This is a genomic window from Pseudanabaena sp. FACHB-2040 (genome assembly GCF_014696715.1).
In the GTDB taxonomy this organism is placed as follows: Bacteria; Cyanobacteriota; Cyanobacteriia; order Phormidesmidales; family Phormidesmidaceae; genus JACVSF01.
On sequence record NZ_JACJQO010000005.1, the window covers coordinates 801222 to 916564 of the forward strand.

98 protein-coding genes and 3 pseudogenes (2 of these 101 cut by a window edge) are annotated in these 115343 nt (G+C 53.8%); 49 read left to right on the forward strand and 52 right to left on the reverse strand.

All coding sequences use genetic code 11. The features are described from left to right. Positions 1 to 1517, forward strand: the 3' portion of a protein-coding gene (locus tag H6G13_RS07335) for a Tex family protein (RefSeq protein ID WP_190482488.1). 841 nt of this gene lie to the left of the window's left edge; the window shows 1517 of its 2358 coding nt (coding positions 842-2358); its start codon lies beyond the left edge, outside the window; the stop codon is at positions 1515 to 1517. A gap of 197 nt (positions 1518 to 1714) precedes the next feature. Here H6G13_RS07335 and H6G13_RS07340 read toward each other — a convergent pair whose 3' ends face one another. Beyond that, on the reverse strand, positions 1715 to 1951 hold the full coding sequence (locus tag H6G13_RS07340) for a hypothetical protein (protein WP_190482489.1): 237 nt from the start codon (positions 1949 to 1951) through the stop codon (positions 1715 to 1717). A gap of 1052 nt (positions 1952 to 3003) precedes the next feature. Here H6G13_RS07340 and H6G13_RS07345 point away from each other — a divergent pair. After that, complete coding sequence (locus tag H6G13_RS07345) at positions 3004 to 3576, forward strand: DUF4347 domain-containing protein (RefSeq protein ID WP_190482490.1); 573 nt, start codon at positions 3004 to 3006, stop codon at positions 3574 to 3576. Positions 3577 to 3633: 57 nt separating this feature from the next. After that, positions 3634 to 5484, forward strand: a complete 1851-nt coding sequence (locus H6G13_RS07350; RefSeq protein ID WP_190482491.1) for an ABC transporter ATP-binding protein — start codon at positions 3634 to 3636, stop codon at positions 5482 to 5484. A 148-nt stretch (positions 5485 to 5632) separates the two neighbouring features. Here the strand turns inward: H6G13_RS07350 and H6G13_RS07355 are convergent, their stop codons facing one another. The 3 genes from H6G13_RS07355 to H6G13_RS07365 all read right to left on the reverse strand — a co-directional run bounded on the left by H6G13_RS07355 (position 5633) and on the right by H6G13_RS07365 (position 9383). After that, a complete protein-coding gene (locus tag H6G13_RS07355; protein WP_190482492.1) occupies positions 5633 to 6265 on the reverse strand; it encodes a pentapeptide repeat-containing protein in 633 nt (210 codons plus the stop codon). A gap of 10 nt (positions 6266 to 6275) precedes the next feature. Next, positions 6276 to 7664 (reverse strand): DICT sensory domain-containing protein, encoded by a 1389-nt coding sequence (locus tag H6G13_RS07360; protein ID WP_190482493.1) that lies wholly within the window; start codon positions 7662 to 7664, stop codon positions 6276 to 6278. A gap of 126 nt (positions 7665 to 7790) precedes the next feature. Then, positions 7791 to 9383: a photosystem II high light acclimation radical SAM protein gene (locus tag H6G13_RS07365; protein WP_190482494.1), complete on the reverse strand. Its 1593-nt coding sequence runs from the start codon at positions 9381 to 9383 to the stop codon at positions 7791 to 7793. A gap of 451 nt (positions 9384 to 9834) precedes the next feature. On the opposite strand from H6G13_RS07365, the gene H6G13_RS07370 reads away from it, so the two are divergent. Continuing rightward, a complete protein-coding gene (locus H6G13_RS07370; RefSeq protein WP_190482495.1) occupies positions 9835 to 10206 on the forward strand; it encodes a DUF1830 domain-containing protein in 372 nt (123 codons plus the stop codon). 96 nt (positions 10207 to 10302) lie between these two features. Next, positions 10303 to 10740, forward strand: coding sequence for a DUF4079 domain-containing protein (locus H6G13_RS07375; RefSeq protein WP_190482496.1), 438 nt, complete (start codon positions 10303 to 10305; stop codon positions 10738 to 10740). A 13-nt stretch (positions 10741 to 10753) separates the two neighbouring features. Here the strand turns inward: H6G13_RS07375 and H6G13_RS07380 are convergent, their stop codons facing one another. Next, positions 10754 to 11842, reverse strand: coding sequence for a tetratricopeptide repeat protein (locus H6G13_RS07380; RefSeq protein WP_190482497.1), 1089 nt, complete (start codon positions 11840 to 11842; stop codon positions 10754 to 10756). 398 nt (positions 11843 to 12240) lie between these two features. Between H6G13_RS07380 and H6G13_RS07385 the strand changes: the two genes are divergently transcribed. Together H6G13_RS07385 and H6G13_RS07390 are read left to right on the forward strand one after the other, a co-directional pair. Continuing rightward, positions 12241 to 13866: a radical SAM protein gene (locus tag H6G13_RS07385; RefSeq protein ID WP_190482498.1), complete on the forward strand. Its 1626-nt coding sequence runs from the start codon at positions 12241 to 12243 to the stop codon at positions 13864 to 13866. A 12-nt stretch (positions 13867 to 13878) separates the two neighbouring features. Further along, the gene (locus H6G13_RS07390) at positions 13879 to 14067 is read left to right on the forward strand and encodes a CPXCG motif-containing cysteine-rich protein (RefSeq protein ID WP_190482499.1); all 189 of its coding nucleotides are present in this window, start codon (positions 13879 to 13881) and stop codon (positions 14065 to 14067) included. A gap of 47 nt (positions 14068 to 14114) precedes the next feature. Here H6G13_RS07390 and H6G13_RS07395 read toward each other — a convergent pair whose 3' ends face one another. After that, a complete protein-coding gene (locus tag H6G13_RS07395) occupies positions 14115 to 14351 on the reverse strand; it encodes a helix-turn-helix transcriptional regulator (protein WP_190482500.1) in 237 nt (78 codons plus the stop codon). A 116-nt stretch (positions 14352 to 14467) separates the two neighbouring features. On the opposite strand from H6G13_RS07395, the gene H6G13_RS07400 reads away from it, so the two are divergent. Beyond that, positions 14468 to 14713, forward strand: a complete 246-nt coding sequence (locus H6G13_RS07400) for a hypothetical protein (RefSeq protein WP_190482501.1) — start codon at positions 14468 to 14470, stop codon at positions 14711 to 14713. 132 nt (positions 14714 to 14845) lie between these two features. Here H6G13_RS07400 and H6G13_RS07405 read toward each other — a convergent pair whose 3' ends face one another. The 5 genes from H6G13_RS07405 to H6G13_RS07425 form a co-directional block, all read right to left on the reverse strand. Beyond that, on the reverse strand, positions 14846 to 15676 hold the full coding sequence (locus H6G13_RS07405; RefSeq protein ID WP_347277441.1) for an intradiol ring-cleavage dioxygenase: 831 nt from the start codon (positions 15674 to 15676) through the stop codon (positions 14846 to 14848). An 83-nt stretch (positions 15677 to 15759) separates the two neighbouring features. Then, a complete protein-coding gene (locus H6G13_RS07410) occupies positions 15760 to 16962 on the reverse strand; it encodes an EAL domain-containing protein (protein WP_242028178.1) in 1203 nt (400 codons plus the stop codon). A 247-nt stretch (positions 16963 to 17209) separates the two neighbouring features. Further along, complete coding sequence (locus tag H6G13_RS07415) at positions 17210 to 18700, reverse strand: DEAD/DEAH box helicase family protein (protein ID WP_190482503.1); 1491 nt, start codon at positions 18698 to 18700, stop codon at positions 17210 to 17212. Between the two features lie 191 nt (positions 18701 to 18891). Continuing rightward, entirely contained in the window at positions 18892 to 20628 is a 1737-nt protein-coding gene (locus tag H6G13_RS07420) for a GUN4 domain-containing protein (RefSeq protein WP_190482504.1), read from the reverse strand. 16 nt (positions 20629 to 20644) lie between these two features. Then, positions 20645 to 21001, reverse strand: a complete 357-nt coding sequence (locus H6G13_RS07425) for a hypothetical protein (protein ID WP_190482505.1) — start codon at positions 20999 to 21001, stop codon at positions 20645 to 20647. A 246-nt stretch (positions 21002 to 21247) separates the two neighbouring features. Between H6G13_RS07425 and H6G13_RS07430 the strand changes: the two genes are divergently transcribed. Then, on the forward strand, positions 21248 to 22132 hold the full coding sequence (locus H6G13_RS07430; protein ID WP_190482506.1) for an isoaspartyl peptidase/L-asparaginase family protein: 885 nt from the start codon (positions 21248 to 21250) through the stop codon (positions 22130 to 22132). A 34-nt stretch (positions 22133 to 22166) separates the two neighbouring features. On the opposite strand, the gene H6G13_RS07435 is transcribed toward H6G13_RS07430, so the two are convergent. Then, complete coding sequence (locus H6G13_RS07435; RefSeq protein ID WP_199305755.1) at positions 22167 to 25682, reverse strand: PAS domain S-box protein; 3516 nt, start codon at positions 25680 to 25682, stop codon at positions 22167 to 22169. A 272-nt stretch (positions 25683 to 25954) separates the two neighbouring features. Here H6G13_RS07435 and H6G13_RS07440 point away from each other — a divergent pair, with 272 nt between their 5' ends. Beyond that, a complete protein-coding gene (locus H6G13_RS07440; RefSeq protein ID WP_190482508.1) occupies positions 25955 to 26401 on the forward strand; it encodes a hypothetical protein in 447 nt (148 codons plus the stop codon). A gap of 156 nt (positions 26402 to 26557) precedes the next feature. Then, positions 26558 to 27142 carry a YdeI/OmpD-associated family protein gene (locus tag H6G13_RS07445; RefSeq protein ID WP_190482509.1) on the forward strand — a complete coding sequence of 195 codons (585 nt, stop codon included), beginning with the start codon at positions 26558 to 26560 and terminating at the stop codon, positions 27140 to 27142. A 3-nt stretch (positions 27143 to 27145) separates the two neighbouring features. Here the strand turns inward: H6G13_RS07445 and H6G13_RS07450 are convergent, their stop codons facing one another. After that, the gene (locus H6G13_RS07450; RefSeq protein ID WP_190482510.1) at positions 27146 to 27982 is read right to left on the reverse strand and encodes a tetratricopeptide repeat protein; all 837 of its coding nucleotides are present in this window, start codon (positions 27980 to 27982) and stop codon (positions 27146 to 27148) included. A 140-nt stretch (positions 27983 to 28122) separates the two neighbouring features. Between H6G13_RS07450 and H6G13_RS07455 the strand changes: the two genes are divergently transcribed. Together H6G13_RS07455 and H6G13_RS07460 are read left to right on the forward strand one after the other, a co-directional pair. Beyond that, a complete protein-coding gene (locus H6G13_RS07455) occupies positions 28123 to 29574 on the forward strand; it encodes an aspartate ammonia-lyase (RefSeq protein ID WP_242028180.1) in 1452 nt (483 codons plus the stop codon). Next, the gene (locus H6G13_RS07460; protein ID WP_190482511.1) at positions 29571 to 30404 is read left to right on the forward strand and encodes an SWIM zinc finger family protein; all 834 of its coding nucleotides are present in this window, start codon (positions 29571 to 29573) and stop codon (positions 30402 to 30404) included. Before H6G13_RS07455 ends, H6G13_RS07460 begins: the two co-directional genes overlap by 4 nt. 238 nt (positions 30405 to 30642) lie before the next feature. Here the strand turns inward: H6G13_RS07460 and H6G13_RS07465 are convergent, their stop codons facing one another. From H6G13_RS07465 to H6G13_RS07490, 6 genes are all read right to left on the reverse strand, one after another. Further along, positions 30643 to 31380 carry a Crp/Fnr family transcriptional regulator gene (locus tag H6G13_RS07465; protein ID WP_190482512.1) on the reverse strand — a complete coding sequence of 246 codons (738 nt, stop codon included), beginning with the start codon at positions 31378 to 31380 and terminating at the stop codon, positions 30643 to 30645. 580 nt (positions 31381 to 31960) lie between these two features. Next, complete coding sequence (locus tag H6G13_RS07470) at positions 31961 to 32338, reverse strand: response regulator (RefSeq protein WP_190482513.1); 378 nt, start codon at positions 32336 to 32338, stop codon at positions 31961 to 31963. A gap of 266 nt (positions 32339 to 32604) precedes the next feature. Beyond that, positions 32605 to 34107: a phytoene desaturase family protein gene (gene crtI / locus H6G13_RS07475; protein WP_190482514.1), complete on the reverse strand. Its 1503-nt coding sequence runs from the start codon at positions 34105 to 34107 to the stop codon at positions 32605 to 32607. 94 nt (positions 34108 to 34201) lie between these two features. Continuing rightward, positions 34202 to 34840, reverse strand: coding sequence for a TetR/AcrR family transcriptional regulator (locus tag H6G13_RS07480; RefSeq protein ID WP_190482515.1), 639 nt, complete (start codon positions 34838 to 34840; stop codon positions 34202 to 34204). Between the two features lie 228 nt (positions 34841 to 35068). Beyond that, the gene (locus tag H6G13_RS07485; protein WP_199305758.1) at positions 35069 to 36235 is read right to left on the reverse strand and encodes a low temperature requirement protein A; all 1167 of its coding nucleotides are present in this window, start codon (positions 36233 to 36235) and stop codon (positions 35069 to 35071) included. Positions 36236 to 36454: 219 nt separating this feature from the next. Next, a complete protein-coding gene (locus tag H6G13_RS07490) occupies positions 36455 to 37129 on the reverse strand; it encodes an NADPH-dependent F420 reductase (protein WP_190482516.1) in 675 nt (224 codons plus the stop codon). A 564-nt stretch (positions 37130 to 37693) separates the two neighbouring features. On the opposite strand from H6G13_RS07490, the gene H6G13_RS07495 reads away from it, so the two are divergent. Beyond that, on the forward strand, positions 37694 to 37945 hold the full coding sequence (locus tag H6G13_RS07495) for a hypothetical protein (RefSeq protein ID WP_190482970.1): 252 nt from the start codon (positions 37694 to 37696) through the stop codon (positions 37943 to 37945). Between the two features lie 54 nt (positions 37946 to 37999). Here the strand turns inward: H6G13_RS07495 and H6G13_RS07500 are convergent, their stop codons facing one another. Then, positions 38000 to 38908: a MoxR family ATPase gene (locus H6G13_RS07500; RefSeq protein WP_190482927.1), complete on the reverse strand. Its 909-nt coding sequence runs from the start codon at positions 38906 to 38908 to the stop codon at positions 38000 to 38002. Between the two features lie 136 nt (positions 38909 to 39044). Beyond that, positions 39045 to 40145 (reverse strand): bifunctional riboflavin kinase/FAD synthetase, encoded by a 1101-nt coding sequence (locus H6G13_RS07505; RefSeq protein WP_190482517.1) that lies wholly within the window; start codon positions 40143 to 40145, stop codon positions 39045 to 39047. 449 nt (positions 40146 to 40594) lie between these two features. Here H6G13_RS07505 and H6G13_RS07510 point away from each other — a divergent pair, with 449 nt between their 5' ends. Further along, positions 40595 to 42805 (forward strand): EAL domain-containing protein, encoded by a 2211-nt coding sequence (locus H6G13_RS07510; RefSeq protein WP_190482518.1) that lies wholly within the window; start codon positions 40595 to 40597, stop codon positions 42803 to 42805. Between the two features lie 12 nt (positions 42806 to 42817). On the opposite strand, the gene H6G13_RS07515 is transcribed toward H6G13_RS07510, so the two are convergent. Both H6G13_RS07515 and H6G13_RS07520 read right to left on the reverse strand, forming a co-directional pair. Continuing rightward, positions 42818 to 45448: an EAL domain-containing protein gene (locus H6G13_RS07515; protein WP_199305759.1), complete on the reverse strand. Its 2631-nt coding sequence runs from the start codon at positions 45446 to 45448 to the stop codon at positions 42818 to 42820. A gap of 329 nt (positions 45449 to 45777) precedes the next feature. After that, entirely contained in the window at positions 45778 to 46782 is a 1005-nt protein-coding gene (locus H6G13_RS07520; protein ID WP_190482520.1) for a phosphoribulokinase, read from the reverse strand. Between the two features lie 734 nt (positions 46783 to 47516). On the opposite strand from H6G13_RS07520, the gene petH reads away from it, so the two are divergent. The 3 genes from petH (at position 47517) to prmC (ending at position 51262) form a co-directional block, all read left to right on the forward strand. Further along, a complete protein-coding gene (gene petH / locus H6G13_RS07525; RefSeq protein ID WP_190482521.1) occupies positions 47517 to 48740 on the forward strand; it encodes a ferredoxin--NADP reductase in 1224 nt (407 codons plus the stop codon). Between the two features lie 183 nt (positions 48741 to 48923). Next, a complete protein-coding gene (locus H6G13_RS07530) occupies positions 48924 to 50246 on the forward strand; it encodes a homoserine dehydrogenase (RefSeq protein ID WP_190482522.1) in 1323 nt (440 codons plus the stop codon). 86 nt (positions 50247 to 50332) lie between these two features. Next, positions 50333 to 51262, forward strand: a complete 930-nt coding sequence (prmC, locus tag H6G13_RS07535) for a peptide chain release factor N(5)-glutamine methyltransferase (RefSeq protein WP_190482523.1) — start codon at positions 50333 to 50335, stop codon at positions 51260 to 51262. Between the two features lie 160 nt (positions 51263 to 51422). On the opposite strand, the gene H6G13_RS07540 is transcribed toward prmC, so the two are convergent. Together H6G13_RS07540 and H6G13_RS07545 are read right to left on the reverse strand one after the other, a co-directional pair. After that, on the reverse strand, positions 51423 to 52088 hold the full coding sequence (locus tag H6G13_RS07540) for a HEAT repeat domain-containing protein (protein WP_190482524.1): 666 nt from the start codon (positions 52086 to 52088) through the stop codon (positions 51423 to 51425). Positions 52089 to 52222: 134 nt separating this feature from the next. Then, complete coding sequence (locus H6G13_RS07545; protein ID WP_190482525.1) at positions 52223 to 52855, reverse strand: methyltransferase domain-containing protein; 633 nt, start codon at positions 52853 to 52855, stop codon at positions 52223 to 52225. A gap of 43 nt (positions 52856 to 52898) precedes the next feature. Between H6G13_RS07545 and H6G13_RS07550 the strand changes: the two genes are divergently transcribed. Continuing rightward, positions 52899 to 53942: an LD-carboxypeptidase gene (locus H6G13_RS07550; RefSeq protein WP_190482526.1), complete on the forward strand. Its 1044-nt coding sequence runs from the start codon at positions 52899 to 52901 to the stop codon at positions 53940 to 53942. 3 nt (positions 53943 to 53945) lie between these two features. Here the strand turns inward: H6G13_RS07550 and H6G13_RS07555 are convergent, their stop codons facing one another. The 4 genes from H6G13_RS07555 to H6G13_RS07570 form a co-directional block, all read right to left on the reverse strand. Beyond that, positions 53946 to 55649, reverse strand: a complete 1704-nt coding sequence (locus H6G13_RS07555) for a transglutaminase family protein (protein ID WP_190482527.1) — start codon at positions 55647 to 55649, stop codon at positions 53946 to 53948. Positions 55650 to 55756: 107 nt separating this feature from the next. After that, positions 55757 to 56500, reverse strand: a complete 744-nt coding sequence (locus H6G13_RS07560) for an ATP-binding cassette domain-containing protein (protein ID WP_242028181.1) — start codon at positions 56498 to 56500, stop codon at positions 55757 to 55759. Between the two features lie 5 nt (positions 56501 to 56505). Next, positions 56506 to 57081: a hypothetical protein gene (locus H6G13_RS07565; RefSeq protein WP_190482528.1), complete on the reverse strand. Its 576-nt coding sequence runs from the start codon at positions 57079 to 57081 to the stop codon at positions 56506 to 56508. A 418-nt stretch (positions 57082 to 57499) separates the two neighbouring features. Next, entirely contained in the window at positions 57500 to 57790 is a 291-nt protein-coding gene (locus tag H6G13_RS07570; RefSeq protein WP_190482529.1) for a hypothetical protein, read from the reverse strand. A 675-nt stretch (positions 57791 to 58465) separates the two neighbouring features. On the opposite strand from H6G13_RS07570, the gene H6G13_RS07575 reads away from it, so the two are divergent. The 6 genes from H6G13_RS07575 to H6G13_RS07600 all read left to right on the forward strand — a co-directional run bounded on the left by H6G13_RS07575 (position 58466) and on the right by H6G13_RS07600 (position 63241). Next, positions 58466 to 59551 (forward strand): hypothetical protein, encoded by a 1086-nt coding sequence (locus H6G13_RS07575; RefSeq protein WP_190482530.1) that lies wholly within the window; start codon positions 58466 to 58468, stop codon positions 59549 to 59551. A 62-nt stretch (positions 59552 to 59613) separates the two neighbouring features. Next, positions 59614 to 59982 (forward strand): DUF1304 domain-containing protein, encoded by a 369-nt coding sequence (locus tag H6G13_RS07580; protein WP_190482531.1) that lies wholly within the window; start codon positions 59614 to 59616, stop codon positions 59980 to 59982. 312 nt (positions 59983 to 60294) lie between these two features. Continuing rightward, a complete protein-coding gene (locus H6G13_RS07585; RefSeq protein ID WP_190482532.1) occupies positions 60295 to 60780 on the forward strand; it encodes a GNAT family N-acetyltransferase in 486 nt (161 codons plus the stop codon). A 166-nt stretch (positions 60781 to 60946) separates the two neighbouring features. Continuing rightward, positions 60947 to 61663: a 2-phosphosulfolactate phosphatase gene (locus H6G13_RS07590; protein WP_190482533.1), complete on the forward strand. Its 717-nt coding sequence runs from the start codon at positions 60947 to 60949 to the stop codon at positions 61661 to 61663. 480 nt (positions 61664 to 62143) lie between these two features. Then, entirely contained in the window at positions 62144 to 62488 is a 345-nt protein-coding gene (locus H6G13_RS07595; RefSeq protein ID WP_190482534.1) for an antibiotic biosynthesis monooxygenase, read from the forward strand. 81 nt (positions 62489 to 62569) lie between these two features. Further along, the gene (locus H6G13_RS07600) at positions 62570 to 63241 is read left to right on the forward strand and encodes a hypothetical protein (protein ID WP_190482535.1); all 672 of its coding nucleotides are present in this window, start codon (positions 62570 to 62572) and stop codon (positions 63239 to 63241) included. 227 nt (positions 63242 to 63468) lie between these two features. Here the strand turns inward: H6G13_RS07600 and H6G13_RS07605 are convergent, their stop codons facing one another. From H6G13_RS07605 to H6G13_RS07615, 3 genes and pseudogenes are all read right to left on the reverse strand, one after another. Beyond that, positions 63469 to 64023 carry a phycobiliprotein lyase gene (locus H6G13_RS07605; protein WP_190482536.1) on the reverse strand — a complete coding sequence of 185 codons (555 nt, stop codon included), beginning with the start codon at positions 64021 to 64023 and terminating at the stop codon, positions 63469 to 63471. A gap of 350 nt (positions 64024 to 64373) precedes the next feature. Then, complete coding sequence (locus H6G13_RS07610; protein WP_190482929.1) at positions 64374 to 65117, reverse strand: peptidylprolyl isomerase; 744 nt, start codon at positions 65115 to 65117, stop codon at positions 64374 to 64376. Between the two features lie 130 nt (positions 65118 to 65247). Beyond that, positions 65248 to 65421 (reverse strand): annotated as a pseudogene (locus tag H6G13_RS07615) (Uma2 family endonuclease); the annotation flags it as partial. Positions 65422 to 65512: 91 nt separating this feature from the next. Between H6G13_RS07615 and H6G13_RS07620 the strand changes: the two are divergent. The 4 genes from H6G13_RS07620 (at position 65513) to H6G13_RS07635 (ending at position 72232) form a co-directional block, all read left to right on the forward strand. Next, a complete protein-coding gene (locus H6G13_RS07620; RefSeq protein ID WP_190482538.1) occupies positions 65513 to 66454 on the forward strand; it encodes an isopenicillin N synthase family oxygenase in 942 nt (313 codons plus the stop codon). A 94-nt stretch (positions 66455 to 66548) separates the two neighbouring features. Further along, on the forward strand, positions 66549 to 67475 hold the full coding sequence (locus H6G13_RS07625; protein WP_190482539.1) for an FTR1 family protein: 927 nt from the start codon (positions 66549 to 66551) through the stop codon (positions 67473 to 67475). A 330-nt stretch (positions 67476 to 67805) separates the two neighbouring features. Next, positions 67806 to 68408 carry a Crp/Fnr family transcriptional regulator gene (locus H6G13_RS07630; RefSeq protein ID WP_190482540.1) on the forward strand — a complete coding sequence of 201 codons (603 nt, stop codon included), beginning with the start codon at positions 67806 to 67808 and terminating at the stop codon, positions 68406 to 68408. A 476-nt stretch (positions 68409 to 68884) separates the two neighbouring features. Continuing rightward, entirely contained in the window at positions 68885 to 72232 is a 3348-nt protein-coding gene (locus H6G13_RS07635) for a DUF4347 domain-containing protein (protein ID WP_190482541.1), read from the forward strand. 113 nt (positions 72233 to 72345) lie between these two features. Here the strand turns inward: H6G13_RS07635 and H6G13_RS07640 are convergent, their stop codons facing one another. Together H6G13_RS07640 and sufR are read right to left on the reverse strand one after the other, a co-directional pair. Further along, positions 72346 to 72624, reverse strand: coding sequence for a hypothetical protein (locus H6G13_RS07640; protein WP_190482542.1), 279 nt, complete (start codon positions 72622 to 72624; stop codon positions 72346 to 72348). 12 nt (positions 72625 to 72636) lie between these two features. Beyond that, the gene (gene sufR / locus H6G13_RS07645; RefSeq protein ID WP_190482543.1) at positions 72637 to 73293 is read right to left on the reverse strand and encodes an iron-sulfur cluster biosynthesis transcriptional regulator SufR; all 657 of its coding nucleotides are present in this window, start codon (positions 73291 to 73293) and stop codon (positions 72637 to 72639) included. Between the two features lie 201 nt (positions 73294 to 73494). On the opposite strand from sufR, the gene H6G13_RS07650 reads away from it, so the two are divergent. The 7 genes from H6G13_RS07650 (at position 73495) to H6G13_RS07680 (ending at position 82787) form a co-directional block, all read left to right on the forward strand. Further along, positions 73495 to 73854, forward strand: a complete 360-nt coding sequence (locus tag H6G13_RS07650; RefSeq protein WP_190482544.1) for a ferredoxin-thioredoxin reductase catalytic domain-containing protein — start codon at positions 73495 to 73497, stop codon at positions 73852 to 73854. 58 nt (positions 73855 to 73912) lie between these two features. Further along, a complete protein-coding gene (sufB, locus tag H6G13_RS07655) occupies positions 73913 to 75352 on the forward strand; it encodes a Fe-S cluster assembly protein SufB (RefSeq protein WP_190482545.1) in 1440 nt (479 codons plus the stop codon). Positions 75353 to 75434: 82 nt separating this feature from the next. Next, positions 75435 to 76220: a Fe-S cluster assembly ATPase SufC gene (sufC, locus tag H6G13_RS07660; RefSeq protein ID WP_190482930.1), complete on the forward strand. Its 786-nt coding sequence runs from the start codon at positions 75435 to 75437 to the stop codon at positions 76218 to 76220. Continuing rightward, the gene (gene sufD / locus H6G13_RS07665) at positions 76220 to 77566 is read left to right on the forward strand and encodes a Fe-S cluster assembly protein SufD (protein WP_190482546.1); all 1347 of its coding nucleotides are present in this window, start codon (positions 76220 to 76222) and stop codon (positions 77564 to 77566) included. Before sufC ends, sufD begins: the two co-directional genes overlap by 1 nt. A 127-nt stretch (positions 77567 to 77693) precedes the next feature. Continuing rightward, positions 77694 to 78965, forward strand: a complete 1272-nt coding sequence (locus tag H6G13_RS07670; protein ID WP_190482547.1) for a SufS family cysteine desulfurase — start codon at positions 77694 to 77696, stop codon at positions 78963 to 78965. Positions 78966 to 79100: 135 nt separating this feature from the next. Then, positions 79101 to 81638 carry an endonuclease MutS2 gene (locus H6G13_RS07675; protein WP_190482548.1) on the forward strand — a complete coding sequence of 846 codons (2538 nt, stop codon included), beginning with the start codon at positions 79101 to 79103 and terminating at the stop codon, positions 81636 to 81638. Between the two features lie 621 nt (positions 81639 to 82259). After that, a complete protein-coding gene (locus H6G13_RS07680) occupies positions 82260 to 82787 on the forward strand; it encodes an NYN domain-containing protein (RefSeq protein ID WP_190482549.1) in 528 nt (175 codons plus the stop codon). Positions 82788 to 83145: 358 nt separating this feature from the next. On the opposite strand, the gene H6G13_RS07685 is transcribed toward H6G13_RS07680, so the two are convergent. The 3 genes from H6G13_RS07685 to H6G13_RS07695 all read right to left on the reverse strand — a co-directional run bounded on the left by H6G13_RS07685 (position 83146) and on the right by H6G13_RS07695 (position 85370). Beyond that, positions 83146 to 83826: a zinc metallopeptidase gene (locus tag H6G13_RS07685; RefSeq protein ID WP_190482550.1), complete on the reverse strand. Its 681-nt coding sequence runs from the start codon at positions 83824 to 83826 to the stop codon at positions 83146 to 83148. Between the two features lie 76 nt (positions 83827 to 83902). Beyond that, positions 83903 to 84388: a transcriptional regulator gene (locus H6G13_RS07690; protein ID WP_190482551.1), complete on the reverse strand. Its 486-nt coding sequence runs from the start codon at positions 84386 to 84388 to the stop codon at positions 83903 to 83905. Positions 84389 to 84704: 316 nt separating this feature from the next. After that, the gene (locus tag H6G13_RS07695; RefSeq protein WP_190482552.1) at positions 84705 to 85370 is read right to left on the reverse strand and encodes a sigma-70 family RNA polymerase sigma factor; all 666 of its coding nucleotides are present in this window, start codon (positions 85368 to 85370) and stop codon (positions 84705 to 84707) included. Positions 85371 to 85667: 297 nt separating this feature from the next. Between H6G13_RS07695 and H6G13_RS07700 the strand changes: the two genes are divergently transcribed. Continuing rightward, the gene (locus H6G13_RS07700) at positions 85668 to 86150 is read left to right on the forward strand and encodes a hypothetical protein (protein WP_190482553.1); all 483 of its coding nucleotides are present in this window, start codon (positions 85668 to 85670) and stop codon (positions 86148 to 86150) included. 52 nt (positions 86151 to 86202) lie between these two features. On the opposite strand, the gene H6G13_RS07705 is transcribed toward H6G13_RS07700, so the two are convergent. Beyond that, complete coding sequence (locus H6G13_RS07705; protein ID WP_199305811.1) at positions 86203 to 88182, reverse strand: AarF/ABC1/UbiB kinase family protein; 1980 nt, start codon at positions 88180 to 88182, stop codon at positions 86203 to 86205. A 342-nt stretch (positions 88183 to 88524) separates the two neighbouring features. Here H6G13_RS07705 and recN point away from each other — a divergent pair, with 342 nt between their 5' ends. Both recN and H6G13_RS07715 read left to right on the forward strand, forming a co-directional pair. Next, positions 88525 to 90309, forward strand: coding sequence for a DNA repair protein RecN (gene recN / locus H6G13_RS07710; protein WP_190482554.1), 1785 nt, complete (start codon positions 88525 to 88527; stop codon positions 90307 to 90309). A gap of 96 nt (positions 90310 to 90405) precedes the next feature. Further along, positions 90406 to 91998, forward strand: coding sequence for a sodium:proton antiporter (locus H6G13_RS07715; RefSeq protein WP_190482932.1), 1593 nt, complete (start codon positions 90406 to 90408; stop codon positions 91996 to 91998). A 106-nt stretch (positions 91999 to 92104) separates the two neighbouring features. On the opposite strand, the gene H6G13_RS07720 is transcribed toward H6G13_RS07715, so the two are convergent. The 5 genes from H6G13_RS07720 to H6G13_RS07740 form a co-directional block, all read right to left on the reverse strand. Further along, positions 92105 to 93013 (reverse strand): hypothetical protein, encoded by a 909-nt coding sequence (locus H6G13_RS07720; protein ID WP_190482555.1) that lies wholly within the window; start codon positions 93011 to 93013, stop codon positions 92105 to 92107. A 113-nt stretch (positions 93014 to 93126) separates the two neighbouring features. Continuing rightward, positions 93127 to 95649 carry a sigma 54-interacting transcriptional regulator gene (locus H6G13_RS07725; protein ID WP_190482556.1) on the reverse strand — a complete coding sequence of 841 codons (2523 nt, stop codon included), beginning with the start codon at positions 95647 to 95649 and terminating at the stop codon, positions 93127 to 93129. A 103-nt stretch (positions 95650 to 95752) separates the two neighbouring features. Continuing rightward, entirely contained in the window at positions 95753 to 95914 is a 162-nt protein-coding gene (locus tag H6G13_RS07730; protein WP_190482557.1) for a hypothetical protein, read from the reverse strand. 4 nt (positions 95915 to 95918) lie between these two features. Continuing rightward, positions 95919 to 96416 carry a hypothetical protein gene (locus H6G13_RS07735; RefSeq protein ID WP_199305760.1) on the reverse strand — a complete coding sequence of 166 codons (498 nt, stop codon included), beginning with the start codon at positions 96414 to 96416 and terminating at the stop codon, positions 95919 to 95921. An 87-nt stretch (positions 96417 to 96503) separates the two neighbouring features. Next, complete coding sequence (locus H6G13_RS07740; RefSeq protein ID WP_190482558.1) at positions 96504 to 96911, reverse strand: DUF4168 domain-containing protein; 408 nt, start codon at positions 96909 to 96911, stop codon at positions 96504 to 96506. Here H6G13_RS07740 and H6G13_RS07745 point away from each other — a divergent pair. The 3 genes from H6G13_RS07745 (at position 96910) to hisS (ending at position 98944) form a co-directional block, all read left to right on the forward strand. Next, a complete protein-coding gene (locus tag H6G13_RS07745) occupies positions 96910 to 97101 on the forward strand; it encodes a hypothetical protein (protein WP_190482559.1) in 192 nt (63 codons plus the stop codon). The genes H6G13_RS07740 and H6G13_RS07745 overlap by 2 nt on opposite strands. A gap of 70 nt (positions 97102 to 97171) precedes the next feature. After that, positions 97172 to 97459, forward strand: coding sequence for a LuxR C-terminal-related transcriptional regulator (locus tag H6G13_RS07750; RefSeq protein ID WP_190482560.1), 288 nt, complete (start codon positions 97172 to 97174; stop codon positions 97457 to 97459). Between the two features lie 168 nt (positions 97460 to 97627). Beyond that, positions 97628 to 98944 (forward strand): histidine--tRNA ligase, encoded by a 1317-nt coding sequence (hisS, locus tag H6G13_RS07755; RefSeq protein ID WP_190482561.1) that lies wholly within the window; start codon positions 97628 to 97630, stop codon positions 98942 to 98944. A gap of 46 nt (positions 98945 to 98990) precedes the next feature. Here hisS and mgtE read toward each other — a convergent pair whose 3' ends face one another. Beyond that, positions 98991 to 100349, reverse strand: coding sequence for a magnesium transporter (gene mgtE / locus H6G13_RS07760; RefSeq protein WP_190482934.1), 1359 nt, complete (start codon positions 100347 to 100349; stop codon positions 98991 to 98993). A gap of 106 nt (positions 100350 to 100455) precedes the next feature. Between mgtE and cofH the strand changes: the two genes are divergently transcribed. Further along, the gene (gene cofH / locus H6G13_RS07765; protein WP_190482562.1) at positions 100456 to 101685 is read left to right on the forward strand and encodes a 7,8-didemethyl-8-hydroxy-5-deazariboflavin synthase subunit CofH; all 1230 of its coding nucleotides are present in this window, start codon (positions 100456 to 100458) and stop codon (positions 101683 to 101685) included. Here the strand turns inward: cofH and H6G13_RS07770 are convergent. Further along, on the reverse strand, positions 101598 to 102206 hold the full coding sequence (locus H6G13_RS07770) for a hypothetical protein (protein ID WP_190482563.1): 609 nt from the start codon (positions 102204 to 102206) through the stop codon (positions 101598 to 101600). The genes cofH and H6G13_RS07770 overlap by 88 nt on opposite strands. Positions 102207 to 102411: 205 nt before the next feature. Here H6G13_RS07770 and H6G13_RS07775 point away from each other — a divergent pair, with 205 nt between their 5' ends. Then, on the forward strand, positions 102412 to 102846 hold the full coding sequence (locus tag H6G13_RS07775) for a DMT family transporter (protein WP_190482564.1): 435 nt from the start codon (positions 102412 to 102414) through the stop codon (positions 102844 to 102846). Here H6G13_RS07775 and pyrF read toward each other — a convergent pair. The 3 genes from pyrF to efp form a co-directional block, all read right to left on the reverse strand. Continuing rightward, a complete protein-coding gene (gene pyrF, locus H6G13_RS07780) occupies positions 102836 to 103549 on the reverse strand; it encodes an orotidine-5'-phosphate decarboxylase (protein WP_190482565.1) in 714 nt (237 codons plus the stop codon). The two genes, H6G13_RS07775 and pyrF, sit on opposite strands and share 11 nt — an antisense overlap. A gap of 21 nt (positions 103550 to 103570) precedes the next feature. After that, positions 103571 to 104107, reverse strand: a complete 537-nt coding sequence (gene accB / locus H6G13_RS07785; protein WP_190482566.1) for an acetyl-CoA carboxylase biotin carboxyl carrier protein — start codon at positions 104105 to 104107, stop codon at positions 103571 to 103573. A gap of 75 nt (positions 104108 to 104182) precedes the next feature. Further along, positions 104183 to 104740: an elongation factor P gene (gene efp / locus H6G13_RS07790; protein ID WP_190482567.1), complete on the reverse strand. Its 558-nt coding sequence runs from the start codon at positions 104738 to 104740 to the stop codon at positions 104183 to 104185. 151 nt (positions 104741 to 104891) lie between these two features. On the opposite strand from efp, the gene H6G13_RS07795 reads away from it, so the two are divergent. From H6G13_RS07795 to H6G13_RS07805, 3 genes are all read left to right on the forward strand, one after another. Continuing rightward, positions 104892 to 106031: a peptidylprolyl isomerase gene (locus tag H6G13_RS07795; RefSeq protein WP_190482568.1), complete on the forward strand. Its 1140-nt coding sequence runs from the start codon at positions 104892 to 104894 to the stop codon at positions 106029 to 106031. 104 nt (positions 106032 to 106135) lie between these two features. Continuing rightward, entirely contained in the window at positions 106136 to 107245 is a 1110-nt protein-coding gene (thiL, locus tag H6G13_RS07800; RefSeq protein ID WP_190482569.1) for a thiamine-phosphate kinase, read from the forward strand. A gap of 159 nt (positions 107246 to 107404) precedes the next feature. Then, complete coding sequence (locus H6G13_RS07805) at positions 107405 to 108184, forward strand: SH3 domain-containing protein (protein ID WP_242028185.1); 780 nt, start codon at positions 107405 to 107407, stop codon at positions 108182 to 108184. A 121-nt stretch (positions 108185 to 108305) separates the two neighbouring features. Here the strand turns inward: H6G13_RS07805 and H6G13_RS07810 are convergent, their stop codons facing one another. Next, entirely contained in the window at positions 108306 to 110777 is a 2472-nt protein-coding gene (locus H6G13_RS07810; RefSeq protein WP_190482570.1) for an ATP-dependent Clp protease ATP-binding subunit, read from the reverse strand. Positions 110778 to 111164: 387 nt separating this feature from the next. Here H6G13_RS07810 and H6G13_RS07815 point away from each other — a divergent pair, with 387 nt between their 5' ends. Beyond that, entirely contained in the window at positions 111165 to 111404 is a 240-nt protein-coding gene (locus H6G13_RS07815) for a hypothetical protein (protein ID WP_190482571.1), read from the forward strand. 172 nt (positions 111405 to 111576) lie between these two features. On the opposite strand, the gene H6G13_RS07820 is transcribed toward H6G13_RS07815, so the two are convergent. After that, positions 111577 to 112089, reverse strand: a complete 513-nt coding sequence (locus H6G13_RS07820; RefSeq protein ID WP_190482572.1) for a hypothetical protein — start codon at positions 112087 to 112089, stop codon at positions 111577 to 111579. A gap of 187 nt (positions 112090 to 112276) precedes the next feature. Between H6G13_RS07820 and H6G13_RS07825 the strand changes: the two genes are divergently transcribed. Further along, positions 112277 to 113983: an ABC-ATPase domain-containing protein gene (locus H6G13_RS07825; RefSeq protein ID WP_190482573.1), complete on the forward strand. Its 1707-nt coding sequence runs from the start codon at positions 112277 to 112279 to the stop codon at positions 113981 to 113983. An 8-nt stretch (positions 113984 to 113991) separates the two neighbouring features. On the opposite strand, the pseudogene H6G13_RS07830 reads toward H6G13_RS07825, so the two are convergent. Continuing rightward, positions 113992 to 114684: pseudogene (locus H6G13_RS07830) on the reverse strand (amino acid ABC transporter permease); the annotation flags it as partial. A gap of 173 nt (positions 114685 to 114857) precedes the next feature. Beyond that, positions 114858 to 115343, reverse strand: a pseudogene (locus tag H6G13_RS07835) (basic amino acid ABC transporter substrate-binding protein) (its annotated part continues 339 nt past the right edge of the window); the annotation flags it as partial.

The following is a 115343-nucleotide window of genomic DNA, read 5'->3' on the forward strand; positions in this document are numbered from 1 at the left end:
TGAAAGGCTCCCTCACCAGTGAAGTGATTGCCGAGAAGAAAGCCTGGGCTGACGAAGAATCAATCCAAACTTTCGAGGCCAACCTGAAGAATCTGCTGCTGTCGGCCCCGGCGGGCATGAAGCCTACCCTCGGCGTAGACCCCGGCTTTCGCACGGGCTGCAAGGTGGCAGCACTAGATCATACGGGCAAGTTCTTAGAATATCAGGCCGTGTTTCCCCACCAGTCTGATCGGCAGCGACAGCAAGCAGCAGCCACGCTGAAGGCGATGATCCAGAAGCACCGAATTGAGCTGATTGCCATTGGCAACGGCACCGCTAGCCGCGAAACCGATGCTTTTGTCGCCGAAGTGATCAAAGATCTGGAGCAGCCCCCGATCAAAGTGATGGTGAACGAGTCGGGAGCCTCGATCTACTCGGCCAGCGAGGTTGCCCTAGAGGAATTCCCTGAACTGGATGTGACCGTGCGCGGAGCCATCAGCATTGCTCGCCGCCTGCAAGATCCGCTGGCAGAACTGGTCAAAATCGATCCTAAATCTATCGGTGTGGGCCAGTATCAGCACGACGTAGACCAAAAGCGGCTAAAGCAAAAGCTAGATGAAACGGTAGAAAGCTGCGTTAACTACGTGGGCGTAGACCTGAATATGGCCTCTAAGCAGCTCTTGACCTATGTGTCAGGAATTTCGCCTGCGATCGCAAACAACATCGTCGCCTACCGCAACGAAAATGGCGCGTTTCGCACCCGCAAAGAACTGATGAAGGTGAAAAAGCTTGGCCCCAAAGCCTTCGAGCAAGCAGCAGGATTCCTCCGTATCCGCGAGAGCGAGAATCCGCTGGACAACACCGCTGTTCACCCTGAGAGCTATGGGATTGTGGGTGCGATCGCAACCGACCTACAGCTGCCCCTAGTGCAGATCACCCAAGCCACCGACCGGCTCAAAACCCTCGACCTAAAGCGTTACATCACTGATACCGTAGGCGAACCCACCCTGCGCGACATCTTCCAGGAACTGGAGAAGCCCGGACGCGACCCCCGTGACCAGTTCACCTACGCCCAGTTTCAAGAGGGGGTGAACGAGATCAGCGACCTGAAGCCAGGAATGCAGCTAGAGGGTGTGGTCACCAACGTCGCTAACTTCGGAGCCTTCGTCGATATCGGAGTGCATCAGGACGGGCTAATCCACGTCTCTCAGCTAGCCGATCGCTTTGTCAGCGACCCCAAAGAGATTGTCCACGTCGGCCAGGTGGTAAAGGTACGAGTTATGGAGGTCGATGTCAAACTCAAGCGCATCAGTCTCTCCATGCGGGCCAATTCCGATGGTGGCAAGCAACCTCAAAGCGCTAAGCCCGCCGCTACAAAGGGCAAACCCCAACCCAACAGCGGTAAAACTCAACCCAACAGCGGTAAAACTCAACCGAGCAGCAATAAGCCCCAACCAAGCCCCAGCGAGCCGTCGGCCAATTCTAAACAAGCTACTCTGAAAGACCTTCAGGCCAAGTTCGGAAAGCCCAAACGCTAGCAAACCCTCACGCGATATCAAGATCTCGCCGGAGATTTGTAGGATGGGTAAAGCAAAGCGTGCCCGTCATTCTGCTTAAATGTTTAGGATTGTGATGGGCACGGGCTTTGCCCTTTGCCCATCCTACTTTGCCTTACTCTTTTTGCAGAATAGCCCCTTTCAGAATTGGCTGAAGGGGCCTAACTCACTGGGATAGATTAGCTTTCTAATTCTGCATTAGGAGCACTTCTCTTAATCAATACACTGATGTACTCTCCGGTTGCTCCTATGAGTTGTGGTTGAGTCCAAAAAGTCTTGTCAGCGTAATTCAAAGTGGCCAGTAGTTTTTGCGTTGCAACGATTGCTCCATAGTCCCCGATGAGAATGTGCTTCAGCGTTTCCTGGCTAGAGAGAACCGGGATGGAGCGCAGTAATTCAGTTTTTCTAGTGATCATGTTTCTACCTTTTAAAGGAAAACAGGGAGGTCACTAGTAGCCCCTTAAAGGTAGTCGAACAGGGGCACTAGGCTAAAATGAGCCTAGCGCTGCCTTTCTACCATCTCTAGATTGGGAGCGTTAGGGGGATTGAGAGACTGATCCTCTCTCTTTCTCCCGTCTAGGCTCTCCCTGCACTTAAAACGGTATCAGAACCGCTCAGGGAGTTCAACCGTATTTAAGGAAGTCCTGAAAAATAGGGTGAGTTATCCCTGCGGGCTATGAATAGCGCTGTAATGAGCGAGTGTTCATTTGCAGTGTGCTTTTTCCAGGCTTCCTAGTCGTTCGTCTGCGTTCTTAGCTCCAGAGGCATTTTGTAGAGTGCCTGTTGCTGCTAATAGAGCTTTTCCTATAAAATTTTGGCAAAAAGTAAAAACCTTCCGGGTGTCTCCTAATCCTCAGGTATATTAGAAGTTTTCTAGAGATTGAGTTTGTAGCTACTTCAAAAACAAGTAAGAACTTTGTGAATTTGTCGGGCATCGGTTATCAACACTTTTCCCTGAACTATAAACTGTGATTAAGCAAATCTTGGGAAACTGCATCAACCCCTGAGCATGGGTAGAGCTATTCATTAGAGGAACTAGTTATTCCCCCTGCCCAGTCCCGTATAGAAGTATTTCATATTAAGTGTGTTCAGTCAGGTTTCGTCACTCAAAACCTGTAGCTGCATTGGGCTTTGGTGAGCTTAAAAATTAAATGGTATTGCTGAGTAATGCCTTACTAGAATCAGCCTGCGTAGGATTCTAGGCATCCTCAGACTAATGCTTAGCTCTACCTAGCTGACAGGTTGAGCACATCTTTTTATTCTTTAGAAATTCGTTTTAGCTGTTTTAATACTAGTTCTAACTGTTGGAGCTGAATGCTGTGTCGAGCGCGAATTTCTGTGCTCTTACTAGCCAATTTAGTAGCTTGACAGTCAGGAGATTAGTATAAGCCGTGTGCTTCATTTTGCTGGGAAGTTCCTGTTATCTGCAACATCTTCAGACAACCTCTCTACTCCCCCTCGAAACACTATGTGTCCAACAATTAATCTCTTTCCTGGTTCCAGCGTGGTCACGCAAGAGGCAGTTTCCCATCAGGTTATGGATTTTGCCCGCCGCACCCTAGTTGTCTTTGACTCTCGCGTTCCCGACCTCACTACTCTGTTAAACGCGCTTGTTAAAAACACAACATCCTATATTCTGACCCCAGAAGAATACCCCCTGTTAACTATCACCTACCTACTCAGCAAAACTAGAACCAGGCGATTGGCCTTGGTCGCCCCTGGCGCTCCTGGCCTTATTCACCTCGGTGCAGAGTGCCTTGACCGGGCGCGCGTTAAAGCTCGAGCTGGTCTACTGCAAGAGTGGGGCGTTGAAGAGATCGACCTCTATAGCTGTAGGGTGGGCCAGGATGGTCGCTTTATTGAAGAACTGGCGCAGCAGACAGGAGCACGGGTTGCGGCTGCGACAGGTCTAGTCGGTTCTGCTGCTCAAGGTGGAAGCTGGAAGCTAGCCAATCAAAGTTCCTCTGCAGTTTTTGACCTCAAACGTCTGCAGGCCTACAAGTCAGTTCTCAGTGGCGAGGAGCTTAGTAAGGCTAGTTGAACCTAAAAGATGCATCCGTAGGAAACAGGCCCCTCTTCCAAGCGCTATCTTGGAAATATGACAAGATGGCGCTTTCGCAATCCCCTGCGATGGGGGTCCCGACGGTTGCGGGACTTAGGACAATCTCTCTCGATTTATCAATACGGTGGTCGCGCCATTCAGCTGGTGTGGACGACAGACTGGCGGCTGACGCTGTTTCTAGGTGGGCTGACGCTGGTAGCAGGTTTGTTGCCAGGTGCGATCGCATATGTCGGCAAACTGATTGTCGATAGTGTTGTGCTGGCCTCTCAGTCAGGTTTAGCTGAAGATCGCATAACCGCTCTCACCTACCTGGGTGTTGAAGCAGGGTTGGTAGCAGTCTTAGCTGCAGCTAACCAGGGGCTAAACCTGTGCCAGTCGCTGCTGCGGGTGCTGCTAGGGCAAAAGGTCAACGTGCTGATTCTAGAAAAGGCCCAGACGCTTACCCTAGAGCACTTCGAAGACTCCGAGTTTTACGACAAGATGACGCGGGCTCGGCGGGAAGCCTCAAACCGGCCCTTGAGCATGGTGACGCGCACCTTTGGCTTTGTTCAGAGCGTGCTTTCTCTGATTGCTTACGGCGGCCTGCTGCTGCAGTTTTCTGGGTGGGCAGTGCTGATTTTGGTGCTGGCGGCAGTGCCCGCCTTTGTGGCAGAAACTAAATTTGCCGGAGAAGCCTTCCGCCTGTTTAAGTGGCGATCTCCCGAAACCCGTCAGCAAACGTATTTAGAAACCCTGCTAGCCCGCGAAGATTTTGCTAAGGAAGTAAAGCTGTTTCAGCTAGGGCCTTTGCTGCTGCAGCGCTACCGAGACATTTTTCAGGGGCTCTATGCCGAAGATCGCAACCTGACGATTCGCCGCAGTGGGTGGAGCTACGGGCTGGGGCTGGTGAGTACGGCAGCCTTTTACGTGGCCTATTGCTGGATTGTGCTAGATGCGATCGCAGGTCGCATCTCCCTAGGCGACCTAACCATGTACCTAACCGTCTTTCGCCAAGGACAGAGCACCTTTACCAGTGCCCTCAGCTCAATTGGCGGCATGTACGAAGACGGGCTGTATCTCTCTAACCTGTACGAGTTTCTAGAGCAGCCCGTGAGCGAAGAGAATGGCTACGCCCGCTCTGGCCTGTTTCCTGAGGATGGGCTGCGGTTTGAAAACGTTTCCTTTTCCTACCCAGGTAATCCCGAACCGGCCCTGCACCAGGTCTCTTTTCACCTAAAGCCAGGGGAAAAGCTAGCGATCGTTGGCGAAAACGGCTCTGGTAAGACCACTCTAATCAAGCTGCTGACTCGTCTCTATATACCCACAGGCGGGCGGATTCTGCTGGATGGCCGAGACTTGAAGGATTGGGACATTGAGGTTCTGCAGCAGCGGATTGGCGTGATCTTTCAAGACTTTGTTCGCTACCAGTTCACGGTGGGCGAAAATATCGGCACCGGAGACGTCAGCCACTTTGAAGCCGAAGACCTCTGGCAAACCGCGGCTCACAAAGGCACCGCCACCCCGTTCATCGAATCTCTGCCTCAAGGGTTTCATACCCAGCTAGGCCGCTGGTTTAAGGGTGGTCAAGAGCTGTCGGGCGGTCAGTGGCAAAAAATTGCGCTCTCTCGCGCTTTCATGCGCACCCAGGCGGATGTGCTGGTGCTAGACGAACCCACCTCGGCAATGGATGCCGAAGCCGAAAGCCAGATCTTTGATCACTTTCAAACGGTTACGGAAAAGCAAATGGCGATTCTTATCTCCCACCGCTTTTCCACCGTTCGCCGAGCTGACAAGATTATTGTGCTAGCCAGGGGTGCTCTGATTGAGCAGGGCACCCACGAAGAATTGCTCAGTCAAGATGGCCGCTACGCCCGTCTGTTTTCTATGCAGGCTGCTGGATATCGCTAACCTCAGAGCATTAATCGCAGGGTGTGTCACCTTAAACGCACCGTACCGATTCCCTGAAGGGAGCTGCTCTTTGCCGAATCTGGTGCATCACAGCTGCAATGACATATCCTACCGATGCTGGACGTAGATCTCTGCGCCCTGAGCAGTCTTAGGGCGCTAATGCTGTCCCCACCAGACAAGCCCCCGTTAGGCTGGCCCCCTCTAAATGGGTACCCTCCAGCTCTGAGCAGAGCAGATTGGCTCCGGTCAGGGTCGCGCCAGACAGATTCGCCTCTCGCAGGTCGGCTTCCTCTAGATTGGCATTGTCTAGCCGCGCCCCCTGTAGATCGGCTCGTGACAAGTCAGCCCCCTGTAGGTTTGCCCCGCTCAAGTTGGTGCCGCGCAGGTCAACTCCCCGCAGGTCAACTCCCTGCAGATTCACGTTCATCAGGTTGGCCCCGCTGAGAAAGGCCCCAGCCAGACTCACCCCGCTGAGGCGAGCCCCCATCAGGTTAGCGCCGCGCAGGTTGGCCCCGCGCAGGTCGGCCCCAGAGAGGTCGCACTGCATCAGGTTAGCTCCCCAGAGGTTGGCCCGCAGGTCGGCTCCAGCCAAATTTGCCCCCATCAGGTTGGCTCCCTCTAGGTGAGCGCGGGACAGATTGGTGCGGGACAGGCCAGCTCCAATCAAGTTGGCTCCGGCTAGCTGCATGCCAGACAGGTTAGCACCCGTTAAGTCTTCGTCTTCCAGGTCAGCACCGGCTGCATGGCGCAGCTGCCCCGACCGAATTGCCTCAATATCCATAGCTCAGCGATTAAGAGGACAGCGTTTCTGAAGGTAGAACCACAGGTTCTTCGTCATCAATATTGAGCAGGCCCGCGCCCAGGCTCAGCTTGGTTGGAATGCTGGGCAGGCTAATCCCCTGCTGCAGCCCTTTCACCATCAGACTGAGAATGTCTACCAGCTTTGGATCCCATCGCTGGGACTGCTCAGCCTGACACGTGCTTAGGGCAGATCCCAGCAGTTCACTGAGGTCGGCGTCTTGGGGGGCTTGCGATCGCAGCTCCGCCAGCCGTTGCTGGAAGGTGCTCACCAGCCCCAACATACGTGACTCCAGCGGAATCTCATCACCGGCCAGTCCGGCAGGCAGGCCCTGGCCGTCCCAGCTCTCATCTTGGTGGGTAATAATGGCAGCGACTGCCCGCAATCGGGGCATGATTCGCAGGGCCTGAGTACCGGGAACTAGAGGACAGCTGGGGGCATCGTCTGGCGACCCCATGCTCTCAGCAGTGGAGGGGGCAATGCGGTAAAGCAGCCCCGCCAGCCGCAGCCGCCGCAGCTGCCAGGCAGGCAGATCGAGCAGCTGACCCATCATTTCCAGCAAAGAAGAGACTTCGCTAGCAGCTAGGGGATTGATCGGATCGCTCAGATCAACTAGCTGCGCCATTCGCAGAAACGCCTGCAGCTCGTTGGAAGTGAGATTATGGTTGAGGTCTTCAACCAGGTCAAAGGCATTGCTAGAGAGCGTGTCTTGACGGCAGTCTTGCAAATAGCTCACCACTCGGGTGACAGCCTGACCTAGCCCCTCACCAACTGTTGCAATATCTAGATCGGGGTTTTCCTGGCAGATCTGCTCGAAGTGCTGGCTGAGGCCCTGCTGCAGGTCAGCGTCGTACTTACCGACATGTGCGATCGCAAGCTCCACCGCCTCCTGCACCAGGGTTGGCTCAAAGGTCCAAAACCCGTAGAACTTGCGCTCTAGATCATGCTCGGGAGGGCCAGAGGGGCCATATTCCTCGGGTCGCAGCTCCTGACACAGCACCATTGCCGTGTAGCGAGACGACAGGATCATCAGGTGCCACTCTTCGGCGACCGGATCTTCTGGAGTCAGCTCGATGATAGCAACATTGTCTCTCTGGCTGGTGGGGTGGTTGAGAAAACCAGAATCGGAACCGGCCAGAATGGCAATCTGACGGGCATGATCTGCGATCGCACCATAGCGATCGGCCTCCTGCAGGTACCACTTGCCCCGCTGAAAAGCCGTCACCACCAAGGGCGCACAGTCAGCGGCCAGAATAAAGTCTTCTAGTGCGTGGCACAGCGCCACCAGCGTATTTTTGTAATACACCCCAAAGTTGAGAGGTGTTTGGCCCTCAGTTGAATGGCCAGATACCAACTGCTTTAAAATCGAACCCTCAAGCATAGCTCACCCATTGCTTTAACCCAGCCCTGAAACAGACAAGAGCGGTCGCTAACATCCCTAGCGTTAGCAAACTCCCTTCATCAATGCCGCTTCTTTGGCTCGCGTCGCCCATAGACCTATCCGGGATCATACCGCAGCCAAGGGTCTGCGATCAGCCTCGATGGGCGCACTCAATGCTTCTTCCAAGGGCGCGCGGCCTAGGCGTGCCTCTAGAATGTCCATCACTTCTCGGCCAAAGTCATTGGGGTTGCGTCGCCAAGCCTCTAAACAAACCTCGCCAAAGAACGAACCCAGCGGTTCCGGGTTCCACAGCAGCTTTTTAGAGACCCACGGCAAGTGGATAGCGAGCGGGTCGTAGCCTCGCTTGAGGATCTTCTTGTCAAAAGCGTACTCTTCCAAATGGGTGTGGGGCTGCAGGCCAATAAAGAAAATGGCTGGCTCAACCTGATCACGACCAAAAATCTCTTCCATTGCCCGGTGATAGGCCAGCGTCTGCCGAATTGTTTCAGGCCGCTCATCGATCACATTAAAGGAATAGTTGATCGACACCAAATCGTTGAAGCCCGCAGCCTTGAGATCGCGGCAGTTCTCCAGCACCGTACGCAGGTTGTAGCCCATCCGCATTTTGCGGACCAGTTCTTGCGAACCGCTGGTAATGCCAATCTCAAAGTAGTTCATGCCGGTCTGCACCATCAGCTCACAGAGCTCTGGCGTCAGGTTGTCGGCTCGAATATAGGCCGCCCAGTGAATGTCGGTCATGCCAGAGGCCACAATCTTTTGCAGCAGCTCAACCGCGTCGTTGATATAGCGACGGGCCGGAATAAACTGAGCATCAGTAAACCAGAAGTTGCGAATGCCCCGGTCGTAGAGCTGGCGCATTTCCTTGACCACTTCATCTGACGGGTTGATCCGCACCTGCTTGCCCTCAACCACGGTATAGACGCAGTAACAGCAGTTGTGAGGACAGCCGCGCTTGGTCTGCACCCCTACATAGAAGTCGTTTTCCTGTAGGTAATACTCAAATTCGGGCCACATGCTGGCAATGTAGTCGTAGTCGCAGGCGCTTTTTTCAACAGGAGCCGGGGCTTCGTGGATCATGCGATCGCGCGGCTGGGTTTCGCCCACTACGTAGCAGCGCTGATCAGCAAAGCTCTCGCCCTTGAGCAGTCGCTCCAGCAAGACTTCTCCTTCCCCAACTGAAATGATGGTGCCCTGCGGCAGCTTTTGCCCCAATTGCTCATAAAAAACGCTGACCGCACCGCCACCGACTACCAGCTTCACGTTGGGATTGAAGCGGCGGGCCTGCTTGAGACCCCGCTGGATCAGGCCGAGATTCTGCTGCAGTTCGTGCAGGTAGGTCGCCGCCATCCGCAGCCCACCTACGGCTCCCCGCAGCTTGGTCAAAGGGTTACGCGCATAGAAAAGCTCAAAGGCGTTTTGCAGTGGGTTACCGCCCCTGCCGCCTACCGGCGCATAGATCTGAATGTCCCGCCAGGAGAACACCAGCAGGGTAGGACGAAAGTCATTGATGCAGGCATCCAAAGCCCGATTAAAGTCCAGAGGAGGCACTGTCCCCAAATCAAAGATGCGCTGCTGCACCGAAGGAAAAAGCTTGTGAATATGGTCTGCCAAATAGACAACCCCAATCGGAAAGATGGGATTGCACGGAAGCCGTACGTAGAGGATCCGATCTTCTGAAATGGGTGAGGAGAGGGTCATCGGGTTGCTCTGTTTCACATATCTTTACGATAACACCCGAAATTGCTGCCAAACGGGAGGAGGCCCTGATTGAGTTGATCCCGCAGGGTATCTTCTCGCCAGCGGAAAGATATTCTCTACACTGAACCCACGCTCAACCACTAGCGCTACAGGCTAAAGCTCTTGTGGGTGAAGAATCAAGCGCCAAGTCAGAGGGCGTAGTGGATTGTGATACTATTTCCACAATTAATAAATTCTTTATTTTCTCGCTGTAAACTAAACTGTTCCTTCCTCCCAAAGACTGCAAGAGCCCACAACCGCATCCGTCTAACTACTGATTTATAAACATTGCGAAACCTGGCGATACGTTAAGGCTTCTGACGGGTTGGTAGTCGGCTTTACAGCACTTCGGGATCGCTGGATGTTACTGTGCTTTGAGTAGTGACATCCGCAGTTAAGCCGTATCATTCCTATGGCTCAAATTCTTGATCCCTTACCTTCCGATAGCTCAAAAAATATTTTGTGCTGCTATATCAATGCCACGAGCAAGATTCAAATTGCTCGGATTACAAATATTCCAGATTGGTACTTCGAACGGGTTGTTTTTCCGGGCCAGCGACTCATTTTTGAGACGACACCTCTGGCTATGCTTGAGATTCATACTGGCATGATCGCTAGCTCTATTTTGTCAGATACGATTCTTTGTGAGCGGCTCATGATCGACAACGATCCGCTGGGGGAGTCTCCTCTTGATCAAGAGCTGGCTGAAGCAATGTCGCTACATCACCGAACAGCCGAAGACTCCGCGGTTGCGCCGGTTGCAGTAGTAGCCACTGCCGACTGAGCTTTCAGGCTATTCCTTTCGCTAGATCGACTGTAATAGTCTTGGGGTGATACAAGAGGAATAGCCTTTCTAGCTGCTGTCGTTGGCTTTCTAGCGTTGGATTTACCGTCTTTTCTATGGTTATGGCGGATTGCCGCCTGGTCGATGGGTTTAACCCTGTCGGCCTATTTCGTCTTGGCAGGTCTGGGCGGATGGCTCAGGTATGCCCGCACTCATAAAACTGCTCGACCTGGATGGGTGCGGTGGGCGCATATCGCTACTGGGATCGCAATGGTCGTTCTGGTAGTGCTGCTGCTTAGCGTAGGAGTGATTGGCACGCTGGGGGAGTATGGCACCCTGGGCCACTCAGTCCATCTGCCGGCAGGGCTGACGGTCGTGGCGCTGGTCATAGCGTCTGCCTGGAGCGCCGCCCGCATTCATCCCACTCGTCCCTGGGCTCGCTCTCTACACCTCTGGCTCAATGGAGTTCTCTTTCTGGCGCTGTCGGCGGTTTCCTTGAGTGGCTGGTCAGTAGTGCAGAAGTATTTGCCCTAGGGGCGGTGAGCGCTTAAAGAGCAGGCTCTGAGAAGATCCGCTGGTACGGCTCTAGGCGCTTGAAGGCTCCGGCCATCAGGCAGACCTGGCGGAAGGTTTCAAAGACTTGGCGCTGAAGGCTAATGTCTTTCATTTGAATCAGCACCTGCAGGCGCTGCTCGAGGTGATCAAGGGCACGAATAGAGTCGCTCATAGCCCGGTAGCTGCTGGCGAGTGCGTCTAGGGTTTGCTCCTCGGTGCGGGCGTCGCCCAGGCGACGCACAATGGCCAGTCGCTGCTGCAGATAGCCAATGGTGCGGGGGTGGTCTCCGAGAGTTTGGCAGGCGCTGATTAGGTTGCGGAGCACCCACAGACGCAGGCGCAGGTCGCTAGCGGCGTTGGCCCGGCTGCAGGCTAGCTGCAGCAGCTGGTCGTAGTCATCAATAGCGCGGTAAAGATTGCCCATCGCCTGATGCGCATTGCCCAAATTTCGCAGCACCTGTTCTTGGGTGGCCATATCCTTCAAGCGTTGGGCCAGAGCCAAGCTGGCTTCGTAGAGACTGGCTGCCTGGGCATGATCACCCTGCATCCGGTGGATGATCGCCAGGTTGTTGAGCGATCGCATCTCTGCTGGGGCATCACCTACCTCGCGGGCCATCATCAGGCTTTGGGTCATGTGGTCAAGAGCTTTTTTGAGGTCGCCCAGGTGGCGGTAGCTGTTGCCCAGATAGCTCAGGGCCTGTTGGGCCAGGTGGCGATCGCCGATGCGGTAGGCGATATTGAGGCTCTGGCGCGCATAGTCTACTGACCAAAGGTAATCTGCCAGTTGGTAGTAGAGGCTGGCTAGAGTGAGCAGCACTTTGCCCTCGCCGCTGTGGTGGGACAAGCTATGGTACGCCTGAAAAGACTGCTGCAAAATGGCTAAGGCTGGGGTGTATTGCCCCTGGCGGTACTGGGCAATACCCTGCTTGAGCCACTGATGCGCTTCTGCCAGCAGACACTTGTGCTGCTCGGGGGTGAGCTTGCGGCTGGCCGCTACGGTTTCGACAGCCGGGACAAGAGTTGCTTGCTCTAGGGGAAGAGAGCTAGGAGCAGCGTATAAAGGGGGGAAGGAAGTATCCATAGTCGTGCGATCGCACAGCATAATTCGAACGTTGGCAGAACACTCAGCCCACGGCGCAAGACTCTGGAGAAGCAATGGGTTTGAGGGTAGGGGAAGGCAGGGGGTAGAAGGCAAGAGCAGAGGGAACTGCCAGCTTGACCGAGTAGTACTGCTAGACCTGATTTAGCTTCATGCTAGGTTAGTGGGCAGGGCCTTAAAACCGTACTTTCCACGAGATCTGGCGGCGCTTCACAAAAGGTCTGCGTAATTTCCAGCTCAGATTTAGCAAACTGACCGTGGAAAACCCTGCCAGCGGGGCTAAATAACCGAGCTTTTCCCCTATCCCTTAAAACAACTTTGTAAGATCAAGATTGCACCTCCGTGAATTACGGATCTACCTGAGCGCCCTCCCCCCTGCTGTGACTGATTCCCCCTTTGCTGCCGAACGGCTCCTCTTCGACCCGGCAACTCCACAAGCCGGAGCCGTACCGCTGATCTTTGCTTTTCCTAACGAGTACAGTGTCGGCATTACCAGCCTGGGCTATCAGGTCGTTTGGGCCACCTTTGCCCAGCGTGCCGATGTTGCGGTCAGCCGCCTGTTTACCGACCACCATGAAACCCTGCCAGCTCAGCCTGAGCTGGTGGGCTTTTCGGTTTCGTGGGAGTTAGATTACATCAACATCTTGGGTCTGCTAGAGTCTCTTCAGATTCCGATCCGGGCGGCAGATCGAGGAGCCGAGCACCCAATTGTTTTTGGCGGCGGGCCAGTGTTGACTGCCAACCCCGAACCCTTTGCCGACTTCTTTGATGTGATTTTGCTAGGCGATGGGGAGGTGCTGTTAGACAGCTTCATCGACAGCTATCAGGCCGTTCGCTCCGCCGATCGTGATCTCCGGCTGCGGCATCTAGCCCAAACTCCAGGGCTTTACGTGCCGTCGCTGTATCAGGTCACCTATGCCGGAGCGGAGGCGGGCGTTGCTGCCATTACCTCCATTCATCCCGACGTGCCAGCGGTGGTGCAGAAGCAGACTTATCGGGGTAACGTACTCTCAGCCTCCTCGGTGGTGACTGAACTGGCCGCCTGGGAAAACATTTACATGGTCGAGGTGGTGCGGAGCTGTCCAGAAATGTGCCGCTTCTGCCTAGCCAGCTACCTAACGCTGCCTTTTCGCACCGCCAGTTTAGAAGCGTCACTGCTGCCCGCGATTGAGCGCGGTCTCAAGGTGACAAATCGGCTGGGGCTACTGGGCGCATCAGTAACCCAGCACCCTGAGTTTGAAACGCTGCTCGACTACCTCAATCAGCCTCAGTACGACGATGTGCGGCTAAGCATTGCATCAGTCCGCACCAACACAGTGAATCAAAAGCTGGCCGAAACCTTGACCCGCCACGGCACTCATTCCGTCACCATTGCCGTTGAAAGTGGCTCTGAGCGGGTACGGCAGATAATCAACAAGAAGCTAGAGACTGACGAGATTGTGGCTGCTGCCGCCAACGCCAAAGCAGGCGGGCTAAGCAGCCTAAAGCTCTACGGCATGGCAGGCATTCCTGGCGAAGAAATGGCTGACTTAGAGCAGACAGCAACCCTAATGCTGCGCCTCAAAAAAGCCGTGCCTGGCCTCAAGCTCACCCTGGGCTGCAGCACCTTTGTGCCCAAAGCCCATACCCCCTTTCAGTGGATGGGCGTGAACCGGCAGGCCGAAAAGCGGCTACAGTTTTTGCAGAAGCAGCTCCGGCCCAAGGGCATCGACTTTCGCCCCGAAAGCTACAACTGGTCGGTAATCCAGACGCTAATTTCTAGGGGCGATCGCAGACTGGCCCCACTGCTGGAGCGGGTGCGACACTACGGCGATACCTTGGGCAGCTACCGTCGTGCCTTTAAAGACTTTAAGGGCCAGCTGCCGCCGCTGGAGTTCTACGTTCACGAAGATTGGTCCCTCGATCAGCCTCTGCCCTGGGATCACTTGGCTGGCCCCTTGCCTAAGGAAACGCTGAAGAAGCACCTGGCTCAAGCAATGGCCCAGGGCGAGGCCGTAGCCGTTTAAGGGGTTAAATCTATGCAGTCTACCGCTGAATTTTACTGCGCCTTTTGTGGCGAGCCCAACACGACCTTTGTAGATCTATCGGCTGGGTCTCACCAGTCTTATATCGAGGATTGTCAGGTCTGCTGTCGCCCCAATCAGCTCTTTGTCAACGTTGACGAAGACACGCTGGATATCGATATCGCTAGCGATTATCAGGGCTAAGCGCTGTTCTCAGATGGCAACACTTGAACCGTCAAGCCGGCTCAGGGTTAGTCTTTTGGGGCAGGGCGGCCTAGATAAAGCGACAAGAAATCTGTGGCGGCGACTGGGTTGAGTGTCTCTAGGGCATCAACGATGTCAGGAATGGACTCAGCTAGGGGGTCTCTGGTTTCGTTAAACCATTGATTGACGGTTGCACGGTTGATGCCTATCGTGACCGCCAACCGATTTTGGCTAATTCCATAGGTTTCAAGTACCTGCCTGAGTGCTTTACCCGCTCTTCCCATGCCCCTAATCCTGTCAGAGAGGCATGGCTAAGTAAATGTTGTCAGTTGCAAACAGAGAAGAGGGATGGTATGTTTTCAGTTGAAAACATTATGACGCATTCTAAAGCGCGAAGCTAATGCTTGATCAGCAGTCCTCTAGCCCAAGTGAACCGTCGATTGAAGACATGATTATCAGCCTGGCTAACAGCGGCAAGCAGAGAAACCGAATGATTTTGATCGGTGCGCCGAAATGGGTTGAGAAAATTATTTACCTACTCCACGCTGCCCGAATCACAGAGGTTAGGGACTGGTCGCAGCAAGTGCCCACTCATCACCCAAACGAAGTCATCAGCCTCATGCAGCGCCCAAAAGTAGAGAAGTAGGTGCCATACAGCTTTGAGGGGAAATTACGACTGTTGTATCCCGCGCAAGGCTTGAGGCTGATGGCAGGGGACAGCTTACTCGGTGAAAATCTCCCTAGTTCCCCTCTTTCTACGCCAAGGCTTTTTTAACGCCTACTCAAGCCCAATCGAAAACCTGCCGACGTAACCTTCCGCTGCTTGCGTAAGCTGAAGCATGAGCTGATTACCGCCGTTTTGAAAAATGCCATCTTGGTTATTTGGTGTGCGCTGCCTTTCCGCACTGTAGGGAGATTGCCGATAAATTTGATCGGTGACGGCATCGTCAAAGTAAAGCTGGGATGTAAATTCACGAGCAGATTGAGAGGCAGAATTAGTGCGAATCTTAAAGTGAATATGAACGGCTCTACCGGGGTACCAACCGGGATAGATGGTCACAAACTGGGCAGTTCCATCGGCATCTGTGACTTGATAGCCGCGCAAAAACTTCTTGCCAACCGTATTGAATCTGCGTTCATTCACATCTGAATAAATGCCTTCTGCATCGCAATGCCAGATATCAACAACTGCATCACTTAAGGGTGTGCAGGTATCCCTGCTGACTTGAGAAACCTGAAAGACTAACTGCAGCGGCACCCCTGCCTTCACAGACCCATCTGAGGGATCGGAGCGAATATCGGAGCGGTTTAGCTTTTCATCCACAAAGTATGGACCTTCTGTTTGTTCAGGCTTGACCACACAGTTAGGGAGCGTTGCTGATCCAGCTGACGAATTTGCCGAATTTGTTGATTCAGATGAGACTGCCTGCCCACGGACGCATCCCATCAGCGAGACGGCAGCAGTTCCGCCAATGAAGCCCAGTACTTCTCGTCGGTTAAGCCCTGAAACGATTGATAGTCTTTTGGCCGAACGTCTTCTCATTATTAAAGTCAATCCTTTACCGAGAGAGCTCAAGCATACATTCGTTGAAATAGGAACGCTAAACACACCAGTGGCTCAACCCCTACAGCGTAAAAACGATTACCGCTTTCCCGCAGGACCCCTCCAAAGCAGTCCTAGCATCCACAGGTTTAGAAAAGCTGAAGCCTTTCGAGGGCATTGGCAATGGGTAGAGGTCGCCCCAGTAGGTACCCTTGCACCTTGTTTACGCCGAGCTTTCGCAAGACATTCAACTCTGCTACGGTTTCTACTCCTTCAGCGATAATTTGGCTTCTAGTTTCCTCCGCGAAACGAATGAGTGCCGCTGCCAGCGCACGTCGTTTGCGATCGGTATCAATATTCCGAATGAGACCGATATCAAGCTTAATCAAGTCTGGATTAAGTTGAAGAATGTGACGGAAACTCGCGTAGCCAGCCCCAGCATCATCGATAGCCAAAAGTAAACCTTGATTGCGCAAAGGATCTAAAACGGCACTCACTTTCGAATAGTCGGGGATGGCGACATGCTCTGTCAATTCGAGCACGATGCGATTGAGCGGAGTATCTTTAAGCACTTGAGTAATTGCGCCGCTAGAAATGTTTTCTGGCGACACATTGAGTGAAATGTAAATCCCCTCGGGAATATGATCCAGCTTGGCCAGAACTTTTTCAATCACAGCCATTTCAAGTTGCTCTCCTAGCCCAACTTTGGCAGCTTCGTTAAACCATATATCAGGGCTGCGAATAGGCTCGGCAGAAAATCGGGTTAACGTCTCAAATCCGCTAACTTTGCCTTTTACGAGGTCAAAAATGGGTTGATAAACAATCGTAAAAGCTTTGGCTTCTAGCACCGACGTAATCCGCTCAGCTATCTCTTCTCGGGCTCGGTTAGCTGCTAGCTGTCGTTCAATGACCTGAGACATAAAGTCTCCAAATAGTCGCATAATGGCAATATCTCGCTCGCCCAGGGTGAAATCGGGCCTAGAGCTGAAGCAGCAGAAGGTGCCATAGACTCGTCCAGTGCTGAGGCGAATAACGACGCTTAAATGGGCTCCAACGGGCAAAGCCATTGTAACTGGTAGTTCTAAGGCTGCCGGAACAAGTGAGGCATCTTGAATGAGTTCTGGTAGACGTCCGTCAACAACACGTTGACAATAACTTTCTTCGAGAGGGCCTGAATCATTTACTGCAATCGGTGGGTTTTCCAACGATGAATCAACGTAGCAGAAGCGGCGCATATCTTCTGAAAATTCGGATATGAATGCAACTTCCATGGAGAGGTGCATTCGTATGATCCGCAGGGCGTCTAGCAGGATGTCATCAACGGACTTATCCTTTGTTTTGGAGTCTGACAAAAGGATATTTGATACCGGTGACGGATTCCCGGATGGAGTGAAGGCAGAAATCGCGTTTGGGTCCATTTGCCAGTACAGATCGCAGCGCTTAACACGATTGGCATTTCTGATGCAAAAGAGTTGACAGCTAGGGCTGTCGCTCACCATTTTTAAGTCGGCAAGCCGGCCATGATGGATCCAGGTTCCTTACTTGGAGAGTTACCTTTAGGATAACTTGATCGGCCTTCTTAAGCGCGCAGACAATTGTTTAATCTGTTTCCTCTGACCACTCACCTTGGGGTTCAGCGGCGCGGGGTAAAGGCATCTCCTCCACCTCATAAACTGGCTTGACCGGCACGAGTTCTAGCTGCCGCGTTGGAGCGGGCTGAGGTTGGGCTGTTTGACGACGGCGCAGGGAAATGTTTTCTTCCGTGGTTTCTTCGGCCACGACCTCGTAGAGCAGGGCCAGTTTGCCTTCCTGGCCTTTACGCAGGACGCGCCCTAGCCTCTGAATGTATTCTCGTGTAGAGCCGCTGCCGGAGAGCAGAATGGCGATGCGGGCCTCGGGCACGTCTACGCCTTCGTTTAGTACGTGGGAGACAACCAGGGTAGGATAGTCGCCGTTGCGGAACTTTTGCAGAATTTCGTGGCGTTCCTTGACTGGGGTCTGGTGGGTGATGGCGGGAATCAAGAAGTCTTGGGAAATGCGATAAACCGTGGCATTGTCGTTGGTGAAAACGAGGCAGCGCTCGGGGTAGTGCTGGCCCAGCAAATCGGCCAGTACTTGGAGTTTGCCTGCGGTGCCGAGGGCGATGGTTTTGGCTTCTCGGTGGGCTAGCATGGCGCGTCTGCCGGCCTGAGATTGAGCACTGGCCCGCACAAACCGCTGCCAGCCTTCGGTGGAGCCTAGCCAGATATTTGACTCTTGTAAAAAGCGGTTGCGCCGCTGGATCATCTGCTCATAGCGGCTACGTTCGGAGTCGGAGAGCTGTACCTTGATTTGAATGATCTGATAGGGGGCTAGGGCTGTGCCAGAGAGGTCGGCAGCGGTTTTGTAGTAGACCACTGGGCCGAGGAGAGCATCAAGGTCGCTGTGGCGGCCATCGGCACGGTCGGGGGTGGCGGTCAGACCCAGGCGGTAGGGGGCGATGGAGTATTCTGCGATCGCACGGTTAAAGTCACTCGGCAAATGGTGGCACTCATCGCAGATCAGCAGGGCGTAGCAGTTCCCTAAAGTTTCGGCGTGGATGGCGGCGCTGTCGTAGGTGGCGACTAAAATCGGCGTCCTGTCACGGCTTCCGCCGCCCAATAGCCCCACTGGCACATTGGGAAAAGTCGCCTCTAGATGGGCATACCACTGGTGCATCAGGTCCAGTGTGGGCACCGTAATTAGGGTGCTGCGAGGGGTAGCCTGCATGGCCATCTGGGCCAGGTAGGTCTTGCCTGCCGCTGTGGGCAGCACCACCACGCCCCGTCGCTCGGCCTGCTTCCAGGACTGCAGCGCCTCCCGCTGGTGAGGGTAAGGCTCCATTGTGAGCTGAGGGCTGAGGTCGAGCGGCTCAAAGGCTTTGACCTTGTCCTCAAAGGGGATATCGTGCGATCGCAACGTTTCCACCAGATCCCGATACTGGTTCGCCGGAATGCGAAACTTCTCAATCCGATCATCCCAGGTAGCAAAGTCAACCCAGACCTTGCCCCGTGGCGGCGGGTGCAGCACCAGAGTGCCCCGATCAAAAGTCAGCGTTGGCGTTCGCCCCATGCCCTTTGTAGATGCTGTGTGTAAATGCCGTGTAGTAACAGCAGCTTAGCCTGTCAGGAGTACTCTAGTACATTCATCCTGCGACTGCCAATTAGTATCGGTCAGCGGCTGACGCTCTACCAAAGACAGCATCTTACAGTCCTGGCAAAAATTTGCAGCTTAAAAGCATTGCCGCCTGGAACAGGCAAGGCTCACAGCTCACAGAGCGGTGCGCCCATTAAAATCCCTAAACCGCTGGGTGTCCATTCTCCATCATCACAGTCAACATCAATGCCGCACATCCGACGCACCACAAAAAACGGCAGATGGCCAACGGGCGCTGACGTGTTAAAGATAACCTCTGACTCTGCAATGCTCGCGTTTCGGATGCGCCAACCAACTTTGGCGGCAAAGCATCTAAACGCATTCTCGTCATAAATGCCGTTTGTGGGGCCGCCACAACCCTCTACATAGAGCTTTCTCTGCACACTAAAGCCAAACTTTCCGTTGCTAGCATTGAGCCACAACCGATCGATGCTTTGCAGGACATCACAGGGAAATCTGAGAACGCTCTCAATATCTAAAAAGCCTTGCGCCTCGCGGTCAGCAATCTTGAGCAGCAGGTTCAAGGTCTCTTGGTCGGCCTGTTTCCACTGTCCTGCTCTCAGAAGGGTTTCTAATCCGGTCAAGTCATCCCGATAAGGATTGTTTAAGCTGCTGTCTGACGAGCCAAATCTTTTTAGGGCAGGGCTTGCACCAACAGCAGTAGCCAATCCCAAACTACTGAAACCCAGCCATTTGAGCATCTGCTGCCGGCTGAGAATAGATTCACCACCAATGCCGCTAGATCTTGGGGGCGGCTCTGGGGCAGTAGCGGGCCGGGTGAATCGCTGAAACAGCAGACTAAGACGAGAAGCGACTGATTGCGTCAGGGTTGACGGCTCCTCAGCAAATGCTCTAGTTAATGAACGGTCGCCTGAGAGAGAAGCTGGGGCGGTGGGCCTAGAGATTGCAAATGGGCGTTTGGTCTGAAGCCGTTTAATCTCGGCATGGAGATCTAGCAACTCCTGATCAAGTCCTCTGGCCGCAGCAATGGCTCTGACGCAAACTTGCTTGGCCAAAAGCAAGTTTCTCTCCACAAAAGCTAGCCGATAGGCATCTTTTTTAAGGGTCGCAATGTCGGTGTCCCAGGCGTGCTGGGGCATGAGGATAAAGTGATGCTTTTCCGAGGGGTCGGCGCTGATGCGGGGCATTTGCTCAGGCACCTTACCGTACTGGCGGCAAAGCTCAGGAACTCGGTGTTTTAGATAGTTGCCGAGGCGCTCTACAGTGGCACAGCTTCGCTCTCCCGGCAGATGCAGGGCTTCTAGCAGGGCGTAGGTAAAGGCTCCGTGCCCTAAATCCTCGATCTCCCAAGATTTTTGGCTGGGGCTACAGGCGGAAATGGTAATTACGCCCTGCTGCACCTCGCGGCCAATGCCTGAGCCGTCGCGGCTGCCCTGGCTGCGGCAGGCATCAAGAATCATAATCACGTTGTCAGCGCCGCACCGGCTCAGCCGCTCTCGCACATAGTTAACCTGCAACGCGGCAAAGACTTCGGTGCCTCTAGAGTTGGCATCGATCGGCATGAGATAGTCGCGATCGCAAACCCGCTCCCCGTGCCCCGCAAAGAAGAACCAGCAGTTATCGCCTGTCGTCAAAAATGGCTGCTCAAAGCGATCCTGTAAAAATGCCAGCAGATTGCCATACGTTGGCAGCGTAGGTACTGTGTGGCCGCTTGGCAGGGGCAGTGGGGGCGAGTCGTCTGAGAAATAGCAGACTTCATCAAAACCCAACGCCTCAAACAGGGCTTTGACCTGTTCAGCATCTCGCTTGGCATATTTCAAGGGAGAAAAGTTGAGGGGGTTGTAGCTGTCAATGCCAATGACTAAGGCCCAGTTTCTTGCCATCTTGCTACACCGTGCCCTAGTTTGAGCTTGCTTTCTTGAAGTGCAGCGTAATGCCACCACTACCACCCGCTTTCGCCCCTGATCCTAACAGGCTCAACTGCCCCTCTCCATTGACTTCAACTGAGAGAGTAACTTCGTCTAGCTCCAGGCTGCCCAGCTCTTCAGCCCTCGCCTGCGCCTGTTTTAAGACGCGGCCCATAGCCTGCATAAAGTCAGCCATACTCTCCTCCAGTCGGGCTGCACTCACCGGCACCGATGAACGGGGGGCTGCTACCGGCGGCATGTTCGGAGTGTAAGGATTGGGTAGATTGCCTCCACTGCGCCCGCTCTCAGGGATGTCATCGGTCACAACCCAAATGTAGTCTTCTGCCATTGTGCTGCTGTTGAGGTGCTGAGTCTGATTGTAGACGCCTATGCGGTAGTTCTAGCAGGGCGGGTGAAGTTGGCAGCCTAGCAGCTTGGCCAGTCAGTAGAAACGGGTTGACACGGCTGTTTAATCCTGGTCTATCTCTCTAAATCCGGCCAAGTCGTTCCCTCGAAAGAGTACGCCCTGAGTGAAAACAAGGACGCTAGGGATCAAGACTTTAGTTAAGCCATTAAGCAATCACAGGAGAATGAAATGGGCGCTGCCATTATTGTGCATGGGGGAGCTAAAACCGTGAAACCGGAGAAAGCAGAGGCTAACCGCGCTGGTTGCCTGGCTGCTGTAGAAGCGGGTTGGACAGTGTTGCGCAGCGGCGGTAGTGCCAGAGATGCTGTGGTGGCCGCTATCTGCAGGCTCGAAACCGATCCGGTCTTCAATGCCAGTTTAGGGGCCACGCTGGATCAAGATGGGGAGGTCAGCCTAGATGCTGGCATGATGGAGGGCAATACGCTGCGGTGGGGAGCCGTAGCAGCAGTGCAGTCGGTGCGGCACCCTATCTTTGCCGCTAACAGGCTGTTAGACGAGAAACATCTGCTGCTGGTAGGACCCAAAGCAGATGCCTACGCTCGAGACAGCGGCTGCGAAATGTGCGAACCTCCTGAGCTGATTAGCGCCGAGCAGCAGCACGAATGGGAGAGCGGAGCCGAGGTGATAGATCGTCCGGCCACCGTGGGCTGTGTGGCCCTAGATAGCAATGGCATTTTGGTGGCAGGCACGTCTACGGGCGGACTGACCGGTCAGAAGCCGGGACGGGTTGGAGACTCGGCCATTGTCGGGTCAGGTCTATATGCCAATCGGTTTGGGGGCTGCTCTACCACGGGTGATGGCGAATCGATTATGACGGTGGTACTCGCTAAGACCGCCATCGATTTTCTAGGGCAAAACTACCACCCAAATGAAGCGGCAGAGCGTGCGATCGCATCGCTCCACGAACAGGTAGAGGGAGAAGCAGGCTGCATTTTGATTGACACCCAGGGACGCATGGGCTGGGCCTACAACTCAGATCACATGCCGGTTGCCTACATGAACCTGGATCTGGCCGAACCCATTGTTTGCATCGAGCGGCCTGCCCTGGTCTGAGGCAGTTTGCGATCGCACGACCGAGCCTAACTCTCTAACTCCTAACCACCAGTTCTGCAATCAGCTTAATCAGCGCCTGGGGCTCCAACGGTTTTGACATATGCCGTTGAAACCCAGCCTCTAGCGCTTGCTGCTGGTTGTAGTCTCCGGCATAGGCAGTGAGTGCGATCGCAGGTACCTCCCCACCCAGGTCAGCAGGTAAAGCTCTGACCTGGCGTAGCAGCATATAGCCATCAGTTTTGGGCATACCAATGTCGCTCAGCAGAATATCGGGTTGAGCTTGGGCCAAGGTTGCAAGGGCAGCTTCTGCGTTTGCAGCAGTGGTCACCTCTGCGCCAGACTGCTCCAGCAAAAAAGCGACAAACTCTCGCGTGTCAGTATCATCATCAACAACCAACACGCGAACGCCCTTTAAACTGAGCGAGACATCCGACAGTGACGGCGATTCAGCGGGGACGGGTTGCGCGGGCATCAGCGGCAGCCGCACAGTAAAGGTTGCGCCCAACCCCTCCCCTGGGCTGTCTGCCCGAACGCTACCCCCATGCAGCTCTACCAAATGACGCACAATCGCCAGCCCCAGCCCCAACCCGCCAAACTTACGAGTTGTTGCACTATCACCTTGCCGGAAATAGTCAAATACATGGGGTAAAAAGTTAGGAGAAATGCCTTTGCCCGTATCACTCACCGTGATTTGGGCAAACTTGCCGCTGGTGCCTTGGCCTAGCTCATTGGGTTCAAGATCTTCTACCCGCAGCCCCTCACCAGTGACTAAAGCCAGCTTCACCTCAACTCGACCGCCAACTGGGGTAAATTTAACCGCATTAGAAAGTAAGTTCCACACCACTTGCTGCAGCCGAGTAGAGTCGCCCAAAACCATGAGCGAGGGAGCGTTTGCCAAATCTAGACTCCTCTCTCCTATCTCCCCAGTCCTTATTTCAATAGCTTTGGCTTCTGCGGCAAGCCGCACAGTTTCCAGAGCAGCTTTAGTGATTGCCGTCAGATTGACCGGGCTAACCGTGAGGTTGAGCTTGCCCCGCAAAATGCGCGACACATCCAGTAAGTCTTCGATCAGTTCGGCCTGCAGCCTGGCATTTCGTTCAATCGTAACCAGGGCTTGCTTGGCTCGCTCTGTGTCTAGCTGGCTGGTCTGCAGCAGCCTAGACCAGCCCAGAATGGGGTTAAGAGGCGACCTGAGCTCGTGGGAGAGCACGGCTAAAAACTCGTCCTTAATGCGGTTGGCAGCTTCAGCTTCGGCTCGGGCCGACTGTTCCCGCTCTAGCAACCGTTCTCGCTCCTGTTCAGCCTGCAGGCGCTCAGTGACATCAGTGTTGGTGCCAAACCAGCGCACCACCTGGCCCTGCTCATTGTGAATGGGAATAGCCCGCGAAAGAAACCAGCGATACTCTCCGTCCCTGCCTCGCAGGGGAAAGGTATCTTCCCAGGTGCTGCCAGCCGCTACACAGCTGCGAAACTTAGCGGTTACCGCCTCTACAAAGTCAGGGTGATGCACCTGCTGCCAACCCCAACCTGCCATCTCTTCAAAAGTCGTGCCCGTATACTCAAACCAGCGTCGGTTGTACCAGAAGATTGCGCCTGTCTCATCAGCCATCCAGGCCAGTTGAGCAATGTTATCGGCTAGATCGCGGAAGCGCTCTTCGCTTTGACGCAAAATCTCTTCCACGTGTCTGCGCTCAGTGATGTCCATTGAGGTCACGCCCACGCCCAGCACCTGCCCATTTGAGAGGCAAACCGGAAAGTAGTTCACCAGGCTGTGCCGCACCACGTCAGCAGGATAGGTAACCCCGACAATCTCCTGATTTAGCAGAGGCTCTCTGGTCTGCATCACTCGCTGTAGAACGGGAGCCAACAACGGTGCCCAGTTTGGCAAAACCTCCCACAGCGTGCGCCCGAAATGATGGCTTAAAGGCAGCCCATTGGTGGTAGCCAGCGCTTCGTTGGCGTGGACATAGCGTAAGTTCTGATCAAAAAAAGCAATGCCGATTGGTGAGCAGGCAATGAAAGCACTGAGAGTAGTTTGGCTCTGGCGCAGGGCTTCCTCGGCCTGTTTGCGATCGGTAATATCGAGAAACAGGCCATCCCAGACATCCCCATATTCAGTTTGCTGCGCTCGGGAGCGACCCTGAATCCACTTTAGATTTCCCGATGGGGTAGTCAGCCGCCCCTCCCACTGCCAAGGCAGTGAATCTTCAACAGCGCTGACGATTGAACTCTCAAATGAAGGCAAGTCGTCAGGATGAATCAACTCTAGTAGGGAATTGGCATCCTGAAGAATCGTTGCGGGCTCCAGTTCAACCAATTCACGGGAACCCGAACTGATGTATGTAAAGGACTTCGATCTTCCAAGGCAGGGCGCATAGCGGTAGACCATCCCGGGCATGTTACTGACAAGCAACTGAAATCTAGCTTCGCTTTGGCGCAAGGCGGCTTCTACCTGCTTGCGCTCAGTAATTTCAGTCACTAAAACAGAAACGCCCGTCTCGGAAGGATAAATATGGTTCTCAAACCAGCGCTGCCAAGGCAGGTACAGGTAGTCGAGATGAACGATGCTTTGCTCAGCGACTGCTCGATGCACTGCGGTATAAAATTCGCTCCCTACGGTTTCCGGAAAAACCTCCCAGATAGAGCGGCCCAGCAGGTTTTCTCTAGAAATGCCGACCGTCTCTACAACCCGGTCGTTGACGTAGGTGTAGCGCCACTCCCGATCCAGCACTAAAAACTGATCATTGATACTTCCTAGAACAGTTTCTAGCTGGTTCTTGGCAGCTTGAACTTCAACGTGTAGCGATCGCTCTCGGCGGGCTGCTGCTTGCTGTACGGCTTCGCTGCGTTTACGTTCACTGAGGTCTAAGACAAAGCCTGTAAATGTTTCCGCTCCCGTCATAACAGCGCCGTGCAAAACTGGCACCCGAGAGCCCTCTTTACGAATGTACTCCTTCTCAAAAGGGGTGCAGGCTCCAGTAGTTTTAAGCTCTTGTAATGCCTTTTCACTCGCTTCAAGAAACTCTGGCGGCGTCATTTCGCGCCAACGCATTCGCCCCGAACAGAGATCCTCTTTGGTATAGCCAACCATCTGTAAAAAGACGTCGTTGGCTTCTAAAACAGAGCCGCTTAAATCGGCCGCCAGCATGCCAATAAAGTTAGATTCTGCTAAACAGCCAAAGCGGGCTTCACTCTGGCGCAGGGCTCGTAGGCTAGCTTCGGCTCTTTGCTGCGCGGCTCGCTGAGCAGCATTCAGCGAGTTGATCAAAATGGCTGCCATGACAAAAATGCCTAGCTGGATCAGAGTGCCCAAATCAGGAATACTAAGTGAGTAGGCAGGCTCGATCAAAAAGAAGTTAATGGTCAGTGTAGACAGCGCAATTGCAGCTAATCCTGGCCCTAGGCCGCCGTACCAAGCACTGACCATAATGGCGGCGAAAAAGGGCGGGCTTGGGGCGGGTTCGAGGTAGGGGCTAAGCAGGAGGTTGGTCCCCAATGCCAGGGCAACGGATAGGGCAGCAACGATGTAGCGCAGTAGACGAGCAGTCAAAACCGAACCCCTCCCCCAGTCATCCCTGAGAAACTTTGAACTTGATTCACTCATCAAACACCCAACTCCTACTTTGGCCCCAACTCTGGCCCCAACTCTGGGAAGTATTGATCTAATAACTTTGATCTAATCGCTGCTGACTCTGCCCCTAGGGGTAACCGCAATTGAACTTTACTACCTTATGACAGAGGAGACTCACGCCTTGGGAGTGATTCAACCGCTGAGCCCGATGCAGTAGAAATAGGATGCTAACCGCATGGAGATTGTATACTGTGCAACTAAACTCTTTTACGAAACAGATTTCCACTGCAGGCCGCTGGATGGCTAAAGCACTGATGGGCTTTTTGGCCGTTGCCCTGCTCTGGCAAGGTGCATTCCTGGCTAACCTCTCGGCAGTCGCAGCACCTACCAACACCCTGATTGCAGCCGACTTAGGAACCGAAGCCCAGAGCAAAGTTGGCAAAGACACCGGACGCGCCAAGAATTTCATTCAAGATACCAAAGAGACGGTTGAGAAAGCGGCCCGCGACAATGCCAGCAAGGTCGATGACGCAACTGGCGACGACAGCAACTTCATCGAGCGCAGAGCCCGTCGCGATGCATCTCGCATTCACGAGCGTGCCGAGGAAGATGCTAACCGGACTGAAAAGGCCGTTGACAATACCCGTAACGCAGTTGAAGGCGCTATCGACAGCATCAAAGATGCTTTTAGCAATTAGTCAACCTAGCCGTAATCAAGGCTAGACAGCCTCAGATTCCGCAGCATATTCTCTAGGATTGCTTCGCTTCGCTCGCAATGACTCTCTGTTTTATTGCGAGGCTGCGAGGCAATCTTTATAGTGGCACTAGCGTTGTGCTTAAACTTACTGCCCCATATGCCTGAGGCTCCTGCCAACTCGACCCACCCGCTGACACGAGCCGAATGGCGAGCTTGGCTTGAGGGCAACCATACGCGCAAAGAAGGCGTTTGGCTGGTCAGCTATAAAAAAAATACGGGTAAACCTTGCTTTGAGTATGGCGATGCCGTAGAAGAAGCGCTTTGCTTTGGCTGGATTGATAGTAAACCCAATAAGCTTGATGATGAGCGCTCTTTGCTCTGGTTTGCTCCACGCAAGTCTGGCACGGGCTGGTCGAAACTGAACAAGGAGCGGGTTGAGAGGCTATTGGCGGCCGGACTCATGGCTCCTGCCGGACTAGCTAAGGTTGAAGCCGCCAAGAAAGATGGTTCTTGGACAGCTTTAGATGCGGTTGAGGCGTTAGAGATCCCTGACGATCTGGCCGCCGCCTTTGTTCTTTGCCCCGGCTCAGCAGATAATTTTGAGGCCTTTCCCCGCTCGGCCAAACGCGGCATTTTGGAGTGGATTTCTACTGCCAAAAGGCCGGAAACTCGGGCTAAGCGCATTGCAGAGACGGCTGAGCTAGCTGCTCAGAATCGCCGTGCTAACCAATGGCGCAAGTGACTTTTAGAGCGCCAGGACAGTTCGCACGGGCTGAGTATTGATCACGCTCTGAAAATTATGGTCGCTGCTGGCCATCCAACGGTACTCATCGGGGCTAAGTGCGATCGCTTTTTGCAGGTTTTCAGCGGCCTGCACCGCATCGCTCTGCAGAGCAAAGGCGGTAGCCCTGCCATACCAGGCGCTAGGGTTAGCGTCTTGAATCTTAAGGGAGCAATTAAAGGAGGTCAGAGCTTCTTCAAAACGCTCTAGCTTGTTGAGCACCATGCCTCGATAGGTCCAGGCGTAGTAGCAGTCTCGCTTGACAGCTAGAGCGGTATCGAGACTGCTCAGGGCTTCGCGGTAGCGGCGCAGATTAGCCAAGGCAACAGCTCGGCTGTACCAGGCACGGTAGCTGTTTGGCTCTAGATCAGTGAGCCGATTAAAGCTGTCTACAGCGTCTTCAAAGCGATTGAGGCGGAGTAGGGTATGGCTGCGGTTGTACCAGACTTTGGCGTTTTCGGGCTGCAGCGCTAGGGCCCGATTGAAGCTCTGGAGTGCAACCTCAAGTGACCCCATGCCGACCTGGGCAATGCCGCGTCCATACCAGGCTAGGGGGTTTTTAGGCTGCAGTGCAATGGCCCGTTGAAAACTTTCTAAAGCAGCTTCAAAGGCTTTTAGCTCGCAGAGGGCATATCCCCGATAAATCCAGGCATCGCAATGGCGTGGGTTGGTTTCTAAAGCCCGATTAAATTTGTCGACCGCAGCTTCAAATCGACCTGCGTCGAACAGAGCACCTGCCTGACCGTACCAGGTCATGGCATCGGGCGGCTGCTCATTGAGAGATTGGGCCACAGGAAGCATGGTGGTTAAGGTTTAAAAAAAGTGACTGAGAACTCCTGTTTGTCACCTGCTGATGGCAGGCTTCAATCTCGCGTATGCTTCCCGCTGATTGCTTAGATGCCAATATTATCCCTTACTCTAGAAGGGATGACTCACTTTGAATGCATTTTGTTTCGGTTATGGTGGCCAACTCAGCGGCGTATCGGATTGAGAAAGACTCGATGGGGGAGCGGCAGATCCCAGCGACTGCCTACTACGGCATTCAAACTCTGCGCGCCGTTGAAAACTTTCCCATCAGTGGCCTAACGCCGCTGCCGACTTACGTGGATGCCTGTGTGCTGATCAAAAAGGCGGCCGCGATCGCAAATGGCGAACTAGGCTGCATTGCTCCAGAAATCAGCCAGGCTATTGTCAAGGCCGCCGACGAGGTGCTGCTAGGCCAATTGCGTGACCAGTTTGTGGTCGATGTCTACCAGGCTGGGGCGGGCACGTCGCACCACATGAATGTTAACGAGGTGCTGGCTAACCGAGCGCTAGAGCTGCTGGGCGAGGAAAAGGGTAGCTACCAGCGGGTCAACCCCAACGATCACGTCAACTACGGCCAGTCCACCAACGACGTGATTCCCACAGCGATTCGGGTGGGGGGGCTGCTGGCGCTAGAGCGCAGCCTGTTTCCGGCGCTGTCGGATGCGATCGCAACCCTCGACAACAAAGCCGAGGAATTCCATGATGTAGTTCGCTCGGGCCGCACCCACCTGCAAGATGCCGTGCCTGTGCGTCTGGGCGAAAACTTTCGGGCCTGGGCCCAAATCCTCAGTGAGCACATGATCCGCATCGAGACGGCATCAGGCGATTTGACCCTGCTAGGCATTGGCGGCAGCGCTGCCGGGACTGGCCTCAATACCCATCCTGACTACCGCTTTCGGGTCGTGGCGCTACTGGCAGAGCTAATCGATCAGCCGCTGCGGCCCGCCCCTCACCTGATGGCGGCGATGCAGAGCATGGCCCCCTTTGTGGCGGTTTCTGGCGCTTTGCGCAACCTGGCCCAAGACTGCGTCAAGCTCTCCCACGACCTGCGCCTGCTCGACTCTGGCCCCAAGACGGGCTTCAAAGAAATTCAGCTGCCCCCCGTACAGCCCGGCTCATCGATCATGCCCGGCAAATACAACCCGGTAATGGCCGAGATGACCTCGATGGTCTGTTTTCAGGTGATGGGCTACGACAGTGCGATCGCACTGGCCGCCCAGGCCGGACAGCTAGAGCTGAACGTGATGATGCCGCTGATTGCCTACAACCTGATCCAGAGCATCGAGATTTTGGGCAATACTCTGGCTGCTCTCACCCATCGCTGTCTCAAAAGCATTGAGGCCAACCGCGACCGCTGCCGCGACTACGCCGAGGGCAGCCTCTCCCTGGTCACCGCTCTCAACACGCATATTGGGTACTTGAATGCGGCTGCGATCGCAAAAGAGTCTCTGGAAACCGGCAAGTCCCTGCGGCAGCTAGTGCTAGAGAAAAATCTGATGCCCCCCGATCAGCTAGCCGCCGTGCTAGATCTAGAGAAAATGAGCCAGATGCCCCCCGCCCTGCCCCCTATTCCACCTACGCTATGACCAGTTTTTCAGCGACGCCAACCCCTTCAGACTATAACCTGCAGGAAGAAGCCTGGTGGGTGCAGCAGTGGGTAGAGCTGCTCAACACCTACCGCTTCAAAAAGCGTCTGGAGCGGGGCCGCATCTATGCTCGCGAAGGCAACATCTTAAGTCTGGAATTTAAGGGCACCAAAGTAGTAGCTCTGGTGCAGGGCACCGCTCCCGAACCCTACAAGCTCTCGATCTGGATCGATGCTTTTTCCGACGAAGACTGGAGCTACGTGATCGATTCCCTGGCCGAAAAAGCAATTTACTCGGCCCAACTGCTGGCCGGAGAAATGCCCTCAGATATTGAAGCCGTCTTTACCGGCAGCGGCCTCAACCTGTTTCCCTTCACCCTCTCCGATGTCCACTCCAAGTGCAGCTGCCCCGACCCCAAAAACCCCTGCAAGCATATTGCGGCAGTGTATTACCAGCTGGGTGACTTTTTCCGCGAAGATCCCTTTGTGCTCTTTCAGCTGCGCGGCCGCACCCGAGGCCAAATTCTTGAGGCCCTGCGGCAGAAACGACTCAGCGCCACCGAAACATCTCCTAATGAAGCCGCCACAGACGAAAGCGCACCTGCTGCAGCGCCATCGCCTCCAACAACAGCCCTAAATGTTGACCACTACTGGACCTACGATGCCCCGCTCGATCCTTCCTTGGTAGTGATCACCCCGTCAGAAACCACGGTGCTAGACGTGCTCGACACGATTCCGCTTCCGGCAGAAGATGCCCAGTTTGTCACAGCTTATCTAAAGACGCTTTACCAAACCGTCGCTCAACAGGCCGTTATGACGGCCTTGAGTTAAGCAGTCTGAGATGCGTATTAGACTAAAAGACTAAAATTCTAGGGTAGGTTGAACCTTAGCAAAAGCCAAGAATCCCCTCCATGTTGGGTTGAACGAGGTGAAACCCAACCTACTCAATGCCTACCTATACCAATTCTCTAAACAGCCGCTACTTATCCACCCATCTACTCTCCTACCTCCTATCTGCAGCACTTTTTTCCGGGGTTGGTATATCCTCTCGGGCAGCCTTCTTGTCTATTTAGTTTTGTCCCATTTTATTCCTAAGGTTGCTGCCGAGCAGTTGCTCAAAATCTTTTCTGACAATTTGATAACACTCGCAGCAGCCTGCTTCCAGCCCTTCTCGATCAAGAATTGTCATGTTGCCGCGTCTGTAGCGAATTAGCCCTGCCTTTTGCAACATGCTAGCCACCACTGAAACCGTAGGCCGACGCACCCCCAGCATTTGAGAGGCAAATTCCTGAGTCATCACAAACTCGTCTTTTCGAGCCCGGTCGTGGTTCATCAAGATCCAGCGGCAAAAGCGCTCTTCTACCGAGTGAAAGCGGTTGCAAGCAGCTGATTGCGAAACCTGCATTAACCGGGCTTGAGTATAGCGCTTAAGCAGAGTTTGCAGCGACCCCTGCCGATTTGCCTCCTCCTTAAAATCCGCCGCCTTCATCTTCATGCCCTCCCCCTCAATTTGCGTAATCGCTAGATTGGTTGTGCTGTCGGCATCTAAAAAGACGGGAAGACCTACAATTCCTTCATAGCCTACAATTCCCACTTCGGCGGTCTCGCCATTTTCCATCAGGCTGAGTAGTGAGACGACGCTATTTAAAGGGAAATAAATATGCTCGATCGGCTGATCTGGCTCACAAACAGTCTGGTGAAATTCCATGTGAACTTTCTCCAGTTTGGGCAGCAGTCGCTCATACTCTTCTTCGGGTAGGGCTGCCAAGATCTGGTTTTCAATATCTGGGCCGAGCTGTTGGGGCATGAATAGCAGTATCCGTTTGCCTATCTGTGTAGAAATATAATCCAACACACTGCTTTAGCCGCTTCTGACTACCGCCCTAAGAATTTTCCGGGCTTGAGCGATCGCACAAATTTGCTAAGGGTGCTTATGGCAACCATTTTACAGAGCTACCTGCTCTAGCTTCTCTACACTGAGAACCAACTCGGCTTAAGTTCGCCTGTACAACAAATACAGATATAGGGTGAAAAGCTATAGCAATCTATCAATCAGAAATCAGTCAATCCTCTGTGGCAGGGACGTTCTGCTGATTCAATCGAGCTCTTGCTACTTTGGAGCGCGCCCTCACTTCTTTTGCCCGTTTAATAAGTGCTTGCGAGTCTTCTCTAAGTGAATGAGAGTAAGCCAGCAGATCGTCGCTTTCTGCTTTGAGTGGGGCTACGACCGATCTCCAGACATTCTCCTGCTGTAGTTCTTCTTCACGATTAGGCCCATCCATACGAACTGCTTAATCTATCCTCTATCTAGACGCTAACTATATAGGTGATTCTTCTTGTTAAACTTTGTTCAAAAAAATTCACTTAAATAAGATACGGCTACATACTTAAGTCGCTGGCGACACTACAAGGTGGCGCTGAAGTATGGCCTCTAGAACTTCGCTAGTGAAAGGCTTCATGAGGTAGTCATCGTACCCTGCTGCCAAAAATCGTTTACGGGTACCTATCGCCATTGCCGTCACTGCAACTACAGGAATCGCTGCCGTCTGTGGATTTTGTTTGAGACAACGAAGCACTTCATCCCCATCCATTTTGGGCATGCAGATATCTAGCAGAATGAGGTTGGGCTGGTGACGTTGGGCTAGCTGCAGAGCAGTGCTGCCATCCAAGGCACTCACACACTGGTAACCAAAACTTTCTAAAAAAGAAGCCATTAATAAGCAATGGTCCTCACAATCATCTATTGCCAGGATCAAAAACTCCATAGGTGCGCAACACGTTCAACGTTGAAGCAGAGCTGGAGAAGAAGTAGTAATGACATTCATTAACATTCTTTTTCTCTCTATTTCTACCTTAGGTTGTGGTCCAGCAAGTGTCTGTCTGCGGACTGACATAGTGAGACCAACTTTCAGCCGTTCTCAACCGTTTATTGCAGTGTCGTTGAGATAGCTTGCCCCTCATCTGCAGTCGTAATCTTTCATCGCAGCTTCAACAAATTCATTTTGATCGCTAAGGCCCTGCTTACTAGTATTCATGTTTTCTGGTGAACAGAAAAGTCTGCTTCAATAAATACTTTGGCGCTTCGGGCTGCTTCGAGAATGGTCAGCAGGCCACTGCCCGGATGCACGGCACCACCAATCCAGTACAGGCCGCCTACATTTTCTGATCGAATGGGAGGACGCAGGGGGCCTAGCTGGTCCCATCCGTGGGCCAGATTAAAGACGGCTCCTAAATGTACGCGGTAGTCGTCGCGCCAAGTGTGGGCGGTGTAGCAGCGTTCGGTGACAATGTGCGGCTCCACGTTTTCATAGCCCAGTAGGGGCAGTCGCTGCAGAATGAAGTCACGGTAGGTTTTTTGCTTAGCGGCCCAGTCTACGTCGTGCGCTGTATTGGGAATGGGAACCAGCACAAACAACGTGCTGTGTCCTGCCGGCGCATTTTCAGGATCGATGAGGCTGGGATTGCAGACGTAAAAGGGGGGGTTGTCTTCGTCTAGGGCAGAGTCGTCAACCCAGGGCCGTTCGCGTCGTCGCACGTGATCAGACAGGTAGATCTGGTGGTGGGGCAGATCTTCGTAGCGGCGGTTGATGCCCAGATAGAGCATGAAGGTAGAGCAGGAAAATTTCATCTGGCTCAGCTTGCGATCGCAATACCTCCCCCGCGCCGAAGCAGGCAGCAGATTCTGCATTGCATAACCAAAGTCAGCATTTACCACGACTGCGTCGGCAGAGATGCGGTTGCCGTTTTCTAACTCAACTCCTCGCACCTGACCCTGCTCGATCCAGACCTGCCGCACCGGACACTTGAGATGAATCTGCACCCCCAAATCTTGGGCAGCCCGACCCATCGCCCGAGCCAACGCCCGGAACCCACCAGTGGGATGCCAAACGCCTTCCGAGAATTCCAAAAACGGAATCAGGCTAAATACGCTGGCAGCAACAGTCGGGTGCATGCCCAAATACTTGGAGGAATAGCTCAGAGCATAGGCCAGCCGCTCATCTTTGAAGAACCGCCAAAAATGTTGATACAGCGTTTCCCACGGGCGAAACGGCAGCGCTGCCGCAATCTCAGCCGGGCGCAAGTAGCCCAAAATTGAGCGAACCGGCGAACCCAAATAGGACTGATAGCCCATTTGATTTTTCCGAATGTGCTCGGCATACCAGCGGTCAAAGGCGGCGGGTAGGTCTGGTCGCATCGCCGCTAGCTGCGACTTAAAGGCCTCTAGATCTGAAGTCAGATCAAGCTGGCTGTCGTCCCAAAACCGTATCCGCGTCATCGGCTCCAGCCGCTTAAAGGAAATGTAATCGGCGCGATTTAGCCCACACTCGGCAAACAGCTCGTCATACACCCTCGGCACCTGCAAAATAGTCGGCCCCGTATCAAAGGCATAAGGCCCATCTTCAAAGCCCTGCATGCGCCCCCCAACCCGATCCGCCGCCTCAAAAATCTGCACCTGATATCCCTGGCTCGCCAGCCGCATCGCTGTAGCCAATCCACCCGGCCCCGCCCCAACAATCGCAATCTGCTTAGACATCCTGCTTCCTCAAACATTCCTGCTAATAGCAATAGCCCCACTCCCAAACCCCGTAGGTGGCGTCAAGCGCAGCGCGACCCAACAACCCCAGCCTCTAAAGTGGGTCCGGAAAAAGCGGCCCCAGATAGCCCAGCAAAACCGCCTTAGTTTCAGCCACAATCTGCTGGTGTAGCTGCTCGTCTTGGGCCAGAGACAAAAGCTGCAGGGCTCCCGCAATCTCAACGCTGACAAAGGCAACCAGCCGCCGCCGCTCAGAGCCCATCTGAGGCTGCCGCAACGCTAGAAACGTCTCTAGCTGCACAACAATTTCCCGATCGACTCGCATGTTGACCGCCTGTAGCTCCGGTGAAACCCGCGACTGCAGCATGACAGTGCGGCAACCGGGCTGAGTCGTGTAGAGAGCATCAAAAGCATCCACCGTTTTGCTGATAATCTGGGCCAGCGGCTCCTGCACTGCTGCCGCATTGAAGTGGGCGGCGAACAGCTCTCGCATTCGCTCTGCAAAGCGCTCCGCCAGCGCCAGCAAAAGGGTGAACTTGTCTGGAAAAAAGCGGTAAAGCGAGCCGATAGAAGTCCGAGCCCGAGCCGCAATTAGCTCAGTTGAGGCAGCTTCGTAACCTACCTCTGCAAAGATTTGCGCGGCGGCATCCAAAATTTGATTAAACCGCTGCCGACTGCGGGCCTGTTGAGGCACGCGGCGAAGTGGCTCAGCATTCTGAGAGGGCGGAATCATGGGCAGATTGTCTTCAGACGCGAGAAATTCTCACGTTTGAGATAATACGAGAATTCCTCACGTTTTGCAAGGTAGGGGGAGGTGCGATCGCATCAGCAGAGCGACTATCTCAAGCCCGAGCCGAAGTGAGTATTGTCTACCAGGCTTCGACACTACTACTTGAAATAAGAGCTTGCAGCAGGATGCAGTAGATTTAGCCAAACGTAGAACTGAATCAAGACAATAGCTCTACTCCAAACGCAACCCATCTGCTTTTGCTAAACCAGCCAGAATTAAGGCAAGCAACCCCATCATGAGAAAGGGCGTTAGGAAATTGCCGAATCCTGCTAATGCTGCACAAATGATTGCTGTGAGTCCACGCATCACGACAACTCGGTTGGGAAGCGATCGCGGTGTTGCCCACTGAACCAACGTCAATCCCACCAAAAACAGGCTTGCCCCACCGCTGAGTACAACTCGCGTTGCAGGAGATAAACTGGTCGCGGCAGCGGCTTCAATGGTGGCTTGAATTCCCACCCCCATTGCCGCAATGCCCATAAATACCAATACGTGGCTGTAGCCATACACATAGGAACGCATCAAAGCGAGACGATCACCGTGCAGTGCTGTATTAATAACTGAATCATCGACTCGCTCAAAGTACATCCACCAAAGACTCACGGCTGCAATAAACCCAGCGCTCGCGGTTAGAATTTCTTGCCACTGCCATTGGAGGTCGGCAACACCGCTTGCTACTGCAATAATCGCTTCTCCTAAAACAATAATGACAAATAATCCAAACCGTTCATCCATGTGCGAAACCTGCCTGGGCACAGAACGAATCGTGGCGTAGGTAATGGGCCCAGTGGTAATTTCAATTAACAGCGCTACACCCCAAAGGAAAAATCGCGTCGGCGGTGGCAGGGCAATCGATACCAGCCAGAACACCAGCGCAATCGAAAAGCTGATGGTATATCGCTTGGTCAATTCCCGTGACTGAGGAACCAGCCGCCATGCCTGAAAATATAAGCCAACGATGACTAATCGCAGTACTGTGTAAACACTAGCAAACAGAGCAGATCCCCCAACCTGCAGCGCCTCTGGAAGCGTTAACGCCAGCACAATCATGCCAAACATAATGCCCAGCATAACGAGACGGTAAAATCCCTGCTCTACATTGAACTGATCGGCGTAATAGCTAAAATCAATCCACAGCCACCAGATAGGGATAAACAGCACTGCAAAGTTGGCAATGCCCCCCCAATCCAGATGATCATGAAGCAGATGTGCAAGCTGTGCGATCGCAACAACAAATACAAGGTCAAAGAAGAGTTCTAGCCAGGTCGCATGACGGTCTCTGTTTGTTTCACTGTCGCCAACGTAAAGTTGCAGCAATTGTCGTGGGATAGGCTTCATTTTTTTACCTGGATTTCCCTAAAATTTGCCCAAGGTAATTCAGGCCATCATCCGGCAGCATTACCCGCTGATCAGCTCTAAGTCTCTTGTTTGTCCCCGTGAATACTGCCACAATCAATATGAAGCAGATTAACGTTTTTAGTCAGAGGCTACTGACACCTGCAACACCATAAATAGCTTGAGTTAGTTCGCTGCACCGAAGTTGCTGTGTCGCTGGCTTTAATAACCAAGCGCTTGCTGCCTTCGCTCAAGTGCAGCATCCAAGGTAAGGGTATCAGTAGAGGAGAAAATGCCAGGAATCTCCATCAAACTTGAATTATGCAGTGGCCCAAGATCAAGCGGGCGACCCCCGCTATCTTCTACCAGTTGAGTCACTATTGCTTTTGCTGATTCATCGTCAGATGCGATCGCAACCGCTAGCCGTTGCTCCAAGGGACGTTCTGCCGATTGCTGCAAAGAGCTAGGCCGAAAACTGCTGTATGCCTTGACCATTCTGGCTCCTGGCATTAGTTTTTGAATGGTTTCGGCACCCGATATGTTCTCATCAACCATGCGAACAATGCCGCCCTTATCGTCCCATTGATAAGGGTTAGTTGTGTCGATTACAACTTTTTCAGCAAAAGAACCTGCTTGGTTAATCGCCTCTTGAGCTAACCAAAAATTAGTCGCAAACAACACAACATCTGCAAAATTTTTGGCTTCTGCGGGGGTTCCACTGGTTGCATTAGCGCCAACTTGAGCTGCGAGAGTTTGTAGGCGCTCTGGCTCGCGCGAAAAGCTAAACATGACTTGGTGACCAGCTTTTGCCCACAGCTGACCTAATACACTACCGACATTGCCTGAACCAATAATCCCAATATTCATAATAATTTCTAAAAGGGCTGAACAAGCCAAAAGCTATTAACCTTAAAACTCAAGCAGGCTTTCCTAATGGCTGTCTTGTGTATTCTTGCTTCTTTGTAATGCTTTGTTTTACCTATTACCTCCAGCCGTATCCAACCCGCTCAAAACGCAGCAGTCGAACGAAGGTTTAACACCAAATCTGATGAATAACACCTTTACTGACGGTACTGTCCGTCACGTTGAGGATCGGTGGTGATACAGCGAAATGGCTGTAGGCTTGGCGCATTGTTGACGTGCGGGGGAGTTACTGGCATCCCAACCGCCGCTCAAAAACAAAATTTCTCCGATACGGTTGACGTCTGCTCAGCACACACCGTATTCTCAGTCATTAAGCTGTCAAGTCCGACAGTTGAGACACAGAACTCATGGACTTAGCGCCGCCTGCAAGTGTTGACCGCACAAACAGGCGACTATTCCCCCGAAGCTGATATAGGCAGTTCGGAGGCTTGGAGGTTAGTTTACCTCCCCTGCCGCCCCGATTGCACACACCGACGGGGCTGCTAGGAAAGTGAGTTCTGGTTTCCTAAACACACCACATAGGAACCCAGAACCACCATGTTTCAATCCAATGATCCGGATGCTCAGGCATTCACAAATCCACCTGCCCAACCGCCCAAGAGTCAACGCCAGCCTCGGCGCGACAAGATCCGCGTGCTGCTCTATGGCAGCCTCGAAGGCATCGATCGCAACATCAAGCAGCTACACACCCTCAGCTATGCCGACGCTGACAACTGGAGCGACCCTATTCCCACAGGCCGCCCCAGCGAGTGGATGGTAATTACCACCAAACATCTGCTGATTGAGTAGCGCTTAGGCTTCCCAGAGGCCGCTCAGGGGCGCAAGGTCTGCGCCCCTGCTGCCCTAAGGAATCGGCACTGCATTAAGCACTTGATCAATCAGCGCCATCGCCTGATGATTGCCCGCCGGAATCAGCCGATGAGCCAAAACGTAAGGAGCTAAATGCTTGGCATCATCAGGAATAGCGTATTCACGGCCCTCGATAAAGGCCAGCGCCTGCACCGCCCGATAAAAAGCAGCTGTGCCCCTCGGGCTAACGCCAAGCGTGATGGCCTCATGATTGCGGGTAAAGCGAGCCAGGTCCAAAATGTAGTGCTGTAGCGACTCCTCTACTCGCACCTTGGCACACTGCTGGCGCAGCAGCTTCACCTCTTCCAGCGTGATGCAGGGCTGCAGAGACGACGGGGTAATGCCTGCCTCCATCTGCTGCAGCATTCGCAGTTCTTCATCTGCCGAGGGGTAGCCCAGGCTAAAAGACAGCGCAAAGCGGTCCATCTGCGCCTCGGGTAAAGGGAAGGTGCCCTGATACTCCACCGGGTTTTGGGTGGCAACCACAAAGAAGGGGTCGGGAACGGGGCGAGAAATGCCGTCAATCGTCACCTGATGCTCCTCCATCACCTCCAGCAGGGCCGATTGGGTGCGGGGCGTAGCTCGGTTTATCTCGTCGGCCAGCAGCACGTTGGTAAACACAGGCCCCGGCATAAACTGAAACTCACCCGTACTGGGGTTCCAGATATTAGTGCCAGTGACGTCGGTGGGCATTAGATCTGGAGTGGACTGGATGCGCTGAAAGGAGCCGTCTAGGCAGCGGGAAAGCGACTTAGCCAGCAGGGTCTTGCCTACGCCAGGGACATCCTCCAGCAGGGCATGGCCCCCTGAAAATAGGGCTACGAGAACCAGCCGAATGGCGTCTGACTTGCCAACAACGGTTTTATTGAGGTTCTGGTAGAGCGTATCAATGCGATCGCGCATAGCACTAGAAGATGCCTGGATTGAAGGTGCGGGCATGAAACTTTACTGCTGAGGTGCCTTTAGGCTTATCATGCCCTGCTTCAGGCTGATTTGCCCACTTTGCCCTAGGCTCAGCCTCTACCACCAAGGCTCTAGACTAAGACCCTGTGGGGGCTAAGGCGGCCTCACAGTCAGCCTTAATCTGGCGCTTGAGGCTATCAAGCGACTCAAAGCGCTGTTCGGGCCGCAGATAGCGATCTAGCGTCACCCTCAGGGTCTGACTGTAGAGATCGCCCGACCACTGCAGCAGGTGAACCTCAATGGTTTTCGTGGTGCCATCGACAGTAGGACGGCTGCCAATATTCATTACGCCCGCAATAAAGGGCCGAGGGTCGTCTTTAACGCCAAACACGCGCACGCTATAGACCCCGTTGCAGGGCAAAAACTTTTCGGCAGGCACCTTTAAGTTAGCGGTCGGAAAGCCCAGAGTACGGCCTAGTTGCTGCCCCTGCACTACCCGTCCGGTCAGGCCATAGGGCCGCCCTAACAGCTGCTCTGCAGTTGCCAGATCAGCATTTTCAAGAGCAGCACGAATGCGGGAGCTGCTGATGCGATGGCCGCCTTGACCATCGCAGTTGTCTTCTAGCAGCGGCACAACGGTCACACCGATGCCCTGGCGCTGACCTAGCCTCTGCAAATCTTCTACCGAACCCGAACGCTTGCAGCCAAAGCGAAAGTCAATGCCTACGCTAATGTGGCGGGCCTGCAGATGCCGCACCAAAATCAGATCGACAAACTGTTCTGGGCTAAGGCTGGCTAATTCCTGGTTAAAAGGTAGCAATACCAGCTGGTCTACCCCCATTTCCTTGAGCTGCAGTGCCTTTTCATCAATCGGCGTAAGCAGGGGGCGAGAAACACCCGAAAAATATTCTTGGGGATGGGGATAAAAGGTGAGAACGGTCGCAATCGGCGGTGCCCAACTGGGCTGAGGGGCATCGGCCGGGCCGTCGCTATTGATGATCGAAAACTTGCGATCGCTATAGCCCCTAAACAAAGCCAAAGAGGCCAGATCTAGCACCGAAGCGTCAATACCGTCATTGACAGAGCCCGCCACCTGGCTAACAGCGTCTTTTTTAGCCTGAGCCGCCTCCAGAACCGGACGAATTACCTCCCGGTGCCCTAGATGGACCCCATCGAAGTTGCCCAGCGCCACGTACGCTGGCCCCTTAGCAGTAGTTGGCGAAGAAGTTATCCACACGCTTTACATTTTGACACGTTTTCGAGCAGTTCCCTGGCCCTATCCCAAGGGTAACCTTTGCCAAGACTTCCCCAGCAGAATTACAGAGAGTGTGAAGCTTTATCGGCTGCGGTGAATGCAGTGAAAGCCATCTTCCTAGCTCACTGGCAAGACCAGAAAAATTGAGCCGTCTCTCCGCAAAAACCGTATATGAAGTTACAAAAATTGCCGCTTTAGCTATGCGTACGATCACAGGTCTCAGCTCTAGTAGGTTTTGCTCAATCCCTGGCCTACAACCTGCCGCAGACCAGACTTGTTTGAGTCTCGGACAAAGAGTGGGCCAATACCCATGAAGGATTGATAAGAGGAAAGAAACTTCCGAGAAATTACGGACGTATCCCTACTTGTAATTTTGTTAAGTCTGAACAGAGCGAACACAGGCACACCACCAGGGAAACAGTTTGACGGCCATGACATCTACAGTTGCAGCATCCGGAGCAGGGGTCACCCAAGAGCGGTCCATCCCTCCCAACTTACATTTACAGTCCACCCTCGACGCCCTGACTCTCCATCGAGTGGCTCTAGAGATCACAGAGCCAGGACAGTGCGTAATCGAGCTGTTTGATCACTACCCCCTACTGCCCGGCCTGATCTTAAAACGAGCTGGGCTTTTTTTTGGGGTGTTGTCTCGGCAGCGGTTTTATGAACTGATGGGGCGGCCCTTTAGTCTTGAGCTATTTGCCCGGCGCAGTTTGGCAACCATTTGTCATTGCGTAGATGTCAGAGCCTGGTCGCTGTCTGTTTCTACCCCAATTGTGGCGGCTGCCCGTCAAGCCCTGCGACGAGAAGCTGAGTCTTTCTACGAACCGATTGCGGTAGAGGTGCCAGATCAGGGCATCTGCCTGCTCGATATCCATGAGCTGTTTCAGGCCCAGGCCCTAATTCATGAGTTGGCCGTAGATGCTCTCAAGGAAAGCCAATATGCCCTGATGGCGGAAAAGGAGCTGGCCCAGATTACCCTGCAGTCAATCGGAGACGGGGTCATCACTACCGATGCTAGCGGCAAAATCCAGTCTCTCAACCGCATTGCCGAACAGCTCACGGGCTGGACTCAGCAGCAGGCTCGAGGCCTCAACCTGTATCAGGTATTTACCTGCTTTGACGAGGCCACGGGGCAGACCCAACCCCCTCTACTCAAGGGGTTGCCCCTAATAGACCAGCCCCAAGCGGTAGCCATGACCGGGCGCTTGATCGACCGAGAACAGCAGGAGCGCATCATCGACTATTCCACCTCACCGATCTGCGATGCTCAAGGCGGCATTCATGGGGTGGTGCTGGTGCTGCGAGATATCACCCACCAGCGGCGGCTGGCCCGGCAACTCCACTGGCAGGCTAGCCACGATGCGCTTACAGGTCTGACTAACCGCAACGAGTTTGAGCGACTGCTGCAGGAGATCACCCAACAGCCCCCGACCAAAGCTGTTCAGCACACCCTCTGCTATCTAGACCTAGACCGCTTCAAAATTGTCAACGATACCTGCGGTCATCTGGCAGGAGATGAGCTGCTGCGGCAGATTAGTGCGCTGCTGCAAAGCCAGGTGCGAGGCAGCGACGTGGTGGCTCGCCTAGGGGGCGATGAGTTTGGCATTTTGCTCTACGACTGCAGCCTCGACCAAGGAACTGCGATTTCAGAAGTCATCCGCCACGAGATCCAGCAGTTCCGCTTTCTGTGGGAGGGGCAGTCTTTTACCATCGGAGCCAGCATCGGCATTACGACCATAGATGGGGCTTTGCCACCAACGGAGGTGCTGCGCCAAGGCGATCTGGCCTGCTACTGGGCTAAGCACGAGGGCCGCAACCGGGTCTGCCAGTTTCAGGAGGTAGAAGGCGACCACAGCTCAGAATTTGGCATGGTTTGGGTCTCTCGGCTGACCCAGGCGCTTGATCAGGGCGGGTTTTGCCTCTATCAGCAAAAGGTGGTTGATCCCTGGGGTAAAGACCAGCCGCTCCACAGTGAACTGCTGCTGCGCCTGGTTGATCGCGACAACACTCTGCACCTGCCCAATGCCTTTTTGCCCACAGCAGAGCGCTATAGTCTTATGCCTGACATAGACCGCTGGGTAATTCGCCATGCTTTTAAAGCGTTTGGCCAGCGCCAGGCCATTTCCGTCGCCAACTTGTCAGAGGGGGCCGCAGACCAGCCTCTCTCTCGCTTTGCCATCAATCTCTCAGGGGCCAGCCTCAACGACAATCGGCTGGTGGAATTCATTCAAACAGAAATGGCGGCTCGGGCAGTTGCACCGCAGCAGGTTTGCTTTGAGATTACGGAGACAGTTGCGATCGCAAACCTAACTCGCGCCAGCGCCATCATCCACGCCCTCAAGCAGCTGGGCTGCCACTTTGCCCTCGACGACTTTGGCTGCGGCATGTCAGCCCTGACCTCACTAAAAACGCTGCCGGTCGATTTTCTCAAGATTGACGGCAGCTTCATTCGAGACATCACAACCGATGCCGTTGCCTTTGTCATGGTCAAATCGATCCACGAGGTCGCGCGGGTCATGGGGCTAAAGACCATCGCTGAGTGGGTCGATAACGAAGCCACCCTCAATACCCTACGCGGCATCGGCATTGACTATGTGCAGGGCTATTTTATCGATCAGCCTCAGTCCATAGAGGCTTGAAATTCAGCCAAGCTAAAAGCGGAGGTGAGTAGTTCGATTTTTGCAGCAGATTTTCTCCCCTTCAGGAGCGCAGTATTCTTGAATGAACCGCATCATGCCCTGGGCACTGAGGGGACGACTAAACAGATAGCCTTGGGCACAGTGGCACTGCAGCCCTAGCAGGACATGCAGCTGAGACTCACTTTCAACGCCCTCAGCAATCACCGTCAGGCCCAAGCCCCGGCCCAGCGCCACGATGGTCTGGGCGATGGCCGCATCGCCTGGATTGTCCATCAGGTCTTGGGTAAAAGCTTTGTCTAGCTTCAGGGTATCCAGCGGAAAATGCTTGATGGCCGTCAGAGAAGAATATCCCGTACCAAAGTCATCTAGAGCAATGCGGATACCCATCTGCCGCAGTTGCTTCAGCATGCGAATGGCTGAGTCCATGTCCTGCATGGCCGCACTCTCAGTAATCTCCAGCTCCAGGCAGGCCGGAGAAACGCTGTAAGTATTCAATGCTTCCCAAATCAACTGAGGCAGATCGGCCCGGTAAAACTGCTTGGGCGACAGGTTTACGCACACCCTCAAGTCAGGAAAACCAGCCTCTCCCCAGAGCTGCTGCTGCTGGCAGGCCGTCTGCAGGGCCCAGCGACCAATATCGTGGATCAATCCCGTCTCCTCGGCCAGCGGGATAAACTCACCAGGCGAAATAAAGCCTAGGGTCGGGTGCTGCCAGCGAATCAACGCTTCTAGCCCAATCAATCGCCCCGTCGCAATCTCCAGCTGAGGCTGGTAATAAAGCTCCAGCTGCTGGCTGATTAGGGCGCGCCTGAGATCGCCCTCTAGCGTCAGCGCTTCCAACGCCGCTGGGCCTTTTTCCCGCTGATAGAGCTGAAAGGTATGAAGCCCCTCCTGCTGTGCCTTTTTCACCGCCACACTGGCGCAGCGGAGCAGGGTATCGGCATCTTCGCCATCGTAGGGAGCTAGCGCCATGCCCAGACTAGAGGTGATGTAAATTTCCCGGTCATGGAGGTGAAACGGCTCTGCGACATGCCGCATGATCTCTTCGATTAGGGCCAGCACGTCCTCTGCTGAGTGCAGCCCCGGCAGCAGCAGGGTAAATTCGTCGCTGCCCCAGCGAGCCAAAAAGTCCTGGGGCCGTAGGTTAGCCTGAAGCCGCTCAGCTACCTGCTGCAGCAAGAGATCGCCCGCTTCTGACCCCAAGCTTTCATTGATGCGCTTAAAGCGGTTGATGTCCAAAATGGCGATGCCGATCATCTCGTTGGACTGGTCGGCTTCCATTAGCGCCAACGTCAGCCGCTCTGTAAACAGCAGGCGATTGGGTAGGCCGGTTAGGCTGTCGTGGGAGCTTTGGTAGCGCACCATCGCTTCTATCCGCCGCTGCAGAATCGACATCGACAGGTGCAGGCCAATGGCCTGCAGCAGCTTCAGCTCTTCAGCACTCCAGCGGTCGGGTTGATCTTGGCGCAGCTCTCGCCACACCTCAAAAGACAGCTTGGGAAACCGCAGCCGCTGGTTGGAGTCGCACTGACCAGCCCAGGCAATACTGACGTTATAGCCCCGGCGAAACAGCGTAATGTACCCCAGGTAATGCTCCTGAAAGGCCAGGGGAATTACGAGAAAAGAGCGAATAGGGGTCGGATCAAACAGGGCGACCAGCGGCTTCCACAGGTCTTGCTGAAGATCAAGCAGGGTTCCAGAAAAGGGCTGGCTGCTGGGGTAAACGGCTGATTGCCCTGAGCCTAGAGACGCTAATTCCTGCCGAGCAAAAGCGGGATGAATCTCTGGATTGGGCTCTACTACCAAGCCACGGATTTGCTGGTCTACCCATGCCTGCCATAGGGGCAGATCTTCTAGTGCTGGCTCTAGCGGCTGATCACCAATGGTATAGGTCTGGCTATGGGGGTTGACCCGATCTCCTAGCAAGTGCAGTCGGCCGCCGCTGGCATTGAGTTCTTTTACCAGGGTTTCGAGTACCTGCTGGCGTAGGCTGGGTAGCGCCAGTGGATAGTGCAAGATCTGGCCGACACGGCTAACAATGGCTTCGTGCTCAGCCTGCTGCTGCGCTTGGAGTAGGAGAGAGGACTGTGCGATCGCAATTTCTAGCTGGTCTGCCAACAGCTGCAGGATCTGCAGTTCCCGCTCACTAAAGCGACGAGGCGTCGAGTGGTGAACCGCCAGCAGCCCCCACAGCCCCTCCTGATGCAGAATAGGCATGACCAGAGAAGAGGCCACTCCCATCGCAGAGAGATACTCCAGGTGGCAAGGATCGACCTGTCTGTAGTCGGTTGGCTTTGCAGTTCCGGTATGAAGGGGTAGCTCCTCCCGGCTGCTAACCGTTTTGCGCTGAGCCGACACATCAACAATCACCCGCAGGCGAGACTTGAGAAACTGGGCCCGAGCTTCAGGCGGAATATCTGCTGCCGGAAAGCGAAGATTGAGCAGGCTTGGCAGAGTCTCCGCATTGACAGCTTCAGCAATAACTTCTCCGCTCCCATCCAGCTCAAAACGGTAGATTTTAACGCGATCAACTTTAAGAAGTTTGAAGATTTCTTTTACAGCAGACTCTAAGACCTCCTTAAGGTCTAGAGACTGACGAATACGACTGGTAATTTGATAAAGCAGATTTTCGTAATCAGACACTTGAATAACCCTGTGAAAGGCAGAGAAACAGAAGCCACACCTGATCTCTGGCATTCAGTGTTCCCAGCTACTAATGCTCCCTCACGATGTTTCTTTTGGGCGATCAGGCTGAGCTTGAGCCACGACAAAAAGGGAGAAACTGAACCAGCTTCTCCCTTTTCCAATATCTTTTTTGACCGTTTCTACAGGCCGACATCCAGCAAGGGCAGGCCAGTCAGCAAACTAGCAGGTGCGTCACGCGTTGCGATCGCACACCCTACTATTATGAGTCGGTGCGTTGCGCCAAGGTGACAACAAACCCTACTACCTTTTGCCTACGGCCTTGCCCCTTAAGCTTTAGCAGCCACTTCAGGCGTCTTCGCAATCAGCCGCTCATAGGTCGCCCGCATCTTCAGACCCACCAGCACCTGGAACAAACCACTGCCGTTGTTAGAGCCAGGATATTCCCGGTGCTTCAACAGCAGCTCGCTCATCTCACCATAGTACTTAGTGGAGGTGTTGCTCAGGTGGCTCTCAATGTAGATCATCTCTTCGAGCCGATCAAATTGGCCGTCTACCTCCAGAACAGACACCTCATTGCCGTAGTAGGCGTCGGGGCCGTAGTGCATACGGATACCGGGGTATGAGCAGGTCAGCTTACGACCGCAGGGAATCCAGTCAATGGTGGAACCCTCGTCAAACAGGTAGACTGGGCTAAAGCCTTCAATGCCTTCCCGCTGAATCAGGCGTACCCGCAGGACTTTCTTCTCCTGGTCATCAGGAATGAGCTGGGTGGGCAGAATTTGAATAACTACGTCGGCGTACTGCTTTTGCACGTCGATGAAGGCTTCAAAGTCAGGACGGCGGGCATTGATAGAGGCCAAAACATCTTCGTAGCGGTGACCCCGCTCAGCCATGTCCCGCTGAATCTTCCAGGCAATTTTGACTTCATCGCTGATATCGAGGTACACGCTGAAGTCAAGCAGCGCCCGCACGCGCTCATCGTAGAGTGGGTGTAGACCTTCAATCACGACGATGTGGTTGGGGTTTATCCGCTCCGGCGGATCGATTTCGCCAGTCTCGTGGTTGTAAATGGGCTTGTCAATAGACTGCCCTTCCTTCAAAGCTTTGATTTGTTCGTACATCAAATCAAAGTTGTTGGCCTTGGGGTTGAGTGCTGTAACGCCCTGCTCCTTACGCTGCTTGCGGTCAAGGCTGTGATAGTCATCTAGGCAGATGACCGTCATAAACTCTTCGCCAAACAGGTCTTCAAGACGACGCAAAAAAGTAGATTTGCCGCATCCAGAGTCTCCGGCAACACCGATCAAAACCACGCGGTCTGGCTTACTGGTCATAGCTTCCCTCTAAACAACAGACATAAAAACGACGGCAGCTTCCCAGATTCCTCCTCAGGCGTCAGGTGCCTGCCTTAGGAAATCCCCAATCAGGGGACAGAATCTTTCTGAACGAGCCCATCGGGCCAGATTTTCCCTGCAATGTTAGTGCCGGTTCGAGGCTCGCAGGCCGACTTTTGTCAGTCCAAACGAAAAACAAAACGGATAACATCACCAGTGCCGGAGAAGTCAAGCCCGACCCCTCAGTTCAGACCAACGCCCCAACCTCAAAGAGCTGAAGGCACGGAGGGCGGTAAGTATTTCATACTAATCGCTAGTAGCATCCTACCAGAAGCCGACACCCCCTACAACTGAGTGATCGCTCTCTCTATAAGAAAGCTAATGGCCCTTTCAAGCTAGGTTTGGCGGTATCTGGCGACCCTCAACACCCTGCAGGCAGTTACGCTATTCGCCTTTAAAGCAAAAAGCGTCAAAGATCACAATCTTCTTAGAGAAAATTCGTTAGCCTCTAACCAGTACATAGCTGTGCCTACATCTATGGTGGCTACTTTTAGGCTGCTCAAGACTCGTGAGCTGCGGCAACTAGGCTGCATTACAGTGATACGCTAGGGTAAACATTAGCTTGAACCGTCTTCGAGGGCTTCCTTCGGTTCTGCTCAGGCTGGTTTACCCAAGAAAAAGCTTATTCACTCCATCGTAGTTGTTAGTTGGGTTCGGAGAGTCACAAGTTAAACATGTACAATCCAAGCGTAAGTGGCGGTAACGCGAACTCTGTGGCGGGTAGCCGTCTCTTTGTATACGAGGTCAAGGGTCTGCGGCAATCCGTGGAAACAGACCGGGCGAATTACCCCATTCGGCAGAGCGGTAGCGTGTTTATTACGGTACCTTACAACCGTATGAACCAAGAAATGCAGCGAATTGCCAGACTAGGTGGCCAGATCGTAAGCATTCGCCCTGTCGAGAACGGAGCAGCCTTGAGTACCCCGACTGCGGCATCAGCTGTTGCACAAACCGCACCAGCAGAAGAGACCCCTAAGCCCATGACTCAAGCGAAGCCCAAGGCGGAGAAATCTATTCCCGTCAACCTCTATAAGCCTAAAGATCCTTTCGTCGGTAAAGTGATCTCTAACGAGCCTCTGGTTCAAAAAGACGGGATCGGCCTGGTTCAGCACATTAAGTTTGACTTGTCCGGTGGCAACCTCCACTACCTAGAAGGCCAGAGCATTGGCATTATTCCGGCCGGCACCGATCCCGCTGGTAAGCCTCATAAGCTGCGCCTGTACTCGATTGCTTCGACCCGTCACGGCGACGATATGGACGACAAAACAGTGTCGCTCTGTGTGCGTCAGCTAGAGTACGACCATCCCGAAACCGGTGAGAAGGTCTACGGAGTTTGCTCCACCTATCTGTGTGGCATTCAGCCGGGAAATGAAGTGAAGATCACAGGCCCGGTCGGCAAGGAAATGCTGCTGCCCGACGATCCTGAGGCCACTGTCATCATGCTGGCAACGGGAACGGGTATTGCCCCCTTCCGAGCTTTCCTCTGGCGCATGTTTAAAGCAGAAGAGAAGAAAGCTAACCCTGACTACGAGTTCAAGGGATTGGCCTGGCTGGTCTTTGGTATTCCCGTGTCTCCTAACATTCTCTACAAAGAGGAGCTAGAGGAGATGGCGGCTGAGTATCCCGATAACTTCCGCCTGACCTACGCAATCAGCCGGGAGCAGAAAAACGCCAAGGGTGGTCGGATGTACATTCAAGACCGCGTGGCTGAGTATGCCGCCGAACTGTGGGAGCTGATGCAAAAGCCCAACACCCACACCTATATGTGTGGTCTGAAAGGTATGGAAGACGGCATTGACGAGGCGCTGACGGCTGAGGCCGCTAAGCACGGCGTTGACTGGAATGATTTCCGTAAGCAAATGAAGCGGGACGAGCGCTGGCACGTTGAGACCTATTAAGGCTCCTTGAGGACAAGGCCAACCAGAACCAGATGAAACAGATAGAGACGCGATTAATCGCGTCTCTATCTGTTTTAGGGCACCTTGTGGGGCAGGTCGTGGGAACCGTTGGCCCAATTTGGGTTGATGGCGAGATCCGCCTACAATTGGGGGGTAGAGAGCGCAGAGATAGGAAGGGTAGCTTTGGCGGTTAGGATTGGCCTTCTAGGATTGGGAACGGTGGGGACAGGTACAGCCAAGATCTTGCTTGATCCGGCTGAGCGGCATCCGCTGGTCAAAGACATTGAAATTGTGCGGGTGGGGGTGCGTTCTCTAGATAAACCCCGCCAAGTCGAGATCCCGGTCGAGCAGTTGACGACTGACCTAGAGTCGATCGTGACTGATCCTGACGTAGATGCGGTCGTTGAGGTGATGGGCGGACTAGAGCCAGCTCGCTCTTTGATTCTTAAGGCCATTGACCACGGGAAGCATGTGGTTACGGCTAATAAGGCCGTGATCGCTCGCTATGGCAATGAGATCTTTACGGCGGCTAATGAGGCTGGGGTGTATGTTTTGCTGGAGGCTGCTGTAGGCGGCGGCATTCCGGTGATTCAGCCGTTGAAGCAGGCGCTGGGGGTAAACCGCATCCACGCTGTGATCGGCATTGTCAATGGGACAACAAACTACATTTTGACTCGGATGCAGCGGGAGGGGGGCGACTTTGAGCCCATTTTGGCTGATGCTCAGCGGTTGGGCTACGCCGAGGCAGACCCCAGTGCTGATGTAGATGGTCTAGATGCAGCCGACAAGATTGCCATTCTGGCGTCGCTGGCTTTTGGCGGTCGAATAAAGCTATCTGAGGTCTATGCAGAGGGGATTCGCAACGTTACGGCAGCCGATATTGCCTACGCGAATCGGTTGGGTTTCGTGATTAAGCTGCTTGCGATCGCACGCCGCGATACCAGCCTAATTTCTCAAGACCCCCTAGAGCAGCTACAGATCCGGGTGCATCCAACCCTGGTGCCCGAAAATCATCCTTTGGCCAGCGTCAACGAGGTTTACAACGCTATCTTGGTGGAGGGTGACCCGATTGGGCAAGTCATGTTCTTTGGACCGGGAGCGGGGTCAGGGCCAACGGCCAGCGCCGTGGTTTCTGACCTGATCAACTTGGCCGCTAACCTAAAGTCTCAAAGCAGTCCTAGGGGCGAGGCAAAAGTAGCAAATCCGCTGCTGGCCTGCTCGCACCAGCACTACTGCAAAGTTAGCCCGATGGCCGACATCGTTAGTCGCTTTTATGTGCGCCTGCTGGCCAGGGATGAACCTGGCGTAATCGGCAAGTTAGGCACCTGCTTTGGCAACCACGACGTCAGCCTGGAATCGGTCGTGCAGATTGGCATGCGAGACAACTGTTCGGAAATTGTGATTGTCAGCCATGAGGTGAAGGAAGCTAACTTCCAAACTGCACTGGATGAGCTGCGCGGCACGACGGCTATTGACAGCATCGCTAGTGTCCTGCGAGTGCTCTAGTGTGGGGGCTGTTTAAGCGGTATGGCTCGTTGGCTAACCCCCTGCTCCCCTTAATAAGCGGGGGAGAAAGACCCCTTATTTAAGACATGAATCTTGGTTCTGACAGTCTTGCTCCAAAACATACGGTTGCAGGCAAAGACCTGTGGCAATGGTGGCAGGCTGCCAGGCAGCAGGCTCAGAGTACAGCCATTGACTCGGCTGAGGTGGATTGGCTGCTGAGGGCAGTCAGCAATGTAGACAGCCTTGCGCTGAGACTAGGGACATTTAAGCAGCATCCTGTGACTCTAGTTGGGGTCTCTCTAGAGGGCCTGACTGAGTTATGGCAGCAGCGAGTTGAGCAGCGGGTGCCGGTGCAGTACCTAGTCGGCTGGACAAGCTGGCGCGACCTAACGCTAAAGGTATCTCCGGCGGTGCTGATTCCTCGGCCTGAGACAGAGCTGATTATTGATCTGGCGCTTGACGCAATTCACCTGAGCCCCCAAGCAGAGCAGCTGCAGCAGGGCATTTGGGTAGACATGGGAACGGGGAGTGGTGCGATCGCATTAGCCCTAGCCAAAGCTCTACCAAAGGCCCAAATTTATGCCGTTGATGTCAGTGCAGTTGCCCTAGCAACCGCCCGTGAAAACGCGCGCCTAAATGGGTTGGAGCCACGCATCACCTTCTGCGAAGGTGCCTGGTTTGCCCCCTTAGCTGAGCTCAAGGGCCAGGTGGCAGGGTTGGTTTCTAATCCCCCTTACATTCCAACCGCGACCGTCCAAGGGCTAGAGCCAGAGGTAGTGAACCATGAACCGACGCTGGCGCTAGATGGCGGGCCAGATGGCTTAGATGCCATGCGGGAGCTGATTAAGACAGCACCGGATTACCTATGCTCGGGCGGGTTTTGGCTAGCTGAGATGATGTCAGGACAGTCCCCTGCTGTCAGGGCGTTGCTGGAACAGCAGGGGACTTATAGAGCGATTCAGGTTCACTCAGATCTAGCTGGAATTGAGCGATTTAGCTCAGCGTTTCGCATTTAGAGATTTGGCGAGGGTTCTTCACACAGGCATAGAGAGGCAGCCGGTAACGTCTCTACAAGGTGGCCTTGCGCTGTCATGCGGCTCTACCGTTCCGCCCGCTGTTTCACTGGCATTCGCCACCCATTTACCCATTCACTCATCCACCCCAACGCGCAGCTTATTAAGCTGAAAGTCGCTGCAGAGAGACACAAGCGGCTTCAGAAACCTGGAAATGAGCGTCTTTTTCTAAATACCGCAACGCCGACTCACTCTTGGGCGAGGGCAGGTTACCAAGGGCTTCGGCTAGGCGCTGGCGTACTAGCCAATCGCTGGCCTGAGCAAACTCCAGAATGTTGTCTAGGGCTTCTAGATCTCCGATTTCGCCGATGGCTGCGATCGCAGCTTGCTGAATCACTACTTCATCGCTCTTGAGGGCCTGCACCAGCACATCATGGGCGCGAGGATCTTTGAGGTTACCCAGAGAAACTGCGGCACTGAAGCGCACCAGCCAGTCAGTATCTTCGTAGAAAACGTGGACTAGGGTTTCAAAGGCTCTGGGATCTTCTAGGTAGCCCAGTGCGCCTGCGGCATCAGCCCGGATGCCGTAATCAGGATCGGATATGAGCAGCTTAATAAGAATGTCGAAGGACTCGGCATCAGGCTTGAGCCCCATTGCAAAGACAGCCATAGAGCGAATCTGCAGGTTTTTATCGTGAATCGCCTGCCGGATTAAGGGGGCTGCCTGCTCTGCCGGGACATTTTTTAAGGAAGCTAGAGCCAGCATCCGGTCTCTTGAGTTTTCACTATGAAGCTGGACGGCAATGGATTCCAGATTGACTTGGCTCATAGGATTCCTGAGAAATAGTTACAAAGGTTTACAACCTGTCCTCATTATAGGGAGGTTTTGAGAGGGGCCAAATACGGCTTCCCCCCTACAGGTCACCGGGAAATCCCTCACTCCCAATCGCTATCTCTAAGACGCTAACCCCCTGCCTTGAGACGAAGCTGGCCGATGTGTTCTTCGCCCCGCCGAGCCTCCACAGAATTTGTGACAGGCTCAAGACTCATGACCGTAAACCGGGGTTCAAAGAGCTGCCGGATTTGCTCGGGAGTTGAGCCAAAGGGCGGCCCGCCAGGACGGCTGTGGGTGAAGAAGATGGCCAGCAGTTCTCCACCGGGCTTGAGCAGTTCTGTGACCAGATCGATGTAAGCCGTTCGCAGAGACGGATCAATGGCGCAAAAGCAGGTGTGCTCAATGACGTAATCGAACTGGCCGGCAAACTCTGGCACCAGATCAAAAATGTCTCGCTGGAGAAACTGGATAACTAGGTCTCGTTCAGCCGCCGCTTGGGAAGCTTCTGAGATCGCAGAGGGGGCAAAATCAACCGCTGTCACCTCAAAACCCTGCTCGGCAAACAGCATCGCCTCATAGCCTCGACCACTACCGAGGACAATGGCTTTGCCCGGTGGCGGTGCTTTTGCAGACTGAAACCAGCTGACAAAAGGCGGGGCGGGCTGGCCCAAATCCCAACGGGTGCGGCCCTCTTGGTAATGCTGCTCCCAAAAGTTGACGTTAAGCGGCGGCTGAGCGCCGGTTTGGGCGGGAGTCTCCATAGTATGCTCGGAAAGTTCGGGCTTGCTTTATTGTGCTGAGCTTATGCGTCGTCGTCAATTTTTGGGTTCGGGTGCGATCGCAGGAATTACCGTTGGCCTCACCCATTCGCCGCCCCAGGCCAGAGCCAACCCAACCTTGCTTAAACCTGCTCCCCTCAGACCGGGCGACACTCTCGGCATCATCAGTCCAGCGGGTGCAACCTTTCAGCAGGAGGAACTCGACATTGTTGTAGATGCGGTCAGAGGGTTAGGTCTAGTGCCTCGGGTTGCGCCCCATGCGATGAGTCGCTATGGCTACTTAGCAGGTACCGATGAGGAACGGGCCGCCGATCTCAATGCCTTTTTTGCTGACCCAACCATCACGGCCCTGATGCCCATTCGAGGCGACTGGGGCAGTGCCCGTATCCTACCCTACTTGAACTACGACCTGATCCGGCAAAACCCCAAGGTTCTAGTCGGCTTTAGCGATATCACGGCGCTGCTTCTGGGCATTCACGCTCAAACGGGGCTGGTGACGTTTCACGGTCCCCACGGGTTGACCGCCTGGCGGCCAGACCAGACTCAGCCCTTCCGCCAACTCCTGTTTGAGGGAGCAGCCCAGCGCTTTGAGAATCCTCGGTTGGGAGAAGACGCAGATCGGCTGATGCAGACTAGAGGCCGGATTCAAACCATTACCCCAGGCCAGGCAACGGGGAAGCTGTTGGGCGGCAATCTGTCGGTGGTTTCTGGGATTGTCGGCTCTCCCTACATGCCGGAGACAGCCGGGGCCATTCTCTTTTTAGAAGATCTGGGTGAATCGCTCTACCGAGTTGATCGAATGCTGACCCAGCTCAAGCTGGCAGGCGTTTTCGACGGCTTAGCAGGTTTTATTTTTGGCCAGTGTGCCCGCTGCGGCCCCGGTCAGGACTACGGCTCGCTCACTCTAGAGGAGATTTTGCAAGACCACGTTCAGCCGCTGAGCATTCCCGCCTGGTCAGGAGCCTGGATTGGCCATGTCGAGCCAATGTGGACTTTGCCGTTGGGCAGCCCAGTTAGAGTAGATGCTACAGCGGGGACGATTCAAATGATGGAACCGGCAGTGGGTTAAGAGTTATCCCAATGATGACTCCTTGCCAAATTCCCAGGGATTCAGCTCACTCAAGATTCTGAAGCGGACATGGTTGATCGCCAGGTTGCCCAATCTCACTTCCGGGTTGTCTTGGGGCATCGTCAGCTTTTCAAAAGACACGTCTTTGCCCATTTCCACGTGCCACCAGGGCAACCCCATGAAAAAGCGGGTGGGATAAGGGCCGCCATCATCAATATCATCAGGGTTTGACTCCATCGGCACCCAGCCGTAGCCGGGAATATAGAACTCGATCCAAACATGGTTGAAGTCGGGTTCCAGAAAAATATTGAGCTGATCGGCCTGGGGTGGGCATTTATAGCGGCCTACAGTGCGGCAGGCGATACCATTGAGCCTCAGCAAAGCCAGCAGCAGCCCTACATACTCACCGCAGGAGCCTTGACCCCGTTCTAGCACCACGTCGGGGGTGTCAATCGCCGGAGTGACTGCGTAGGTTAGCTGGTCGTAGACATAGTCACGGATGCTTAGGACTTTACGCAGCAGGTTAGTTTCACTGCGCACAGCTGATTCAGCCGCTGCCTGAATCAGCGGCTGATCCATTGACAGGTCATCGTCGTCAACCAGGTACTTTTCGTGGAAGGATGCGGGCAGGGGTGGGCATTGCTCGACGTGGCGGGGCGTCAGCAGGTATTTGATGCCATAAACCTCAATTAGAGCCTTCCAGCCAAACAGGTGACGTTCGTTGGGCTGGAGGGTGTCGAAGCTAAAACGGGCCACTCGCTGGCCGTTGATCGAGACTTCTTCAAAGGGAATGCCGACGGGTTCGACTGAGCGAACGGTTTGTCGATCGGTATTGGTCGGTAGGGCCATGTGCCACTTTAGGCCAGAGAGTTGAACCGCTTCTAGCGCATCGATTTCTTCGACGTAGGCCATCTCCAGCAGGTAGCCGTTAGACAGACAGAAGTTTTCTTGGGCGCGGCGGTGGAACTTGAGCGGGTGGATGAAGGTGCGATCGCGAAAAGTCAGCTCGAAGGTTACTTCGGCATTGGGATTGTCTCGCACGTAGGGTTCTTCGTTGGCGTAGGCTACCCAGACAGTGCCCTGCTCTGGCGTAGTTCCCGGCAAAACAGCGATACCCGTAGGCGTGGGGAAGGGCGTTAGCACCTTCATCAGCAGATCGCCAGTGGCCCGATCTAGGCAGTAAACACTCTGCTCGGTCTGGTCGCAGACCCACAGGTACTCGCCCCACACGGCTACATCCTCGGTGCCGATGCCCGGGGCAGAAAACTGGGTGATGCGCTTGCCAGAAGTGCCGTCGTGGATAAAGATTTGGCTGGCTTTGCGGCAGGTAATGTAGAGCGTGTTTTCCCAAACGGCAACGCCATCAAGGGTGTAGGGCAACGTCACCACCGGCTGGGGCGTAAGGTCATCTAGACGGCAGCGGAATACGCTGTTGTCTCGGGTAAACCAAAGGGTATCTTCCCAGACTGCTACGCCTGTAGCGCTCTCGAAGGTATCTACCTGCTGCGAGTTCAAGATGGTGGCATTGTCGGTTTTAGGATCGATTCTGAGCAGGTAGCCCCGGTAAGGATCGACGGCCAATAGCGAAGAACCCTCAATCGCCAGACCGTGCAGGGCCTTTGCTCCAATGGGCTGGATCAGGCGCTGGGGCAGGGTCTCAGTTGAATGGGAGGTCGAAGCGGGAGCAGGCGAGGAAGTTTCTAGCATGGAATCAGGTGGCAGCGATAGAAGGGAACATCAGCAGGTGGCATTAGGCCCAGCACCTTATCTTAGGCAGAGATGCTCTTCAACGCTGTATATCAATCAGCAGAGCGTTAGGCCCATTCTTCTTGTTCTAACTGTTCTGCGGTGACAATGGCCTGGCGCAGGTCGGCCCAGTTAACCTCGTGGGACTGCCAGTCGCCAACGAGATGGCCTTGTTGGAGGTGGAGAATGCGATCGCAAAACTGCTCCACCCACTCCAGCTGATGGTTTGCCATCAGCAGCACCCCCTGTTGCTGCCGAATTAACCCTATCAGCTCTCGCAGCATCCGCTCCCCCTGCCCCACATCCTGGGCTGAGGTAGGCTCATCTAGCAGCAGAGCCGTGGGTTGAATTAAAGCGGCCCTAGCAATGGCTACCCGCTGCCGCTGCCCCAAAGACAGCTCCAGCTCCCGCCGCTCTAGCCACTCAGCCGGCATCTGTAGCCGCTCCATCCAGATCTTTAGGCGAGACTCAATTTCGGCCAGAGGCAGACGACGCAGCTGGAGGGGATACTGCAAAGCCTCCTGCACCGTCATATCCAGCAGCCGAGACTCCTGGTTAACCAGCGTTACCTGCTGCCGCAGCTGGATTACCGGCAGTTGCTCAATCGGCTGGCCCTGAAACTCTAGCCGTCCGGTGCTGCGTTCCTGCAGACGGTTGAGCAGCCGCAGCAGAGAAGATTTTCCTGCCCCCGATGGGCCAACCAACCCTACAATTTCCCCCGGCTCCAGGTTAAAGGACAGGTCTGAAAGAATGCGGCTCTTGCCAATGCCAGCCTCAAAGCCGACCCCACGCAAACTAAAAATCGGTGCCAATCGCGCTACCCCAACTGCACAGCAGTCCAGATCGTCCAGCCATCAATCAGCAGCAAAAACAGGGTAAACAGCAGCAGAATGCCATACATCCAGGGCTGGGCCAAGGGCCTCACATCCTGAGTATCGATCCCGGTGCGGCTTTGAACTATTCCTACTAGCCGAGCAAAGCCTGCCACTCGCATAGGCAGCAAATAAGCCTGCTGGTCGCTGCCAACAAAGTAATAGACCAGACCTCCCTGGCCAGTAGTGCGAGGTTTGAGCGCCTGAATCTGATTCCAAGAGAGCCGCCACTGTGTTCGCAGCAACCACCGCATCCACTGAGGGTAGGTGACCTCGATGCCCTCCTGATCTAGGATGACTTGCTGGCTAAGGGCTCCGTGTAGGGCCACTGCACCCAAGGCAATGCCGAGAGTAAGTAGCCAGGGAGGCACAGGCGCTTGGGTTGCCGCCGCGAGGAAAGGCAGAGGCAAGGTTAGCGCCCCGTAGAGGCTCACTAGAGTGATGCGGATCAGGGGAGAGATGTGGAAGATATCCAGAGACGAGTTCGGGGCTGAATTGGCTGCGCTGGGGGCAGAGCTCATGAAGGGTTCGCCTAGAGAGACTACAGAGGGCTGCGAGTTCAATCTATTACAAGTTGGTGGCTGATGCCACTTTGCTTTGATCGGCCCCAAGTTTGCAGGTTTACAGCAAATGCTTACTCATGAGCTGCTTTTGCTTGAGCAGTTGTCGTAATTGAGTAAGCATTTGCTGCTTTTGCTGAAGCAGTTGCCGTAATTGCTTAAGGCGTTGCTGCTTTTGCTTAAACGTTTGCCGTTAACAAGTAAGCGTTTGCTGCTTTTGCTTAAACGTTTGCTACTTTTGCTTATGTGCAAGCTGCTTTTGCTTGAACAGTTGCAGCAATGGTTTAAGCAGCGAAAAGCTTGTCTGCACCTGTTCAAGCAATGGCCATCTCTAAACGGCTGCGTGGCCAATACCGCACCCTACACAATCTTGATGAAACTATGCCGGGGGTCTGGGGGCAGGATAGCGCTGGAGATAGCGGAGTACGTCGCCAGGGTCGGGCTGCACAAACAGGCCGTTTTCGGGAATTTCAATCACGTGGCTCCACTCGAACTGTTCTGCATAGCCAAGGTGGTGAAGGCTAGCAATGGCGCTGCGGGTATCGGCATCAGTCCCGATTAGGTACAGCCGCAGCCGTCTACGCCGAGGCTGCACCAGGGGAACTTGAGGCGCAGCAGGCCGGGTCGTCTCCGTGTAGGGAGACGACAGGAAGTATTGAATTTGAAGCATTCCAGGGATTCCTTTGAATTTAACGGGTAGGAATCCCCGAAAAAATGGCAGCCCTTGACATTACTGAATTAACAGAGCGACCTAAAATAGGCAAAGCCCTGAGACAGGATGGATCTGTCAACGGGTTAGGCGCTGGTTGATGTTGGTAGCATTTGCCAGTGCCGCAGACCAAGTTTTCGGGGGAAGACAAGCTGCTCTCTCACAGCTATGAAAAAAGATACTAGCCGATCTGATCCTCGATTTCAAGTAAAAACTGATACACCAGAAAGCGGGTTTCTTAAAGAAACCCGCTTTCTTAAGTTAATGCTGTCAGGCAGAAACAAATGAGGAGCGCAGACTGGCAAATCAGCGTCTGTGTTACTGCACGTAAAAATAGTCTGAAGGTTTCTTAATCCCCCTCTTGTCGCGGAATACTATGCAGAAAGCTCCCACCTAATTGCTCTTAGAAGAGTATTAGGCTGACAAAACTCCACCTGATCATCTCAGTTGACGTACTGAGTGGAAAATTTCTCTCTAAGTTGTTGTTCGACCGCTGATTTGGGTAGAGGCGCAGATAAAATTTCTTATAAGTGATTCTGACCTTTCTCCGACTTTTTCCTGACCCTCTTAGGCTGACAAAGGCAAGGTATGGCGGTTAGAGTAGGCGCAATAAAATGAATCCTCGAGATAGAAACTATGTCCTCTTCACCCGCCCCATACCAATTAGCAGACAGAGTAATTGTTTCCCAACTGAATACCTATCCCTCAGGGTTTGATCCCTCTGTGGCTCGAAAGTTAGCAGAACTAACTCAGCGAGCATATGATCAGTTCAGTTTATTTGAACAGAAAGACAAGTCTCAAATCTTTAACCTTAAGAAGCCGTACCTGCTAGATACTGAATTTGCCGAAAAGGATATTCCCTTTGGATATGTTGCTTCTGAAGTTGACAGTGACAATGTATATGTAATTTTTCGCGGTACCAGACGGTTTGTTGAGTGGTTTAAGGATGCGAATATTCAGCTTGTCTCCTTAAACAGGAGTACAGATAGAAACAGGCAGAGAGTCGAGATCAAGGGTGACATTGCCGAGGGAGTTGTTCAGGAGAATCAAAGTTCGATTGAGATTCCCGGAATTGACGATGATTTCGGATATGTAACAGCAGGCTTTAGAGGCATTTATGTAAGCCTACGACAGAAACTTATTGATGCACTTAGTAAAAAGCCATCAAATGCCAAAATTTTTGTGGCAGGACACAGTTTAGGCGGAGCGTTGGCAACATTGGCAATCCCAGACATCCTTAGAAACACTCACTTCAAACATCCTGAAAGTGTTGTATTGTACACCTTTGCTAGCCCTCGGTGTGGAGATAGAACTTTTGCACTGAATTTTGAAAAGTTGGGTGTTCGACACTGGCGGATTGCCAACACAGAAGATTTTGTCACCATGCTGCCCTTTCCAACGGGGAACGTTTTCAAGCCAGCACCAATCGAGGCATTACCAGAATCAGAACTTGGAACTGGTGGAGTAGCTGGAGTAGACAAGAACCCAAATCCAATTTTTGGATTCTTCAAAGCAATGCATGACAGAAATAAAAGAAGAATGCCCGATTATGTACATACTGGTACACCTCTTTACTTTACTATTCATGAAGCCGCTTTGGAGAAGCACCACAATCTAGATGAGGTGTATATGCTTGGAATCTCACAAGACCCGCTTACTACGGCTGTAAACGTGGTCAACAAAGCCGCTACGGATATCAAAGACAACGTTAGTGGTAGGTGATTGAGGTTTCGTACCACCTCAAGACTTTGTTTGCCAAATGAATTCATTTAGTAAGGGACACTATGAAAACTGCTTCTACCGTCGCTATTGTAATTGTTGGTATTATCCACATCGTCATTGCGATGGTAGAAATGTTTTTCTGGCAAACTCCGCTCATTTATCAAAGGCTTGGATTCACGGCTGACACCGCAGGGCAAGTCGCACCCATTGTTAAAAATGCAGGTTTATATAATGCATTTATTGCTGCTGGATTACTCTGGGGAGCGCTTAACCAAAACAGACCAGTACGGCTATTTTTTCTGATCTGCGTTGTTATCGCTGGTTTTTATGGTGCAGTTACACTTAAACCAACAACACTTCTACTGCAAACACTTCCAGCATCCATTGCTCTCGTTGCTATTTGGTTAACACATTCTCGTCCTAAGCTGTGAAGCTAACAAAAAACAAGTACAAACTTGCTCGAAAACCCGCACAACGAACAATCCTAAATTTTGTATGATGGGCAAAGCAAAGCGTGCCCACCACAGCATAGATACTTAAAAGATGGGCACGGACTGTCGTCCTTTGCCCATCCTACAAATACTGACGAAATTTCACACAATCACCCTGCTAACATATTAGGCGGAAAACTTTTCTCTAAGTAATTATTAGCCGCTTACCCTTCAGTAAGGATTACAGTTGCAAATCCATCTCAAGCATTTTTGTCTGATTCTAGTCAGCGCAAATTTATTTGTGAGATTAAGATGTCTACTATTACAATTCGTCCACTACTAACTAAAGACATTGCTCTTTGTGCCCAAATGATGTCACAGTCCGATCCTTGGCTTACTTTTGGGCGCGACTACAAAGCGTCGTACCAAACAATCAGTGACCCGATTAAGGAGGTCTATCTAGCCGTTACCGAGGAAACAATCGCAGGATTTATCATTATCAATATGACAGGAGCATTTATTGGTTATATCCAAAGTGTATGTGTAGATACAGCATGGCGTGGGCGAGGTATTGGAACCCAGTTAATCAATTATGCTGAGGAGCGAATCTTCCGGAGTACTCCCAATGTTTTTATCTGTGTTTCGTCTTTTAATAAGGGCGCGCGTAAGTTGTATGAGCGGCTAGGATACAGCATTGTTGGTGAGTTGCAGGATTACGTTATCCCAGGAGCCTCTGAAATATTACTTCGCAAAACGATTGCGCCTCTGGCGGTATTTTCTCCTTCAATTAGTAAATAGCAAGCTAATTAGCTCAGTGCAGCGCATTGTGAGGCAGCACTGACTAAGTTTCAAAGATAACCGCAACCGCTGACCGAAATGGTTATCTTGTTTCGTTTCTGGTTGGGACGGTACAGTTAAACTATTTCGTGAGGCGTTCAGCGTTGAGTAAGCATTAATCGAGATTATGAATTTCGATCAGGCTGATTTTGAGGTGCGGTGTGAATGGGGCAAGCAGGGAGTCTTGCAGTTAGCTCCTATCAGTGATGTAGTTGTTATTATCGATGTCCTCTCATTTTCAACTTGCATTGATATTGCCAACAGTCGTGGAGCGATCGTTTTTCCCTATCAGTGGAGGGATAAATCTGCCAGAGCTTTTGCTCAATGTGTTAATGCGGAAGTAGCAGAGAAGCGTGGTGATAGCCGTTATTCGTTATCTCCAGCTTCATTACTTATCATCGATTCAGGAACTCGCTTAGTGATGCCCTCGCCCAACGGATCCTCTCTAAGTTTGGCAACGACCGGAACTCCAACTTTAACCGGATGTTTGAGAAATTGTAGAGCCATTGCTTTAGCTGCGATGAATTACGGGCAGCGCATTGCCGTAATTCCAGCTGGGGAGAAGTGGGATGACGGCAGCCTTCGCCCTTCGTTTGAGGATTTTATTGGGGCAGGAGCGGTGATCAGCTATCTTGAAGGGAAATTGTCACCGGAAGCACAATTAGCAAGAGAAGCATACCAAAGTGTTCGTCAATCCCTAAAACATTTGATAAAGCAATGTGGTTCTGGTCAAGAATTGATAGAGCGAGGCTTTAAGCAAGATGTTGATTTAGCATCTGAAATGAACGTCAGTGATTGTGTTCCTACATTAGTTAATGGAGCTTACGCAAATCACGCAAGATAAAAAGTCGATGAAGCGAGCAGTTGGGAGATCTCGGTGAGGTTGCCAAAGTTATCTGCTGCCGCTTATCTTGGTCGTTAGGTCGACGCGCGAGGCATTTCGGCAATTGCGGTATGCTTAAGTGACAGGAAAGGAGTCCTCATGCGAGTACTAATCATTTTATTGGCGGTTGTTTGAGGCGATATGACTAACCCGCATACGCTGCCATCAGCCTCCGAAGGCATGGATGCAGCTGTGAGCAGCGCCATGAACTCCCAACAAACTGGCTACTGAACTTTCACAGACTTTAGGGCATAAACTGGAGCCATAACTCTATCTGGGTGCAATGGATGACGCTGACTTCAACGCTTTTATCACTCACATAAACTAGGGCAATACGTGTCGGATGTCGAAAAGCAAGTGAAATTCTTCAGCCCCATGCTGACCACCTGGTGATTCAGTAAACCGCTGGCTTACAGGCGCAAACCTTAATAGAGGCTAAACGTGGCAACTATCGAAAAATTTCAACCGCTGGTGACTCTCATCAATGTTCACGTCTGCAAGCCGGAAGACCAACAACAACTTGCTGATTTGTTAGTGGAAGGCGTGAACACTATTTATCGACACGTGCCGGGCTTCATCTCAGCGAGCATACACAAAAGCTTGGACGGCGTGCGAGTAACCAACTACGCGCAGTATCGCAGCCGCGAGGATATTGACGCAGTTTGGTCAAATCCGGATGTCGGCGCATTCGCGCAAAAGGTCGGCAAATTCGTGGAATCTTTTGATGCTCATTTATATGAAGTGATTGAAGTTGCAACGCCTGACCCTGAGCAGCAGATTTCGTAGCGCTGGGCAAAGCAAAGCGTGCCTATCACAGCATAGGCCTCTGGAGGCTGAGTAAGCTTATCCTCAAATAGCTTTGGAACTATGGCATTTGAATTTGATCATCTCTTTATCTGTACTGATATTGGTGCTTGCGAGGCTGACCGTTTAGTATCCTTTGGTTTAGTAGAAGGGACATCTAATACACATCCTGGACAAGGCACGACCAATCGCCGTTTCTTTTTCCACAACGCGATGTTGGAACTGTTGTGGGTTCACGATATAGAAGAGGCAACATCAGAGCTAATTCGCCCTACACGTCTTTGGGAGCGATGGGTAAATCGGAAAGATAACACATGTCCATTTGGAGTTGGTTTGCGTCCAGGGACAAGTGGTGGTGACACCGTTGCGTTTTCCAGTTGGGCATATCGTCCACCTTATCTGTCTGACACACTAAGTATCGCAGTAGGTACAAATAGTAATGTGCTAACAGAGCCGATGCTCTTTCAGATTCCATTTGGCAAACGTCCAGATCAATACCCTACTGAAAAGGCAGAGCCTCTAAATCATCCTGCTGGTTTTCGCGAAATAACTCGTATAGAGTTGGTCAGTCCGACCGCAGATAATCCATCACCAGAATTTCAGGCGGTGATTGACATCAACCAGGTCAAGGTACGAGTTGGAGTAGAGTATTGCGTGGAGCTTGGCTTTGATTGGGAGGTGCAGGGGCATCAAGTAGATTTTCGACCTGGGTTGCCCCTTATCCTGAGTTGGTAGCTCAAATCCGCTACCTGACAAGCGCCATTAGCGGACTCATTCCCTTAGAGAAGATGCTAACCAGATTGAAGCGACCTGAGGGGCTGACGAGAGTAGCGGTTGAATTGTAGTCGCTGACGAAATATGCATGCGTAGGGAAAGTTAAGCTTCAGCTTTTGGTAAGCTTTGCCGAGTTTAATCTGCCTAAAGCCCCTTGCATTGGTTCTGGTGCAGCGATGACCACTAGGCTAAGCCTCTTTTTGTTCGACGCCGAAGCCGACTAGCGCCAGAGTATCGAGGGGTTCGCCTTCGGCAGGCCTCTGATAGTTTAAAATGCGGCGGATTCGCATTTTAGGATTGACCAAGATGATTGAGTCTACCGATACAACCCGCGTGTAGCGAGTAGTCATCAGCAGTTCGCGGGTCTCATTATTGAACCGAAACTCGGAGATAATCGGGCGCGACTCTTCGTAGGCGCGATCGCGCAGGTAGTCGCCTTCCAGAAAATTGCCGTCCTGCTGCTTGGGCACAAACAGCATCCGCAGTTCTTGAGAGACTTCCTCACCTTTTTCAGAAACGGTGTGAAAGCCTAGCCGAAAGCCGGGCAGATCTTCTAGATGGCTGACCTCGCCGTATTCATTGTCGGTCAACACCTTCTGCTTCAGATCAGGGGTGATGGCATCGACGCGGAACTCGGTGTGTGATCGCTCCACCTCCTGGTGGGTCAAGTAGTGGTAGGTTCGCTCTGTGACCCAGTTGCCCACACAGCATTCAAAGAAATACTTAAATACCGAAAGATCCATTGCATCAGACCCCTACAACTCTGAGCTATTTTCTGAGCGTGTTTACAGAGTAGCAGCCAACAATCCGCAGTGGGGCAGTGACCTCACTAGCTGTAGGGGAGCGCGGATTTGACCTAAGCTCGAGCCTGAAGTGCGTGGCAGTTGCTTCTCAGCCCAGTAGCTGCCCGTGACTGCCGACTTTGACAATGCAGCCTTTGTCAATCACCACAATGCGGCCAACATGCGAATAGTAGAGCTGAAACAGCTTATAGAGGGGCGCGTCGCTGCCGTAAGACTGCTACAACAAGGCAGGACTGCAGCGACGCGGCTCAGACTTACGAAGCATAGACAGATTTCTCAAAAATTCTCAATCAGAGGCTGTCTTTCGTCTGGCTGAGAATCCCCATATTCTTTTCGATCTCTTCCTTTAGCCAAACGCTAAACAGCTCATCTAGCAGCCTTTGCAGCGTGGCATCGTCCATTTTGGCCGGTAAAAACTTTTCCAGCCGCACCACCACAAACCACTCCCCAACCCGCGTCGGGGGCCACAGCTGGCCGGGCTGACTGATCGACAAAATGCGGGCCAGCGACGGATGAGGCACTGATAGCTCTACGGGGCCAATTAGCCCGCCCGTCTGGGCTTCCTGTCCTTCAGAATATTCTCGCGCTAAATCGGCAAAGGGCTGACCGTCATCGTTGATGCGAAAGTACAGCTCTTGAGCCAGCCCCGGCTCCTGGGTGCGAATTAGAGAGTAAAGCACCCGGTCTAGGCTGCTCTTGCGCTGGAGAAAGTAAGACTCTAGCTTGGCTCCCCAAGTCTCTAGCTTAAATTTGGTTAGCTTTTCCTCCCGCAGCATCAGCTGGGCAAACGCCTCTGGAGAGAGCTGCCGCTGGGCTGCAAACGACTGCCGCTGTTCGTCAGACTGAATATTAAAGGTCTGGTCAAAGCGAGCCTGGGCGCGGGCCTGCTCCTCCTCGGTCAGCTCAATCGCTGCGATCGCATGATCAATCACCAGCTCCCGAATCAGCTGAGGCATCAGGCCGTACTGGCGCAGTAGGGGGATGATGTCCTCGGCGCTGTAATTGCGATCGCCCACAGTTAAGCTGTCGGTCATGGGAATTGGCAGGAGAGAAGTTTTCATAGATGCTGCAAGCATATTCCATTAAACCTAAACACAAGCATGGTTCCCACAACCGGGCAAAAATTAAGAGTATTTAACCGAAATTCACCCTCTTTTGCTGGGTTTACTCTAGTAACCAATCAAACAAATTTTTAACTGTGAGCCCTAGATCACCGGCAAACGACGGCACCGGCAAAAGTACCTCTGCCTCGTCAAAGACCTCGGTTTCCTGTTTGGGATGATAAATGAATACCGTTTGCTCGGCTGGGTCGATCAGCCAGCCCATCTGAGTTCCATTGGAGGGCCGCCTCTGACGAGCCAAGTAACACATCTCCGATTCTACCAAGGCCCATTTGCTCGTATTTAACAGACACCCTTAAACTGAGGAAATGACTAGCTCAATTTCTCAACCACTCATTCCTACCCTTGACCTGCAAACTTTTCTGACAGGGGAGCCCAAGGAGCAGACACAATTCATTGATGCTGTTGGGCTGGCGTTGGAGCGAATTGGTTTCTTTGTACTGAGCAACTCTGACGTTGATCCGGCCAGTATTGCCAAGGCCTACGGCACAGCCGAACGCTTTTTTTCTCTAGATACCGCCACCAAATTTCAGTACGAATATCCCCACCTGAAAGGTCAGGCAGGCTTTACTCGATTTGGCCGGGAACAGGCAAAGGATGCAGCCCTCCCCGATCTAAAAGAGTTTTGGCACGTCAATCGCAGCAGCCTACAGCAGCCCGATCACTTCTGGCCTCAGGAAGTGCCTGAGTTTCGCTCAGCCATGATCCGTCTCTTTGCTCAGCTTGAGACCTGCGCCGGAATCTTGCTAGAAGCCTGCGCTCTGTACTTGGATCAGCCACGCACTTGGCTCAGTGAGCAAGTGATCGAAGGCAACACGGTGTTGCGTATTGCCCACTATCCGCCCATTCCTGCTGATGCGCCTGCCGGTAGCTTGCGAGCGGCTGCCCATGAAGACATTAACTTCATTACGCTGCTTTGCGAAGCGACGGCTCCAGGGCTAGAAGTTCTCACTCACACAGGCGACTGGCTGCCGCTGCAGGCAGAGCCGGGGCAGATTATTGTCGATACGGGCGATATGCTGCAAAACTTGACCAACGGTCTGTTCAAAAGCACCACCCATCGAGTGGTCAATCCGGTCAATCCCCGAGGTGGCAGGCTGTCGCTGCCCTTTTTTGTGCACCCTCGATCGGAAGTCGATCTCAGTCCTTACCCAGCTTGCGTAGCAAGAACTGGTGGCACTGCTCACTATCCCAACCTGACTGCTGGCGAATACTTGGCCCAGCGGTTGCAAGAAATTGGGCTGGCCTAGGGTGGGCGGCTCCGAAAACCAGTGTTCTCTGACACAATGCTATTAAAGAACATCCAGTTTTTGCCCTTTTTTGGCGTTTGCCCCTTCCGCCAGTATGGATTTCACTGCAGCTCTACCCACGTTTCTAATCACCCTGCGAGAAGGGGTGGAGGCAGCCCTAGTCGTCGGCATCGTGCTGGCCTGTCTGAGTAAGGCCAATCAGCCTCAGCTCAACCGCTGGGCCTATTTAGGCGTGCTGGCGGGACTGGTGGGCAGCATCATGATCGGCATTGCCTTGGGATCGGGGCTGCAGCAGCTCCAGCTAGTGCTGCCGAATCTAGAATCGGTGGTTAAGCCGCTGCTGAATGTGTTGTTTTGTGCGATCGCAATTATCCTCCTGAGCTGGATGCTGGTATGGATGACTCAACAGTCTCGTTCACTCAAGTCCGAGATCGAAGGTAACGTCACCACTGCTCTGAAAAACTCTGATACGGCCGCCTGGAGCGTCTTTAGCCTGATCTGCATTGCCGTGCTGCGAGAAGGCTTTGAAACGGTGCTGTTTCTCTTTACTACGGTGCAGCAGGGGTCGACAGCGGCTGCGGTGGGAGGTGCGATCGCAGGTCTGTTCAGCGCCGCCCTGATCGGTCTGGCCCTCTTCCGCTGGGGCATTCGCATCAACCTAAAGCAGTTCTTTCAGGTGATGGGTGTGCTGCTGCTGCTGATCGTCGGCGGCCTAGTGCTCTCTGCATTTAAGAACCTGGATGCGGCTCTAGCTGCCATCAGCCAGCTCGACCTGCGCAACTCCGATCTCTGCTTTTCCCAGACTTCCTGCATCTTAGGGCCAGAGGTTTGGAATGGCACTCACTTTCTGCCTGAGAAAAAGTTTCCCGGCATTCTGCTCAAAACCCTCTTCGGCTACCGCGAACACCTCTACCTGCTTCAGGTTCTGGCCTATCTAGGCTTCCTCTTCACCATCGGTGGCACCTATTTCCGCAGCCTAAACCCACACACATCAGCAGGGAAGACGGCTGTTAGTCAGTAAGAACTAAGCCGCCTAGCAACCAGACCCTGCCTAGGCAGCCATCCTAGCGGCAGTGCTGCCGCTGCCTTGAGGAGACAACCCCCTCCAAGGCACCTTCCAGCGCGAAGCATTGGAAAGAAAAGACTCCTCACCCCCAATCGCAATACCCCTTCTTGAACAACAGACCTAAGGGAACCCCTAGCACGCCGTCTTCGCGTCCCCACGCCTACACAATCACGCGAAGTTCGATTGTATTCAAATTCATTTAGATCCAATTCTCATTTCACTTTGCTTTAAGCTGTGATATCGTAAGCGAAGTATTTCAGCCTAATTAGCGTGGGTCTAAGCAAAATGAGCACGTTGACTCAACTTCAAGCCAAGCTTCAAATGTCCGTGCCCGTTGCAGCACCCAGTCGCACCTTCCCCAGTCGCACCTCATTACCGACTAAGAAGGGGCTGTACTGGCTTTTAAAGTCAGGTGTTGCCCGCACGCTGTGCTATTTGGAAGATGGGAGCGTCATTACCCTAGGAATTTGGGGAGCCGGCGATGTAGTGGGCGAACCGCTCTCCAAGGCCCAACCCTTCGTTATCGAAACCCTCTCCAAAGTAGACGCCGAGCCAATTCTGGCAGCTAACTGGCAACCCCCTGCTGAAGTTTTGCTCAGCTACTGGCAGCAGACCGAGGCGCTGCTGTTAACCCGCGCCAACCGTCGAGCAGATGCTGTTCTGCTAGGTGTTTTAGGATGGCTGGCCCGTCGTTTTGGACAACAGATTGACCGGGGTTGTTTAATTGGCTTACGGCTGACCCACCAGGACTTAGCTGAGCTGAGCGGCCTAACTCGCGTCACTGTCACCCGTCTCCTCGGCCAGCTTGAAGATCAGGGCCTTATCTATCGGCCCTCGCGTCAACTAATCTTGGCCCAAGAGACTGAGCACTGGCACTACGAGATCTAGCCTCCGTAAAACTACGGCAATGAGCAGAAACAAGCTCAGGAGCCCGTAAATTCTCTGTGCCTAGCCTAAATTGCTTGCCCTAGAATGAGCAGGTTGAGAAGGTTCTTTCTGTAAAGCTTCTAATTGTTCTTATTCTCAATCCTTTCTTCACAGTTACTGTTTTTTCATCCGCACTTTTCCGTTTATTTGTTTACCAAATAAGTAAACAAATAAAACTAAACTTACTTACGTAAAAAATTGGCTTGCATGCGAAAGAGGGTCGGTGTCTTTTAAGAGATGTCGACCCTCTCTTGCGTGAAACTACAGGCTTTGTATTGATAAATATAGCTTTTCTAAAGCAGCCAGATTTAGCGTTACTTACTCCAGATCTTGGGAATCAAAGATAAAGAGCCACAGAGCAGTCACTAGGCTGAGAACTTTGAATTCTTGAGCCTACTCCTCATGTACTTTAGTCTTTTCGCGATTCAAGTAGGCAAATGGTTAGTACCCCAAAACTCTCAAGAATTTCTCAAGCCACCATCAGCGAGCATCAGAAAGTGTATTCCTCTGAAAACGCAAATATCCCCCAGGTCAACACTTCAATGCTGGTCATCATTGACGCTGGGGTAGATGACTATGAGTTCCTGGTTAGCGGTGTAGTACCCGGCGCTTCTGTGGTGGTGCTAAATTCCGAACAAGATGGCGTCGCGCAGATTACCCAAGCGCTTGAAAAAGCTACCGTTCCTGTTACAGAGCTCCACATCGTTTCCCACGGTGCCCCCGGCACCCTCTACCTGGGCAATACCCAGCTGAGCCTGGAGACTCTCAACTACTACGCACCTCAAATCTCCCAATGGCTTGCTTCTAGCGACTCCCTCCTCTCTCCTCCCTCCTTACTCCTTTATGGTTGCAACATTGCCGCAGGCGATGCGGGAGAAGAGTTTATTGAAAAACTTCAATCATTAGCAAAAGCAAGCATCTTAGCATCAACTACAAAAACTGGTACTTCAAGTCTAGGAGGAGACTGGAATTTCCAAATTCAGACTGGAAGCTCTCAGGCTAAAGCTGCTTTCACCTCAGAAACAATTTTAGAGTATTCAAGCATCATGGCATCTGTAGTTAGAGTAGAAGCTCCTTCACGGACATATGGACTAGGAGAGCCTGTCCGTATCAGGGTTCATTTTGATAGCAGGATTGTTCATGCTCACTTCGATGACCCTGGTAGCATTTCTTTGCAGCTAGAAACAGGGCAGAATGATGCTTTTGCAAGACCTGATGGTTCATGGATCCCTGACTGGAGACCTGGCTTCGTCCCTGTAGATTACATAGAATTTACTTACACTCCATCTAATGGGGAAAGCAGTCTAGATCTTGACTACACTTCTATTGATGCTCTTTTCTCTGCATCTGATATTGGTTTTGAAGACGGAACTTGGTTGTGGGGTCAAACTATATCTTTGCCGGCTCCAGGTTCTGCCGGCTCTCTTAGCAACACAAGCAATGTCGTTATTGCTTCTTCAGATTTAAACGGCAATCTTACAGCTGGTCCTCTTAGTGAACCAACTGCTCTAGCCACAGCTATAGATGCATCCGAAAAAGCAGTTTCAGTTTTCGACTTCGCCATTGGCGACGGTGGCGGCACCGACGGTGGCGACAATCTGCCCCTTGGCGTTACTCAAGTTAGAGTAAATGTTATTCAAGGCCCAGAGTTTGCCAATCAGGTGACCTGGCTGCTGAATGGTCCAGACCTCGGTAGCGATGTGCAAGGTACTTATGCCAATGGTGTAATTACCTTTTCAAACCTTCCCATTTCCGTCGCCAACGCTACTGGCGAAACTTACGTTGTTAAAGCTTTCTACAACAACACCATAGGTCTTGTTGACGGTCAAAAGTTTGCCCTTAGTATTGATGGCGACACCGATTTGACTATCAGCTCCGGCGGTACTCGTATGGGCGCTACCGAGCCTGTCACCAACGGTGCCGGGTTTGCCGTTAAAGATGACATTCCCCCTATAGTTACCAAACCCAGTTTGGCGATGGGTAGCGACAGTGGCATTTCTCCTACCGACAACATCACCAACATCACCCAGCCAACTTTCACTGGGTTGGTCAATGAGGGCAATAGCAAAATCGCTGTGTATAGCGATCTCAACGGCAAACTAGGCGAAGTCACGGCCGATGCTCAGGGCAACTGGCAGTTGACCTCTGACATCACACTAACCTCTGATAACCACAGAATCACCGTCCAGGCGATTGACCCAGCAGGCAATTTTAGCTTAGTTTCAGATTCCCTGAGCCTGACGATTGATAACACAGTTCCTCTCATACCAAGCATCACCAGCATCTCTGAAGATACCGGGATGGTGAATGATGACTTTATTACCCAGAGCACCTCGCCTACTTTCTCGGGCAATGCTGAAGCTAACAGCAAGGTCATGTTGTTTGTTCAATTCGAAGAACAACAAGAACTGAGAGAGGGACTAGGTCTTTTGCAAGTTGGCGAAAGCATCGCTGATGCAGAAGGAAACTGGAGCGTTACTCTGGCAGAAGAAATGGTCTTGCCAGATGGAGGCTTCTCCTTCGTAGCCGGATCTGTTGATCTTGCGGGCAACCTATCAGAGCTATCTCCCGTGACTACCGTGACGGTAGACAATACTGCTCCCCTAGTCACAAGCGTAACCTCGCTTTCAGAGAACAAAACCTATCTCGCTGGCGACAAGATTGACTTCGCCATCACTTTTAGTGAAGCAGTCTTCGTCTCAGGCACACCAGAACTAGCCCTGAATCTAGTTAAATCAGAAGCTAGCGCGAAGTATATAAGCGGTGTTAGCTCGAACGCGAGTGCCGAATACATCAGCGGTAGTGGAACCTCTACTCTAACCTTCAGCTACACAGTGCAAGCTCAAGACGCAAGCCTTGACCTAGATTATCTATCAAAGGATGCGCTAGCCTTGTTCCAAGGCGCAAGCATAGTAGATGCTGCAGGCAACCAGGGTAACCTGGCCCTAGCCGATCCAGGCAGTGAAGGTTCCCTTGGCTTTGGCCATAACATCCTTATCAAGGGATTCGCTGATACCAAAGTTGGAGTAGTTAGAAACAACTACATCAGCTTCAATCTGTTCTCAAAGTTGGAGAACTTAAGCAGCGGTATCTCAGCTGAGAACAATCCGGTAGAAATGGGTGGCATCAACCTAGCTGACATCTTTGATGAGACTTACTATCTAAGCCAAAACCCTGATGTCGCTAACGCTGTGAACTTTGGGGTGTTTAAGACAGGCTATGAACACTTCTCCTCATTAGGTTGGAAGGAGGGCCGCAGTCCTAGCATTCTGTTCAACGAGCAGTACTACCTGTCACAAAATACAGACATTGCCAAGGCTGTCACTGATAAAACGCTGCAAAGCGGACTAGAACATTTCCTCTTATTTGGCCATAAGGAGGGCCGAAATTCTAGTACTGCATTCAACCAGCAGGATTACCTCACTCAAAACAGCGACATTAAAGATGCTGTAGCTAAAGGACTCATCGGTAGTGGCTTTGAGCACTACGTTGAGTACGGCGCTTTTGAAAATAGAGCGTCTTCTCTCAGCCTCTACAACGAAGCGTATTATCTGCAGCAAAATCAGGATGTTGCAGGCGCTATCAAGAATGGAGCGTTCCAGTCAGGATTTGAGCACTTCGTTAGCTTCGGCCAGAGGGAAGGACGGGTTGCTAGCACTCTGTTTAGTGAGGCAAGCTACCTAGCCTCAAACCCAGATGTTCAAGGAGCTGTTTCATCTAACGCATTCACCAGTGGCTTTGAGCACTACGTTGAGTATGGCCGTGCTGAAGGTAGAATTTCCTAGAGTCTAGCCTTTAAGCAGTTCATTCAATAGACGAAGGGCCATGGGCAATTAAGCTCATGGTCCTTCGTCTATTAACGATAGGCACAATCAGACAGATCAGCCGATATACGAGACTACTCAGTAATCTCACTCAGATCGCTGGTTTCCCACTTTAAGACGGCAGCGTTCACACCCTGCTCTCGCTTTCTCTTGGCGTCTTGCTCAAACCACTGGATGATTTGCTGGGGCGTGAGGTCTTCTACCGAAGTGTTCAGTTCTTTGGCGATGTAGCCCAGCAGTTTTGCAGTCGAGAGGGTGAGCCTGGCCAAAAACTTTTCGGGAGAGGTGAGAAGCGCCTTATCGACTTCGGCTGACTCTTCGGGTGTGAGAAATTGAACGGTTTGATCAAGCATGGTGGTCTGTCTTTACTGTTTGGCTTGAATGAGATAGCCGCAGCGGTGCTCGCCATGCACCAACCAGTGAGTCCGGGTAACTAGGCAGTCGGGCAGAGCTACTTGAAACATCTCTAGCTCATGGCCGCAGACGGTCGGGAAGGTTTCAGCGATGTGGGAAATGGCGCAGTTGTACTCTGTGATCACAAACTTAGCCCTGGTTTCTGCCCCATTTTCTGGTTCTACGCGGTGCCACTCGGTCATGTAACCTTCCTCCTGGCGGAGGTGGACGAGGGTGGCGACCCGATCTGCGATCGCACCCTCCCCCACTTGCTGCCGATACTCTACGGCCTTGCGCTCCCACTGCTTGCGCAGAATCGTGCCGACCTGGTCTTTACCGACAGTTTCTGTCAGCGTGTTTAGTAGAGAGAGGGCAAATTCGTCGTACTGGGCTGGAAAATGGTCTCGACCCTTGCGGCTCAGTCGATAGAAATGATTGGGGCGGCCCATGCCCTCCTGCACAGCTCTGTGCTCAATGAGAGCTTCGGCTTCAAGATCTTTGAGGTGCCGGCGGATGGCCTGAGCACTGACCTCAAGGTGGTCTGCTAGGGCCTGGGCAGTGGACTCGCCGTGTTTTAGCAGATACTTGAGGATATCTTCTTTAGTAGACGGATGATGCAGAGAAGTCATTGTGTTGACCCACGTCAGCGCGACGATTGTTTGCCGACAGTTGTTTTTGAAGGACTGCTTTGGGAGGACTGTTTTGCAGGAGTCAGCATGGCTTTGACAACCTTCTTGTTGCTAAAGTAGTCTAAGATGAAGTTAGGCAACTTGAATGTTGCTTTAATTGTATAGAATTGTTGGGTTGTCTCGCCACGCATCAAAATACTGATGAATCCGAATAACGCCTCCCAAGCCTCTCAAAAGAACCTCGAGCTGATGCGTAACTTCGCCATGAGCTACGCCAAACGCACAGACACCTACTTCTGTACGGATCTGGGTGTGACGGCTGTAGTGCTAGAGGGCTTGGCTAAGCATAAGGACGACTTTGGTTCGCCCCTATGTCCCTGCCGTCACTATGAAGACAAAGAGGCAGAGGTCAAGGCAACCTACTGGAACTGCCCCTGTGTGCCCATGCAGGAGCGTAAGGAATGCCACTGTATGCTGTTCCTCACCCCAGACAACCCCTTCGCTGGAGAAGAGCAGGACATCACTTTTGAGCAGATTCGGTCTGAGACCAATCAGTACTAGGCCATCTCCCGTCTTTCTTCAGCCAGACTTCTTTTAGCGCATTTTCCAGGTAGCTGCCATGAGTTCCAGCGTTCAGTCCCTTGTCAATCAGCCTTACAAATATGGCTTTGTCACCGATATTGAGTCGGATGTCATTCCTCGGGGCCTCAGCGAGGACGTCGTTCGCCTAATCTCGGCCAAGAAAAACGAGCCACAGTTCATGCTGGACTTCAGGCTCAAAGCTTACCGTAAGTGGTTGACGATGGCGGAGCCTAAGTGGCCCAACGTCAAGTACAACGAGATCGACTACCAGCAGATCATCTACTACTCAGCCCCCAAGAAGAAAGCAGAAAAGCTGGGCAGCTTAGATGAGGTTGACCCCACCCTGCTAGAAACCTTTGAAAAGCTGGGAATTTCCCTGTCTGAGCAAAAGCGGCTGGCAAACGTAGCCGTTGACGCCATCTTTGACAGCGTTTCTGTGGCGACCACCTTTAAAGAGAAGCTGGCTGAAGACGGCGTTATCTTCTGCTCTATTTCTGAGGCCCTGCAGGAGCACCCAGAGCTAGTAGAGAAGTATCTAGGCAGCGTCGTTCCCATTGGCGACAACTACTTTGCCGCCCTCAATTCAGCGGTATTTAGCGACGGTTCCTTTGTCTACATCCCCAAAGACACCCAGTGCCCGATGGATCTGTCCACCTATTTCCGCATTAACAACGGAGATTCGGGGCAGTTTGAGCGGACGCTAATTGTAGCTGAAGCAGGCAGTTCCGTAACCTACTTGGAAGGCTGCACTGCGCCCATGTACGACAGCAATCAGCTCCATGCTGCGGTTGTAGAACTAGTCGCTCTAGACAATGCTGAGATTAAGTACTCTACGGTGCAGAACTGGTTTGCCGGAGACGAGCAGGGCAAAGGCGGGATCTACAACTTTGTCACTAAGCGAGGTCTTTGCGCCGGAAAAAACTCCAAGATCTCGTGGACTCAGGTAGAAACGGGTTCAGCCATTACCTGGAAATACCCCAGTTGTGTGTTGGTAGGGGACAACTCGGTTGGTGAGTTTTACTCCGTCGCGTTGACCAATAACCGGCAGCAGGCCGATACTGGCACCAAAATGGTGCACATCGGCAAAAACACCAAGAGCACGATTGTCTCTAAGGGCATTTCTGCGGGCAAATCAAGAAACAGCTACCGAGGCTTGGTGAAGATGGGGCCAAAGGCTGAGGGCGCTCGCAACTATTCCCAGTGCGACTCCATGCTGATTGGCGATACCTCCAACGCCAACACGTTCCCCTACATTCAGGTGCAGAACAGCACCGCTAGAGTGGAGCACGAGGCTTCGACTTCTAAGATTGGGGAAGATCAGCTCTTCTACTTTGCTCAGCGAGGCATCTCTGCTGAAGAAGCGATTTCTATGATCATTAGCGGCTTCTGTCGGGATGTGTTTAACAATCTACCGATGGAATTTGCTGCAGAGGCCGATAAACTGCTGGCCCTAAAGCTAGAAAACACAGTCGGCTAGATCCTGATTGCGTAGGGTGGGCATGGCCCACCCACCCCTCCAACCCATTTGAACTTGGTGGGCTGTGCCCACCCTACAGGTGATGATTAACGAAAACAGCGAAGTTATTCTTTCTGTGCGCAATCTGCACGCCGCAGTAGAGGGCACTGAAATCCTCAAGGGGTTCAACCTGGAGGTCAAAGCGGGAGAGATCCATGCCGTTATGGGCCTGAATGGCTCAGGCAAGAGCACATTTTCTAAGGTGCTAGCCGGACATCCTGACTATGAGGTGACAGCGGGTGAAATTGTCTTCAAGGGGCAAGACATCCTGGAGCTAGAGCCCCATGAGCGGGCCACCGCCGGGATTTTTCTGGCCTTTCAATATCCCCTAGAAATTCCGGGTGTGAGCAACCGAGACTTTTTGCGGGTGGCTTACAACGCCCATCGCAAGGCCCAAGGCGAAGAAGAAATTGACGTGTTTGATTTCGACGACCTGCTAGAAGAGAAGCTGGGTGTAGTAAAAATGGACCCCACCTTTCTTGATCGCAGCGTTAATGAGGGCTTCTCAGGCGGCGAGAAGAAGCGCAATGAGATTCTGCAGATGGCCCTTCTGGAGCCCACCCTATCTGTTTTAGATGAAACTGACTCGGGGCTAGATATCGACGCGCTGCGGATTGTCTCTGGCGGGGTCAATCAGCTAATTCGGCCTGATAATGCAGTGGTGCTGATTACCCACTATCAGCGACTGCTCAACTATATCGTGCCCGACTATGTCCATGTGGTAGACCAGGGCCGAGTGATTACCACAGGCGGTAAGGAACTGGCGATGGAGCTAGAGTCGCGCGGTTACGAGTGGATTTTGGCAGAGAAGGCTGAGGCAGCGGTGTGATGAGCATTCAGATATCTGAAACCCAACCCGGGCTGACTGCTGCCGAGAAGCGGGAGACTTACCTAAAGGCACTGCTGGCAACGGTGCAGGGCAGTGTTCCTGCAACTCTGGCGCTGCCGACTCTGCGCGGTGCGGCTGAGGCTTTGGTGAAAGAGCGGAGTTTTCCCTCATCACGGGATGAGGAGTGGCGCTTTACTGATCTGTCGGCGCTGCTGGAAATTTCCTTTGAGGCTACCAGTCAGGCGGCTACCGTTGGTCCGGAGAGTCTGGCTGCGGTGGTACTGTCCGAGTCTCAACAGGCTCGACTAGTCTTCGTTAACGGCCAGTACAACGCTGACCTATCGAGTACAGCAGGGCTGCCGGAAGGGGTTGTCGTGGGCAACTTGGCAGCACTCTATGCCCAAACTGACTGGCAGCAGAAAATTGATTCACGATTGGGTCAGCAGTCTGGCGGGCACGAAATTTTTACAGCTCTGAATACGGCAGGCTTTCAAGACAGTGCCGTAATCTGGGTGCCGCGCAACCAGGTCGTTGATACCCCTATTCAAATTATCTTTGTGTCGGTGCCGCAGCCGGAGTCTGTAGTTGCCCAGCCCCGCTGCTTGGTGGTAGCCGAAGCAGGCAGTGCCCTCGCCCTAGTTGAAGAGTTTTGGGGAGCCGCTAGCGGTAGCCATTTGACCAATGCCGTCAGCGAAATCTGGGTGGACGACAACGCCCAGGTCACCCATGTACGGGTGCAGCGGGAAGGGACGGACACGTTCCATATCGGCAAAACCGCCGTCACTCAAGGGCGCGATAGCCGCTACGCTGGCACAGCGATTTCCTTGGGGGCGCAGCTCTCTCGGCATCACTGGGAGATGTACCAGGCGGGTGAGCAAACCGATACTAAGCTGTATGGGCTAAATGCGATCGCAAACACCCAAACCGCCGATACCCACAGCCTAATCGCCCTGGCCCAGCCCTACGGCACAGTCGATCAGCTGCACAAGAGCATTGTCGATGACCGGGCTCACAGCATTTTCAGCGGCATGATTGCCGTGCCCCAAGCGGCTCAAATGACCAATGCCAACCAGCTCAACCGCAACCTACTGCTGTCTGATAAAGGTCGAGTAGACACCAAACCGCAGCTCGACATTGTAGCCGACAACGTCAAATGCTCCCACGGAGCCACTATTAGCCAGCTAGAGGCCGATGAGATCTTTTATCTGCAGAGCCGAGGCATCAACGCTGCTCAGGCCCAGCAGCTACTGATCTATGCCTTTGCAATGGAAGTAATTGACACTATTCCTGTGGAGTCGCTCAAGGCTGCTTTGACCCGTCAGGTCGCAGAACGAACGCCTGAGTAACTAGATCGGCAATCCCGCAGTCGCTGTCGCCTTGCCGCACTGCACTTCTCTAGCCTAGCCCCTACAGTGAAAGTAGCCCTGTCTCTGCCTAAACAAACCCTCTAACCCTCCGTTTCCCCCAGCCACTATGACCCTCGCTCAGGAACTCACCCTCGCCACTAAAGTTCGCGCAGATTTCCCGATCCTGCACCAGCAGGTCAATGGCTATCCGCTAGTCTATTTTGACAATGCGGCGACCTCCCAAAAGCCGAGGGCGGTGCTAGATGCGCTGATGCACTACTACGGGCAGGACAATGCCAACGTCCACCGGGGCGTTCATGCTCTCAGTGCTCGTGCCACCGATGCTTACGAAAATGCTCGCGATAAGGTAGCGGCCTTCGTTAAAGCGGCCTCTAGAGATGAGATTGTCTTTACCCGCAATGCCAGCGAAGCAATTAACCTGGTGGCCTATGCTTGGGGCATGAGCCAGCTGCAGCCGGGGGACGAGATCATTCTCTCGGTTATGGAGCACCACAGCAATTTGGTGCCGTGGCAGTTCGTGGCTCAGCGCACGGGCGCGGTGCTCAAGTATGTGGGCCTGACAGCAACCGAAGAATTTGACCTAGACCAGTTTCGCCAGCTGCTCTCAGACAAGACCAAGCTGGTGACAGTTAACCACATTTCAAACACGCTGGGCTGCCTCAACCCGGTGCCTGAGATTATCGCCCTAGCCCATCAGTTTGGAGCTAAAGTACTGATTGATGCCTGCCAGAGCGCTCCTCATATGCCGCTGGATGTGCAGGCGCTAGACTGTGACTGGCTCGTGGCCTCTGCTCACAAGATGTGCGGGCCAACCGGCATTGGCTTTCTCTACGGCAAACTGGACTTGCTACAGGCTATGCCGCCGTTTTTGGGGGGTGGGGAGATGATTGCTGATGTCTTTCTCGACCACTCGACCTATGCTGAGCTGCCCCACAAGTTTGAGGCGGGCACCCCTGCGATCGCAGAAGCCATTGCCCTAGGAGCCGCTGTCGATTACCTCTCAGCCATCGGCATGGACAAAATTGCCGACTATGAGCACGAGCTAACGGCTTACCTCTACCAGGCCCTCAACAAGATCCCTCATCTGCGTCTCTACGGCCCCCAGCCCAAAGCCGACGGCAGCGGGCGGGCCGCCTTGGCCACCTTTACGGTAGACGGCGTTCACGCCCAAGACCTCTCGACGCTGCTAGACCAGTCGGGGATTGCGATTCGCTCTGGGCACCACTGCACCCAGCCGCTGCACCGCATTTTAGAAGCTGCTTCTACAGCTCGGGCCAGCCTCTATTTCTACAACACCAAAGAAGAAATCGATACCTTTGTAGCCACGCTCAAAGACACAATTGATTTCTTCGGCAGCGTCTTTGACGACGAAGACTAGGATTTATGGGGGCTACCTAATTTGAGGTTCAACCCGCTGCCTGCCGGTAATCCCTCCCTGTGACGGGGTTGTGGGTTGCTCAGGGCTTTCTATACTAAAAATAGTGAGTTTTGTGATTAGCTCCGCCAAAAAACCTTGATTCAACAGGAAACCCTTGAGCTTCTAGAGTGGGCTCGCCTCTGCCAGCATTTATCGACCTTTGCTTCGACCAAACTAGGGGCGACCGCAGCCCGTCAGCTCAGGATTCCAACTACTCAGTCAGAGAGCGAGCATCTGCTTGAACTGACCCGCGAAGCCTATCGGCTGGATGGGAAAACAAATTTGAGCTTTTCAGGCGTGCAGGACATTGGCGATGCGCTAGAGCGGGCTGAGCGTCAGGGATTGCTCAGTGGCGAGGAGCTGCTTGCGATCGCAACGACCCTCAACGGAGCCCGACAGCTGCGCCGCATGATAGATGCTCAGGAAGACTTGCCCGTCCTACAAGCCCTGGTAGCAGACCTGCGAACTTACCCTGAGCTAGAGCAGGAAATTCATCGCTGCATTGATGATCGAGGCGATGTCGCTGACCGGGCCAGCCCTAAACTGGCAGGCATTCGAGAACAGCTCAAGGCTAGCCGCAACGAGATTTATCAGAAGCTTCAGCGCATTCTGCAGCGCCATGCTGGAGCCGTGCAGGAGCAACTCATCACCCAGCGGAGCGATCGCTTCGTCATTCCCGTTAAGGCCCCTCAAAAAGACGCCATTCCCGGCATCGTCCACGATGCCTCTACCAGCGGCCTGACTCTATTTGTCGAGCCGCACAACGTTGTGGAGTTGGGCAACCGCTTGCGGCAACTGCAGCGGCAGGAACGGGCTGAGGAAGAAATTGTCCTGCGTGAACTGACAGCCCAAGTCACGGTCGTTCAGCCTGAGCTAGAGCAGCTGCTAGTCATCGTCACTACGCTGGATCTGGCCACCGCCCGCGCCCGCTACTCCTACTGGCTAGAGGGCAATGCTCCTCGCTTTATTGCTCCCGACGAGCAGGCCACCCTACGCCAGCTCCGCCATCCCCTGCTGGTCTGGCAGCAGCGCCACGAACAGGGGCCTGCCGTAGTCCCTATCAACGTCATCGTCAAACCCCACCTGCGCGTTGTCGCCATTACCGGCCCCAACACTGGCGGCAAAACCGTCACCCTCAAAACCTTGGGCCTAGCAGCGCTAATGGCCAAAGTCGGCCTGTTTATCCCCGCCCGCGAACCCGTAGAAATTCCCTGGTTTGACCAGGTGCTTGCCGACATCGGCGACGAGCAATCCATCGAGCAAAGCCTCTCTACCTTCTCTGGCCACATCCGTCGCATTAGTCGGATTCTAGAAGCCCTTCAGCCTTCTAAACCTCCCCTAGAGAACGAGTCACAGACCCCGCTTCTACAGGGTCCACCCTCCTCATCTTCCCCATCAGAGGCGCAATCCCAGGTCGGATCCCTACAAGATTCCCCCACCACCCCACCTGTCCTCCCCTCCCCGCGTCCTCCCCTCCCCGCGTCCTCCCCCACCAACACCCTCGTCCTCCTTGACGAAGTCGGAGCTGGCACCGACCCCTCCGAAGGCAGCGCCCTAGCCGCATCCCTGCTGAGACATCTAGCAGACAAAGCTCGGCTCACGGTCGCTACTACCCACTACGGCGAACTCAAAGCTTTGAAGTATCAGGATGAGCGCTTTGAAAACGCCTCAGTCGAGTTTGATGACGTGACGCTGTCGCCCACTTACCGATTGCTCTGGGGCATTCCGGGCCGATCCAATGCGCTGACCATCGCCCAGCGGCTAGGCTTAGACGCTGCCATCGTCGAAGCTGCCAGAGAACAGGTTGGCATGAGCAATCAGGAAGATGTGAACCAGGTGATCGCCGGGCTTGAGGCTCAGCGCAAGGTTCAGGAAGACAAGGCCAGCGAAGCCGCCAAGCTGCTAGCCCAGGCCGAAAAGCTCCACAATGAGGTGTCTCACAAAGCGCAGATGCTGAGGGAGCGCGAGCGCGACCTGCAGCAGCAGCAGGAAAAGGCCATTCAGCAGGCCATCCACCAGGCCAAAGACGAAATCGCCAGGGTAATTCGTCGCCTGCAGCAGGGCGATGCTACGGCTCAAGCGGCCCAAAAAGCGACAGATGCCGTCAATGCCATCGCTGGTAAGCATCTGCCTACCCGTCAAGCTACCCCCAAACCCAAGCCTGGGTTTAAACCCAAGGTGGGCGATCGCATTCGCATTCCCAGCCTGGGCCAAACAGCAGAGGTGCTAACAGATCCTGATGAAGACGGTAAGCTGACAGTACGCTTTGGCCTGCTCAAGACCACGGTGAGCCTAGCAGATATCGAGTCGCTGCACGGAGAAAAAGCCGAACTGCCGGTTAAGCCCAAACCTCAGGACAGCGTCCCCGTTGCCCAAGCGGCTCCACCGGCTCCAGCCGTGCGTACCTCTCGCAACACTTTTGATATTCGAGGGATGCGAGTTGCTGAGGCAGAATCGGTGTTGGAAAATGCGATCGCAACTGCCAACAGAGCCATCTGGATCATCCACGGGCACGGTACAGGCAAGCTAAAGCGAGGCGTTCACGAGTATCTCCAGCGCCATCCCCAAGTGCAGCGATTTGAGGCAGCGGAAGCTACTGATGGGGGTACTGGCGTTACCGTCGCCTACGTATAGGCTGCTTCAGTTCTACACCGGAACTTCAAACTTATCAGCACTCTTTAGAGATAAAAAATGTCTCCTCTCTGGTTAGGACAAGCGCCTAACCTAGCTTCAAAAAATAAGCGTTCCAGGTAAGTACAACTCCTCGCGGAAACACCCTGCCCTCGACCATAGATAGAGGGCAATAGTTCCTTATACCGCTCTCTAAGTCTTCTGATCAGACCCCTCAAATCGACCTGCTTAGGTAGTTTGCCCACAATTTCAAAGTAGGCTTTATACTAGATGGGTATCTTTTATTTAGTTCAAATTAGTTCATCATCCTGTACTCTTTATCAAATACTTAATCAGCGTGAAAACTATTCTTACTGATAACCGAGAAGTTATTGAAAACTGATAAAAACAAAGTTTACCGTCCTGAAACTAGTTCCTAGTCAAAGGATTAGTTTGCCGATTTTGACTTTATAAGCCGGAACTGCTCTGAGTCCGACCTATTTAATCAAGACAGTTTTCCGGCTTTCCGGAATATTTTGTGTTTCTACACCATTTAGGGTTTATCAACTCTGAGCAGCAGCCTTCTGTTTTATCAGGTGCTCTGCAAACTTACTCATTAAACTTATTGCTTATTGCACAGTGTTTATGCCAAGTCATCATTTACTTAATCGCCTCTCCATATTTGTTGACGGAAACAATATGTTTTACGCCCAGCAAAAGAATGGATGGTTTTTCGATCCAAAACGTGTGCTGGAGTACTTTGCTGGGGAGAAAAGCGGGCTGAGTCTGGTCAATGCCTTCTGGTACACCGGCTTAAAAGATCCGCAAGACCAACGCGGCTTCCGCGATGCGCTGATTAGCCTCGGCTATACAGTCCGGTACAAAATTTTGAAGGAATACTACGACGATACTTCTGGGCGCTACTCTCAAAAAGCCAACCTAGACATTGAAATTGTTGTAGACATGTTTAATACCGTTGAACAGTATGACCGGGTAGTTCTGTTTAGTGGCGACGGTGATTTTGAACGAGCGATTGAGCTACTGCGCTCGAAAAATACTCACATTACCGTAGTCTCCACTGAAGGTATGATTGCTCGAGAACTGCGCAACGCTACCGACCGCTATATCGATCTCAACAATGTTCGTGCCTCTATTGAGAAGCTAGACAACTGAAAGGCCTCCTTGCCTGGTGCTCCCATTAAGAGGAATAAAAACCTTTTAAGCAGCTAGGCAAGCAGGAATTTTCGTTCAGCCTTAGACTCAAATTAAAACTCAGAACCACTCTCCAACTGACCTAGAAAAACGCCGAGGGGGCGCAGAGGCCTGCGCCCAATGCTGCATTTGTAGTGTTAATAGGAAGTGATAGAACCGTTTTAGCAGCCCTCGTTTGACTGCCTACCAAAAACCCCAGTAGAGAGCGAAAACCACGTTCCTACTGGGGCTAATTAAAGATAGGTAGAAGGCCTGTTTGGATTTCTTGACCTAACGCAGAACGAACTTACAAGCAGTGTTTTAAGCGGTGCCTTGAAGCCTAACTGCGGCGAGAAACTAAAAAAACGTAGTAGAGCAGGTTGAGGGCTGCATAAAAAGCGGTAGCAACGTAGGTCCAAGCTGCTGCTTGCAAAACTGCCTTAGCCCCCCGATTCTCTTCTCCCTGCAAAATCCCCATCTCATCGATCAGTCTCAACGCCCGTTTAGAAGCATCAAACTCAACGGGAAGCGTGACCACGTGAAACAGCAAGACCGCTGCAAACAAAAGAATTCCTAGCCAGGCCAATCCTGTTAGCTGAAGAAACAGCCCTGCCAGGATCAAAATAGGTCCAAGCCGAGAACCCAGGTTGACCGCCGGCACCATAGCTGCCCGGAAGTTCATGAAGGTGTAACCCTGGTAGTCTTGCAGCACATGGCCGCACTCATGAGCAGCTATAGCCGCTGCTGCCAGAGAACTAGAGCCATAGATTCCCTGGGAAAGCCGAACGGTTTTAGCCCTGGGGTCGTAGTGGTCGGTTAGTTCACCTGCCACAGGCTCAACGCGAACATCGCGAAGATTCATCTTTTGAAGAATGGCTTGAGCTACCTGCGCTCCTGTCATGCCAAGAGTAGACTGAACCTGGGAGTAGCGACGGTAAGTCCCTTTGACCTGGCTCTGCGCCCAGAACATGAACGCGATGCCAGGAATAATCAGCAGAAAATAAAAGGGATCGAAATACATGAGCCCAGTTAGATCTAGAAGACAACTGCACTATCTGTGCTATTGGCGATCATAGCCAAAAGATAGGCAAGCTTGTTTAAAGTTCAGAACCAGTGGGTAAAGAGAGTCTTCTTTGTTCAGCCCCTAAGATTTCAGTGGTAGTAGACATAGGAGAATCTTGGGGAATTGGGAAGGCAGGCTCATCGAGAGTAATCTGGAGCACGTCTCCACTGGCCACAGAATCACTCGGAACCGACGCCCACTGCAGCCAGGATTGATTTGGCCTAAAAACTCCAGAGAGTAAACCCAAAGCTCCAATAGCCAAAACACCAGCTCCCGCCATGCAGGTCGTTCGAAAGCGCTTATTCAAGCTGCTGAAAACACCTGCTAGAGTTTCGTCGGAGGTGTAAGTAGGCTCAACCGGGCTAGATTTAAGGCCCTGACGAAGCTGCAGTAGCCGGTTGTAAAGACACTTAGCACTGGGATCGTGAGCAAGCCAGCTGTTGACGAGTTGACGTTCGTGAGGAGTAACCTCACCGTCTAGGTAGGCACTAAGAAGTTCAAAGCGATCTCGTTTAATCACATCCAGATCCCTTGATAATTCAAAGGGTTGAGCAGAATAGGGTGAATGGTCCGGATGAGGGTAATGCTGACGAGGAAAGTTGGACGGACAAGAGGAAGTGGTCATGCCAGGAGCGCTACCAATGAGGCCAACAATCTAGACTCAAACCGACAATGTCAGGTAGAAGCACACTGAAAGTGGAGGTGATCCCGCCAAGTCTTCTAGACACTGCCGATTTTGATCATAATCGGAACCTCGAAAAAGCGGTATTGCTTCCTAGGATTAGTTTTGTTGCACCCGAAGAAAGAGCTGCACCCCAGCCAAAAATGTGGCCTGGTTATAGCCTGGGCTGATCACCCAGATACCCCTGCAGGTCGCTCTGTAGCCGCTGCCGAGCGCGGGCAATGCGAGACTTGACCGTACCCAAGGAGACGCCGGTTATCTCGGCAATTTCTTCGTAGGCTAGCCCTTGGATTTCGCGCAGAATAATAGTGGTGCGGAAAACATCTGGCAATTCAGCAATAGCCTGCTTCAGATGGTCGTAAAACTCCTGAGTCATCATGGTGTCGACTGGGCTAGGCTCGGAGGTAGGCACATCCCAATCAACTTCACCGTCTTCTACGGTGCGGGGGGCGTCTAGCGACAGCATTGTTTCTACCCGCTTACGCTTTCGCAGCTCGTCGTAAAACAGGTTTGTAACGATACGCCCTAGCCAGCCTTTGAACTTGTTAGGATCGTTTAGGCGACGGATATTACGGTAAACCCGAATCCAAACTTCTTGAGCTAAATCAGAGCGATCTGACCAGTCAGGAGCTAGATGGTAGAGCAGCTTATCGACATGGGTCTGGTAGCGCCGTAGTAGCTCAGCAAAAGCTACTCGGTCGGGCCGTAGGTGTTCCTGACAGAGAAGCACCAGTTCAGAGTGGGAGAGTTGGTCAGGCGCAAGGGTGCCAGTCGTTGTCGTGACTGAAAATGGCCAGGACGTAGAAATTGATTGACTCATAACTGCGTTTCCGGTTTTCTTTTCAAACAGCTAACGTTTTCAAGAGGCCGTGCAGGCTGCAATCTGCGGCCACCTGGCACTGTGACTCGACGTGTTTCTTCGTTAGTTTTACAGTGCTTACTGCTCCTTCGTAGGGGGGAGTGTGCCTGTCAGCGTTTTGGCACACCTGTTTGATCGTGAGGATTAGGCAAACCCTCGCAAACCTCAGCCTTGAGTAAGATGGCAGAGGGTATACTCATGCCATAAGAGGCAGTACAGATCACTAGAAATTAGTAGAAACCGCTAGAAGAGTTATTGATGCAGTATCTGGCTAAGGTTCAGAAAAAAGCATTTTTGGGGGGCGCAGAGCTGCTGCTACTGGCCCAGCGCCAAGATGAAACTGCCTGGGAAGTTCTTTCCTCAGAGCGAATTGTAGAAACCTCAAATTTAATTGCTTTTCAAGAGGGGCATCTGGTGCTGGTCGCACTTGATGGGCTCAACCAGATAGAACAGGTAGAAGATGCAACGCCCTGGGTTTTGACCCTGGTAGAGCAATACCTAGCTTTTGGGGTGACTCCCCAAGCCCTAGAGCAGGAAATTGAGCGGGCGGAACGGTGGCGACAGTCGCTGACGCTGAAGAGCCAGGAAGTTGACCGCCGGGCTCTAGAAACGGCGGCCCGGCGAGATGAGATTCAAGAACTAGAGCGCAAGCTAAAGCTGGAACAGGAGCATTTAGAAGTTCAGCGAACTGAGTTAGAGGCCCTAGAAGCTCGCCTAAATGCCGCCCAAGAGGAAGCCTAGCAATACTAGACTGGCTCTTGAGCGGCATAGCTTAAGACTATCTGTTGGAATTCTACGGTCGGGTCGCAGCGATGGCAGAGATGGGGACAGGTCGCCTTAACACTGCCGACCCAGTTCTGGGCTGAGGCGCTTCTGTGGCTAACAGAAAATCGCGAATCAGACGGGCTAGAGCGCGTTGAGCCAGGCCGCTGACAATGCGCTGGCCCATATCGCGAGTTTCAGCTTTGAACAGGAGTTGGGGCAGTTTTGCCGCCACTAAACTTGGGTCAAAGCCTTTGGTATGGCGCAGAATGTCGACAATTCTGAGAATATGGTCGATTTCGCTGTCGCGTTTGGGTTGGGCAGGGGAGAGGGCTGTGGTTGACTCGGCTAGGCCCAGACGCTCCTGCAACTTTTGCGAGACGTTTTGCAAGGTATTGTGACCTAGAGAATCTAGCCCCCGCACCAGTTCATCGACAATGCGATCGCGAATAAACGTACCGCGATCTGAGAACAGAAACTCTAGGGTCTGATCCAGCACGGTATCTAGGTTGTAGTCATCGCTGTCGCTAGCATTTCGCAGCAGGTTTTCTAGCCGGTTCCAGCGGAAGCGGCCATCTTTAAACAGCAAATCCCGGAGCGAGGTTCGAAGCTGAGGCGAGGGGTCGGTCAGCAGACGCTTGGCAATGTAGGGGTATGCTTTGCTGAGCACCTTGAAGTTGGGGTCAACATTAATGGCAATGCCTTCTAGCGTGACCAGAGAGCGAATGATCAGGGCATAGTAAGCGGGCACCCGGAAGGGATACTCGTACATCAGCGCTGAAAACTCATCGGTAATGCTCTTGAAGTTCAGCTCAGCTACGCTAGCTCCCAGCGCATTGCTAAACACCTCAGATAGGGCAGGCACGATTGGACTCAGGTCGGTGTCTGGAGTAAGAAACTCTAGATTCACATAGTCGCGGGCCAGCCCTTCAAAATCGCGGTTGACCATGTGCACGACTGCCTCGATCAAGCCGTAGCGCTGGTAGGGCTTAACCTCGCTCATCATGCCGAAGTCAAGATAGGCCAGCTTGCCATCAGGGGTAGCTAGCAGGTTGCCAGGGTGGGGGTCGGCATGGAAGAAGCCGTGCTCTAGAAGCTGTCGCAAAGAGCACTGCACACCCACATCGATCAGGTAAGTGGCATCAATGCCCTGAGCGTCGAGCTGTTCAATGTTGGTTAGCTTGGTGCCGGTAATCCACTCCATTGTCAGCACCCGCCGGGCCGTGTAGGCCTCGTAGATGCAGGGTACGTAGATGTCGCGCAAGTGGCCGTAGAGGGAAGCAAATCGCTCCGCGTTTTGCGCCTCGTGGGTGTAGTCCATCTCTTCAAAGATGCGCGCCCCAAACTCATCCATGATGCCGACCAAATCACTGCGCACCTGGGCAACCCGCTTGGTAGCAAACTGGGCCAGCCACCGCAAAATGTAGAGATCGCGGGTAATTTGTTGAGCTAAACCAGGTCGCTGCACCTTGACAGCAACCTCTTCTCCCGTGTGTAGACGGCCTCGGTAAACTTGCCCCAAAGAAGCAGCGGCAATCGGCGCAGCAGAAAGTTCGGCATACAGCTGTGACGGCGGAGCCCCTAACTCTGCCTCGATAAACTGAAAAGCCAGCTCGGTGGGAAAGGGCGGCAGCTGATCTTGAAGCTTAGTCAGCTCTTCTAAAAAAGTAGGCGGAACCAGGTCAGGCCGGGTAGAGAGGGCCTGACCTACCTTAATGTAGGCTGGACCCAAGCGGGTCAAAATCTCACGAAACTGCTGAGCCCGCTGTGCTTCTTTTTGGGTGGTTTGATGGGTGCGGCGATCCCACCAGAGGCCCAGGTAGAGCATGGCGAAGGGCACCAGGATGCTGAGCAGACGGCTCAGGATCTGAAACGGGCGTCTGCCGTAGTAGGCTGCGATCGCATCTGGGTCATAGGTCAAGGCTTCCAGCGGGTTCTGCAGCCGCTCTGGCGCTTTAGGGAGCGGTTCTGCAGCCAACTCTAGCGGAGCTGGTTGAGCCGTCAGCGGCATCAAAGCGCTATCAATCACAGGTGCGATCGCTTCCCGGTTATCGACATCCATTGTTGCTTCCTGGGTGGCAGAGGTGAGATTAGCCGTCACAGTCGTTCATTAAATCGAGAGGAGGTTCCTGTAAAGTATTGTAATGGCCTAGAGCCAAAGACTTGGGTCGGGACATCCGTACTAAACATTAGCAAGTCAATACAAAAGTACTGAGAAAGTACTTAGAATGAGTCCTGAGAGTCTTTTTGGTGACCCATTTGAGGCGATGCTCTCCGGTCTTACCGAGATTGTCTAACCTGAAGATCTGTCCTTAAGATCTGTGCGCTCACTCTGCCAGCCTGGTCCCCAATTATGCTCACTGCGCTTCACATTGAGAACTTTGCACTCATCGACCGGCTGGATCTACAGCTTCAGCCTGGGTTGAATGTGCTCACAGGAGAGACCGGAGCCGGAAAATCGATCATTCTAGATGCCCTAGACGCAGTTTTGGGCGGTAAAGCGAGTCAGCGTCTGATTCGCACTGGCACCCCTCGCGCCCTGATTGAAGCCACCTTTACCCTCACCCCAGCCATAACCCAGTGGCTGGAGCACAACAAGATCCAGATAGAGGCCGATCAGCTAGTGTGCAGCCGGGAGCTGACCGCTGGACGGGGAGCCATCCGTAGCCGTTCACGGCTCAACGGGGTCTTGGTCAACAAGCCTCAGGTAGAAACCCTGCGCCAGCTTTTGCTAGAGATTACGGCTCAGGGCCAAACCCTCCAGGTCGGTTCACCCGATTTGCAAAGAGAGTGGCTAGATAGTTTTGGCGGCCAAAAGCTGCTGGCACAGCGTCAGGCAGTCGCTCAAGCCTACGAAGCGGCTGCCCAAGCCAGACAAGCCCTAGAGCGCCGCCGCAAAGCTGAGCAGGACCGGCTAGAGCAGCTGGATCTCTTTGAGCACCAGGCCCGAGAACTCAATGGGGTTAATCTGACCACGCCCGACGAGATGGATTTACTGGAGCAGGAGCAGCAGCGCCTGAGCCACAGCGTCGAACTCCAGCAGCAGAGCTATCAGGTCTACCAGATTCTCTATGAAAACGATGCTGGAACGGGTGCCGAGGCCTGCTCTGACCTGCTGGGTAAAGCCGAAGCCATCCTCAGCGACATGCTGCGCTATGACCCCGAAGTAGGCCCGATTCTTTCCATGGTGAGCGAGGCCCTGTCGCAGGTTGAAGAGGCCGGCCGCCAAATCAATGTCTATGGGGAAAATATCGAGGCTGACCCCCAGCGGTTAGAAGAGGTCGAGCAGCGCATCCGGCAGCTAAAAAGCCTCTGCCGCAAATATGGCCGCTCCTTGGGCGAACTGATCGAATACCGCGACGAAATTCAAGGTTCTTTGGACCTGATGAACGGAGACGGTCAATCGCTCGAAGCCCTGGAAAATGCCTATGAGGCCCACCGCAAAGTTTTAGACCAAGCCTGTGGCCAGCTATTGGAGTTGAGAAAACGGGCCGCTAAAACCCTCGAAACCAAGCTGGTAGCCGAACTAAAACCGTTGGCGATGGACCGGGTGCAGTTTAAGGCTGATCTGCGCGCGGTAGAACCAACCGTGATGGGCACCGAACGAGTGCAGTTTCTCTTTAGCCCCAACCCTGGTGAACCGCTGCAGCCGCTGGCAGAGACCGCCTCGGGTGGTGAGATGAGCCGCTTTTTGCTGGCCCTCAAGGCCTGTTTTTCGGACACAGATCTGGGCAGTACGCTGGTGTTCGACGAGATTGATGTCGGCGTTTCCGGGCGGGTGGCTCAGGCGATTGCCGAAAAGCTTTACCAGCTGGGGCGGCAGCACCAGGTGCTCTGCGTCACCCACCAGCCCATGGTGGCGGCAATGGCCGATGCTCACTTCCGGGTCGGCAAACACCTGACAGATGAAGCAGAAAAATTACCCGCTAAGCGTCGCAAGTCTCGCGCCAAATCCGCTGAGGAGGGAGCCGTAGCCACCGCTGAAGAAGTCCGTACCGTCGTGCGGGTGGTGCCTCTAAACCAAGATGAGCGGCGGGAGGAGCTAGCTCAACTAGCCGGCGGACACTCTCACCAGGAATCGTTATCTTTTGCTGAGGCGCTGCTCAGCCAGGCCGCCGGTATTCGTCAGCAGATGTAGCCCTAATGCCAACAGAGGCCTCTCTATAGTTGCCGCTGGCCCAGTTGCCCCTTACTATTGGGGGCATTGGAAACCCCTATAGAAGCGATCGCAATCATGCTCGTGGAGCTTTTGACAGCCGCTGAGGCCGGTTTTAAGGACCCCTCTATTGAAGCTAATCTCAAACAATTTTGCCTAGTGCTGCTGGTGTCGCTGGGGGTAGCGACGATGTCTCGCGCCTTTAGCGTGCTGCGTAATATTCCCTACACCCTGCTGCTGTTGCTGGTAGGGCTGGGGTTAGCGGTGTTAGATGTGCGGCTGATTAACCTGTCGCCAGAGCTGATCCTGTTTATTTTCCTGCCACCGCTGCTGTTTGAAGCCGCCTGGAACCTCAACTGGAAGAGACTGAGTCGCAACCTAGTGCCGATTTTGCTCTTTGCCATTCTGGGTGTGATCATCTGCATTGCTGGTTTGGTGTGGGGCCTTCAGGGGATTGCTGGTACATCCTTGGCGACGGCCCTGCTGGTGGGAGCCAGCCTGTCAGCTACCGATCCGGTGTCGGTGGTGGCCCTGTTTCGAGAGCTGGGAGTAGACAAGAAGCTGACGGTACTAATGGAGGGCGAAAGCCTATTCAATGACGGGGTGGCGGTCGTTGCCTTTAACCTGCTGGTGGGCTTGGCTCTGGGAATCGAGCAGTTTGACCTGTCGGTGTCGCTGGCCCGGTTCTTGATATTTACCGGGATAGGTATCAGCGTGGGGGGGCTGATTGGCTTTGGCATTTCTTTTCTAACCCAGCGGTTTGACCTGCCTCTGGTAGAGCAGTCGCTGACGCTGGTGTCGGCCTATGGCACCTACCTGGTAGCCGAGGAACTGGGCGGCTCTGGCGTCATTGCCGTGGTGACCACCGGCCTGATTTTGGGCAACTTTGGTTCTCGTATTGGCATGAACCCCCGAACCCGCCTGCTGGTCTCAGAGTTTTGGGAGTTTGTTGCTTTCTTTGTCAACTCGATTGTGTTTTTGCTGATTGGCGACCAGGTAAAGTTTGCCGGACTGGCAGACAACCTTAATTCGATTGGAATTGCGATCGCAATTATCATTCTCAGTCGCGCCATCAGCACCTTTGGCCTGAGTGCCCTGAGCAATGTTCTAGTTAACTCTGATATTTCCTGGCAAGGGCAGACCTTGCTCTGGTGGGGTGGCTTGCGAGGGTCAGTCTCAGTGGCTCTGGCTCTGAGCGTGCCCACAAGCTTGGCCGATCGAGAAGAAATCATCGCCATCGTCTTTGGAGTCATGCTGTTTACCCTACTGGTGCAGGGCTTAACTACCCAGCCCCTGCTGAATCGTCTGGGCCTGCTGGGCGACAAGGTCGTACTCCAGGACTACCAGCAGATGACAGCCCAACGGGTAGCCCTCACTCGCGTGATGAAGCGGCTAGTCGAAATCAAGGAGAGCGAATCCCTAGATCCAGAATTTGTGGGCTATCAGATGGCTCTAGTCGAAGGTCAGCTCGATGAAGTGAAGGAAAAAATGCTGCGGCTAGAGCAGCAAAACGAAGACGTGCGCAACCTCACTACCGAACAGCTAAGGGAGGAACTGCTAGCCATCGAATCCGATACCTACGCTGAACTGATCCGCGCCGGACGATTGAAGGATGAGCTAACCCCCTTACTCCAATCCGTTTTACCAGATCGCATTGGAGAGAACCTTTAATACCAATTCTCTAACTAGCCGCTACATTCATCCACTGATCCACCGATCCACTCTCACACCCCTTATCTGCAGCACTTTTTTCTGGAATCGGTATAAGCAATTTCCCCTACTGGGAACTAGAGTGCCGTTGCTGCCAATAGTGAATAGCGGCTTCATACTCGTTAGCCTGGCTGGATTGGGAGAGAACCTGCTCCCGGAGGTTTTCGTTTTCCTGCTGCAGGGCTAAGAGCTGGCGCTTGCAGTGATCGCGCTCTGCTGCTAGTTCCTGGCAGCGGTGCTTGAGCTGATTTTGCTGGTGAAATTGCTCGACCAGTTCATGGTCTCGTTCCTCCAGCTTTTGCTGCTGGGCTTTGATGACCTGCGTTAACGCGATGGGGTCTTCTTCCCAGTCCTCTGATTCAACGGGGGGGAGAGCAATAGGGTCTGTGAGCTGACGGGCAATGCTCTCCTGATAGGCCAGCAGGCGGGCAAAGTTGACCTGATGCCGGGTGAGGGTGGTATCGAGTTCGCGGATGTGCTGCTGAGCCACATGGAGCTGGCTGCTGAGGCTGACAGTCAGAGCCCGCACGACCATTACCTCTGAGATCAGCTCTAAGTCCTGCTCAAACAGCCGCTCAGCCGGAGCAGACTGGTAGTAATTTTTAATTCGCAGTAGATAGTCCTGCACCTCAGTCTGGCTCTGCTGAATGCGGACACGGAGCCGTTCGAGTTCGAGCTGCTGCTGGTTAATGATGTGCTGGACACCCAGCAGGAGCTTTTGCAGGATGTGGTTTTGCCATTCGCTTTTCTCATTGAGCTGCTCTTTGAGATTGGCAATGATTTTTTGCTGGGCGTTGGAATATTCTTCTGTCTGAGCGAGTTGGGACTCTAGCAGCTTGTGGTTTTCAACCCGCAGCTTCAGCTCGTCTAAGGTATCCAACGCCTGATCCAGCGCCTGCTGCAGGAGGCAGATGCGCTGAACCAGCTTAAAGTCCAGGGAGCCGTCTTGAGGCATGGCGGTGCGTTGGCAAACCAAGGCGTTTACTGAGTCAATTTAACAGACTCTTTTGAGAGGTGAAGTTCAATCGATGACAGCCGGGGATCCTTCCATAAAAGTTTACAGCTGTACCCCAGACTAGCAACGGCCTCTCAAAAGCCAAGTATTAGCCACCAAAGGCTAACACCTAGGGCAAATATGCTGACATGCTGAGGCCACAGCTGGCGCAGCGGCTGACGGGCAATTTTTTGGGTAAACCAAACCGCCAATAGCAGGCCTAGCAGCAGCGTGGCACCCTGGAGAAAGGCAATCACGGCGGGGTGAGCCACCCAAACTGGCAGGTTGCCTGAGAGGCCCACGGTCGCCAGAGAAACTGGCAGCACTCGCCCCCCCTCATCCAGGCCCAGCCGCAGGTAGTGGGCTAAATTCGCTGCCCATACCAGCGGCAGATAGCCATAGGCCAAGGTGAGAAAGGGTCTGGGCTTACAGGCAGGCCGGAGCCGGTGCTGGAGCTTGAGCATGAGCTGGGCCAAGAGGGGTGCGATCGCACCTACCCCCAACAGCCCCACCGACAGCAACGCGTGCCCTCCCTGAGCCGAGAGATCCCAGGTATAGCCGAGGCGAGCCTGCAGCTCTGGCAGCCGATGCAGATACACTGCTCCCAGCAGCAGAAACATCAAAGCCACCTCGTAGGAGCGCGGCACGTGGGTTGTCCACAGCTCAATGCCGGGGGGCCGCAGGTTCACCTCCACCGAGCGGTGGGGACAAGCTTTGAGGCAGGTCATACAGAGCACACAGTCGCGGTTATCTTCAAGCTGGGCCGGGTGGGAGTAGAGGGGGCAGCCATTGGTTTCTTGGCCTTCTCCTTTTTGGGGGCCACCCTTGTAGCACTGGTAGGTGGTGCACTCGGCTGAGCAGGTGCCTTGCTGCGCCCGCAGTTCGGTCATCGAGAGCTTAGCAAATAGACCGTTCATGCCGCCAATCGGGCAGAGATAGCGGCACCAAAAGCGGCGCTCAAATAGGGCCGAAAAGATCATGGCTCCAGCGGTAATCAGCAGCAGCAGGCAGGCTGATAGGTAGGCCGAATTTTCTAGATGCCAGACCTCTTCCCAAATTAAAATCAGGGCAAATAGGCCAAAGAGAAACCAGCCGCCCCAGCGCTCAGCCTGCTGCCGGGGCCAGCGCCGCAGCTTGCCTGGAAACAGCCATTGGGAAAGCTTTTGAGTAACTTCTCCGTAGATCATAAAAGGGCAAACCGCACACCAAAGCCGCCCCACAAAAGGAAAGCCCAGCAGCACCAGGGGCCACCACCAGGCCCAGAAAACTAGCAGGGCCACATTGCGATCGCGCGTTTGCGGCCCCCAAAACAGTAGCCCTATCACCAGGGCAAAAACCCACAGCGTAAAGCCATAGTTAATCCGATCGGGCCACCAGGGGCTCCGCAAAAACCGCCGTAGCTGGGGGTAAGCATTGAGCAAATTCAGCCGAAACTGCTTTTTCTTGCTTTGAGAGGGCCAGATCAGCTCCTCAGTGATGGTGCCTCCAGTGACCATTTGGGCCACAGCCCGCTCGACCAGGTTCTCTAGCTCCCGCAGGTTGTTGGGAAAGTCGTAAGCCTGCAGGCGGCGAATCGCCTCTGGCGACACCCGCACTCGCCCCATGCGCCGCTGCCGACAGACCAAGTTGAGGTAGTAGTCAATCTGGTCGCTGATGTCGGCCTTACGCACTCGTAGGGGCGGCACCTTGAGGATGTGGGCCACAGCGCCATCTAGGGCAGGCGTCGCTTTTTCAGAGATTAAGATGAGGCGGGCCTGAGATGTCTTTTCGGATGGCTGCGGTTCTTCGGGGCGGGGAACAGGGCGATAGGTTTGGGTGCGCAAGAGAGTTGCGATCGCGCCCACCAATTCCTTCGGCAGATCCTGCGTATTGTTGAGAATCAGCGTGCCCCGCCCCAGTGCCTCCAGTAGGCCCGGCTTGCCTCCCGCTCGGCCAAACAGATCAGCGCCATTGGCCTGAAGCTTAGAGCAGTCTATTCGCACAATCGACTCGCGCCGCTCAGCAGAGCCAAAGTGGATCAGGGCCGCCAGGTTGTCTTTTTCTAGACCCGGCTCGCCAAAAATAAGGACTGGCTCACGGTGGCTAGAGCAATCGCGCACCTGCTGCCGCAACCGCACTGCATAACGGCTCTTGCCAATCACACCTCGCTTGGCCTTAGCCACCAGGTAGGGCCGCAGAATTACCTGCCGCTCCTGCTCATAGTCCAGCTCAGAAGACAGCCGCCTAAAAGCTTCTAGCAGCTGGCGAGTAAAAGTCTGGAGAATATCGGGATGGCGGTTGAGGATGACCTGCACCTGCTCGGCACTGACAAATCCCGTGCGGGCCTCGCTCAGCGTCACCACCGTTTTTTCAACCAGTTGCTCCAGCAGCAGCGCCTCTAAATTAATGATTGCTCCCGGCAAAAAGCCGACGTTTCCAGAGATGGGGCCTTGCGTTTCAATCTGGCCCTCTAGCAAGATATAAAGCCCGTCAGCCGCTGCCCCAGCCTCGGCCAAAGTCTTACCGGCGGGCAGAGTGCGCTCCTCAATGGCGGCGGCGACTGCAGCCAAACTGGCGGGGCTAAGCAGGCCAAGGGAAGTATTTTCCTGCAACCAAGTGACAGAGTTCGATACAGTCATGGCAGTACAGAGGAAGCGGGAGTAAATGCAGTGATCGAGTGGAGCAGCCTCTGGGTGCCGCTAGCGCTGTTGGGGCTAATTGGGCTGGCAGCAATTTACTTTTCTAGTCTGGAGCAGCGGCCTTAAGGCCCGAAGCAAGCGCGGGCAGCCCCCAGCCCTGCCAGATTAGGCTAACAGCCCTGACCGATTCCATCACCGTAGCTTTACTTTTCCAGACAAATCGATTGCTGAGGTTGATAGATGCGATCGCATCTCCCCTCTCCAAAACCTCAGCCCTTACAGTGCTCCAGAATTTGCCCCATTTTGTAGAGGTGAGGCTCATCCGGGCGGGCCTGAAAAATCTGCTGAGCCAGATCGACAAAGGCCCTATCCAAGCTAGCCCCATCACGAATAGTCTTGCTGGCAGCATAGTAGGCCAGCATAGGCGGCATATCTAACTCTTCAGTTTCTCCCGTGTGCAGGCGCGATGGCTGACGCTGCCAGAGCAACACCTTCCCCCGCAGGGTAAACTGGCACCAGTTAATATGCTCTGGAATAACCTCGTCTAAAAAGCTTTGGGGATCGGCTTGAAAAGCCAGTTCAAACACTACGTCGAAGTAGGGCTCTTTCCCCTGGTACCAGAGGCGATACCCAGCTTGGGCTCCTGCCTTCATCAAGCCGGTATCAATGCGGCGCAGGGACTGGGCTAAGACCTGGATATCCTGCTCACTTAGATGGGCAATCCGGCTAAAGGAATCGGAGCCGGACGAGCCAGAAGCTGCTGTCATTTCAAATCCCTTGGAAGATAGGGGCTACCTCCATTATTGGCAGATAGCCGAGACAATTCCGGACGGATTCTACACTTCAAACGGCCTTTAAAGGTTCGTTTCCTCCACCTGGGCCAGCACCCGCTCCCGAAAGTCGGGATCAGTATTGGCCAGACCCAACAGCTGCCAATACTCCGGCTGAGTCAAACCAGCCTGCTCAATCAGCGCGTAGGCTTCGGCCTGAATCTTCTCCTGCAGCTGGATAGATTCGGTTTCGGTTTCGGCGCGCTGCAGGTCAGTTTCCCACTTGCCAACCAAGTCAACGATCGCCAGATAAGCCTGCACAAACTTGCTCACCCGCTCCGAAGGAATGTCGCTGGCATCGGGCTGAGATTTAACCGGAATTGCAGGTGGTAGATCGGAGCCGATCTCCGCTGCTGCTGCCCAGCCAGGCTGTCCGAGAAGCAGTAGGCAACAGAGGGCTAACGCATTGAGCCTCCTCCCCCATCTGAGCATGACAGCTACCTGTGCTAACCAGCAGTTCAGCCGCTCTCCCCAGTCACCCCACATGGCTAGCAAATTTTGGAGCCAAGGCCAAGCCACTATCCCTCCAGAGCAGTCCACCCTTCATCTTAGCGACCTCTTGGGGGAGTCTTCCATGCTTGCTGGCGGGGCAAACCCAGGAGAAGCCGCCTTTCCGGCGTGAAACTGAATAACCGCGTATAGTTAAACTATGGCCTAGGCATATATACGCAAGTGTTAATAGGGAAATAAGTATGGCGGGCAACGAGACCCCTCAAGTACACGCCAGCGGCACGCTGTCAGAACGAGAACTGCAAATCGTTGAACTGGTTGCTGCGGGACTAACCAATCAAGAAATTTCTGAACAGCTGGAGATCAGCAAACGAACGGTCGATAACCATATCAGCAACATTCTCACCAAGACGGCGACAGGCAACCGGGTGGCCTTGGTGCGCTGGGCGCTGCAGTGGGGCAAAGTCTGCATTGACGAAGTCAACTGCTGCACCCTGCCCACACCTGAAACGAAGAAAGCTGCGCCTTAACGGCGTAGGGCCTATCCTTTCCTACCCGAGGCTGCAGGTTGAAGAGCAGATTCGCCCTACCTGCCATACCAACTGGAGATGTTCCTAACGGCGATTCCCCTCAGCTCAAGCCTAACCGCTCTCGTTTGCCGCTAGAATCTAAAGCCTGCCCATGTCAGGGATGATTTTATGGAGACGCTGCAATCACTTACGGGAACTGAAGATATTCTGCCTAAGCCTCAGTTGGTCGGGCAGGATATCAAAGTGGCCGACATCAGTACCTGGCAGCGGGTAGAAGCAGCCGCCAGAGACATCTTCCATCGAGCTGCCTATCGGGAAATTCGTACCCCTATTTTTGAGCAAACAGCGCTGTTTGAACGGGGCATTGGCGAGGCGACCGATGTGGTGGGCAAGGAGATGTACACCTTCAAAGATCGCAGCGATCGCTCCCTTACCCTGCGCCCAGAAGGCACCGCTGGCGTGGTGCGGGCCTTCATTCAGCAAAGTCTTTACGCCCAGGGCGGCGTGCAGCGGCTTTGGTATACCGGCCCGATGTTTCGCTATGAACGGCCCCAAAAAGGGCGACAGCGGCAGTTTCACCAGGTTGGCGTAGAGGTGCTGGGCAGCCGCGATCCGCGCGCCGATGTCGAGGTGTTGGCCCTAGCGACCGATCTGCTACAGACTCTAGGGCTCCGCAACCTGACCTTCTTCCTCAACTCAGTGGGCAACCCTGAAGATCGGGCCAGATACCGAGAGGCTCTGGTAGCCTACCTCACCCCCTACAAAGACCAGCTCGACTCAGACTCCCAAGATCGCCTCAGCCGCAACCCGCTAAGAATTTTAGACAGTAAAGACGAAAAGACCCAGGCGATTGCCCAGGCTGCGCCGAGCATTTTAGACTACCTGGGCGACGATTCTCGGCGGCACTTCGACAGTGTGCAGCAGCAGTTGACGGATCTCGGCATTGCTTTTGAGCTGAACCCTCGCCTAGTGCGCGGCCTAGACTACTACACCCACACTGCCTTTGAAATCCAGTCCAGCGATCTGGGGGCTCAAGCCACCGTCTGCGGCGGTGGTCGCTACGACGGCTTGGTCAAGGAACTGGGCGGACCCGACACTCCAGCCGTCGGCTGGGCCATCGGTCTAGAGCGGCTAACCCTGCTGCTAGAAACTCTCAACCCAGCCGCCGCCCCTACAGTGGACCTATACGTCGTCTCCCGAGGCGAAAAAGCCGAATCTAACGGCCTGCTACTGGCTCAAAAGCTGCGCGGAGCCGGATTTGCAGTGGAGCTAGATCTGAGCGCCGCCGCCTTTGGCAAACAGTTTAAGCGAGCCGACCGCAGCGGAGCTGCCGCCTGCCTGATCTTGGGCGACGCCGAAGCCGAAAACGGCACCGTTCAGCTCAAGTGGCTGCAGAGCGGAGAACAGTTGGAGCTGACTCAGGCTGATTTGCTAGCGGATGTGGAGGGGTTGCGATCGCAACTGCGTGCAGCTAGAGAGGTGTAAGAGGAGACGCGGGGAAGTTCTCCCACCGCCCCTTCTCCTGCTGCCCCTATCCCAGAACTGCCTGCGCCAGCCCCAAATAAATCAACAGCCCCACAACATCTACGACTGTGGTGATAAACGGCGCTGACATGAGAGCTGGGTCAAAACCTAGGGCTTTAAACAGGAAGGGTAGGGCGGCACCGATGGCGGCAGCAGTCGCTGCGATCGCAACCATGCTTCCCCCCACAATCAGGGCCAAGGGCGTTTGCCCCAGCACCAGCAGCACCAGCACCAGCCCTAAAATGCCCAGCAGCAGGCCCAGCAGGCCGCCTGAGAGCAGTTCTCGCAGCACGACGACAGCAGGCTGGCGGTAGCGCAGCTCATCGGTACTAAGGCCGCGAATCACCACAGTAGAAGACTGAGCACCGACATTGCCCCCGGCGTCAATTAGTAGCGGGGCAAAAAAGGTAAGGCTGATCAGCTGGCTCAGCAAATTAACGTGACGGCTAAGAATAAAAATCGTGATGGCGTTGGTCAGCAGCAGGATTACCAGCCAGGGAATCCGCTGGCTGGTCGCTGCCAGCAGCCCGCTCTGGAAATAAGTCTCTCCGGCAGGCTGGACGCCGCCCATTTTGTAAATGTCTTCCGTGAATTCTTCCTGCACGATGTCGAGAGCATCATCGACGGTGATCACGCCCAGCAAGTTTTGCTCTCGATCTACGACGGGCAGGGCAATCAGGTCGTAGCGCTGGATCAGGTCAGCGACCGCTTCCTGATCGGTATCCGTATCGGCATAGACCACATCTCGGCCCATAATGTCGCCGATTAGCTGGTCTGGGTAGGCTAACACCAGATCGCGAAACGACACAGTGCCCACTAGCCGCTTAGCCGCATCGGTGACATAGAGGTAGTAGCTAATCTCTACCTCGCGTGCTTTTTGGCGGACTCGTTCTTGGGCCTGAGCCACTGACAGATCCGCCTTCAGCGAAATGAACTCAGGTGTCATTAGCCGACCGGCTGTATTGGGTTGATAGCCCAGCAGCAGTGAAGTGGCGCGGCGCTCCTCCGAACTGAGTTGAGAGAGCATGCGCCGCACCAGTCGGGGCGGCAGCTCGTCAAACAGGCTGGCCCGGTCGTCGGGAGACATGTTCTCGACCACCTCCAGCGCTTCCTGATCGCGGAACTGCTCAATCAGAGACTGCTGAATGTCAGAGCCGAGGTGCTCGTATACCTCAATCGCCTCGGCTTTGGGCAGCAGCCGGAAGGCAATCACCTGCATGGCTTGGGGCAAGCCCTCAATGGCTTCGGCAATGTCCACTTCCTGCACTGGACGTAGCAGGGTTTTGGCCCCTTCAAAGTTTTTTTGAGCCAGCAGAATTTCTAGCTGCGATCGCACCAGGTCACGCAGTTCGCTGCGGGAGCCCATTGGCTGTATTTCGGGTGACAAAGCAATCCCCCCATAGAGATGGCGACAGATTTGGCGAACAGCCGTCACAATTGATATTAAGACGGTGAGGCACTAGGTAACGCGAATGGCAACAGCGGTAGAGGCAATTCTTGAACAGGCAGTGGCCGGAGCCGATATTTCACCCGAGCAGGGGCTGACACTCCTGCGCCAGCAAGACCCGGCTGAAAGGGGTCAAGACCAGCCCTCGGAGGCCATTGCAGCCATTCGCACCGCTGCTGACAGGCTCCGTCAGCGCCAGACAAGCGATACCGTAACCTACGTCGTCAACCGCAACCTCAACTACACCAACATCTGTGAGCAGCACTGCAGCTTCTGCGCCTTTCGCCGTGACTCAGAGCAGGTAGGGGCGTACTGGCTCGACTGGGGCGTGGTGTTGGAAAAAGCGGCGGACGGTGTGCAGCGGGGCGCGACAGAGATTTGCATGCAGGGCGGGTTAAACCCCTACGCCAAAGTCGAGGGCAGCTCTCTTAAGTATTACCTACAGCTTATCCGCACGATCAAAGATGAGTTTCCCGACCTGCACCTGCACGCCTTTTCGCCGCAGGAGGTGCAGTTCATCGCCCGTGAAGACGGACTGAGCTACAAAGATGTGCTGCTGGCCCTGCAGGACGGGGGCGTTGGCTCTCTACCTGGTACCGCTGCCGAGGTGCTAGACGACGAAGTGCGCAAAGTGCTTTGCCCCGAAAAAATCAATAGCGCCACCTGGCTAGAAATCATTGCTTTAGCGCATCAGATCGGCCTGCCCACCACCAGCACAATGCTCTCAGGCCACATTGAAACCCCCGAACAGCAAATTCGCCACCTAGATCGGCTGCGGACCCTACAGCGCCAGTCCCGCGAGGCAGGGTATCCCACCGCCATTACCGAATTTATCCTGCTGCCTTTTATCGGCCAGGAAGCGCCCAAGCCCTTGAGAAAGCGGGTCGGGCGAGACCAACCCGTGCTAGCCGATGCCCTGCTACTCACAGCAGTCGCCCGCATTTATCTAGGTAACTGGATTACCAACCACCAGCCCAGCTGGGTGAAGCTGGGCCTGAGTGGGGCTACCGAAGCCCTGCGCTGGGGCTGCAACGACCTGGGCGGCACTTTGATGGAAGAGCACATTACGTCAATGGCTGGGGCGCAGGGGGGCACCTGTCTGTCAGTCGCAGAGTTGAGGGGTGCGATCGCATCTCTCAATCGCCCTGCTCAGCAGCGCGATACCCTCTATAATTCAGTTTCCATCAGCCCTACCGCCGACACTGGATACACCGACCTGGCCCGACAGTCCCTCAGCCACAGCCCCACCGCCTGACCAATAATGCCGTCGGTGCTGTCTTGGGGCGGACTGGGCGCTCTCCCTGCCGCCGGGTAAGGCCCCACACTAGAAAACATAAAAACCATCAGCCACCCACGATCGCTAGGGGCTAAAAACAGCCAGTGATAGTGCTGCAGCAGAACCGCCTGTTCATTGACGTACTGCCGCTCCAGAGTCGTGAAAAAAACCTGAGCAGTCGCTGCTTCTATCCCAGGCAGATCTCGAAATATTCGGTTTGACAGGTCAATCGGCTCTAGTTCCGGCTCCCCCACGACCAGCACCCCCCCAAAAGGCCACTCAGCGGCAGCTAGGCCGACTAGAGCGCGACTGGCCACCCGGTTGGCGTAGCCAGGCAAGTCTCGCACCAGTCCAGCGACCAGGGTCTCCAGATCCTCCGGACAGGCTACCGAGGGGCGGATGTGGGGCACATTCGCCGGGGGAGATGGGACCGTTATCTCTGGTGACATAGCGCTGTAGGCCGGAGATACTCCTCCTAGCCCCAGCCCAACGAGGCCCATTATCCAAAGTGAATGACAGCCCCATCTGCACGGTCTCATGTCTAGCCTCTGATGTTTACGGTGCAGCCTTATACAGGCAAAGCTTTGTACATGCAATTGTTACAGGTTAGAAGTCCGTTCCGCCATCGTCTCTCCTACCTGCAGAGGAGCCACTACAAAAACCGTGCGAAACTGTATCGTTGCTAAAAAGTAAGGAATCGCAAACGTGAGTATCGGTCTTTTGAGCCTAGTCGCTGTTTTTGGGGGAATCGCCATCGTTCTGCAAAGCCAGTTCATTGGGGTGATGGACAAGCAGCTAGGCACGTTGGAAAGCGTTTTTATCACCTATGCTGGGGGCGGTATTCTGGTGGCCCTGCTGATGCTGCTGGTTAGGGGGGGAAATCTGCGCGCATGGCAAACGCTACCCTGGTACGTCTACACATCAGGCGTGCTCGGGCTGCTAATCGTTAGCGTCATCAGCTATATCGTGCCGCGCTTGGGATTAGCTACCGCCTTCACCCTCATGGTGGCAACTCAATTTACGCTGGGTACCGTGATGGATCAATTCGGATTTTTGGGAGCAGAAATTCATCCGCTCACGCCCCTAAAGCTGGTCGGAACAGGGCTGCTGTTCTCTGGAGTTGTGCTGATTATTCGCTGATCTCCTGGCAAATTTGCTCAAAGGCAGCAGCCGGCTCGGCGGCAGCCGTAATCGGACGACCAATCACCAGGTAAGTCGCTCCGGCCTGCATAGCATCGGCAGGAGACATAGACCGCTGCTGGTCGTTTTTACCGGCCCAAGCAGGCCGCACGCCTGGGCAAACCAGCGCAAACTCTGATCCCAATACCTGCCGTAGGGCAGCCGCTTCTTGAGGAGAGCAAACCACACCAGAGAGGCCGCTTTCCTGAGCCAGCAGCGCCATTTGCAGAGCATAGTCCGTTAGCTCCAGAGACACCTTTAGCTCAAAGGCCAAGGCGCGCGCATGAATGCTGGTAAGCAGCGTCACCGCAATTATTTGGGGAGGTTGAATGCCGACGTCAGCAGCCCCCGTTTGGGCTGCCTCTAAGCAATCAACCAGCGCCGTTTTTCCAGCTGCTGCGTGAACTGTGAGAAGGTCGACGCCATAGCGAGCTGCAGCCCGACAGGCCCCAGCCATCGTATTGGGAATGTCGTGCAGCTTCAGATCCAAAAAGATGCGCTTTTGCCGCTGCTTTAGCTGCTCTAAAATGCCGGGGCCGCTGCTGACAAACAGCTCCAGCCCCACCTTCCAGAATGTAACTTGGGGGAGCCGCTCCACCAAAGCCAGCGCCTCTCGTTCTGAAGCCACGTCTAGAGGCACGATAATTCGATCAGCTACCGCCATCACAAATTTCCATGCCTATTCCTACGGTTGGCGCACTAGCATTAGCGGCTGGCCAAACTCAACCGGCTCAGAATTTTCCACTAAAATTTCGACCACTTCTCCGGCTATCTCAGCTTCTAGCTCATTCATCAGCTTCATCGCTTCGATGATGCAGACCGTCTGGCCACTGCGGATGCGTTCACCCACAGACACAAAGGGGGGCTCATCCGGGCCCGGCGATCGGTAGAAGGTGCCCACCATTGGTGAGGTAATTTCTACTAGATTTGGGTCGGCTTTGGCTGGGGGTGGCGATGCTTCAGGGGCAGCAGATGCGTTTGTAGACGGTGAATTGGTCATTGAAGCCGCTGGCGGCATCGCTGCAGCAGGCCCATTAAAGCCAGCGGCAGGATATCCCCCATCGGCTCCAGAACCCCTTGCTTCGGGCAACACGGCAGCAGCCACCGCAGAATGTTTACGCAGGGTCAGCTCAAACTCAGCACTTTTGAGTGTCAATTCTGCAATGTCAGTCTGGTTGAGTGCTGCAACCAGCTCCCGAAGCTCGCTAATGTTCAGTTCCACTGATAAATCGCCCTATTCCGAAAGAAGATACTCGATGAAAAGCACCTAAATTTACGCTGAAAAGCGGCAAAAAAGCTATTCTCGACCCAGATAGGAATCACTACGAGTATCGATCTTGATCCGCTCACCGATCGAAATAAATAGAGGTACCATGACCTGAGCGCCAGTCTCAACAATAGCTGGCTTAGTGCCGCCAGTTGCCGTATCGCCTTTAACGCCAGGATCGGTTTGGGTCACTTCTAGAACAACCGAGTTGGGCATTTCCACCTCAATGATTTGTTCCTGCCAACGAACTACGTTGACCGCCATTTCTTCCTTGAGGTACTTCACCCGGTCGCCAATTTGAGCAGCCGTCAGGCGCATTTCTTCATAGCTCTCCATGTCCATAAAGACGTAGTCTTCGGCTTCCCGATAGGTGTGCTGCATGGTTAGCTTTTCCAGGTTGGCCTGGGGCACCGTTTCTCCAGCCCGGAAGGTTCGCTCTACAACGCTACCGGTTTGAGCATTCTTTAGCTTAGTGCGAACAAAGGCAGCTCCTTTGCCGGGTTTTACGTGCAGGAACTCGACGACGCGCCAAACGGAACCATCTAGTTCAATGCTGACGCCGGGGCGAAAATCGTTACTGGAAATCATGACACTGGCTACGTTGGATGCAGAACAATCGGCAACTCATTTTACCGCCCAGGAGCATCGCGCCACACTTTTCTATTGCAATCCGGTGATGTGGCAAGATTGAGAAGGTGTTTTTTCTGCCCTTCTCGGTGTGCAGTGTTGGTCAAAACGAATGATTCAAATTCCCCACTGGTTTAAGACTGCTGTGTTGGCGCTAGGTCTCTCGCTGGCGTCTATGGCAGCCGGGCTGCTGCCTGGATTAGAAGCATTCGATGTCGCACAGGCTAGCCCTTTGCCTGCTGCCATGACGGTTGCCTACCTGCCTCCGGGCAATGCCATTACCGATGGCAGAGCGCTTCTGCGAAATGCTCTACCCATTGACAACAAAGAAATCCGCAAGATTCAGGAAAACCTGGAGGTGATCTCCGAGTCCCTGCGCAGCAAGCGCTGGGGCCCCATCAAATCCAGCGTCACTAAGGTTGAGCAAACTCTCAGCCGGGGGCAGGCCAAAATTTTAGCCGCCATTCCAGAGGACCGTCAGCCGACAGCCCAGTCGTATCTAGACGACCTTAAGGAAGGGCTCATCCCGCTGCGCGAAGCCATAGACAACCGCGACAAAGAAGCCGTTTGGACCCAGCGGTCTACCTTGCTAGAAGATGTCAGCTACCTAGAAGAGCTGATGGTGAAGGAGTTTCCCTTTGAGGTGCCAGCGGAGTACAGCAACCTGCCCCAGCTAAAAGGGCGCGCCACAATTGAGTTTCAAACCAGCAAGGGCAATCTGGTCGCTGTGTTAGACGGTTACAGTGCTCCAGTGACGGCGGGCAACTTCCTTGATCTGATCCAGCGAGGATTTTATGACGGAGTAGAGTTTACCCGAGCAGAAGACAACTACGTGCTGCAAACAGGTGATCCGGCAGGGCCTGAAGACGGCTTTATCGATCCAAAGACAAAGCAATACCGGGCGATCCCGCTGGAAATCTTGGTTGCGGGCGACGATCAGCCCGTCTATGGCAGCACCCTAGAAGACTTGGGCCGCTTCCTAGATAATCCGGTGCTGCCCTTTTCTGCTTTTGGCACCTTGGGCATGGCTCGTCCGGGCAATGATGTCAATGGCGGGTCCTCTCAGTTTTTCTTTTTCTTGTTTGAGCCAGAGCTGACTCCAGCGGGCCTGAATCTACTCGATGGCCGCTATTCGGTTTTTGGCTATGTAGTTGAAAACAAAGAGGTGCTGGAGCAGCTAAAGCAGGGCGATCGCATCGATAAGGTGCAGGTGCTCTCGGGACTGGAGAACTTGGTGCAGCCAGAGGCGTGAGAAATGAGTGGGTGGATGAGTGGATAAGAAAGTGAAAAATTTAGTTGTTGCTTATCCACCCTCCTAGCCATCTACCTTCCTACCCATCCACCCTTCTATCCTTTATGACCACAGTGCGTGACCTAGGCGAACTAGGGCTGCTGGAGCGGCTGCGGCCTTTTTGCTCGCGGGAAATTGTTGGCGATGATGCGGCGGTGCTGGCGCTGCCGCCAGGGCAGCGGCTGGTGGTGACGACGGATGTGCTGGTAGATGGGGTGCACTTTAGCGATCGCACCACGGCCCCTTTTGATGTGGGCTGGCGAGCCACCGCTGCGAATTTGTCTGATTTAGCGGCGATGGGAGCTGCGCCGCTAGGTCTGACTGTGGGCCTGAGCCTGCCCGGACAGACGCCTGTTGACTGGGTAGAGGGGCTGTACCAGGGTATGGCGGCGTGTTTGCAGCGCTTTGGTGGGGAAATCTACGGCGGTGATCTGTGCCGTTCAGACACGGTTACTGTTGCAATTACGGCTCTGGGGGCAGTTTTGCCTGAGCGGGTTTTGTATCGCCACAGGGCGCAGCCGGGGCAGGCAATTGTTGCTACGGGCTACCATGGGCTGTCTCGGGCGGGGCTAGAGGTGCTGCTTCAGCCTGAAGCTTGGACAGGAGTGCCCGCTGCAGTCCAGGCAGAGTGGATGCAAGCACATCGTCGACCTATTCCCCGGTTCGACGTGCTGCCGCTGCTGCAGAGAGGATTAGAGGCGGGCTTGGCTCAAGATCAACCTATTGCCGCGATGGATAGCAGCGATGGGCGTCGACCTATTCCCCGGTTCGACGTGCTGCCGCTGCTGCAGAGAGGATTAGAGGCGGGCTTGGCTCAAGATCAACCTATTGCCGCGATGGATAGCAGCGATGGGTTAGCTAATGCTGTTGTGCAGCTTTGTCGGGCCAGCGGGGTGGGAGCCAGGCTAGAACGATCTCAACTGCCCCTACATTCCAACCTAGTGCGCTGGGTAGGAGCTGAGCGGGCCGTTGACTGGGCGCTTTATGGCGGTGAGGACTTTGAGCTGGTGCTTTGCTTGGCCCCCAATCTAGCTCAGACGATTGTGGAGCAGCTAGGGAAGGGAGCAGCCGTGGTAGGTGAAGTGACCACCGAGCTAGCAGTGCAGCTGCAGGTTGAGCAACATGGAGCAGCTATTTTGTTAAATACTGGCCAAGAATTTCAGCACTTTGGGTAGACCCGTTACAAAATCACTGTGACGGGTCTAAAACCTCTCTGCACTCTGGGAGAAAACGTTTGATCTATCGCTATCTATGATGGTAGTGCTGCGATAGTCGGGTTGTTTTTGCCCGCTGGCACCCTCCTAGGAGGGGCAACGATTTTAAGGGGTTGATCTATGAAAAGTCTTTTAAAGATGACTACTTTGGGGGTGATGGTCGCGGCAACCCTTACCGTCGCAGGCTGCAGACGCAACGAGACGCCTGAGGTAGTTGCACCCGTTCCCACCTCAACCGAAATCCCTACGGCTCAAACTGACTCTCCAACAGCTCCGACAGCGACGCCAGCCCCAACCCAACCCACAACCACAACAGCCGGGGCCGAGGGCACGACGCTTAACCCACCCAAAAGTGGCAGGCTCACTGCTCAGCAGGCAGGCGCTCAGGTTAACTTGCGATCGCAACCCAATGCCCAGTCCAGCTCCAAAGGTTACGGCCTGGTCGGTGACTCAGTGCAACTCTTGCGGGCAGCGGAGGGGAACGACAACCTGACCTGGTACTACGTCAAATTTCAGGAATCTGGGGCCGAGGGCTGGATTCGCGGCGACTTTATCGACACCTCTGACGGGCCCGTTGCAGCCGCCAGCCAGTCAGTGGCAGCGACCACCCTAGAGTGCGAGGGCCTCTTTGAAGAGACCGTATTTATCGCCCGCTATAGCGGCAGCGGCTTTACCCGAATTGACTTTAGGAACCTGGAGACCAACACCAGCTTTGGCGGCAACTTGAGCTATCAAGGCGAAAACAGCCAGGGGCAGCCCACGTTTACGGGCAGCGTAACAGCTCCAGCAGGCGGCTCCTATCAGGCCAGAATTACCGATCTGTCTGGGGGCAATCCTAGGTCTGGTTCCCAGGTTGCCCTCGACTACGAAGGCATTCCGGCTAGCGGCATTTGTAAGTAGAGGGTTAAAGGCCAAGGATCTGCTTGCAGGAGCGATCGCAACCCGCAAAAAAAGCCCCGCTCTGACTAGCAGAGCGGGGCTACCCGGTTTTAGAGCATTACGCTCTCACAAGGAATCTAACTTATCGAGAAGCGCCCGCCAGGGCCGGTAGGCGATCAGGACGAGCAGTCGGTTCGCCATCTTCGTCGATGTCTAGCACAACTGTGTCACCGTCTTTAACGCGTCCAGCCAAAATGCCTTCGGCCAGAGCGTCTTCAACCAGGCGGGAGATGGCTCGGCGCATGGGTCGAGCCCCGTAGCGCGGATCGTAGCCGTCTCGGATCAACCGCTCCTTAAAGGCATCGGTCAGCCTGACTTCGATAGAGCGCTCTTCCAGGCGATGGTTGACCTCGTTCATCATAAGGTCAGCGATCTGCATGACTTCATCGCGGTTGAGCTGGCGGAAGACGATGATCTCGTCTAGCCGGTTCAGCATCTCCGGACGGAAGTACTGCTTCATCTCCTCGTTGACTAGGTTGCGGATGTTGTTGTACTGATTCATTTCCGCATCTCCTGTCGCGAAGTCGAAGCCCAGGCCACCGCCACCCTTTTCGATCACTTTTGACCCAATATTCGAGGTCATGATGATCAGCGTGTTGCGGAAGCTGATGGTGCGACCTTTGGCCTCGCTGAGGCGACCATCGTCGAGCACCTGAAGCAGGATGTTGAAGACATCAGGGTGAGCCTTCTCGATCTCATCCAGCAGAATCACAGAGTAGGGCTTGCGACGAACCGCTTCGGTCAGCTGGCCTCCCTCGTCATAGCCAACGAATCCGGGAGGGGCTCCGATCAGCTTGGAGACGGTATGGCTCTCCATAAATTCAGACATGTCGAGGCGGATCAGGGCCTCTTCGCTGCCAAACAGAGCCACAGCCAGCGCTTTCGCCAATTCTGTCTTACCGACGCCAGTTGGGCCGGAGAAGATCAGGCTAGCAATCGGCCTGTCAGGGCTAGACAGTCCCACCCGAGAGCGGCGAATGGCGCGGGAAACCGCAACCACTGCTTCGTGCTGGCCGATGACGCGCTCATGGAGCACATCTTCCATGTGAACCAGGCGGGCCGACTCAGTTTCGGTCATCCGGTTCACAGGGATACCTGTCCAGGAGGCCACAATATCGGCGATGTTGTTTTCATCAACGGTGGGAACCGCTGCAGCAACTTGGGAGGACGTGCCCTCAGCCGTTAGCTGCTGGAGCAGGGTGGTTTTGCGATCGCGCAGCCCTTGCGCCTTACCAAAGTCTTGAGTCTGAATCGCGGCATCAAGATCTTTATTGACCTGCCGCAGCTCTAGCTTCAGTTCCTTAGAGGGGTACTTGGGCAGATAGCGCAGCTTGATCTGCGAGGCGGCCTCGTCAATCAGGTCAATGGCTTTGTCCGGCAGGTGACGATCGGTGATGTAGCGATCTGAGAGCTGGGCGGCAGCTTCTAGAGCCACATCCGTCAGCCGCACCTGGTGGAACTGCTCATAGCGGCTTCGTAGACCCTGAAGGATCTCGACTGTCTCATCCACCGAGGGAGGGGCAATCGTGACCGGCTGGAAACGCCGCTCTAGAGCCGCATCGCGCTCGATGTGCTTGCGGTACTCATCTAGGGTGGTCGCTCCAATGCACTGGAGTTCACCGCGAGCCAGGGCCGGCTTGAGCATGTTTGCCGCATCTAGCCCACCCTCTAGGGAGCCTGCGCCCACTAGGGTATGAATTTCGTCAATTACCAGAATGATGTTGGGGTCGCGTCGCAGCTCCTCAATCACCTGGGTTAGCCGCTCCTCAAAGTCACCCCGGAAACGAGTGCCCGCTATTAGCAGGCTCATGTCAAGCATGATCACTCGCTTGTCTATCAGGGTTTCGGGAACGTCTTGGTTAACGATGCGCTGGGCTAGGCCTTCTGCGATCGCAGTTTTGCCCACACCCGGTTCACCGATTAAAACAGGGTTGTTTTTGGTACGGCGGCCCAAAATTTGGACGACACGCTCGATCTCTTTACTGCGGCCTACGACTGGGTCGATGCTGCCAGCGGTAGCCCGTTCGGTCAGATCGACACCAAACTCGCCTAGAACTTTGTTGCGACGGCGAGACTCACGCCCCTGGCGGTTTTCGGAACCCCCTGTGGGAATGGCGGCAGCTTCTCCTAGGTTGCGGATAATCTGAGAGCGAACTTTCGCCGGATCTACTCCCAGATTGCTGAGCACTCGGTAAGCGACGCTTTCAGTATTTTGCGTCAGGCTCAACAGTAGGTGCTCAGGCTCAACGTAGGCGGAGTCTAGTTTGCGGGCTTCCTGAAAAGCTTGCTCAAAGACCTGCTTAACTTTCGGGGTAAAAGGGATTTCTGGGGGGACATTGCTGCTGCCGCGCCCAATAATGGCCTCTACCTCGGTTCGAGCATCATTTAAGTTGACGCCCATTTCCTTGAGCACCCTGGCCGATAGGCTAGAGCCCTCTTTCAAAATACCCAGCAGCAGCTGCTCAGTTCCGACAAAGTTGTGGCGGAGACGGCGTGCTTCTTCTTGGGCTTTCATGATCACAGCAATAGCTGTGTTGGTGAAGTGTTCAAACATATTGGTTATTGCCTATCCAGGTCTCCGGAAGCCCAATTGGGCCAGCGTTGTCTAAACAGATCCCAGATCAATCACCCACTACGGGATAGGGCCATTGATCTAGCGTGTAAAGTTTTCTATCCCGTATCACTACTGTACGCAGAATCTAGGCGTTTATCAGTGGGGAGAACCGTAGTCCTGAGGTGGGTTAATACAAATGTCCCCCTCTATGGAGCTTGGCTCTTCCAGCAAGAAGCCCCTGAGACCTCATAAAGCTCTTCTCTGAGAAGAGTTTACATAACTTAATTATATTTGTTGCGTTGAAGCCGCGCAAATCAATAGGTTAATTGTTAGTCCTTGTTTTAAGCTAGTTTGACTTTTACATTTCAGATATAGACCTTTAGGACGATGACAGCTTCCTTTCAACCAACTCACTATCTGGTTTCTAGATCTCGCAAAGTCCCTGTCAGGGTTGTATCAGGAGAGGTGCGATCGCAGGTCTTTACCGAGCGAGAGTGGCTTGACAATCAAGAGCCTGCCTTTGAACTGTACGCCAAGCTAGGTCTTTACTGCCGAGGGGTACAAATCGTAGGCTATCACCTGGAGCCCCTGGCAGCGCCAGCGCCAGCCTCTGCCTCAATGGGCTGATCCAGGCCTAGCGCCCCTACATCGATCCCACAAAGATCCCGCAAATCGATTCCACACAAAAAGGGCGGCACTGTGATCTTGGGTATAAAACCCACAGCGCCGCCACTTGTCTAGAGGGAAGTTGTCAGAGAAATCTTTAGAAAACCTAGAAAACTGCGTGTGAGAGGCCCAGCTACAGCGGATGGTCAGCCAGACAGGTGCTCAAAATCTCCTGATCGGATCCACTGAGGTCGTTCAGCCGATTGAACCCTTCGATCTGAACTGGGAGCAATACCCCAGATGCACCAGCAACGGGCACCGGATCAACAGCCAGAGCCAGCTGGAAGGGATGGGACGTTCTCTCATAGCTGTCAACGACAGACAGATCTAGTTCCTGCCCTGTTACCGTGCCATGAAAGCAATCAAAGGAGGAAGACGGCTGATAAAAAGCCCCCACCACCCGATCCTGCTGCACCTGAAGCAGGATGTAGGTGCTGCCCGCAACGTCAGCTGTTTGAGCCTCCCCATAGAGATACTGCCCGTCTGCTAGCGGTGAACTGGCCTGGAGGGGAGCTTGGGTCACCAAGGCAAGCAAGCCCGTCAATAGGCTAGTGCCAATGGCAACTGCCAGAGACCGCTGGCGATTCTGTTGAAAGGCCGTTTGTAGTGGGGAGAAAACAGATGCAGCCAGGGGGAGGGCGGTCATAGGGGTGCAATTAGTGCGTCACTATTACTATCAAGCTCAACTAGGGAATTTCCAGTGATGAAGTGCCAAAATCCTGGTGATTTTCCCGATATTTCCCTGTGATCTGGATCAGGAGCTCCATAAGCTAAGCAATACTGCGCCCTAGAAGCATCTGTTTAGAACGGCTACGGCTACTTAAGGGAAACGTATGATCGAAACTCAGGCATCTCTCTGTCAGCAGCTCAAGCGCTTAGATGGGCAAAGCTACAAAGCCTACAAAGCCCTTCGAGGAGAGTATGACTGCGGCAGTTTCATGCTGTTTATAGACTACGTGCAGGGAGATCCCTTTGCTGCACCGAGCCGGGTGCGGGTGCAGGTGCCCCAGGCGGTCGCGCAGTTTCCCGCCGATCTGTACCGCACGTCTACGCGGGCAGTGGCTTTGGCCGACTACCTAACCCGACAGTTTTACCAAGCATCTCGGCGGCAGCAGCGGCGTGGGTCAGGCAAGAGCGGCCTAATTGCGGTGACGGCTCCCAGCCAAGCTATTTTGGCTCGAACTGCCGCCAGCGTTACGACTGAGTGGGTGGAGTTGCGCTTTACGGTGGGGCTGCCCGGCTTTGGTCGACGAATTGCTGGGCAGGAAGCCGCAACCCTGCTGTGTGAAGCGTTGCCGGATTTAGTGACACAATCGCTGCTCTACCCTCATTTGAATGCCTCGGCCATTACTCGCCACGTCAACACGACTGAAGATGCTGAGTGGCTGCGCCTGCAGCTAGCATCGCGGGGCCTTGTGGCCTTTGTTGCCGATGGCGCAGTCTTGCCCCGACGCAGTGGAGTTGATGAGCGGCCCCTAGAAGATCAGGTCATTCCATTTCAATCTCCAGCGGCGCTGCAAGTTACCCTCGACTGTCCTCAAGCTGGCCCTATCAGCGGCATGGGCATTCCTCAGGGGGTAACTCTGATTGTGGGCGGCGGCTACCACGGTAAATCGACCCTGCTGCGGGCTTTGGAAGCTGGAGTCTACAACCACGTGCCAGGGGACGGGCGAGAGCAGGTAGTGACCCAGCCAAGCGCGATGAAAGTGCGGGCTGAAGATGGCCGGAGTGTCGCGGGCGTCAACATTTCTCCCTTTATCAGCAACTTGCCCCAGGGTCGTTCCACGACCACCTTTTCTACCCCCAACGCCAGCGGCAGCACTTCCCAAGCCGCCAACATTATCGAAGCGGTAGAAGCCGGAGCGCAGGTGTTGCTGGTAGATGAAGACACCTCTGCCACTAACTTTATGATTCGCGATCGCAGAATGCAGGCCCTGATTGCCAAAGACCGCGAGCCGATTACCCCCTTTCTTGACAAGGTGCGCCAGCTCTACACCGACCACGGTGTGTCTACCGTGCTGGTAATGGGCGGCAGCGGTGACTACTTTGATGTGGCCGACACCGTGATTGCAATGGATAGCTACCAGCCCCAAGAGGTGACCCAGCAGGCCAAGGCGCTCGCCGCCCAATACCCCAGCGATCGGCAGCTTGAAGGCGGCACCGGATTTGGGCCGATTACTCCCCGCATCATTCTTCCCAGTGGCATCGACCCCAGTCAGGGACGGCGAGAGGTGCGTCTAAAGGTACGCGACGTGGATGAGGTGCGCTTTGGCGAAGAAGAAATTGACCTGTCAGCAGTAGAGCAGCTAATAGAACCGGGGCAGGTGCGTGCGATCGCAGCCGCCATGGTCTACGCCCGCAGCCACTACCTGAGTAGCGGGCAGCCTTTGCCGGCGGTTCTAAAATCCGTGATGGCCGACCTTGCGCAGTTTGGCCTAGACTGCCTGGAAGATTGGCCGACGGGCGATCTTGTCGAGTTCCGACCGCTGGAGCTGGCCGCCGCTATCAACCGCCTACGCAGCCTAGAGGTACAGAAGTAGTGGTGCGGCTATTCGGCAGGGGCAGTCTTCACCTGTTTTCGCTTAGCCTTGTGAACCGGATCGGTCCAGCGCTCCAGGTAGGAAAAAAACTGAGACGAGAGCGTATTAAGCACCAGATAAACCAGCGCCACCGAGATATAAATTTCAAAAGCCCGGTAACTGGTTGCAACAATTAGCTGGCCCCGGCGAAACAGTTCTTCAAAACCAATGACAGCCACCAGACTGGTGTCTTTGAGGAGCGTAATAAATTCATTGCCCAAAGGCGGAATCATGCGGCGAAAGGCCTGAGGGAAAATGATGTACTGCATTGTCTGAGTAGGGCCAAGGCCCAAAGACTCAGCTGCTTCTCGCTGCCCCGTCTCAATCGACTGAATGCCTGCCCGGACGATCTCAGCTAGGTAGGCCGCCGAATTGAGGCTAAGTGCCAGCACAGCGGCAGCCCAGCGGTCGAAGGTGAAGGTAAAGCCCAGCCCCCGAGCCAGCGCTGGCAGACCGAAGTAAATCATGAAGATCTGCACCAGCAGTGGGGTGCCCCGGAAAAAGTCAATGTAGGCCCGAGACAACCACCTCAGGGGAACGAGGGTGGAGAGCCGGGCAATGCCCAATAGAGTGCCGCCTATCAGGCCCAGAATTACGGATGCGGCCGTCAGCTGTAGGGTGACAATGGCCCCCCTCAATAGACTCGGCAGGGAGTTCAGAATAAATGGTAGGGTATTCTCCACAGATGCTCTCTCTCCAGTGCGCTCAGATATTGGGGCAGTTGGGGCAAAAAATGTCTAGACATTTTAGCAGGCTCGTTCTAGATACAGCCTGCTCCCACGCTAAGGAGACGCTGCCCGACGTCTCCTTAGCGCCAGCAGCCTTAGAAAGCAGATTCAGGCAGTTGGGGCGGCTCAGCGTCGAACCATTTCTGGTAGATCTCGGCATAGGTGCCGTTGGCAATCAGCTCTGCTAGGGCACTGTTGATCACCTCTACGTTGGGAGAGTCTTGGGGCAGGGCGATGCCGTAGTACTCCTCGGTCAGTAGCTCACCGACCACCTCAAGGCCCTGGAGATTGCCAGATGCGATCGCATCTAGCGTCACCGGAGCATCATTGATCACCGCATCGACATTGCCGTTGGCTAATTCCTGAAGGGCCAGCGGAGCCGAGTCAAAGGTGGTAATCTGAGCCCCCGAAATTTCTGCCGCTTTACTGGCTCCGGTTGTGCCGATCTGAACGGCAATTCGCTTCCCTTCCAGGTCATCGAGCCCGGCTACATCAGCTGTGCCTTCCTGCACAGCAATGGCTAAGCCCGCGACGAAGTAGGGCCGACTGAATGAAATAGTCTGAGCCCGCTCCTCAGTGATGGTCATCGCGCT

Excerpts from the sequence above, each read along its gene's own strand:
- H6G13_RS07340 (WP_190482489.1), bottom strand. The coding sequence starts at position 1,951 with ATGATCACTAGAAAAACTGAATTACTGCGCTCCATCCCGGTTCTCTCT.
- H6G13_RS07345 (WP_190482490.1), top strand. The coding sequence starts at position 3,004 with ATGTGTCCAACAATTAATCTCTTTCCTGGTTCCAGCGTGGTCACGCAA.
- H6G13_RS07350 (WP_190482491.1), top strand. The coding sequence starts at position 3,634 with ATGACAAGATGGCGCTTTCGCAATCCCCTGCGATGGGGGTCCCGACGG.
- H6G13_RS07355 (WP_190482492.1), bottom strand. The coding sequence starts at position 6,265 with ATGGATATTGAGGCAATTCGGTCGGGGCAGCTGCGCCATGCAGCCGGT.
- H6G13_RS07360 (WP_190482493.1), bottom strand. The coding sequence starts at position 7,664 with ATGCTTGAGGGTTCGATTTTAAAGCAGTTGGTATCTGGCCATTCAACT.
- H6G13_RS07365 (WP_190482494.1), bottom strand. The coding sequence starts at position 9,383 with ATGACCCTCTCCTCACCCATTTCAGAAGATCGGATCCTCTACGTACGG.
- H6G13_RS07370 (WP_190482495.1), top strand. The coding sequence starts at position 9,835 with ATGGCTCAAATTCTTGATCCCTTACCTTCCGATAGCTCAAAAAATATT.
- H6G13_RS07380 (WP_190482497.1), bottom strand. The coding sequence starts at position 11,842 with ATGGATACTTCCTTCCCCCCTTTATACGCTGCTCCTAGCTCTCTTCCC.
- H6G13_RS07390 (WP_190482499.1), top strand. The coding sequence starts at position 13,879 with ATGCAGTCTACCGCTGAATTTTACTGCGCCTTTTGTGGCGAGCCCAAC.
- H6G13_RS07395 (WP_190482500.1), bottom strand. The coding sequence starts at position 14,351 with ATGGGAAGAGCGGGTAAAGCACTCAGGCAGGTACTTGAAACCTATGGA.
- H6G13_RS07400 (WP_190482501.1), top strand. The coding sequence starts at position 14,468 with ATGCTTGATCAGCAGTCCTCTAGCCCAAGTGAACCGTCGATTGAAGAC.
- H6G13_RS07415 (WP_190482503.1), bottom strand. The coding sequence starts at position 18,700 with ATGGGGCGAACGCCAACGCTGACTTTTGATCGGGGCACTCTGGTGCTG.
- H6G13_RS07420 (WP_190482504.1), bottom strand. The coding sequence starts at position 20,628 with ATGGCAAGAAACTGGGCCTTAGTCATTGGCATTGACAGCTACAACCCC.
- H6G13_RS07425 (WP_190482505.1), bottom strand. The coding sequence starts at position 21,001 with ATGGCAGAAGACTACATTTGGGTTGTGACCGATGACATCCCTGAGAGC.
- H6G13_RS07430 (WP_190482506.1), top strand. The coding sequence starts at position 21,248 with ATGGGCGCTGCCATTATTGTGCATGGGGGAGCTAAAACCGTGAAACCG.
- H6G13_RS07445 (WP_190482509.1), top strand. The coding sequence starts at position 26,558 with ATGCCTGAGGCTCCTGCCAACTCGACCCACCCGCTGACACGAGCCGAA.
- H6G13_RS07450 (WP_190482510.1), bottom strand. The coding sequence starts at position 27,982 with ATGCTTCCTGTGGCCCAATCTCTCAATGAGCAGCCGCCCGATGCCATG.
- H6G13_RS07455 (WP_242028180.1), top strand. The coding sequence starts at position 28,123 with ATGCATTTTGTTTCGGTTATGGTGGCCAACTCAGCGGCGTATCGGATT.
- H6G13_RS07460 (WP_190482511.1), top strand. The coding sequence starts at position 29,571 with ATGACCAGTTTTTCAGCGACGCCAACCCCTTCAGACTATAACCTGCAG.
- H6G13_RS07465 (WP_190482512.1), bottom strand. The coding sequence starts at position 31,380 with ATGCCCCAACAGCTCGGCCCAGATATTGAAAACCAGATCTTGGCAGCC.
- H6G13_RS07470 (WP_190482513.1), bottom strand. The coding sequence starts at position 32,338 with ATGGAGTTTTTGATCCTGGCAATAGATGATTGTGAGGACCATTGCTTA.
- crtI (WP_190482514.1), bottom strand. The coding sequence starts at position 34,107 with ATGTCTAAGCAGATTGCGATTGTTGGGGCGGGGCCGGGTGGATTGGCT.
- H6G13_RS07480 (WP_190482515.1), bottom strand. The coding sequence starts at position 34,840 with ATGATTCCGCCCTCTCAGAATGCTGAGCCACTTCGCCGCGTGCCTCAA.
- H6G13_RS07485 (WP_199305758.1), bottom strand. The coding sequence starts at position 36,235 with ATGAAGCCTATCCCACGACAATTGCTGCAACTTTACGTTGGCGACAGT.
- H6G13_RS07495 (WP_190482970.1), top strand. The coding sequence starts at position 37,694 with ATGTTTCAATCCAATGATCCGGATGCTCAGGCATTCACAAATCCACCT.
- H6G13_RS07500 (WP_190482927.1), bottom strand. The coding sequence starts at position 38,908 with ATGCGCGATCGCATTGATACGCTCTACCAGAACCTCAATAAAACCGTT.
- H6G13_RS07510 (WP_190482518.1), top strand. The coding sequence starts at position 40,595 with ATGACATCTACAGTTGCAGCATCCGGAGCAGGGGTCACCCAAGAGCGG.
- H6G13_RS07520 (WP_190482520.1), bottom strand. The coding sequence starts at position 46,782 with ATGACCAGTAAGCCAGACCGCGTGGTTTTGATCGGTGTTGCCGGAGAC.
- petH (WP_190482521.1), top strand. The coding sequence starts at position 47,517 with ATGTACAATCCAAGCGTAAGTGGCGGTAACGCGAACTCTGTGGCGGGT.
- prmC (WP_190482523.1), top strand. The coding sequence starts at position 50,333 with ATGAATCTTGGTTCTGACAGTCTTGCTCCAAAACATACGGTTGCAGGC.
- H6G13_RS07540 (WP_190482524.1), bottom strand. The coding sequence starts at position 52,088 with ATGAGCCAAGTCAATCTGGAATCCATTGCCGTCCAGCTTCATAGTGAA.
- H6G13_RS07545 (WP_190482525.1), bottom strand. The coding sequence starts at position 52,855 with ATGGAGACTCCCGCCCAAACCGGCGCTCAGCCGCCGCTTAACGTCAAC.
- H6G13_RS07550 (WP_190482526.1), top strand. The coding sequence starts at position 52,899 with ATGCGTCGTCGTCAATTTTTGGGTTCGGGTGCGATCGCAGGAATTACC.
- H6G13_RS07555 (WP_190482527.1), bottom strand. The coding sequence starts at position 55,649 with ATGCTAGAAACTTCCTCGCCTGCTCCCGCTTCGACCTCCCATTCAACT.
- H6G13_RS07565 (WP_190482528.1), bottom strand. The coding sequence starts at position 57,081 with ATGAGCTCTGCCCCCAGCGCAGCCAATTCAGCCCCGAACTCGTCTCTG.
- H6G13_RS07570 (WP_190482529.1), bottom strand. The coding sequence starts at position 57,790 with ATGCTTCAAATTCAATACTTCCTGTCGTCTCCCTACACGGAGACGACC.
- H6G13_RS07575 (WP_190482530.1), top strand. The coding sequence starts at position 58,466 with ATGTCCTCTTCACCCGCCCCATACCAATTAGCAGACAGAGTAATTGTT.
- H6G13_RS07580 (WP_190482531.1), top strand. The coding sequence starts at position 59,614 with ATGAAAACTGCTTCTACCGTCGCTATTGTAATTGTTGGTATTATCCAC.
- H6G13_RS07585 (WP_190482532.1), top strand. The coding sequence starts at position 60,295 with ATGTCTACTATTACAATTCGTCCACTACTAACTAAAGACATTGCTCTT.
- H6G13_RS07590 (WP_190482533.1), top strand. The coding sequence starts at position 60,947 with ATGAATTTCGATCAGGCTGATTTTGAGGTGCGGTGTGAATGGGGCAAG.
- H6G13_RS07600 (WP_190482535.1), top strand. The coding sequence starts at position 62,570 with ATGGCATTTGAATTTGATCATCTCTTTATCTGTACTGATATTGGTGCT.
- H6G13_RS07605 (WP_190482536.1), bottom strand. The coding sequence starts at position 64,023 with ATGGATCTTTCGGTATTTAAGTATTTCTTTGAATGCTGTGTGGGCAAC.
- H6G13_RS07610 (WP_190482929.1), bottom strand. The coding sequence starts at position 65,117 with ATGACCGACAGCTTAACTGTGGGCGATCGCAATTACAGCGCCGAGGAC.
- H6G13_RS07620 (WP_190482538.1), top strand. The coding sequence starts at position 65,513 with ATGACTAGCTCAATTTCTCAACCACTCATTCCTACCCTTGACCTGCAA.
- H6G13_RS07625 (WP_190482539.1), top strand. The coding sequence starts at position 66,549 with ATGGATTTCACTGCAGCTCTACCCACGTTTCTAATCACCCTGCGAGAA.
- H6G13_RS07630 (WP_190482540.1), top strand. The coding sequence starts at position 67,806 with ATGAGCACGTTGACTCAACTTCAAGCCAAGCTTCAAATGTCCGTGCCC.
- H6G13_RS07635 (WP_190482541.1), top strand. The coding sequence starts at position 68,885 with ATGGTTAGTACCCCAAAACTCTCAAGAATTTCTCAAGCCACCATCAGC.
- H6G13_RS07640 (WP_190482542.1), bottom strand. The coding sequence starts at position 72,624 with ATGCTTGATCAAACCGTTCAATTTCTCACACCCGAAGAGTCAGCCGAA.
- sufR (WP_190482543.1), bottom strand. The coding sequence starts at position 73,293 with ATGACTTCTCTGCATCATCCGTCTACTAAAGAAGATATCCTCAAGTAT.
- H6G13_RS07650 (WP_190482544.1), top strand. The coding sequence starts at position 73,495 with ATGAATCCGAATAACGCCTCCCAAGCCTCTCAAAAGAACCTCGAGCTG.
- sufB (WP_190482545.1), top strand. The coding sequence starts at position 73,913 with ATGAGTTCCAGCGTTCAGTCCCTTGTCAATCAGCCTTACAAATATGGC.
- sufC (WP_190482930.1), top strand. The coding sequence starts at position 75,435 with ATGATTAACGAAAACAGCGAAGTTATTCTTTCTGTGCGCAATCTGCAC.
- sufD (WP_190482546.1), top strand. The coding sequence starts at position 76,220 with ATGAGCATTCAGATATCTGAAACCCAACCCGGGCTGACTGCTGCCGAG.
- H6G13_RS07670 (WP_190482547.1), top strand. The coding sequence starts at position 77,694 with ATGACCCTCGCTCAGGAACTCACCCTCGCCACTAAAGTTCGCGCAGAT.
- H6G13_RS07680 (WP_190482549.1), top strand. The coding sequence starts at position 82,260 with ATGCCAAGTCATCATTTACTTAATCGCCTCTCCATATTTGTTGACGGA.
- H6G13_RS07685 (WP_190482550.1), bottom strand. The coding sequence starts at position 83,826 with ATGTATTTCGATCCCTTTTATTTTCTGCTGATTATTCCTGGCATCGCG.
- H6G13_RS07695 (WP_190482552.1), bottom strand. The coding sequence starts at position 85,370 with ATGAGTCAATCAATTTCTACGTCCTGGCCATTTTCAGTCACGACAACG.
- H6G13_RS07700 (WP_190482553.1), top strand. The coding sequence starts at position 85,668 with ATGCAGTATCTGGCTAAGGTTCAGAAAAAAGCATTTTTGGGGGGCGCA.
- H6G13_RS07705 (WP_199305811.1), bottom strand. The coding sequence starts at position 88,182 with ATGCCGCTGACGGCTCAACCAGCTCCGCTAGAGTTGGCTGCAGAACCG.
- recN (WP_190482554.1), top strand. The coding sequence starts at position 88,525 with ATGCTCACTGCGCTTCACATTGAGAACTTTGCACTCATCGACCGGCTG.
- H6G13_RS07715 (WP_190482932.1), top strand. The coding sequence starts at position 90,406 with ATGCTCGTGGAGCTTTTGACAGCCGCTGAGGCCGGTTTTAAGGACCCC.
- H6G13_RS07725 (WP_190482556.1), bottom strand. The coding sequence starts at position 95,649 with ATGACTGTATCGAACTCTGTCACTTGGTTGCAGGAAAATACTTCCCTT.
- H6G13_RS07735 (WP_199305760.1), bottom strand. The coding sequence starts at position 96,416 with ATGACAGCAGCTTCTGGCTCGTCCGGCTCCGATTCCTTTAGCCGGATT.
- H6G13_RS07745 (WP_190482559.1), top strand. The coding sequence starts at position 96,910 with ATGACAGCTACCTGTGCTAACCAGCAGTTCAGCCGCTCTCCCCAGTCA.
- H6G13_RS07740 (WP_190482558.1), bottom strand. The coding sequence starts at position 96,911 with ATGCTCAGATGGGGGAGGAGGCTCAATGCGTTAGCCCTCTGTTGCCTA.
- H6G13_RS07750 (WP_190482560.1), top strand. The coding sequence starts at position 97,172 with ATGGCGGGCAACGAGACCCCTCAAGTACACGCCAGCGGCACGCTGTCA.
- hisS (WP_190482561.1), top strand. The coding sequence starts at position 97,628 with ATGGAGACGCTGCAATCACTTACGGGAACTGAAGATATTCTGCCTAAG.
- mgtE (WP_190482934.1), bottom strand. The coding sequence starts at position 100,349 with ATGGGCTCCCGCAGCGAACTGCGTGACCTGGTGCGATCGCAGCTAGAA.
- cofH (WP_190482562.1), top strand. The coding sequence starts at position 100,456 with ATGGCAACAGCGGTAGAGGCAATTCTTGAACAGGCAGTGGCCGGAGCC.
- H6G13_RS07770 (WP_190482563.1), bottom strand. The coding sequence starts at position 102,206 with ATGGGCCTCGTTGGGCTGGGGCTAGGAGGAGTATCTCCGGCCTACAGC.
- pyrF (WP_190482565.1), bottom strand. The coding sequence starts at position 103,549 with ATGGCGGTAGCTGATCGAATTATCGTGCCTCTAGACGTGGCTTCAGAA.
- efp (WP_190482567.1), bottom strand. The coding sequence starts at position 104,740 with ATGATTTCCAGTAACGATTTTCGCCCCGGCGTCAGCATTGAACTAGAT.
- H6G13_RS07795 (WP_190482568.1), top strand. The coding sequence starts at position 104,892 with ATGATTCAAATTCCCCACTGGTTTAAGACTGCTGTGTTGGCGCTAGGT.
- thiL (WP_190482569.1), top strand. The coding sequence starts at position 106,136 with ATGACCACAGTGCGTGACCTAGGCGAACTAGGGCTGCTGGAGCGGCTG.
- H6G13_RS07805 (WP_242028185.1), top strand. The coding sequence starts at position 107,405 with ATGAAAAGTCTTTTAAAGATGACTACTTTGGGGGTGATGGTCGCGGCA.
- H6G13_RS07810 (WP_190482570.1), bottom strand. The coding sequence starts at position 110,777 with ATGTTTGAACACTTCACCAACACAGCTATTGCTGTGATCATGAAAGCC.
- H6G13_RS07815 (WP_190482571.1), top strand. The coding sequence starts at position 111,165 with ATGACAGCTTCCTTTCAACCAACTCACTATCTGGTTTCTAGATCTCGC.
- H6G13_RS07820 (WP_190482572.1), bottom strand. The coding sequence starts at position 112,089 with ATGACCGCCCTCCCCCTGGCTGCATCTGTTTTCTCCCCACTACAAACG.
- H6G13_RS07825 (WP_190482573.1), top strand. The coding sequence starts at position 112,277 with ATGATCGAAACTCAGGCATCTCTCTGTCAGCAGCTCAAGCGCTTAGAT.